The organism is Enterobacter sp. Lyrl_3 (assembly GCF_051948675.1).
In the GTDB taxonomy this organism is placed as follows: Bacteria; Pseudomonadota; Gammaproteobacteria; order Enterobacterales; family Enterobacteriaceae; genus Enterobacter; species Enterobacter cloacae.
In genome coordinates this window covers 55679-171021 of record NZ_JAYJLI010000001.1, presented here as the reverse complement: position 1 = coordinate 171021, position 115343 = coordinate 55679, and the positions used below count along the sequence as shown (strand labels likewise).

The window sequence follows — 115343 nt, the reverse complement described above, 5'->3', positions numbered from 1 at the left end:
GACATAGAGTACTTGAAAAGGCAAAAAAGATATCGCAAGTGATTAGCAATTTTTGATTAAAGTTTTAAATGTAATCATCTTGGTTAGAATTACAAAGGGTAAGTGGGGACATAACTTGCTATCATGTGTAATATTTTAAGTTAATTCGATTCATTGCAATGAGTGAAATAACAATCTTTGGTTATGTTGAAAGAGCATTGGCTTTAGCACAAAAGAGATATGCTGAGGTCAGAAATTGTAACCTCCATTCACCTGTTTTACAAATGTACGACTCTATTGTACAACAATTATTATTTCTACGGGATTTAATCGAAGGCAAGGAAAAGGATAAAGCGAAATTATGGGAAATGACGTTCGGTATGTATGCAGTGAAGGAGTTTGACAATTCTGATGAGTTGTTTTTTGAAAGATTGTCGGATGCTTGGTTTATTGTGGATCAAATCCGCCGAGGGTTAAAGGTTAGGCTGCCGCATGAGGTTAATGCCAGTTACAGAACAAAGCAAGAATATCTCAAGATGAAGTATCCTGATGAGTTTTAGGAGTGGATATTAAATATATTTCTATTATGGGTGAATGGTGATTGATTTACATGCTAATTTGAATGTGTTGTTAAAATATGTTGATAAATATCGTAAGTACTTACCTATTAACAGCCCTTCAGTCCAGCGGAAGATGCAGTATGTATATAATAATGATAAACCATTAGAATCATCTTTTGAATGCGATGCACAACAACAATGGGACTTAACCCCATCACGTAACATCTCACTAGCGGAATCACGGGATCGTGCTGTCGGTGCGCTTATTGGTCTTGCGGTTGGAGATGCTGTAGGTACCACACTTGAATTTCTACCACGTGACAGAGCACACGTTAATGATATGATAGGTGATGGGCCATTTCGACTCCGCGCAGGCGAATGGACGGATGATACATCCATGGCATTATGTCTTGCGGAAACTCTACTTGAGAAAGGTGATGCTGATACTATATGCTTCAGGAATAAGCTTCTGGAATGGTATCAGCATGGTTATAACAGTTCAAATGGCATCTGTTTTGATATAGGTAATACAACTCGATTTGCTTTAGAGCAATATTTAACTGTTGGTCCTGGGTGGAGCGGTAATACTGCGCCAGAAACTGCAGGTAATGCTTCCATTATCAGACAAGCACCTGTCTCTATTTTTTTTAGAAAATCATTAAGCAAAGCGTTTTATGAAGCTAAAAAACAAAGTATCGCAACACACGGTGCCGCGGAAACAATAAATAGCACACAGTATTTAAGTTATTTACTTGTGCATATGATTAACGGTAGCAACAAAAATTTTGTTTTTTCTCCGCACGTTATGCCGCTTCAACCACGTGTAATGATTATCAACGCAGGTGAGTATAAGCAAAAAAAACGCGATCAGATTCGTTCAAGTGGTTATGTAATCGATACGCTTGAGGCCGCGATGTGGTCCGTATGGAATACTGATAATTTCCGGGATGCGATTCTGCTGGCTGCCAATCTTGCCGATGCCGCTGACAGCGTTGCGGCGACGGCGGGACAAATAGCAGGTGCGTTGTATGGTTATTCCGGTATTCCGCTGGAGTGGAAAAACAAGCTGGTCCAGCACGATAGAATTTTCCAAATGGCAGGTGAATTGTTCGATAGGGCACCTGAGGATACTTTTTTATAAATACAACATAGTACGGTTATTCTCCCGTGCCGTGTATTTAGGCGCTAAAGCCATAATATAAAGATAATTCCGCCGATTACTTCTAATAATAAAAAAATCCACGCCAAAGCGTGGATTTTTTTCATTCATAACGACTCAGACGTTAAACAGGAAGTTCATCACATCGCCATCTTTAACGATGTAGTCTTTCCCTTCAGCACGCATCTTGCCAGCTTCTTTCGCGCCTTGCTCACCCTTGTAGGTGATGAAGTCTTCAAACGCGATAGTCTGCGCACGGATAAAGCCTTTCTCGAAATCGGTGTGGATCTTGCCCGCAGCCTGTGGAGCCGTTGCGCCAACAGGGATAGTCCACGCACGCACTTCTTTCACCCCAGCGGTGAAGTAGGTCTGCAGGTTGAGCAGGGCATAACCTGCACGGATAACGCGGTTCAGACCTGGCTCTTCCAGACCCAGCTCGGCCATGAACTCGTCACGCTCTTCGTCATCCAGCTCGGCGATATCGGCTTCTACAGCGGCACAAACCGGAACAACGACAGAACCTTCTTTCTCGGCGATAGCACGAACCTGATCGAGGTACGGGTTATTTTCAAAACCGTCTTCGTTCACGTTGGCAATGTACATGGTTGGCTTCAGCGTCAGGAAGCTCAGGTAGCGGATAAGCTCTTTCTCGTCTTTGCTCAGGTCAAGAGAGCGCAGCATACCTGCGTTTTCCAGTTGTGGCAGACATTTTTCCAGTACCGCTAATTCGGCTTTGGCGTCTTTATCGCCACCTTTGGCTTTCTTGGAGATACGGTGGATCGCACGTTCGCAGGTATCCAGATCCGACAGCGCCAGCTCGGTATTGATTACATCAATATCTTCCGCCGGGTTTACTTTGCCCGCTACGTGGATAATGTTGTCGTTCTCGAAGCAACGCACCACGTGACCGATTGCTTCGGTTTCACGGATGTTGGTCAGGAACTGGTTACCCAGACCTTCACCTTTGGATGCACCTTTCACCAGGCCCGCGATGTCCACGAACTCCATGGTGGTTGGCAGAATGCGCTGCGGCTTCACGATTTCCGCGAGCTGGTCCAGACGCGGGTCGGGCATTGGCACAACGCCGGTGTTAGGCTCGATGGTACAGAACGGGAAGTTCGCCGCTTCGATACCCGCTTTGGTAAGCGCGTTAAACAGGGTGGATTTGCCCACGTTTGGCAGACCGACGATACCGCATTTGAATCCCATTTCTAAATCACCTTAATATCTTGATAATCAATCCGTTAACGATAACCGACTGATGAAAAGTAAATAACTACGCCTATTATACACGTAACCCGCCTACCGCGCGGTAAAAATGCCGTATCGGGCAGATTATTGCGCTTTGAAAGCATGTAAGCGGTTTGTCGCTTTGGTTAACCCATCTTTGAGCCAGATTTCAGTGCAGCGCGCCGCTTCGTCTACCGCCTCATCAATCAGTTTCTGCTCAGAAACCGGGGGCTTACCCAGCACAAAACCAACAACTTTGTTTTTATCGCCCGGATGGCCGATTCCTACGCGCAAACGGTGAAAATTCGGGTTATTACCCAGCTTACTGATGATATCTTTCAGACCGTTGTGTCCGCCATGGCCGCCGCCCAGTTTAAACTTTGCCACGCCTGGCGGCAGGTCCAGCTCATCGTGAGCAACCAGAATCTCATCCGGATTGATGCGATAAAACGTTGCCATTGCCGCCACGGCCTTGCCGCTCAGGTTCATAAAGGTGGTAGGCACCAGCAGGCGCACATCCGCACCGGCGAGATTGATACGTGAGGTATACCCGTAGAATTTTGGTTCTTCACGCAGGGGAGCACGTAACCGTTCGGCCAGCAGATCAACGTACCAGGCCCCGGCATTGTGGCGGGTTGCAGCGTACTCTGCGCCTGGGTTGGCGAGGCCGACAATCAGTTTAATCGTCACGATTCAATTCCTAATGGGTTCCAGATCTGGCGCGTAGTTTACTGTCTGGCGCGCCGCTTGACAAAATTCTGCGACCTTAACAGCGAAATACGAATAATTACTTATTTGAACAATTAGAATTTCAAGCTGTTCAATGCGTTATTTGTAAATTTTTGTTTGGGAGTAATCTGTAATTGTGATCATTGACGCAACTCATAAAAGGGGCGTTGTCTATACTTTACACACAAGGAATAGGGACTTATTCCCTACAACCCAAAGTTCCGGAGGTGACATATGAAACGCAAAAACGCTTCGTTACTCGGTAACGTGCTGATGGGGTTGGGGCTGTTCGTGATGGTAGCCGGTGTGGGTTATTCAATTTTAAACCAATTGCCGCAGCTTGATCTCCCACAATACTTCGCGCATGGTGCGGTATTGAGCATCTTCCTGGGGGCGGTACTGTGGCTCGCCGGGGCGCGTGTGAGCGGTCATGAGGAAGTGTGTGATAAATACTGGTGGGTGCGCCATTACGACAAACGCTGCCGCCGTGACCAGCATAAGCACAGCTAGTACGCATAGAATAAAGAACACTGAAACGACTCCAGATGGAGTCGTTTTTTTTTGCCTGAGGGGTTGACCCTCACGTAACGTAAGGCACCAGAGTGGCGTCACTGGCAAAATAAAAGGAGCAGTTATGTTGATTCAGGTGGGTGAACTGGCAAAACGCGCTGGGATCACCGTGCGCACATTGCATCACTATGAGCAAACAGGGTTATTGCTACCTTCTGCCAGAAGCGCGGCAGGCTACCGGCTTTATAATCTGGCGGAAGTACAGCGCTTGCATATGATTCAGGCACTGGCAAAAGCGGGGCTGGAGCTTGCTGAAATCAGGGATTTTCTGGAGCAGGAGTCGCTTTCTTTAACGGAACTCCTTGATGCGCAAATCAGTTTGCTGGATAAACAGCTACGCAGCATTAACACGCTGCGTGACAGGCTGGTGGACTTGCGCACCGGGCTTACCCGCGATGAAACCCCCGATCTGGAATCCTGGCTACAGACTCTGGAGTTAATGAATATGTACGATCGTTGGTTTAGCAAAGAAGAGTTACAGCAACTGCCGTTTGCGGTGCAGAAAGATGCGCTGGCGGCTGTCTGGTCAGGGCTGGTTACCGAGGCCAACACGCTGCTGGAACAGCACATACCCGTTTCTGACCCGCGGGCGATGGATCTCGCGACGCGCTGGATGGAGCGCCTGGAGCAGGACACTGCCGGCAAGCCGGAGTTTCTCACCCGGCTGAACGAGATGCACAGCGTCGAACCGCAAATGCGTGAGCAAACGGGCATCACCGCAGAGATGACCGACTATATCACGCGGGCGTTTGCCGAATCGAAGCTGGCCATCTGGGAAAAGTATCTCTCTGCCGATGAGATGGCTTTTACCCGGAAACACTACTTTGACCGCATGATGGAGTGGCCGCCGCTGGTGGCGAAGCTGCACCAGGCGCAGCGGGAAAATCTCGACCCCGCCTCTGACGAGGCGCAAAAGCTGGCTGAAACCTGGCTGGCGTTGTTCCAGTCATACGCAGGAACAAACCCTGAGACGCAGCAAAAGTTTCGCGCTGCTATGCAGCAGGAGCCGCATCTGATGAAAGGGACGTGGATGACGCCTGCTGTGCTTGAATGGCTCCAGCAGGCGATAGGGATAATGATGCAGAGACGTTTCTCCGCATCAGATGAATCACAGATCCGCTAACGCGGCGTCGCGGTTGGGATAGAAGGCAAGGCGGCCAGGGATCGGCTGCACGCCAGCGCGCGCCATAGTGCGCAGCGGCTGAAATTCCAGATTACTCACCCGCAGCTCGCAGCCTTCCGGCAGACGTTTTACAAAGCGCTGGAAGGCGTCCAGCCCACCGGCGTCCAGCACCGGTACGGCATCCCATTTCAGCACCACAATCCGTTTGCCCGCAATGCGGGATTCCAGATCGCTGAACAGGCCTTCCGCCGCAGCGAAGAACAGCGGACCGATTACCCGCAGCACCAGCACATCATCAGGCACCTCCACGTTTACCGGGGAAAGGCGCGTCATCTGCGCGATCCGGCGCATAAACAGCAGGGAAGCCAGCACGATGCCGACGCTGATGGCGATCACCATATCGAACAGCACGGTCAGCGACATACAGATCAGCATGACGATGATGTCGTCTTTCGGTGCGCGACGCAGCAGGTTCACCACCTTATGCGCTTCGCTCATGTTCCAGGCCACCATCAGCAGCAGGGCGGCCATGGCAGAGAGCGGCAGCCAGGAGAGCAGCGGCGCGAGGATCAGCAACGCGAGGATCACCAGCAGGGAGTGGATAACCGCCGAAACCGGTGAAGTTGCACCCGCGCGCACGTTGGCCGCAGAACGGGCGATAGCCGCGGTGGCTGTAATACCGCCGAAGAACGGAGCGATGAGGTTACCTAAGCCCTGGCCGACCAGTTCGCTGTTGGCTTTGTGCTTGGTACCGGTCATGCCATCGAGCACTACGGCGCAGAGCAGAGATTCAATCGCCCCCAGCATCGCCATTGAAAAGGCGGCGGGCAGCAGTGCACGCAGCGAATCCCAGCTTAAGGTAAAGCTGGAGCCGGGCATATCCCAGGGAAGAACCAGTTGTGGTAACAGTTGAGGAATACCGCTGCCCTGAGAACCGTCCGCCAGAACATAGTGGAACTGTGAGCCGATGGTGGCGACATGACCACCAAACATGTTGACGATGGCCATCACCGCGCAGCCCAGCAGCAACGCGGGCAGGTGGCCAGGCAGACGAATGCCTAAGCGCGGCCAGACGATGAGCGTACCCAGCGTAACGATCCCGATGGCGGCATCGCCCATGTTGGCCGTAGGCAGTGCCAAAAACAGCGCTCCCACTTTCTGCAGATAGTGCTCAGGAACGTGAGGCATCTGCAACCCCAGGAAATCTTTAATTTGCATCGTTCCGATGGTGATGCCGATCCCGGAGGTGAATCCCAGCGTTACGGAAAGGGGAATATATTCAATCAGCCGGCCAAAGCGGGCCAGGCCAAAGAGAATCAAAAAGAGGCCAGACATGAGCGTGGCAACCAGCAGGCCTGCCAGGCCAAACTGCTGTGATACCGGATAGAGGATCACCACAAAAGCAGCGGTAGGGCCGGACACACTGAAACGCGAACCGCCCGTGAGGGCAATCACGATCCCGGCGACGGCCGAGGTATACAGGCCATACTGTGGAGCCACGCCGCTGCCAATCGCCAGCGCCATGGCGAGCGGAATGGCGATAATACCAACGGTGATCCCGGCAATCAGGTCACGGATAAAGCGTGACGAGGTGTATTTCTCTTTCCAGCATGCGTCGATGAGGGCGCGAAAGGGCAGAACATGTGAGGAAGTGATGTTTTTCACAATTATCTATCATCCGTATGCGCATCATCTGTCATATGAATGGCAGGTGAAGGAGGCATTAATCATTGCTCGTCATACTTCGCGCTGCAGATGCGTTGGCTGCGCTCATTCATCCCAGTCACTTACTTGAGTAAGCTCCTGGGATTCATTCACTTGCCGCCTTCCTGCAACCCGAATTATTTAGAGCATTAATAAATATCAGAAACAAAAAAACCCGCCGCAGCGGGTTTTTCGGCCGTGTTCGATTAGTGTTCGAACATTGCAGAGATGGATTCTTCGTTGCTGATACGACGAATCGCTTCGGCCAGCATCCCGGACAGGGTCAGGGTACGCACGTTTGGCAGTGCCTTGATCTCGTCACTCAGTGGGATGGTATCGCATACCACAACTTCGTCAATGACGGAGTTACGGAGGTTGTTTACCGCGTTACCGGAGAAGATCGGGTGAGTCGCGTACGCGAACACGCGCTTGGCACCACGCTCTTTCAGCGCTTCAGCGGCTTTACACAGCGTACCGCCGGTATCGATCATGTCGTCAACCAGCACGCAGTCACGGCCAGCAACGTCACCGATGATGTGCATCACCTGAGAAACGTTAGCGCGCGGACGGCGTTTGTCGATGATTGCCATGTCGGTATCGTTCAGCAGCTTAGCGATAGCACGGGCACGTACCACGCCGCCGATGTCCGGAGAAACCACAATCGGGTTGTCCAGGTTCAGCTGCAGCATATCTTCCAGCAGGATTGGGCTACCGAACACGTTATCAACCGGGACGTCGAAGAAGCCCTGAATCTGCTCTGCGTGCAGGTCAACGGTCAGTACGCGGTCAACGCCAACGCTGGACAGGAAGTCCGCGACAACTTTAGCGGTGATTGGCACGCGCGCGGAACGGACGCGACGGTCCTGGCGGGCATAGCCAAAGTAAGGGATTACAGCAGTGATACGGCCTGCAGAAGCGCGACGCAGGGCATCGACCATAACAACCAATTCCATCAGGTTGTCATTCGTTGGAGCACAGGTGGACTGGATGATGAAAATATCACCACCGCGTACATTTTCGTTAATTTGTACGCTGACTTCGCCGTCGCTAAAGCGACCTACAGCGGCGTCGCCGAGGGAAGTGTACAGGCGGTTGGCAATACGTTGTGCTAGTTCCGGGGTGGCGTTACCAGCAAAAAGCTTCATATCAGGCACGAGAAGAACCTCAGGCATGCGTCCAGTGGTGGATAGCGTTCGCCGCAAACTGTGCGGGGCCAGGCGAAATGCTATCCAGGCGGTGTATTAAAGAGCGCGATGCAACGTCTGGAACAGGGTGACGTTGTCACCGAAACTCAGTCTGCGCCAGAATGGCCTGCTGTAGGGGGGAGGTGTTCATCCCGCGCGCTACAAAACCATGCAGCCAATCCGGCGCTTGCTCAAGCACCTGACGAGCGGCGGATTCGGTGTCAAATTCAGCAAAGACACAGGCCCCTGTACCAGTCAGGCGCGACGGCGCGTATTCTAACAGCCAGGAAAGCGCCGCATCAACCTCGCGAAAACGTTTTCTTGCGATAACCTCGCAATCGTTGCTGAATTCACAATTTAATAACGTTTCTATTGACCGCGCCGGGGTATTGCGTGGCAGCTCAGGATCTTTGAAGATGACCGGAGTCGGAATGCTGACGCCTGGATGGGCTACGAGGTACCATTTTTCCGGCGGTTCAACCGGGGAGAGGATTTCACCCACCCCTTCAGCAAATGCTGCATGACCGCGCACAAACACCGGGACATCCGCCCCCAGCGTTAACCCTAACGCGGCCAGTTCATCCGTTGACAATCCGCAGCCCCAGAGATGATTCAGGGCGACCAGGACGGTCGCGGCATTGGATGAACCGCCACCCAGCCCACCGCCCATCGGCAGACGCTTCTCAATGCGAATATCCGCACCGCTCCCGGCGGGCAAGCGCCCGGTGTCAGCCGCTGCGTTCATCAGCAGACGCGCGGCGCGCACGATCAGGTTATCCTCATGCGCTACGCCTTCCACCGGCGTCAGCAGACAGATCTGCCCGTCCTGACGCAGCTCAATCGAGAGCGTGTCGCCATAATCGATAAACTGAAACAGCGTCTGCAGGGTGTGATACCCGTCAGCACGTTGGCCGGTGATATATAAAAACAGGTTAAGTTTTGCCGGAGAGGGCCAGTGGGTCATCATTTAACGATCCAGTTGTCCATTTTCAGCTTGATGCGCTGGCTACCCTGCGTCAGCTCCATATTCGACGGCAGCGACGGTTTACTGTTGCTGTCATAGGCGCTGTACACCACCTTCCAGGTTTTACCGTTCTGCGTGTAGTTCACCTGGCTCAGACGGTACTGATCGTCCAGGGTGTAGTCGGTGGCGTCACCCGGCAGGCCCAGGATCCACTGGCGCAGGCTGTTCAGCGGGATAGGCATTCCGGTCAGTTTGCCAATCATCTCTTCCGCGTCGGTGGCGGTGTAGTGCTGGCCTTTGTTATCCGTGATCTGCGCTTCACCCGGCTTAGCGTTAAGCTCCAGCTCGGTACTGCCCAACGGGTTCAGCAGCAGCAGGCGGTAGTTATCTTGCCCCGTTTGCTGCCAGAAGAAGCGGGCATAAACCTTTTGTTCGTCAGAGAGATAAGCAAACGCGCCGCGGGTCTGGTACTGACTTAAATTACGTACGTCCTGCTGGTGCTGACGCCACTGTGGTGAGTCAGGGCTTTTGCCCGGGCCTTTTGGTTGAGTGACAGAACATGCGGTCAGAACCAGTGCTGCCAGCGGCAGCAGGCGAATCAGTCGGGTCATAATGAGGACAAATCCTTGAGATACGTTGCAGTTATAACTGTTAATGCTAGCGTTGAAGGGTGTCACCGTCTACGTTCAAATTATCTCAAAGCGTTGAGTAACCTATTACTCCGAAAGGGGGCAGTCTCTTTTATTGATCTCGCGCATCCTGTATGATGCGTCTTGCTAACCTTATTAACGCTGGTACTACTCCCGCTCAACATGACCCTATTAGCACTCGGCATCAACCACAAAACCGCCCCGGTTTCGCTGCGAGAACGCGTCACGTTTTCGCCGGATACGCTTGACCTGGCGCTGGATAGCCTGCTTGCACAACCGATGGTGCAGGGCGGGGTGGTGCTCTCGACGTGCAACCGTACCGAGCTTTACTTAAGCGTGGAAGAGCAGGATAACCTGCATGAAGCGCTGATCCGCTGGTTATGCGACTACCACAATCTCAACGAAGACGAGCTGCGTAAGAGCCTGTACTGGCATCAGGATAACGATGCGGTGAGCCATCTTATGCGTGTCGCGAGTGGTCTGGATTCGCTGGTGCTGGGCGAGCCGCAAATTCTCGGTCAGGTAAAAAAAGCGTTTGCGGATTCGCAAAAAGGGCATCTGAAAGCCAGCGAGCTGGAGCGTATGTTCCAGAAGTCATTCTCCGTGGCGAAGCGTGTGCGAACCGAAACCGACATTGGTGCCAGTGCGGTTTCTGTTGCGTTCGCGGCCTGTACCCTTGCACGTCAAATCTTCGAATCCCTGTCGACCGTCACCGTGATGCTGGTCGGCGCGGGCGAAACCATTGAGCTTGTGGCGCGCCATCTGCGCGAGCATAAAGTGAAAAAGATGGTTATCGCTAACCGCACCCGCGAGCGTGCGCAGGTGCTGGCAGACGAAGTCGGGGCCGAGGTGATTGCGCTGAGCGAGATCGACGAACGTCTGAAAGAGGCGGATATCATCATCAGTTCTACCGCCAGCCCGCTGCCGATTATCGGTAAAGGGATGGTAGAGCGCGCGCTGAAATCCCGTCGTAATCAGCCAATGCTGCTGGTGGATATCGCCGTACCGCGTGATGTCGAACCGGAGGTTGGCAAACTGGCCAACGCCTATCTCTACAGCGTGGATGATCTGCAAAGCATCATTTCGCACAACCTTGCTCAACGTAAAGCGGCAGCGGTGCAGGCGGAAACCATTGTCGAGCAGGAAGCCAGTGAATTTATGGCCTGGCTGCGCGCGCAAAGCGTCAGCGAGACCATCCGCGAATATCGCGGTCAGGCGGAGCAGGTGCGTGATGACCTGACTGCCAAAGCGTTAGCGGCTCTGGAACAGGGCGGCGACGCACACGCTATTATGCAGGATCTGGCCTGGAAACTGACCAATCGCTTGATCCATGCACCAACCAAATCACTCCAGCAGGCTGCCCGTGACGGGGACGATGAACGCCTGACTATTCTGCGCAACAGCCTCGGGCTGGAATAGCGCCCTATACCCATTTTCTATTATAAGGTGCACTTACGCCTATGAAGCCTTCTATCGTCGCTAAACTGGAAGCTCTGCACGAGCGCCATGAAGAAGTCCAGGCGCTGCTCGGCGATGCCGGGACCATTGCGGACCAGGAACGTTTTCGCGCACTGTCGCGTGAATATGCGCAGTTAAGTGATGTTTCAAAATGCTTTACCGACTGGCAACAGGTTCAGGAAGATATCGAAACCGCGCAGATGATGCTCGACGATCCTGAAATGCGCGAAATGGCGCAGGAAGAGCTGCAGGATGCCAAAGCGCGCTCAGAAGAGATGGAGCAACAGCTGCAGGTGCTTCTGCTGCCGAAAGATCCAGACGACGAGCGTAATGCGTTTGTGGAAGTCCGCGCCGGAACGGGCGGTGATGAGGCGGCACTGTTCGCCGGAGACCTGTTCCGCATGTACAGCCGTTACGCCGAATCGCGTCGCTGGCGCGTGGAGATCATGAGCGCCAACGAAGGCGAGCACGGCGGTTTTAAAGAGGTGATCGCCAAAATCAGCGGTGACGGCGTGTATGGCCGTCTCAAGTTTGAGTCCGGCGGCCATCGTGTGCAGCGTGTACCGGCGACCGAGTCGCAGGGCCGTATTCACACTTCAGCCTGCACGGTTGCGGTGATGCCAGAGCTGCCGGAAGCGGAACTGCCGGACATTAACCCGGCCGATCTGCGTATTGATACCTTCCGTTCTTCCGGGGCGGGTGGTCAGCACGTTAACACCACCGACTCCGCCATCCGTATTACCCACCTGCCAACCGGCATTGTGGTGGAGTGTCAGGACGAACGTTCTCAGCACAAAAACAAAGCCAAAGCGCTGTCCGTGCTGGGTGCGCGTATTCACGCGGCGGAAATGGCAAAACGTCAGCAGGCGGAAGCGTCAACCCGTCGTAACCTGCTGGGCAGCGGCGATCGTAGCGATCGTAACCGTACCTACAACTTCCCGCAGGGCCGCGTGACCGACCACCGCATCAACCTGACGTTATACCGTCTGGATGAGGTGATGGAAGGCAAGCTCGATATGCTGATTGAGCCTATCGTGCAGGAATACCAGGCCGACCAGCTGGCGGCATTGTCCGAGCAGGAATAATGGATTTTCAGAGCTGGTTACGGCTGGCCACCGGCGCGCTCTCTGACAGTGAAAGCCCGAAGCGCGACGCCGAAATTTTGCTGGAATATGTGACGGGAAAAGCCCGCACGTATCTGCTGGCCTTCGGTGAAACCGAACTGACCGTAGAGCAGGAAGCGCAACTGGCCGCGCTGCTCGCCCGCCGTAAAACCGGCGAGCCGGTGGCGCATCTGGTCGGGGAGCGCGAGTTCTGGTCGTTACCCTTGTTCGTCTCAGCGGCGACGCTGATCCCGCGTCCCGACACCGAATGTCTGGTGGAGCAGGCGCTGGCGCGGTTACCCGCAGTGGCCAGCCGCATTCTCGATCTCGGAACGGGCACTGGCGCAATCGCGCTGGCGCTCGCCACCGAGCGGCCCGATTGCGCGGTAACGGCGGTCGATGTGATGCCCGACGCGGTGGCGCTGGCGCAGCGTAACGTTGAGCGACTGGGCGTGACTAATGTGACCGTGCAGCAAAGCAGCTGGTTCAGTGCGCTGGAGAAACAGACGTTCGGGATGATTGTCAGTAATCCGCCCTATATTGACGAACACGACCCACACCTGGCGCAGGGGGATGTGCGCTTTGAACCGCTGACGGCGCTGGTCGCAGGTAATGCAGGGATGGCCGATCTGGAACACATTGTGACAACGTCACGACAACATCTCCTGCCCGGCGGCTGGCTGCTGGTGGAGCATGGCTGGACGCAGGGGGAGGCGGTGCGTGGGCTCTTCAGGCAGACGGGTTATGCTGCTGTCGAGACCTGCCGCGACTACGGCGGTAACGAGCGTCTGACGCTGGGGCAGTGGCAATGAGCCTGTTTACCGTGCTTATTACCGTCCACCTGATTTCCGTTGCGCTGACCATCGGCTTTTTCATTGCTCGTTACTGGTGGCGCTACAGCAACAATCCGCTGATAAATGCACGCTGGGTGCGTATCGCGCCGCACTGCATCGATACGGTGTTATTCCTTTCCGGTGTCGGACTCATGTGGAAGACCGGCTATCTGCCATTTACTGATAAAGGCGCATGGCTGACTGAAAAGCTGTTTGGCGTTATCATCTATATCGTTTTGGGTTTTATCGCGCTTGGACGTCGTCGTCCGCGCAGCCAGCAGGTCGGGTTTATCGCCTTTCTGCTGGGTCTGGTGGTGCTGTACATCATCATTAAACTCGCCACCACAAGAATACCGTTACTGGGGTAAGTCATGAGGTCCTTAGCCGATTTCGAATTTAATAAAGTGCCGCTCTGCGATGGCATGATCCTGATTTCGGAGATGATTCGCGACGATTTTACGTCGCAGTATGTCTACGATGAGCTGGAAAGTCTGGTCAGCCTGGCGCGCGAAGAGATCAATCAGGCGCGTCCGCAGGACTGGCAACTGGAAAAGCTGCTGGAGCTTTTCTACGGCGAGTGGGGTTTCTGCGACACGCGTGGCGTGTATCGCCTGTCTGACGCATTATGGCTGGACCAGGTCTTAAAAAATCGTCAGGGCAGCGCCGTTGCGCTGGGCTCTATTTTGCTGTGGATCGCGCACCGTCTGGATATTCCACTGGTGCCGGTCATTTTCCCGACGCAGATGATCCTGCGTGCCGAGTGGCTGGACGGGGAGATGTGGTTAATCAATCCGTTTAACGGCGATACGCTGGATGAACATACGCTGGATGTCTGGCTGAAAGGTAATATCAGCCCGGTGGCCGAGCTCTTTAACGAAGATCTCGACGAAGCCGATAACGCCGAAGTGATCCGCAAGCTGCTGGATACGCTGAAATCTGCACTGATGGAAGAGCGGCAGATGGAGCTGGCCTTGCGCGCCAGCGAAGTGCTGCTGCAATTTAATCCGGAAGACCCGTACGAAATTCGCGACCGCGGGCTGATTTATGCCCAGCTCGACTGCGAGCATGTGGCGCTGAACGATTTAAGCTATTTCGTCGAGCAATGCCCGGAAGACCCGATCAGCGAAATGATTCGCGCGCAGATCAACGCGATCTCGCACAAACAAATTACACTGCATTAATCTTAATTCCGATTCACACCTGAATAAGGCGATCCTATGAAACAAAAAGTGGTTAGCATTGGTGATATCAACGTGGCAAACGACCTGCCGTTCGTGCTGTTTGGCGGTATGAACGTGCTGGAATCCCGCGATCTCGCCATGCGTATCTGCGAGCACTACGTGACCGTGACCCAGAAGCTGGGCATCCCGTACGTGTTTAAAGCCTCTTTTGACAAAGCCAACCGCTCTTCCATTCACTCCTACCGTGGCCCGGGCCTGGAAGAGGGGATGAAAATTTTCCAGGAGCTGAAGCAGACCTTTGGCGTGAAAGTGATCACCGACGTTCACGAGGCGTCTCAGGCGCAGCCTGTGGCTGACGTGGTTGACGTTATTCAGCTGCCAGCGTTCCTGGCTCGTCAGACTGACCTGGTGGAAGCGATGGCCAAAACCGGTGCGGTCATCAACGTGAAGAAGCCGCAGTTCGTGAGCCCAGGGCAGATGGGGAACATCGTCGATAAGTTTATCGAAGGCGGTAACGACAAGGTGATCCTGTGCGACCGTGGTTCCAACTTCGGTTACGACAACCTGGTTGTGGACATGCTGGGCTTCACCGTGATGAAAAACGTCTCTAACCAGTCTCCGGTGATCTTTGACGTGACCCACTCTCTGCAGTGCCGCGACCCGTTTGGTGCCGCGTCTGGCGGCCGTCGTGCGCAGGTGACCGAACTGGCGCGCGCCGGTATGGCGACCGGCCTGGCGGGTCTGTTCATTGAAGCGCACCCGGATCCGGCGAATGCAAAATGCGACGGTCCATCCGCGCTGCCGCTGGACAAACTGGAGCCGTTCCTGAAACAGATCAAAGCGATTGACGATCTGGTGAAGAGCTTCGACGAGCTGGATACCAGCAACTAATAAAAAAACCCGCTTCGGCGGGTTTTTTTTCTCCCTCTCCCCGTGGGAGAGGGTTGGGGTGAGGGCATCAGCCCGCACCAGATAAAACTACGCAAATATCGTCATCAGATACGCCACAAACAGCGCCATATGCGCCGCGCCGTTGAGTACATTGGTGCGCCCGGTTGAGAACGAAATCTGACACAGCAGCAGTGACGCTACCATCACAATCATCTCCGGCGCGCCCAGCGCAAACTGCAGCTCGTTACCGGTCATAAAGGCAATCAGCGTCACCACCGGAACGGTAAGCGAAATGGTCGCCAGTACCGAGCCGAAGAACAGGTTCATGGCGCGCTGTACCTGATTGTTCAGCACTGCTTTCAGCGCGCCCAGCCCTTCCGGCGAGAGGATCAGCAGCGCCACCAGGAAGCCGGTAAACGCCACCGGGGCATTCATCTCGGTTAACAGTGTCTCCAGCGGGTTGGCGTTCATCTTGGTGACGGCGATAACCGCAATCAGATGTACGATCAGCCAAACCGTGTGCCACGCGCTGCTGTGGGCAGACGGTTTGCCATGGTGCGGGTCATCGTCGTCGCTGTCATCTTCATGTTCGTACACAAACAGACTCTGGTGCGTTTTGGTCTGAATCAACAGGAACACGCCGTACATGGCGGCGGAAATCAATGCGACCAGCAGCGCCTGACCGGTAGAGAAGTTTGCTCCCGGCAACGCCATCGGGAAGACCAGCACGATAATCGCCAGCGGGAACAGGGCGATCAAATACTGTTTAATGCCAAACAGGTTCATATACTGGGTGGCGAACTTACGGCCGCCCAGCAACAGTGAAAAGCCCACCAGACCACCGGTCACAATCATAATGATGGAATAGAGCGTATCGCGCATCAGGGTTGGCGCGGCGTCGCCGGTCGCCATCAGCGCGGAAATGAGGCTGACCTCAAGAATCACAACGGAAAGGCTGAGAATTAACGATCCATACGGCTCGCCCAGACGGTGGGCCAGGACATCGGCATGGCGAACCACGCTAAAGGCACTGGTTAAAATCCCTACCAGCGCAAGAATATTGATACCAACCACCACTGGCAGTGACTGACTGCTTCCCCAGAAGAGCAGCACAGCCAGTGCCAGAACCGGGAAAATGAGCGACGTCTCCTTGTGGCGGGTTTTTACCGCCTCGTGTGCTGCTGTCATGTGCTTCTCCATCAATGCAGGTGCTTGTAATTATAGATAGAATTTTGAGGTCATTACATTAACAGAACTCTGTTAAATACCCTTTATATTTTACTTAATTTTACCCTAATCCTGTTTTACGTCTCCTGACATTCATAATGCCATCTTTTTGATTAATACATATTAAATAACATGTAATTAACTTGATTAATTCTTCAAAATTGATCCGCGACTGGCAGCTTGCAGCATCGTCGTCCACACTTATCTTTTTAAGCAAAAGAGAGGTTAGTGATGCCATATAAAACGAAACGCGATTTACCCGATAACGTGCAAAACGTACTGCCCGCACATGCGCAGGATATCTATAAAGAGGCGTTTAACAGCGCCTGGGATCAATACAAAGATAAAGACGATCGTCGGGACGATGCCAGCCGGGAAGAGACGGCGCATAAAGTGGCCTGGGCGGCAGTAAAACATGACTACGAGAAAGGAGACGATGATAAATGGCATAAAAAGAAATAGCCGTAAAATAATAAGCTGCCTTCATTTTGACTTTTCAGGCGGTTGAACTGCCGTTGTATTGCAACTGGCCCGCGAATTGCTTATCGTTATTCAACTGCTGGCAAAATGACCAGTAGATAATGCCGGGAAGGTGAATTACAGATGTCGCAAGGAAGCATGCAGTGGCGGAGGTGTAAAGTGTTAACGCGTGATTTCTTAATGAAGGCAGATTGTAAGACGGCATTTGGTGCTATTGAGGAATCGCTTCTCTGGTCAGCTGAACAACGTGCGGCGTCGCTCGCTGCCACGCTTGCCTGCCGCCCGGATGATGGCCCGGTATGGATTTTTGGCTACGGTTCGCTGATGTGGAACCCGGCTCTGGAATTTGTCGAATCGGCGACAGGTACGCTCCCGGGGTGGCATCGCGCATTTTGTCTGCGATTAACCGCCGGACGCGGAAGTGCCTGTCAGCCGGGACGTATGCTTGCACTGAAAGAGGGCGGACGCACCACGGGGGTGGCGTATCGCCTGCCGGATGCCACCCTCGAAGAGGAGCTGACGCTGCTCTGGAAGCGCGAGATGATCACCGGCTGCTATATGCCAAGCTGGTGCAAGCTGGAACTTGATGACGGACGCACCGTCAACGCGCTGGTGTTTATTATGGATCCGCGCCATCCTCTGTATGAAGCGGATACCCGCACGCAGGTGATCGCGCCGTTGATTGCGGCGGCCAGTGGACCGCTCGGCACAAACGCGCAGTATCTGTTTTCACTCGATCAGGAACTGACGCGCCTCGGCATGCAGGACGAGTGTCTGAATGAGCTTGTAGCGAAGGTGAAAGCACTGCTGGAAGGAAATCCGCTGAATAACCCGCTGCGTCCGGGTTTTGCCTGATAATACGCCCGGCTGCGAGAGTGCAGACCGGGCGTCTGTTTTTAAGCGGCCACGTAGCTGACTGAGTGTTCGAGTGACTGACTATGGCTGTCAATCAGGACATCCCATGTGCCGGTATAAGGGACGGTTAGCCACGCCTTATCATCCTGCACGGTCAGGATATCTGCCTGCGATTGTTTTTGTGCCTTCGCACTCATCAAATGAATACGGCAGCGCTCTGAACAACGCACCACTACCGTATCCCCGCCAAACAGTTTCAAACTTGTTTTTACCAGTGCCATTTATTTACCCCGTAGTCTTAAACAACGCTCTCCCTGCTGCCATTTCCGAGCGTGATGTTGTTCACAATTCACTCATGGCATAACACCAAAGGGGGAGCGTCGGGATGCTGATTTTGATCAAAAAATGGCATAACGTTTAAACAAAAATGACAAAATACCTGAAAGCATTCAGCTGGCGCGCGTTTACACGGTGAAGGCGCGCCAGAAGAAAATTAAATGCGGAAATGTCCGGCAGTTTCAGCAAGGTCGCCCGCCTGGCTCTGCAGGGCGCTGGCGGCTGCGGCGGATTGCACCACCAGTTCAGCGTTCTGCTGCACCATTCTGTCGAGGTGCGTGACAGCATGGTTGATCTCATGGATGCCTTTCATCTGCTCGCTGGTGGCGATGGAAATTTCACGCATGATACCCGAGACGCTGCCGATGCTGGCGCGGATCTCATCCATGCTTTCCCCGGCCAGATGTACATAGCGGGAGCCGGTTGCCACGCTGTCGGTGGTGGAGTCGATAAGCGATTTGATCTCCTTCGCCGCCTGGGCGCTGCGGCTCGCCAGGTTACGTACTTCGCCTGCCACCACGGCAAACCCGCGGCCCTGCTCACCGGCGCGCGCCGCTTCCACCGAGGCGTTCAGCGCCAGGATATTGGTCTGGAAGGCGATGCCATCAATCACGCTGGTGATATCGCCAATTTTTGCCGAAGCCACTTCAATGGATTGCATGGTGCTGATGGCCTGAGAGACGACCTCACCGCCGCGTGAGGCCGCAGCGGAGGCTTTACTGGCCTGTTCATTCGCTTCTGCCGCGGACTCATTTGACTGGGTCACCGACGCGGTGATCTGCTCTACGGCGCTGGCGGTTTCACGCAGGCTGGAGGCTGCCTGCTCGGTACGCCCGGAGAGGTCCTGGTTGCCAGCCGCGATCTCCTGGGCGGCATTTTTCACCGAGGCGCTGGCGTCACGCAGCTGGATCATCACCACCGAGAGCTTATCGCTAAAGGCGTTAAACGCCTGGGCGATTTGCGCCACTTCGTCGTTACCGCTCTCCGGCAGGCGCTGGGAGAGATCGTTGGTACCGTTGGCGATGTTATGCATCGCGTCGCGGATATCGGACAACCGTTTGAGCAGGCGGGCAATAAGAATGTGGACAAGCGCGCCGCTCAGCAGGGCGAGGATCACCAGCGAGAGCGCCGAGGCTTTCAGCAGCGAGCGCATACCGGAGGTGGCGTCGTTATTGTCGAGCGCGACCACCAGCATCCAGTTTGTTCCCGGAACGGCCGTGGCGACGAGGGTTTTATCACCGCCGTCAAATGTGCCATCAACCGGTTCACCGTTTTTCAGGGTCGCTAAATCGGTGCCGGTAATGGTCTCTGCAAACGGTTTTAACGTCAGGGCCGGATCGTTGGCGGCGATAACGCTGCCGTCGCTGTTCAGAAGTAACCCGCTGCTGGCCGGGGTCGGGTGAATGCCGCGCACGTTAGCCACCACGCTATCCATGGCCACATCGCCCGCCACCACCGCTTTCAGGGTCCCGTTTTCTTTTACCGGTACCGCAAAAGTTACCACCAGTTTTCCGGTTCCGGCGTCCACGTAAGGCGCGGTCACCACCGGTCCGTCCTGGCTGACCACCTGCTGATACCAGGGGCGAATGGTCGGGTCATAATCCGCAGGCACGCCCGCAGGCTCAGAGAATTTCGCCGTTTTAGTGGCATAGCCCACATAGACGTTGGTGAAGCCTCCCGCCTGGGCGAGTTGTTTAAAGACCGGTACCGGGTCGTCACTCAGCGCCACGCTCTGGGCGGAGGTAATGACCGTCATTTTGCTTTTCACCCAGTCGGCAATCGCCATGTTATGGCTGGCGCTGGTGCTGGTCAGAATGTCACGCTGCGACTGCTGATTATCCTGGCGCGTGACCTGGAAATTAATGACGGTATTGAGAAGAAGGGCGACGACCAGGCAGCCTGTCGTCGCGGCAATGATGCGAGCACGAATCGATCTGAACATAAGTGAAATACCTGCTGTGTTGTTTCCATGCCTATCGGCAACCCCGCAGGTAAACTTGATGCTGAAACCGCGTCCATAAGAAAATAATATTTTTACGGGTTTATTATTAAAAAGTTAATACTTTATCGGCGGCTAACGTCCACTCGGCCAGCTCGACAAGTGTGCCAATTTCCACGCCGTCAATCAGCGGCAGCCCGGTGATACCGCGCCCGTCGGTGCAGGTTTTGCAAAGCTTAACCGGCACGTTTTGCGCCGTCAGGATCTCCAGCATCTGCTGAATGTTGTAGCCCTCTGCCGGTTTTTGGCCTTTCAGACCGGCGGTGACCGCGTCGGACATCAAAAAGATCCGCAGCTCCAGCTCGCTCGCGTTATCGCGCAATGCTATGGCCAGACGCAGGCTGTTAAAAAGGGATTCGCTGCCGTAGGCCGCCCCGTTGGCGACGATCACAATCTTCTGCATGTTAACTCCTGTTTATATTAAGGCACGAATATTGCTTCATTCTCCCAGGTAGGGTTATCCGGGAGAGTAAGCATGACATTAATGGCTGGCAATTCGTCGGGTGCAACCGAATGGCTCCAGCGCGCAAAAGCGTTGCGCCAGGAGCAGCTCAGCAAGCTGGCACAGCTGGGCGTACTGGTGAATGGCATTAGCCAACTGGTGCATATGCTACAGTGCGAGCGCGGTGCATCAAACGTCTGGCTCTGCTCACAGGGTAAGCTCTATGCCCCCGAATGCAAAGCCAGCCGGGCGCTGGTGGATGAAAATCTCACCATACTGTATGGCATTCTGGATAAACACTCCCCAGTGCCGGGCAGCGCCGTGTGTGAGCGCATCGCCGCTGCGTTGCAGAGCCTTGAATCACTCCCCGCCCTGCGAGAAGGGGTGAATCAACAAACCGTTACCGCCCCGCAGGCGATGGAACATTATTGTCGCATGCTTCGCCATCTGCTCAGTATCGTGCCGCAGCTCAACGACAGCATTGACGATCCGCAACTGGCGGGGCGTTTTGTTGCCCTGTACAGCCTGATGCAGGGCAAAGAGCTGGCGGGACAAGAGCGGGCGCTGGGGGCCATTGGCTTCACGCAGGGTTTTTTTGATGATGTCACCCGCCAGAGGCTGGTGGATCGCATTGACGGGCAGCAGGCCTGTTTTGAGATCTTTTTAAGCCACAGCCCGGCGGATGTGCAGAGCACCTTTTCCCGGGACTGTCAGCCCGACCGCGAGACGGAGCAACTCCGGCGTGTGGCCTGTACCCGCCAGCCTGCTGCGGATAATGGCGACACGGCGCTGAACTGGTTCGCCCTGCAAACGTCGCGTCTTGAGCACCTGCGCACCCTGGAGGAGATGGTTATCGCCGACCTGATGCTGGCGGTTGATGAGCGTATCCATCATGACCCTCAACATCCGGTAAGTGCCGATGAGAATGACGATCCGCTCGCGCTTTATCCGGATAAACCTTTGCTGCCGCTGGTTCGCCAGCAGGCTCGTGAAATAGAACAGCTTTCCCGCCAGCTCGCGACGCTGCGCGATACGCTGGAAGAGCGCAAGACCATTGATAAAGCCAAAAGCGTGCTGATGACCCACCACAATATGAGTGAGGAACAGGCGTGGACGGCGCTGCGCAAAATGGCGATGGACAAGAACCAGCGCATGGTGGATATCGCCCGCGCGCTGCTTACCGTGAAGCGATTGTGGCAGCTAATCCCTAAGGAGTAGCTGCACAATCAGTGGGCACGTTGTGCCTGATTGAGGTGCGTTTTTGCAGAGCCAGTGGGGCAAAAGCCACAAAAACAAGGCATTAAAACCTGGCATTAGCTTTGCATTAATTCAGTAACCAATTTTGACGGTGCGCCAACGGCGGTGCATCAGTCTTCGGGATAAAGGCGTCCAGCGGTGCTTCGGCACTGTCGGGCGCTTTTTTTTGTCTTTTTTTCAGGAGTGGTCATGGCGGATTTGTCGAGACGGCGGTTTTTGCAGGCCAGCGTGCTGGCGAGCAGTGCAATGTTGTTACCGGGTGTCATGCAGGCCGCGTGGGCGGCAGGCTCGGATAAACCCGAGCAGGAGACGGTGCGCATCGGGTTTATCCCGCTGACCGACTGCGCTCCGGTGGTCATCGCGGCGCTGAAAGGGTTCGATAAAAAGCATGGCATTACCATCGTGCCCACCAAAGAGGCGAGCTGGGCGGCCGTGCGCGATAAGTTAGTCGCGGGGGAACTGGACGCGGCGCATATTCTTTACGGTCTGCTGTACGGACTGGAACTGGGGATCGCCGGTAAGCCACAGCAGATGGCGAATCTGATGACCCTCAACCAGAACGGCCAGGCGATTACGCTCTCTGCCGATCTGGCAGAGAAGGGGGTTCGCGATCTCGACGGGCTGAAGAAACTGATTGGTCAGCAGGCACCGGGCACGTACACCTTCGCGCATACCTTCCCGACGGGCACGCACGCCATGTGGCTCTACTACTGGCTGGCCAGTGCGGGCATTAACCCGTTTGACGATGTTCGCACCGTGGTGGTACCGCCGCCGCAGATGGTGATGAACATGCGCATTGGCAATATGGTCGGCTTTTGCGTCGGCGAGCCGTGGAATGCCCGGGCCATTAACGATCGCATCGGTTTTACCGCTGCAACGTCGCAGTCTATCTGGGCTGACCACCCGGAAAAAATCCTCGGTACCCGTCGCGACTGGGTGGAGAAAAATCCGCACACCGCGCGGGCGCTGGTGAGCGCAGTACTGGAAGCCGCGCGCTGGATCGACGCTTCACCGGAAAACAAACGTGAAACGGCGCAGATCCTCTCGCGTCGCGCATGGCTGAACACCAAAGAGCAGTACCTCACCGGACGGATGCTGGGTGAGTACGACAACGGGGTGGGCACGCGCTGGCAGGACGCGCATCCGATTCGTTTCTTCAACGAGGGGGCTGTGAGCTACCCGTATCTCTCCGACGGCATGTGGTTCTTAACCCAGTTCCGCCGCTGGGGCTTGCTTAAATCTGCACCGGACTATGTCGAAATTGCCCGGCGTATCAACCAGACGGCGGTCTGGCAGGATGCCGCCACCGCGGTGGGGGGCATTACCACACCGACTTCACCACTACGCAGTAGCACCCTGATGGACGGCACCGTCTGGAACGGTACCGATCCTGAAGGCTATGCCAACCGCTTCGCTATTCACCGTAAAGGGGCCTGATTATGCAGCATCTGCACAGCACGAAAGCAAAACACGAGACGCCGGTGAGTGGCGAGGTGATTACCCTGCCACCGGTTCAGGTTCGCCGTCGTCCTCCGGCGATTGCCCGCCGGATTAACAACGTGCTCCAGCGTATCATTCCGGCGCTGCTGGGGCTGGGGCTGCTGGTGGTGCTCTGGCAACTGGCGGCAATCAACAGCAAAGGCTTTCCGACGCCGCTGAGCACGCTGGATTCTGCCATCACCCTGTTCGCCGATCCGTTTTATCGCGACGGGCCAAACGACATGGGGATCGGCTGGAACGTGCTTGCCTCCCTGCAGCGCGTGGCGGTGGGCTTTGGCCTGGCCGCGTTAGTCGGTATCCCGCTCGGTTTTCTGATTGGCCGTTTCACCTTTTTCTCACGCATGTTCAGCCCGCTGATTGCGCTGCTGCGCCCGGTCAGCCCATTGGCCTGGCTGCCTATCGGCCTGCTGCTGTTCCAGAAAGCAGAGCCTGCTTCCAGCTGGACCATTTTTATCTGTTCGATCTGGCCAATGGTGATTAACACCGCCGAAGGGGTACGCCGTATTCCGCAGGATTACCTCAATGTCGCCCGCGTGTTGCAGCTTTCTGAGTGGACCATTCTGCGTCGGATCCTCTTCCCGGCGGTGCTGCCTGCGGTGTTGACCGGGGTACGTCTTTCCATCGGTATCGCCTGGCTGGTGATTGTCGCCGCCGAAATGCTGACAGGCGGCTTAGGGATCGGTTTCTGGATCTGGAATGAGTGGAACAACCTCAACGTCGAAAACATTCTCATCGCCATCGTCATCATTGGCGTGGTCGGGTTACTGCTGGAGCAGGGGCTGATGCTGATCGCCCGTCGCTTTAGCTGGCAGGAAAAATAAGGAGCGAACATGAAACCAATCATTCAGGTCCAGGCCGTAAGCCAGCGTTATTCTACCGCCAGCGGTGAATTTCTGGCGCTGCAGAACGTCTCGTTTGATATCCACGAAGGGGAAACCGTGAGCCTGATTGGCCACTCCGGCTGCGGCAAATCAACGTTGCTGAACTTGATCGCCGGGATCACCCTGCCGACGGAAGGGGGACTGATTTGTGACAACCGTGAAATTGCGGGTCCGGGACCGGAGCGTGCGGTGGTCTTTCAGAACCACTCCCTGCTGCCGTGGCTGACCTGTTTCGACAACGTTGCACTGGCGGTCGATCAGGTGTTCCGCCACACCATGAGCAAGGCGGAGCGTCGTGAGTGGATTGAACACAACCTCGATCGCGTGCAGATGGGGCACGCCCTGCATAAACGCCCGGGGGAGATCTCAGGCGGTATGAAGCAGCGCGTGGGCATTGCCCGTGCGCTGGCGATGAAGCCGAAAGTGTTGCTGATGGATGAACCGTTTGGCGCGCTGGATGCCCTGACGCGTGCCCATCTGCAGGACTCCGTGATGCAAATCCAGCAGGCGCTCAACACCACCATTGTGCTCATCACCCACGACGTGGACGAAGCGGTGCTGCTCTCTGACCGCGTGCTGATGATGACCAACGGCCCGGCGGCGACCGTCGGCGAAATCCTGGAGGTTGACCTGCCGCGTCCGCGTAACCGGGTGCAGCTGGCGGACGACAGCCGCTACCACCATATGCGCCAGCAGATCCTCCATTTCCTCTATGAAAAACAGCCCAAAGCGGCGTAGTGGGGGCACCACGATGCGACTGGTCATTATCGGCAATGGAATGGCAGCAACACGGCTGATTGCCTCGCTGACCGGGCGTGCGCCTGGCCGCTTCGCGATCACCGTGTTGGGTGAGGAGCCTGAGCATGCGTACAACCGCATCCAGCTTTCGCCGGTGCTGGGTGGGGAAAAACGTCCGGAACAGATCCGCATGCAGGACGATGACTGGTACCGCGAGCGCGGCGTCACGGTGCTCAGGGGGCAAAAGGTGCTCGCCGTGGACGTGGCGAAACGGGAAATCCGTACCGCGCAGACCACGCTGGGGTGGGATGAACTGGTCTTCGCCACCGGGTCGATACCGTTCGTGCCGCCCATCCCCGGGGGCGATGCGCCACACGTCTTTACCTTCCGCCGCCTTGAGGATACGCGAGCCATTGCGCAGATCCCGGGGCCAGCGGTGGTGTTGGGCGGTGGCGTGCTGGGCGTTGAGACGGCAGCGGCGCTGGCACAAAGTTGTGACAACGTCACGCTGGTGCATCGCGGACCGTGGTTGATGGAACAACAGCTGGATCGGCAGGCGGGGCTGCTGCTGGAGGCTGCGCTGGCGGAGCGCGGCGTGCGCTGCGAGCTGTCGTCAGGGATCGCGGCAATCGCGCCGGATTCAGTGACGCTGCTCAACGGACGCCAGGTTAGCGCCGCGCGCGTGGTGCTGGCTACCGGCGTACTGCCCAACATCGCCCTGGCAAGCGCCAGCGGTATTCACTGCGCCCGTGGCATTGTGGTCGACCAGCAGATGCAGACCTCCGTCCCGGCTATTAGCGCCATTGGGGAGTGCTGCGAAATCGACGGTCAGACGTTTGGCCTGGTTGCCCCCTGCCTGGCACAGGCGGACATTCTCGCCGCCCGGCTGGCAGGGGACGCCCCAGTGCCTTTTGCCCATACCGACAGCGGGATGCGCCTGAAGGTCACCGGTGTGGAGCTCTTCAGCGCCGGGCGCGTAACGGCGCAACCGGAGGATACGGTCTGGGACGCGTGGGATCCGCTGACCCGTCACTACCGTCGCTTACTGATTCATCGCGGTGCGCTGGCTGGCGTACTGCTGATGGGAGATTGCCGCAACGCGGCAACATTTACCGATTTACTGGCAACGGCTGCGCCCGCACACGTGGACTGGCTGTTCGATCGATTCACTACGACGCAACCGCAGGTTGCAGGACAGAACGCTATGACAAAACCTACTCTGGTGGTGGTTGGGCACGGTATGGTCGGCCACCATTTTCTTGAAGACTGCGTAAACCGCAATCTGCATCAGCAATACCAGATTGTCGTCTTTGGCGAAGAGCGTTATGCCGCTTACGACCGCGTCCATCTCTCAGAGTATTTTGGCGGCCGCAGCGCGGAGTCCCTCTCGCTGGTGGAGGGCGACTTCTTTGCCAGACACGGCATAGAGTTGCGTTTGTCGCAGCAAATTGTCGCCATCGATCGCGACGCGCACGTTGTGCGTACCGCCAGCGGTCACGAAACCCACTGGGACAAACTGGTGCTGGCGACCGGCTCATATCCGTTTGTGCCGCCGGTGCCGGGCAACACGCTGCCGGGCTGCTTTGTCTACCGTACGCTGGACGATCTCAATAACATTGCCGCGCATGCGAAGGGATCCCGACGCGGCGTAGTCATAGGCGGTGGCCTGCTCGGGCTGGAAGCGGCCAACGCCCTCAAACAGCTGGGGCTAGAAACCCACGTGGTGGAATTCGCCCCCAACCTGATGGCGGTACAGCTCGACAACGACGGCGCGGCGATGCTGCGAAAAAAAATTGAAGCGCTCGGCGTCGGGGTTCACACCAGCAAAGCCACCACTGAAATTGCGGCCACTGACGACGGACTGGTCCTGCGTTTTGCCGACGGTGAACAGCTGGACACCGATATGGTGGTCTTCTCTGCCGGGATCCGCCCGCAGGATGCGCTGGCGCGCAGCAGCGGCCTGGCGATCGGCGAGCGTGGCGGGATCTGCATTGATACCGCCTGCCAGACCTCAGATAAGGACATCTTCGCCATCGGGGAATGTGCGCTGTGGGAAGGTAAAATCTTCGGTCTGGTGGCGCCGGGTTACCAGATGGCACGTGTGGCGGCGGCCACGCTGGCGGGTGAGGAGAAATCCTTCACCGGCGCGGATATGAGCACCAAACTTAAGCTGCTGGGCGTGGACGTGGCCTCGTTTGGGGATGCCCATGGCCGTACGCCGGGGGCATTGAGCTACCAGTGGACCCACGGCCCGCAGCAAATCTATAAAAAAATTGTCGTCAGCCATGACAACAAAACCCTGCTCGGCGGCGTGCTGGTGGGGGATGCCAGCGAATACGCCACGCTGGTGCAGATGATGCTTAACGGAATCAGCCTGCCAAAAGAGCCTGAAACGCTCATCTTGCCAGCCTTCTCCGGTAGCGCGCCAAAAGCGCTGGGGGTGGCGGCGCTGCCGGACAGCGCGCAGATCTGCTCCTGTCATAACGTCAGCAAAGGCGATATCTGCCAGGCAGTGAGCGCCGGTGCGACGGAGATCGGTGCCATCAAGCAGTGCACCAAAGCGGCGACCGGCTGCGGTGGGTGCAGCGCGCTGGTGAAACAGGTGATGGAGTTCCAGCTGGCTGAGCAGGGCGTGGAGGTGAAAAAAGATATCTGTGAGCACTTCCCGTACTCACGTCAGGAGATATATCACCTGGTGCGCGTCAACCATATTCGTACCTTCGACCAGCTGATTAGCCGCTACGGCCAAGGGCACGGCTGTGAGATCTGTAAACCGCTGGTGGGGTCAGTGCTGGCCTCCTGCTGGAACGAATACCTGCTGAAACCGGCGCATCTGCCGTTGCAGGACACCAACGACCGCTACTTTGCCAATATTCAGAAGGACGGAACGTACTCCATCGTGCCGCGCATGCCCGCCGGGGAAGTAACGGCCGACGGGCTGATTGCTATCGGGCAGATCGCAAAGCGCTACGGGCTGTACAGCAAGATTACCGGCGGCCAGCGTATTGACCTGTTTGGTGCCACGCTGGAGCAGCTGCCGGAGATCTGGCAGGCGCTGGTGGAGGCCGGATTTGAAACCGGGCATGCGTACGGTAAATCCCTGCGTACCGTGAAATCCTGCGTCGGGTCAACCTGGTGCCGCTATGGCGTGCAGGACTCCACTGGTCTTGCGGTCAAACTGGAGCACCGTTACAAGGGGTTGCGCGCGCCGCACAAAATCAAAATGGCGGTGTCCGGCTGTACCCGCGAGTGTGCCGAGGCGCAAAGCAAAGATGTCGGCGTGATCGCCACGGACAAGGGCTGGAATCTCTATCTGTGCGGCAACGGCGGCATGAAGCCGCGACACGCGGATCTCTTCGCCAGCGATCTGGATGAAGAGACGCTGATCCGTACCGTCGACCGTTTTCTGATGTTCTACATTCGCACGGCGGATCGCCTGCAGCGGACCAGCACCTGGATGGACAACCTTGAAGGCGGTCTCGACTATCTGCGGGAGGTGATCCTCGACGATAGCCTCGGTATTGCGCAGGAGCTTGAGCAGGAAATGGCCCGTGTGGTGGAAACGTATCAGTGTGAATGGCAGACCACGCTTAACGATCCGAACCGTCTGGCGCTGTTCCGCACGGCGGTGAACGGTCCGGCGACGGAAGAGAGCAAACGCTGGCAGGAAATTTGCGGTCTGGATGAGATCCCGGAGCAGGCGGGGATCGGCGCCCGGCTGGGGCGTAAGCCGATCGCGCTGTTCCGTTTTGGCAAATCGGTCTATGCCCTTGACGATCAGGAGCCAGGCAGCGATGCGAACGTACTGTCACGCGGTATTCTTGGCGATGCGGCGGGTGAGCCGGTGGTCATCTCGCCGCTCTATAAACAGCGTATTCGCCTGCGCGACGGCTGCCAGGTGGATAACGGTGAGCCTGCGGTGCGCGCCTGGCCGGTGAAAATCGAAAACGGCAAGGTGTGGGTGGGGAACGACGCGTTGCTGGTCCGTGCGGAGGCATCATGAATGGAACCCGAACAACGTGCCCGTACTGCGGCGTCGGTTGCGGCGTGGTGGCCCGGGTTGAGGGCGACAAGGTCACGGTGCGCGGCGATGAACGCCATCCCGCCAGTTTTGGACGGCTGTGCGTCAAAGGCGCGGCGTTAGGTGAAACCACGGGCCTGCAGGGGCGGCTGCTGCAACCGGTGGTGGACGGGCTGGAGGTGGACTGGCCGCAGGCGTTAAGCGCGGCCGGCGAGCGGCTGCGGGCGATTATCGACACCTGGGGGCCGCAGGCGGTGGCGTTTTACGCCTCCGGCCAGCTACTCACCGAGGATTACTACGCTGCCAATAAGCTGATGAAAGGGTTTATCGGCGCGGCGAACATCGATACCAACTCGCGGCTCTGCATGTCGTCGGCGGTAGCAGGCTATAAGCGCGCATTTGGCGAAGATGTGGTGCCGTGCAGCTATGAGGACGTGGAGAACAGCGATCTGGTGGTGCTGGTGGGTTCAAACGCGGCATGGACGCATCCGGTGCTTTATCAGCGGCTGGTTCAGGCGCGGCAAAACAATCCGCAAATGAAAGTGGTGGTTATCGATCCGCGTAAAACCGCCACCTGTGATATCGCCGACCTGCATCTGGCGCTCGCGCCCGGCAGTGACGCCGGGCTGTTTGTCGGTTTGCTCAACCTGATCCAGGGTACCGACGACTGGCCGATTGCCCGCGTGGCCGGGTTTTGTGGTCTTGATGCACAGGAGATTGCCACGTTTTACGACTGGTTCCTCACGGCGCCGCGTGCCATTACGCTCTACACAATGGGGGTCAACCAGTCTTCCAGCGGCAGCGACAAGTGCAACGCCATCATTAACGTTCATCTTGCGAGCGGGAAATTTGCCCGTCAGGGCTGCGGGCCGTTTTCGCTGACCGGCCAGCCAAACGCGATGGGGGGACGGGAAGTGGGGGGACTCGCGAATCAACTGGCGGCGCATATGAACTTCGAGCCGGACGATCTCTCGCGGGTGGCGCGTTTCTGGGGAACAGAACGGCTGGCGCAAACGCCGGGCCTGATGGCCGTTGAGCTGTTTGACGCCATTGCCCGCGGTGAGGTAAAGGCGGTATGGGTCATGGGCACCAATCCGGCTGTCTCGCTGCCGGACAGTCACGCGGTATGCCAGGCGCTGGCGAACTGTCCGCTGGTCATTGTCTCTGAGGTGATGCAGGAGACTGACACCAGCCGCTACGCCCATATTCGTTTCCCGGCGCTGGGCTGGGGAGAGAAAAACGGTACGGTCACCAACTCCGAACGGCGGATTTCGCGCCAGCGCGCCTTTCTGGCTGCCCCGGGCCAGGCAAAACCGGACTGGTGGATTGTTGCCCAGGTGGCGAAACAGCTGGGCTATGGTGAGGCCTTTGCCTGGGAACATCCGCAGGAGATTTTTTGTGAACATGCGGCACTGTCGGCGTTTGAGAATGACGGGGCACGGGCGTTTAATCTGCATGCGCTGGCGGGGCTTACCCGTGAGGACTGGGATCAGCTTGAGCCTTATCAGTGGGCGGCGGGCGATTTTCCCCACCGGAATGTGGTGCCCGTTGACCCGCGTCCGCACGGCGCGGCGCCAGATGCGTTATATCCGTTGCTGCTGAATACCGGACGCATCCGCGATCAATGGCATACCATGACCCGTACGGGATATGTTCCCGGGCTGATGCAGCATATCTCTGAGCCCTGCGTTGAGATCTGCGCTGCAGATGCCGCGCGTTTCGCCCTTTGCGACGGGCAACTGGCACGGATCAGCTCTCCGCGTGGAGTGATGGTGGCAAAAGTACGTATCAACGATGGACAAAGGGAGGGGGAAGTATTCGCGCCCATGCACTGGAATGCGCAGTTTGCCCGTCAGGGAAAGGTCAATACGCTGGTGGAGGGGCGCTGCGATCCGCAGTCTGGCCAGCCGGAGAGTAAACAGACCGCCGTCAGGATCATGCCATGGCAGCCTGAATGGCAGGGAGAGCTGTATGCCCGTGTGCTGCCGGAACTGCCGTCTTCGGTACACTGGTGGCGCAAAGCATCACGCCTGACGGTGGCGGCTGACGAACCGTTGATGCCGTGGGTGAAAGAGTATGCTGAACAGCAGGGCTGGCAGCTGCAACTTGCCCGGACGGATGCGCGCAGCAGCGTACTGGCATGGCATAACGGCGAGCTGATGCTCGGATTCTGGGAAGGGACTACGTTGCCAGCGCTGGCGCATGCGACTATTGAAGAGGCTTTTCGTCGGGCTCCAGAGACGCTTGCGGAGCGGCATGCGCTCCTGAACGGCGCGGGCGCGGGGGAGAGTGTCGATCCGGGACGCATTATCTGTAGCTGTTACTGCGTCGGGGAAAATGCGATACGGGAGGCGATTGTCGGCGGGTGCGATTCCGTTGCTGCGCTGGGGGCGAAACTACGGTGTGGCACCAACTGCGGCTCCTGCGTGCCGGAGCTGAAAGGGCTGTTTGGATAATGGTCTAAGAGTGTCGGGTAAGGCGACAATAATGTTCAGGATATTCCTGAAATTTGCGCTAAGACTGCATTTCACAGCTTATCGCGTTAACATTAAAAGCGTTGCCTCATAAACACAGGTTCTTATTTACGACGTTGATGGCTGTATCGTCCCGCATTCGCTTTCTGTTATTACTCCCACTTCTTACGGCGGGTGCCGTTCACGGTGCCCCGAATTCCTTTATGCATCAGGCAGAAAACCCCTTTGATAACAACGGGGACAGTTTGCCCGATCTCGGCATGGCGACGCCAACAGACGAGGGGGAAAAGCACCTGGCCGAAATGGCAAAAGCCTTTGGCGAAGCCAGTATGACCGATAACGGCCTCACCACCGGCGAGCAGGCGCGTCAGTTCGCGTTTGGTAAGGTGCGGGACGCGGTGAGCGGCGAGGTGAATCAGCAGATTGAGTCCTGGCTCTCGCCCTGGGGCAACGCCAGCGTCAATTTACTGGTGGATGACGAGGGGAACTTTAACGGCAGCAGCGGGAGCTGGTTCATCCCCTGGAATGATAACAACCGTTACCTGAGCTGGAGCCAGCTGGGGCTGACGCAGCAGAGTGACGGCCTGCTGAGCAATGCCGGCATCGGTCAGCGCTGGGTTGCCGGAAAATGGCTGCTCGGCTACAACACCTTTTACGATAACCTGCTTGATGAAAACCTGCAGCGTGCCGGGCTGGGCGCGGAGGCGTGGGGCGAGAATCTGCGTCTGTCTGCCAATTACTATCAACCGCTGGCCAGCTGGCGCGAGAGTTCGGACGTGCAGGAGCAGCGCATGGCGCGTGGCTATGACGTGACCGCTAAAGCCTGGCTGCCGTGGTTTCATCATTTCAACACCAGCGTCAGCTTTGAGCAGTACTTTGGTGACAACGTTGACCTGTTCAACAGTGGAACCGGCTATCACAACCCGGTGGCGGTCAACCTGGGGCTTAACTATACGCCTGTTCCGCTGGTCACCCTGACGGCGGCGCATAAGCAGGGGGAGAGCGGTGCGAGTCAGAACAACCTCGGGCTTAAGCTCAACTACCGCTTTGGTGTGCCCCTTGCCAAGCAGCTTTCTGCCAGCGAAGTTGCCGCCACGCGCTCCCTGCGCGGCAGTCGCTATGATTCACCGGAGCGGGATAATCTGCCGGTAATGGAGTTCCGCCAGCGCAAAACGCTCTCCGTCTGGCTGGCGACTCCGCCGTGGGATCTGAAAGGGGGCGAGACCGTGATGCTCAAGCTTCAGGTACGCAGCACTCATGGTATTCGGCAGATCCACTGGCAGGGCGATACCCAGGCACTGAGCCTGACTGCACCGGCCAACACGCACAGCAGCGATGGCTGGAGTGTGATTATGCCTGCCTGGGATGACAGTGACGGGGCGAAGAACCGCTGGCACCTGTCGGCGGTGGTTGAAGATGAAAAAGGACAGCGCGTCTCATCCAATGAGATCACGCTTACCGTGGTTCAGCCGCTTGTCGCGTTACCTGACGACGACCCGCGCTGGAAGTTACTCCCGGATGAGTAATCCTCAGAAAATGCGTTCCTGATGCACCCACACGGCGGCTTCAACGCGGGATTTTAACTTCATCTTCTTCAGCATATGTTTCACATGCACCTTGACCGTGCTTTCGGTGATATCCAGACGACGGGCGATCATTTTGTTCGGCAGACCCTGGGCAATCAGCTTCAGAATATCGCGCTCGCGCGGGGTTAACTGGCTGACGTCGCGGTCGGAGGTGGCGCGGTTTGCCCGCAGGCTGGCGGCCAGCACCGGGGTTAACGCCTCGCTCAGTACCATTTCGCCTGCGGCAGCCTGTTGCAGGGCCTTGAGCAGATCTTCCGGCTCCATATCTTTCAGCAGGTAGCCGTCTGCACCGCGTTTTAACGCTGTGACGACATCTTCTTCATGGTTTGAGACGCTGAAGACCACCACGCGTCCCGACAGCGATTTTTCACGCAGCTTATCGAGCGTCTCCAGACCGTTCATGCCTGGCATGTTGAGATCGAGCAGGATCAAATCAGGATCAAGCGATTCGGCAAGTTCAATACCCTGTTCACCGTTGCTGGCTTCGCCAACGACGGTGATATCAGGTGCCATGCTGACCAGCTGTTTTACGCCAGTACGCAGCATCGGATGGTCGTCAATCAACAGGATGGATGCCGGTTCCTGATTAGTCATGGGTTTCTCCCTGGATAGTTGTGAGGGGTTTTTCGGGGATAAAGGTGACAACCACTTCTGTGCCACCTGTTTCTCGCCGACGAACCTGGCAATCACCGCGCAGGCTTTGGGCGCGGTCTCGCATGATAATTAAACCGTAATGGTTTGTCCGTTCGGCATTTTCCGGCACGCCGCGGCCGTTGTCATGAACCGTGAGCTTCACCTGATTATCGTGCTGGCTAACGGTAACGGTGACCGCCGTCGCGTCAGCGTGTTTTAGCACGTTGCTCAGCGCTTCGCGGGCGATCTGCAGTAAATGAATGGCCTGATGCGAAGGCACAAAACGAGGCGGTAACTGGTAATCGAGCTTCACCGGGAACCCCAGTCGGGCGCTAAATTCCTGGCAGCTTGCTTCCAGCGCCGGGCGCAGGCCGGGCTCGGTGAGCTGCAGGCGGAAGGTGGTCAGCAGTTCGCGAAGCTGGACCCAGGAGGTGTTCAGCTCGTTGCGGATCTGGCTCAGCAGCGCTTTGTTGCTTTCCGGCATTTCTGCGGCCTGCATTTGCAGACAGCTGACCTGCATTTTCATACAGGAGAGCGACTGGGCAATAGAGTCGTGGAGTTCGCGGGCGATGGTGGCGCGCTCTTCCATCACGATCAGTTGCTGCTGCTTCTCCTGATGGCGGTCGAGTGCCAGCGTGGCCGTCAGTTGTTCAACCAGCGTATCCACCAGTTGCTGCTGGTCGTGGCTCAGATGACGCCCGGCGGGCAGGGTCGCCAGCAGAATACCGTACTGGGTGTGGCTGTCTGTCAGCCGCCATTTTAGCGTCGTGCCGCTGGTGGTCAGCGGCGGTAAGCCGCGTGGGCACAGGTGGCAGCCTTTGTCATCGCAGGTCATGTCTGACTGACAGGTAAACTCCTGGTGATTTTCTTCATCTTCCATGTCGTACACCCGAAGCTCCAGGTCGTGCAGCAGGGTCAGATTCTGCAAGCCATTCAGGACCGGAGAGAGACGTTCGCACAGCGGCACCTGCATATGCAGGCGGCGATTAGCCTGCCACAGGAACGAGAGGATCTCGTTTTTCTGCTCCAGCCCCGCGGTTTTCTCCTGTACGCGTTTTTCCAGCACCGCGTAACTCTCGGCGAGTTCATCTGACATGGTGTTCAGCGCCTGGCCCAGCATCGCCATTTCGTTACGTCCGCTGATGTGGGTGCGCTGGGTAAAATCCCGGGCAGTCACCGCGCGGGCCATCGCCAGCAGTTGCTTCCAGGGATTTAGTAGCCGGGCGCGCAGCCAGACAATGGTGAAAATCAGCAACAGCCCCATAAACAGCGCCATCGCCCGGTGGATCATCACCACCCGGTCGATGCGTAATTCGGTGGTTTGATCGAAAGAGGAGACCAGGGTATCAATGCGGGAAACGAACCCGGCGACATCACGGGCAACGGTATCAGGATTTTTCGCCTGCTTTAACCCCGGCTCCAGCTGAGTGTGCCAGTAGCCCTGAAGGGCTTTAAGCTGGGATTCCTGACCGGCACGAATCGCCGCACTTTCCAGTTCGGTGCTGAAAGCGGTATGTTCCATATCGTCCAGCAGCTTCTGATCGTCCTGGGTTAACGGCACCGATGCCAGTAGACGATAACTCTGCATGCGTAGTGAGCCTGCCTCGTTGATGGCATGGGCATTACCCTGTACACCCTGTACCAGCCAGCCGGAAATCGCCATGCCGGTCACGCCGATGGAGGTAGACAGCAAAACGATCAGGGCGACCTGATTGACGAGTGTTAGCGGAGATAAACATCTTTTTAACATAGAGTTGCCGGGCTCCTGACGTGGCCTGCTTGCAGGAATGGCGTTATTCTGGTGCATACCCTGGAGTATACCCATACCAATAAAGGATTACCTCTAAATTGCCAATGGAGTAAGGCTCAGGGGGAGGAATGGACAGCGAGACGTCAGTCCTGTGAAAAACCACGTCTTTTTTACCGTTTTACTCTACTCACTAAGGATGATGGCTTTTTTTTCGCCGCAAATCCTCCCACTTTTCCTTTGATTTATATCAACTTACCGCCGCCCTAAAACCCTAATGTTTGCAGCATCATTCGAGAATCAGAGGTGTCTATGAGTCACACATCCGCTCCCGAAAGGGAAAATGGTGCCGTTATAACTGACTGGCGTCCGGAAGATCCGGCGTTCTGGCAGCAGCGCGGCCACCGTGTCGCAAGCCGAAATCTGTGGATTTCCGTTCCATGTTTATTGTTAGCGTTTTGCGTCTGGATGTTGTTCAGCGCGGTAGCGGTGAACCTGCCTAAGGTCGGATTTACCTTTACCACCGATCAGCTGTTTATGCTGACCGCGCTGCCGTCGCTGTCGGGAGCTTTGCTGCGCGTGCCTTACGCGTTCATGGTGCCGGTTTTTGGCGGCCGTCGCTGGACGGCGTTCAGTACCGGTATCATGATCGTGCCTTGCGTGTGGCTCGGTTTTGCGGTGCAGGACACCTCCACGCCGTTTAGCGTGTTCGTGATCATCTCTCTGCTCTGCGGTTTTGCGGGCGCAAACTTCGCGTCCAGCATGGCAAACATCAGCTTCTTCTTCCCGAAAGCGAAGCAGGGCGGTGCGCTGGGGATTAACGGCGGCCTGGGTAACATGGGCGTCAGCGTAATGCAGCTGATTGCACCGCTGGCGATCTCCGTCTCTATCTTCGCGGCGTTTGGCGGCGGTGGTGTGACGCAGGCAGATGGCTCTTCCCTGTATCTGCAAAACGCGGCCTGGATCTGGGTACCGTTCCTGGTGGTCTTTACCCTTGCGGCCTGGTTCTTTATGAATGACCTGTCTGCATCGAAGGCATCCCTGAGCGAGCAGTTGCCGGTGCTGAAGCGCGGCCACCTGTGGGTGATGGCGCTGCTCTATCTGGCGACCTTCGGCTCGTTCATTGGTTTCTCTGCGGGCTTTGCCATGCTGTCGAAAACCCAGTTCCCGGAGGTGCAAATTCTGCAGTTCGCCTTCTTCGGACCGTTTATTGGCGCGCTGGCGCGTTCGCTGGGCGGCATGGTCTCTGACCGTCTGGGCGGGACCCGCGTGACGCTGGTTAACTTCGTTGTGATGGCGGTCTTCTGTGCGCTGCTGTTCCTGACCCTGCCAGCCGACGGACAGGGCGGTAACTTCATCGCCTTCTTCGGCGTGTTTATGGTGCTGTTCCTGACGGCCGGGCTGGGAAGTGCTTCTACCTTCCAGATGATCTCCGTCATCTTCCGTAAGCTGACCATGGACCGCGTGAAAGCGCAGGGCGGTAGCGAAGAGCAGGCCATGCGCGAAGCGGCAACGGATACGGCGGCAGCGCTGGGCTTTATCTCCGCGATTGGCGCTATCGGTGGCTTCTTTATTCCAAAAGCGTTCGGGATCTCTCTGGACCTGACCGGCTCCCCGGCAGGAGCAATGAAAGTATTCCTCGTTTTCTATATCGCCTGTGTCGCCATCACATGGCTGGTATATGGCCGTAATTCCAAGAAAAATAAGTAAGTTTGATTATCCGTTTACGCGACCTTTGGGTCGCGTTTTTTTGTTTCCTCAGTAGTTACAACATACTCATGGCTTTTCTAACGTCCCGCCCGCAGGTAACTCTGTGATCGCCATCGCTTTTCAGCCGAGCCTACCCCTTAATACCCGAGATGTTAAAAACAGGCGGGCTTATTGTACGATAAATAAAAAATTCCTTTAAAAATCATTGATATATAAAAATAAAAATTCTACCGCTTTGGTGGTATTCGTTATAACACCTCACTTCATAGTCCCCCTCCGTCTTGATCGTTATCAATTCTCCCTCTCTTACAGGACGTTACCTTCGCTGCAAATCAGCAATGTCGATTTAGAGAGCCACAGGCTCCACACAGGAGATACCCGATGAGCAAATTTTTGGACCGGTTTCGCTACTTCAAACAGAAGGGTGAAACTTTTGCCGATGGGCACGGCCAGGTTCTGGATACCAACCGGGACTGGGAAGACGGTTACCGCCAGCGCTGGCAGCATGACAAAGTCGTCCGTTCAACCCACGGTGTAAACTGCACTGGCTCGTGTAGCTGGAAGATTTTCGTTAAAAACGGTCTGGTGACCTGGGAAATGCAACAGACCGACTATCCGCGCACCCGCCCGGATATGCCGAACCATGAACCACGTGGCTGCCCGCGTGGTGCCAGCTACTCCTGGTATCTCTACAGTGCGAACCGTCTTAAATATCCTCTGATGCGCAAGCGCCTGATGAAAATGTGGCGTGAAGCGAAGGTGCAGCACAGCGATCCGGTAGAGGCGTGGGCATCCATCATCGAAGACGCCGACAAAGCGAAAAGCTTCAAGCAGGCGCGTGGCCGCGGTGGTTTTGTTCGCTCCTCCTGGAAAGAGGTGAATGAGTTGATTGCCGCCTCTAACGTCTATACCGTCAAAACTTACGGTCCCGATCGCGTGGCAGGCTTCTCGCCGATCCCGGCGATGTCGATGGTCTCTTACGCTTCTGGCGCGCGCTATCTTTCCCTGATTGGGGGAACCTGTCTGAGCTTCTACGACTGGTACTGCGACCTGCCGCCAGCATCTCCACAGACCTGGGGTGAGCAGACCGACGTGCCGGAGTCCGCCGACTGGTATAACTCCAGCTACATTATCGCCTGGGGCTCCAACGTACCGCAGACCCGTACCCCGGATGCCCACTTCTTTACAGAAGTGCGTTACAAAGGCACCAAAACCGTTGCGGTGACCCCGGACTACGCCGAAATTGCCAAGCTGTGTGACCTGTGGCTGGCGCCTAAACAGGGTACTGACTCCGCGATGGCGCTGGCGATGGGCCACGTCATGCTGCGTGAATTCCACCTCGATAAACCAAGCCAGTACTTCACCGATTACGTGCGTCGTTATACCGACATGCCAATGCTGGTGATGCTGGAAGAGCGTGACGGCTACTACGCAGCAGGCCGTACGCTGCGTGCGGCGGATCTGGTGGACGCGCTGGGCCAGGAAAACAACCCTGAGTGGAAAACCGTCGCGTATAACAGCAACGGTGAGCTGGTGGTGCCAAACGGTTCAATCGGCTTCCGCTGGGGTGAGAAGGGCAAATGGAACCTTGAACAACGTAACGGTACAACCGGCGAAGAGACCGAGCTGCGCCTGAGCATGCTGGGCAGCCAGGATGAGATCGCAGAAGTGGGCTTCCCGTACTTTGGCGGTGAAGGTTCTGAGCACTTCAACAAGGTTGAGCTACAGAACGTGCTGATGCACAAACTGCCGGTGAAACGCCTGCAGCTGGCCGACGGCTCTAGCGCCCTGGTGACCACCGTGTATGACCTGACGCTGGCCAACTACGGCCTGGAGCGCGGTCTGAATGATGAAAACTGCGCGACCAGCTATGACGATGTGAAGGCGTACACCCCAGCCTGGGCGGAGCAGATCACCGGCGTACCGTGTGCGCAGATCACCCGTATCGCCCGTGAATTCGCAGAAAACGCCGACAAAACCCATGGTCGTTCAATGATTATTGTCGGTGCCGGTCTGAATCACTGGTATCACCTCGATATGAACTACCGTGGCCTGATCAACATGCTGATCTTCTGCGGCTGCGTTGGCCAGAGCGGCGGCGGCTGGGCGCACTACGTGGGCCAGGAAAAACTGCGTCCGCAGACCGGCTGGCAGCCGCTGGCGTTTGCCCTTGACTGGCAGCGTCCGGCGCGTCATATGAACAGCACTTCCTACTTCTATAACCACTCCAGCCAGTGGCGCTATGAGACGGTTACCGCACAGGAGCTGCTATCACCGATGGCAGATAAATCCCGCTACAGTGGTCATCTGATCGACTTTAACGTCCGCGCTGAACGCATGGGTTGGTTGCCGTCCGCGCCTCAGCTGGGCACTAACCCGCTGCGTATTGCAGAAGAGGCGAAGAAGGCAGGGATGTCGCCGGTGGATTACACCGTTAAGTCTCTGAAAGACGGTTCAATCCGTTTTGCGGCCGAGCAGCCGGAAAACGGTAAAAACCATCCGCGTAACCTGTTCATCTGGCGTTCCAACCTGCTGGGCTCGTCCGGTAAAGGCCACGAGTACATGCTGAAATACCTGCTCGGTACCGAAAACGGTATCCAGGGTAAAGATCTCGGCAAGCAGGGCGGCGTGAAGCCGGAAGAGGTGGAGTGGAAAGACAACGGTCTCGACGGCAAGCTGGATCTGGTGGTGACTCTCGACTTCCGTCTCTCCAGCACCTGCCTGTACTCCGATATCGTGCTGCCTACCGCTACCTGGTACGAAAAAGACGACATGAATACCTCGGATATGCATCCGTTTATTCATCCGCTGTCTGCGGCCGTTGACCCGGCGTGGGAATCAAAAAGCGACTGGGATATCTACAAAGACATCGCGAAGAAATTCTCTGAAGTCTGCGTAGGGCACCTGGGCAAAGAGACCGACGTGGTGACGCTGCCTATCCAGCACGACTCAGCTGCCGAACTGGCGCAGCCGCTGGACGTGAAGGACTGGAAAAAAGGCGAGTGCGAACTGATCCCGGGCGTAACGGCACCGCACATTATTCCGGTGGAACGTGACTACCCGGCGACCTACGAGCGCTTTACCTCTATCGGCCCGCTGATGGAGAAAATCGGCAACGGCGGGAAAGGGATTGCCTGGAACACCCAGAGCGAAATGGATCTGCTGCGCAAGCTCAATTACACCAAAGCGGACGGTCCGGCCAAAGGCCAGCCAATGCTGAATACGGCGATTGATGCGGCAGAAATGATCCTGACCCTGGCACCGGAAACCAACGGCCAGGTTGCCGTGAAGGCCTGGAAAGCGCTGAGTGAATTCACCGGTCGCGACCACACGCATCTGGCGCTCAACAAAGAAGACGAAAAAATCCGCTTCCGCGATATTCAGGCGCAGCCGCGTAAAATTATCTCCAGCCCGACCTGGTCTGGCCTGGAAGATGAACATGTCTCTTATAACGCCGGGTATACCAACGTTCACGAGCTGATCCCATGGCGTACTCTGTCCGGTCGTCAGTCGCTGTATCAGGATCACCAGTGGATGCGTGACTTCGGTGAAAGCCTGCTGGTTTACCGTCCGCCAATCGACACCCGCTCCGTGAAAGCGGTGATGGGCGCGAAATCGAACGGCAACCCGGAGAAGGCGCTGAACTTCCTGACGCCGCACCAGAAGTGGGGGATCCACTCTACTTATAGCGACAACCTGCTGATGCTGACCTTGTCCCGCGGTGGTCCGATTGTGTGGATGAGTGAAGCGGACGCCAAAGATCTGGGTATTGAAGATAACGACTGGATCGAAGTGTTCAACAGCAACGGCGCCCTGACGGCGCGTGCGGTGGTGAGCCAGCGCGTACCGGCCGGGATGACCATGATGTACCACGCGCAGGAACGTATCGTGAACCTGCCGGGTTCAGAGATCACCGAGCAGCGCGGCGGTATTCACAACTCCGTGACCCGTATTACGCCGAAGCCGACCCACATGATCGGTGGCTATGCACAGCTGGCCTACGGCTTTAACTACTACGGTACGGTAGGTTCTAACCGCGATGAGTTCGTGGTGGTACGTAAGATGAAAAATATTAACTGGTTAGATGGCGAAGGTAATGACCAGGTACAGGAGAGCGTAAAATGAAAATTCGTTCACAAGTCGGCATGGTGCTGAATCTGGATAAATGCATCGGCTGTCATACCTGCTCAGTCACCTGTAAGAACGTCTGGACCAGCCGTGAAGGGATGGAATACGCCTGGTTCAACAACGTGGAAAGTAAGCCGGGTACCGGCTTCCCGACCGACTGGGAAAACCAGGAGAAGTGGAAGGGCGGCTGGATCCGTAAAATCAACGGTAAGCTGCAGCCGCGCATGGGTAACCGTGCGATGCTGCTGGGTAAAATCTTCGCCAACCCGCATCTGCCGGGTATCGAAGATTATTACGAGCCGTTTGACTACGACTACCAGAACCTGCATAACGCGCCGGAAAGTAAGCACCAGCCGATCGCCCGTCCTCGCTCGCTGATCACCGGTCAGCGCATGGACAAAATTACCAGCGGTCCAAACTGGGAAGAAATTCTGGGCGGCGAGTTCGAAAAGCGTGCCAAAGACCAGAACTTCGAGAACATGCAGAAGGCGATGTACGGCCAGTTTGAAAACACCTTCATGATGTACCTGCCGCGTCTGTGTGAGCACTGCCTCAACCCGGCGTGCGTGGCGACCTGCCCGAGCGGCGCCATCTACAAGCGTGAAGAAGACGGCATCGTGCTGATCGACCAGGACAAGTGCCGCGGCTGGCGTATGTGCATCACCGGCTGCCCGTACAAAAAAATCTACTTCAACTGGAAGAGCGGTAAGTCTGAGAAGTGCATCTTCTGTTACCCGCGTATCGAAGCCGGTATGCCGACCGTTTGCTCTGAGAGCTGCGTAGGCCGTATTCGTTACCTCGGCGTGCTGCTGTATGACGCGGACGCGATTGAAAATGCCGCGAGCACCGAGAACGAGAAAGATCTGTACCAGCGTCAGCTGGACGTGTTCCTTGACCCGAACGATCCGAAAGTGATTGAGCAGGCGCTGAAAGACGGCATTCCGCAGAGCGTAATCGACGCGGCGCAGCAGTCTCCGGTATACAAAATGGCGATGGACTGGAAGCTGGCCCTGCCACTGCACCCGGAATACCGCACGCTGCCGATGGTCTGGTACGTGCCGCCTCTGTCGCCGATTCAGTCAGCCGCGGATGCAGGCGAGCTGGGCAGCAACGGCATTCTGCCGGACGTGGAGAGCCTGCGTATCCCGGTTCAGTACCTGGCAAACCTGCTGACCGCAGGCGATACCCAGCCGGTACTGCTGGCGCTGAAACGTATGCTGGCGATGCGCCACTTCAAACGTGCGGAAACCGTGGACGGCGTGACCGACACCCGTGCGCTGGAAGAGGTCGGCCTGACCGAAGCGCAGGCGCAGGAGATGTACCGCTACCTGGCCATTGCCAACTACGAAGATCGTTTCGTGGTACCAAGCAGCCACCGTGAACTGGCCCGCGAAGCCTTCCCGGAGAAAAACGGTTGTGGCTTTAGCTTTGGCGACGGTTGCCATGGGTCTGACAGCAAATTCAACCTGTTCAACAGCCGCCGCATCGATGCCATGGATGTGACCAGCAAAACGGAGCCGCACCCATGATTGAACTCGTGATTGTTTCGCGTCTGCTGGAGTACCCGGATGCCGCGCTGGCGCAGCATCAGCAGGAACTCTTTGATGCGCTCGCGTCCTCTGAAAACCTGGATAAAGAAGATGCCCAGACACTGGGCGTTTTCCTCCGCGACCTGTTAGCGCGCGATCTACTCGATGCGCAGGCGGATTACAGCCAGCTGTTTGATCGCGGTCGCGCAACCTCGCTGCTGCTGTTTGAACACGTTCACGGTGAATCCCGCGATCGGGGGCAGGCGATGGTGGACCTGATGGCCCAGTACGAGCAGCACGGCCTGCAGCTCGACAGCCGCGAGCTGCCGGATCATCTGCCGCTGTACCTGGAGTATCTGGCGCAGTTGCCAAAAGAAGAAGCGCTGGGTGGTCTGCAGGACATCGCGCCGATTCTGGCGTTGCTCAGCGCCCGTCTTCAGCAGCGCGAGAGCCGCTATGCGGCGCTGTTCGGGGTGCTGGTGAAGCTGGCGAATGCCTCGGTCGACAGTGAAAAAGTGGCGGAGAAAATTGCGGACGAAGCCCGCGACGACACGCCACAGGCGCTGGATGCAGTCTGGGAAGAAGAGCAGGTGAAATTCTTTGCTGACCAGAGCTGCGGCGAATCTGAAATTTCGGCTCACCAGCGTCGTTTTGCCGGCGCGGTTGCCCCGCAATATTTGAATATCTCTAACGGAGGACGGCACTAATGCACTTCCTGAATATGTTCTTCTTTGACATTTACCCGTATATCGCGGGCACCGTGTTCCTGGTGGGAAGCTGGCTGCGTTATGACTATGGCCAGTACACCTGGCGTGCTGCCTCCAGCCAGATGCTGGATCGTAAAGGGATGCACGTTGCGTCTAACCTGTTCCACATCGGTATTCTGGGGATTTTTGCCGGTCACTTCCTGGGAATGCTGACGCCACACTGGATGTATGAAGCGTGGCTGCCCATCGAAGTGAAGCAGAAGATGGCGATGATCGCGGGTGGCGCTTGCGGCGTGATGACCCTGGTGGGTGGTCTGCTGCTGCTGAAACGCCGTCTGTTCAGTCCGCGTGTGCGGGCTACCACTACCACGGCGGATATCCTGATCCTCTCTCTGCTGATGGTTCAGTGCGCACTGGGTCTGCTGACCATTCCATTCTCGGCGCAGCATATGGACGGCAGCGAGATGATGAAGCTGGTGGGATGGGCGCAGTCCGTAGTGACCTTCCACGGTGGTGCATCTGAACATCTGGACGGGGTGGCATTTATCTTCCGCCTGCACCTGGTGTTGGGAATGACCTTGTTTGTGCTGTTCCCGTTCTCTCGTCTGGTGCACATCTGGAGCGCGCCGGTGGAGTACCTGACGCGCAAATACCAGATTGTGCGTGCCCGTCGCTAATTTGTCGTTTTGATACTAACCCCGCATTCGCGGGGTTTTTTTTCGCCCCAGCCCAGGTTATTGCCTGCCGCAGCAAACAGGATCAGCGCGCCGCCCGCCAGTTGGGTAATATCCAGCGAATGCCCGAAGACCACATTATCGACAACGATGGCTACTACCGGATAGATAAAGGACAATGAACCGGTAATGGGCGTCGGAAGTTTTTGGATGGCGCTATACAGCAGCTGATACATGATACCGGTGTGGACAATGCCCAGCGTCAGTAAAATTGGCCACGGAAAATCAGCGGACAAGGCGGGCATACGGGCAAACGGCAGTAGCATTACCACGCCTGTCAGCACCTGAATAAACGCTATATGCTGTGGCGCGATGGATTTCAGTTTGCGGGCAATAATCGCCGTCAACGCATAGAAGAACGCCGCACCCAGTGCCAGACCGATCCCCGCGAGCCAGGCTGAGCCATGGGAACCGGACAGTTCGCCTGAGAGCAAAATTATCACCCCGCCGAAGGCAAGAAACAGCCAGCCCCATTTGACCAGACTGACGCGTTCGCCTAATAACATACCCATCATCACCAGCATAAAGGGCTGAGTGTTATAAACCACAGTGGAAAGGCCAATCGAAATACGTTCATAGGCAGCAAACAGCAGCAGCCAGTTCACCACTAATGCTACCCCGCCGAGAATAGCCAGCAGCAGAGAGGTACGGGTGAGGGGACTAAAGGGTTTTTGGCTCATCCGAATGAAAATGAACAGTGCGATTGTACCGATCAGACAGCGCCAGAAAACCACTTCTGACACTGGCAGTCCGGAGAGTAAAACAAACGCGCCAATCGAGCCGGAAATTAACATCGCCAGGCTCATTTGCCAGACGCCTTTATGTAAGTCACGCATCATTCACCTCCTGGTTGATGACGCTATTGTCGAAAATTGCTGTCGGGTTTTACAGGGTTGAGATAAGGTTAAATACGCGAATGGCTTTTTAAAATTAGGTGAAAATGATGGAATACCTTCTCGATGATATCGATCGGCAAATTTTGGCTTGTCTGGTCGACGATGCGCGTATGTCGCTGAAGGTGCTCAGCGGCCGTATCGGTCTGACCTCGCCCAGCACGGCAGAACGCCTGAAAAGGCTGGAAGAGCGTGGAGTGATTCAGGGTTACGGTGCGCGGGTCAATCTGGCGGCGTTAGGTTATACGCTGCAGGCGCTGGTGCGGGTTCGCCCGTTGCCTGGACTGTTACATAAAGTGGACAAAAACATCCAGGCGATGCCGGAGTGCATTGAAAGCGACAAAGTGACCGGTGAAGACTGTTTTGTCATCCGGCTGGTGGTGCGGTCAATTGAGCAACTGGATGTGTTGCTGGACGGGCTGGCGGAGCATGCCCAGTGTAATACGTCGATTGTGAAGAGCTCACCGGTGAAGCGACGCTTGCCGCCGATGTAAACGTCTGTCGCCGGGTGGCGGCTACGCCTTACCCGGCCTACGAAAGTGTGCTCGGTTAGGTTCTATTATGATTTTTTGGAATTGATGGTGCTGGGGGAAGGATTACTCGGCGCGTTGCGCCCTGCGGCATGGAAGTAATGGTGGTGGGGGAAGGATTCGAACCTTCGAAGTCGATGACGGCAGATTTACAGTCTGCTCCCTTTGGCCGCTCGGGAACCCCACCAGGGGTAATTCAAATTTTGAGGTCGTACTGAGAGATGGTGGTGGGGGAAGGATTCGAACCTTCGAAGTCGATGACGGCAGATTTACAGTCTGCTCCCTTTGGCCGCTCGGGAACCCCACCACGGGGTAATGCTTGTACTGGCCTGCTTCCTGCTAGAAGCGGGGCGCATCATATCAAATGACACGCCCCTGTAAAGCGTTACCACAAGAAAAATAAACTGGTTGCCTGATTTTTACCCGCAAAGCTGTAAAGCTAACCAATTCATTTCACTGTCGATTAAAGAATGATCGTTCTGTTACCGTAAACGAATACGCGCTGCGCCAGCACCTGATAGAGTGCGCGGCTCAGAACGTTCTTCTCAACATCGCGCCCGGCACGCATCATGTCTTCCGCCGTGTAGGTGTGATCCACATGAATCACGTCCTGCATGATGATTGGGCCTTCATCCAGATTGTCATTCACGTAATGCGCCGTTGCGCCGATGATCTTCACGCCGCGTTCATAGGCTTGATGGTAGGGGCGTGCGCCAATAAAGGCGGGCAGGAAGGAGTGGTGAATGTTGATAATTTTGTTCGGGAAACGCGCCACGAAGGAGGGTGTCAGCACGCGCATGTATTTCGCCAGGACAACGTAGTCCGGGTTGTGCGCTTCAATAGCCTCTGCCATCAGGTTGTCGTGCTCTTCACGCGTATGGCCTTCATGGCTCACCAGCTCGAACGGAATATCAAAACGCTCTACCAGCGTACGCAGCGTCTCGTGGTTACCGATAACGGCGGCGATTTCGACATCCAGACCGCCGTAGTTTGCTTTCATCAGCAAATCGCCCAGGCAGTGGGCTTCTTTGGTCACCAGAATCACGATGCGACGACGGCCTGCTGGCGTCAGCTCGCGTACGGAACCTTCCGGCAACGCGCTGTCCAGATCGGCAAGCAGAGTGGTGTCGTTGAAAATACCTTCCAGTTCGGTACGCATGAAGAAACGACCGGTACGGTGGTCAACGAATTCGTTGTTCTGCACGATATTCAATTCATGTTTGTAACAGATGTTGGTAATTCGTGCGATCAGCCCTTTTTGATCGGGACAGATGGTGCGCAGAACTTTACGTTGTAGTGATTGCATCGCCGGGAAATCCTGTTTGAGTATTTGCGAAGTCTCGGTTGTCGGGCGTTACTGCCCGCAACACTTTTTAAATTTTTTACCAGAACCACAAGGGCAGGGATCGTTACGACCAAACTGCGGGCGCGTTCCGTCAATATAATACCATTGCCCGCTTTCCTTTAAGAACCGGGAACGTTCGATAATGGCACCCGGTTTATTGTGTTCAGTAAACCGGGCAACAAAGCTGACGTAACCTTCATTTTCGTGACTACCGGGTGCGGATTCATAAACGGTAAGACCGAGCCACTGGGTATTGGCGAACCCGGCTTCGATCTCCTGTTTGAAACTGGCGGCCTGGCATGAGGGGTGCCAGGTTTTAATCAGGTAGTCTGCGTCTTTGATCACAAAAGCGGTATACCGTGAACGCATAAGGTGTGATGGGTCTGGTGCAACCTGATCGCCAGAAAGATATCGCTGGCAACATAGGCTATACTCCAGAGCGCTACCACAGGGGCAGAGTTGAGACACGATTCTCTTCCTGGAACAAAAAATTAAGGGCGTAAAACGCTTCGGGTAGCACCATGTTAACTGAGCTGTTGCGTTGACGCTATGTCGGGAATCCAGGGGAAGTAAAACAGGGCTAATGAGAAAGGTTAAAATTGGACTGGCGCTGGGCTCAGGTGCAGCCCGCGGATGGTCACACATCGGCGTGATAAATGCCTTAAACCAGATGGGCGTCGATGTCGATATGGTTGCAGGATGTTCGATTGGATCGCTGGTAGGTTCCGCCTATGCGTGCGGCAAATTGCCCGAACTTGAAACATGGGTGCGATCCTTCAGTTACTGGGACGTGCTGCGCCTGATGGACCTTTCGTGGCAGCGCGGTGGGTTGCTTCGCGGTGAACGCGTCTTCAACCAGTTCCGTCAGATTATGCCTCTTCAGGACTTCAGCGATTGTCAGCTGCCATTTGGCGCCGTGGCGACGAATCTCAGTACGGGACGTGAGCTGTGGCTGACCGAAGGGGATATCCACCTTGCCGTTCGCGTCTCCTGCAGTATGCCGGGCCTTATGGCTCCTGTCCCGCATAATGGGTACTGGCTTGTTGATGGCGGTGTCGTTAACCCCGTGCCAATCTCTTTGACGCGCGCAATGGGGGCTGACATCGTGATCGCGGTCGATTTACAACACGACGCTCACCTGATGCAGCAAGACCTCATGCCGGTCAATTTGCAAAGCGAAGATGCCGAGGCGGAAAAACTGGCCTGGCATGAGCGCTTACGCGGGCGAATTGGTCGGATAGCCGCGCGCCGCTCGGTCGCTGCACCCACGGCAATGGAGATTATGACCACCTCAATCCAGGTGCTGGAAAACCGCCTGAAACGTAACCGTATGGCGGGCGACCCACCGGATATTCTGATTCAACCCTATTGTCCACAAATCTCTACCCTTGATTTCCATCGGGCTGAGGCCGCCATCGCAGCGGGCTCTTTAGCCGTCGAAAAGAAAATGGACGAATTATTGCCATTTGTGCGAACCGCACGTTGAGCACCTTTTTTTGACTACTTCAGCAAAATCTGACAGGCGATAGTGCCGATAGCATGCCACTATTTAGTAACTGTCAGCCAGGGGAGGAACCATGACGCAGCCATTGGCCGGAAAACACATTTTGATTGTTGAAGACGAGCCCGTTTTCCGATCGCTACTGGATTCGTGGTTATCCTCGCTGGGGGCAACCACTGCCCTGGCTGAAGATGGTGTTGATGCCCTGGAAAAAATGGTCAGTATCACGCCCGATCTGATGATCTGTGATATTGCAATGCCGCGGATGAATGGTCTGAAGTTGGTTGAACATCTGCGTAATGAGGGCAACCAGACGCCCATACTGGTGATCTCCGCGACGGAAAATATGGCGGATATTGCCAAAGCATTGCGTCTGGGGGTGCAGGATATTCTGCTGAAACCAGTAAAAGATCTGAACCGTTTGCGTGAAACGGTATTGGCCTGCCTTTATCCGAATATGTTTAATTCCCGCGTCGAGGAAGAAGAGCGCCTTTTCCAGGACTGGGATGCTTTAGTCAGTAATCCGCCTGCCGCGGCCAAGCTATTGCAGGAACTTCAGCCGCCGGTACAACAGACCTTTTCACACTGTCGAATAAATTATCGCCAACTTGTGGCCGCAGATCAGCCCGGTCTGGTGCTGGATATTGCGCCATTATCGGATTCCGATCTTGCGTTTTATTCCCTGGATGTTACCCGTGCAGGGGATAATGGTGTATTAGCAGCATTATTACTTCGTGCGCTATTTAACGGGCTGTTGCAGGAACAGTTATCGCATCAGGGGCAACGGCTTCCGGAGTTAGGCAGTTTACTTAAACAGGTTAACCAGCTTTTTCGCCAGGCCAATTTACCAGGACAATTTCCATTGCTGGTTGGCTATTACCATAGTGGATTGAAAAATCTTATCCTCGTTTCAGCGGGTCTGAACGCCTCTCTGAATACCGGGGAACATCATATTCAGGTTAGCAACGGTGTCCCGCTGGGGACATTGGGTACGGCTTATCTTAATCAAATTAGCCATCGCTGTTCTTCCTGGCAGTGCCAAATTTGGGGTGCCGGCGGGCGGTTGCGGTTAATGTTGTCCACGGAATAAGCAGTTGGATCTTAATTTTAAGATTGCCTTACCTGTGTTTTGTGGGGAGTGCTACTATCGCTGCCCAGATTCATGCGTATTTATCCTAATTGATCGGCAACGCGTTCTTTTCAGACCCGGACTGTGTGATGAGGCTGATATACTCAACGCGTTATTTAATGCATAAAAGTTCAAAACTTGAACAGCTCAGGAGAATTTGAATGGCTGCCCTAAATTCGAAAGTCAGAAAGGCCGTCATCCCGGTAGCGGGATTGGGGACCAGGATGTTACCAGCAACTAAGGCAATTCCTAAAGAGATGTTGCCACTGGTTGATAAGCCATTAATTCAGTATGTCGTAAACGAATGTATCGCGGCCGGCATCACTGAAATTGTGCTGGTTACACATTCATCTAAAAACTCTATCGAAAACCATTTCGATACCAGTTTCGAACTCGAAGCCATGCTGGAAAAACGCGTTAAGCGTCAGCTGTTAGAAGAAGTTCAGTCTATTTGCCCTCCGCACGTTACCATTATGCAGGTGCGTCAGGGGCTGGCGAAAGGTCTGGGCCACGCGGTACTTTGTGCATATCCTGTTGTGGGTAATGAACCTGTTGCGGTCATTCTGCCAGACGTCATTCTGGACGAATATGAATCCGATCTCTCTCAGGACAACCTTGCTGAGATGATCAAGCGCTTTGACGAAACGGGCAGCAGCCAGATTATGGTTGAACCTGTTGAAGACGTGACGGCTTACGGTGTTGTTGACTGTAAAGGCGTTAATCTTGAACCCGGTGAAAGCGTGCCAATGGTAGGCGTCGTAGAGAAGCCTAAAGCCGACGTAGCGCCGTCTAATCTGGCGGTAGTAGGTCGCTATGTCCTGAGTGCTGAAATCTGGCCACTGCTGGCGAAAACGCCTCCAGGAGCAGGAGATGAGATCCAGCTGACCGATGCCATCGATATGCTGATCGAGAAAGAGACCGTTGAAGCCTACCATATGAAAGGTAAGAGCCATGACTGCGGTAATAAACTCGGTTATATGCAGGCATTCGTGGAATATGGCATCCGCCACAATTCACTGGGTGAAGAATTTAAAGCCTGGCTGAAAGAGAGCGTGGGTATTAAAAAATAACCTCGTCTGCAAATGATCAAGACCGGTGAGGCGATGCCCACCGGTTTTTTTATGCCCACAACTCAGGGTAACCACGCCGGTCTGTAAGGAACGTTAAATAGTACGATGTCCCAATATGACGGCATGTAAGGGGATGTTTGCAGGAATTGAGGATAAAAAAATCCCGCATTAAGCGGGATTTTTCTGAATACGTTAGGATTAATCCTTGATCAGGAAGTCGTCCAGCTGTTTACCTTGCTCATCCATGGCTTTTTTGATAACAGCAGGTGTACGACCCTGGCCAGTCCAGGTTTTAGTTTCGCCGTTCTCGTCGACATAGCTATATTTAGCAGGACGAGCAGCGCGTTTTGCTTTAGTACCGGTCTTCGCTGCAGCCATGCTGTTCAGCAATTCATTTGGATCGATACCATCAGCAATCAGCATTTCACGATATTGCTGCAGTTTACGCGTACGCTCTTCGATTTCAGCAGCAGCAGCGCTTTCTTCTTCGCGACGTTCATTAACTACAACTTCTAATTTTTCCAGCATTTCTTCAAGCGTTTCCAGGGTGCATTCTCTTGCCTGCGCACGAAGAGTACGGATGTTGTTCAGAATTTTAAGTGCTTCGCTCATTGTAGTAATCTCAAACTTATAATGGGGGGTGGTTTGTTGTCCTAATAATAGAGCGATAAATTCAGTTGTGCAATAGGTGGGAATGTAAGGAATTCAAAAAATACGGAATAATGGGCGCTATTATTAATTACGCTAACTTAAATTTCATACCCACACAGGCTCGCTTGTTATCACGCTTACCTGCTTAACCCGTTCGGTTGCATCTTTTTTTTGTGACATTTACCGCAGGAATTATAGTTGCGGCGGATAAATATCAGCCTTTTGTATTAGTTTCTGCCAGCGTTGCCAGGGCAAAAATAGTTAATAAATAGTGAATTTTAATGAACGTGGATTCCAGTATAAAAAGAAGTGTTATGTTTAGTGGGTTCGCGACATATAGAGCATGCTGAATCAGTTTACCTCCTGTTTTATCGCATTATTTTCCTGTACATCTCGTGGTTAACTGCGGCTTGAACCCCATACTCTGTGTGGTGTATCGCTGATGACCAGACAAAATATGATACAATGAATCATTGGGAATATTACACATTGATTAGGGTTTGACGGCCAATGGCACAACTTTATTTCTACTATTCGGCAATGAATGCCGGAAAATCCACGGCGTTACTGCAATCCTCCTACAATTATCAGGAACGAGGGATGCGCACCGTTGTTTACACCGCTGAAATCGACGATCGATTCGGTGCAGGTAAGGTGAGTTCAAGAATTGGTCTCTCGTCTCCGGCCAGACTGTTTAACCCACAAACGGACCTGTTGCGGGATATCCGTGCCGAGCATACTTCCCAGCCCATTCATTGCGTTCTGGTCGATGAAAGCCAGTTCCTGACGCGTGAACAGGTGCATGCGCTTTCAGAGGTCGTAGATGAACTTGATATTCCCGTTCTCTGCTATGGTTTGCGCACGGACTTTCGCGGGGAGCTATTTGCCGGTAGCCAGTATTTGCTTGCCTGGTCCGATAAACTGGTCGAACTGAAAACCATCTGTTTTTGCGGCCGTAAAGCCAGTATGGTGCTTCGTCTTGATCAGTCTGGTAAACCCTATGCAGACGGTGAGCAGGTGGTGATAGGGGGCAATGAACGCTATGTGTCGGTCTGTCGTAAGCATTATAAAGAGGCGTTGTCTGTGGGCTCCCTGACGGCGATTCAGCACGATAACCGGAAGTAGTTCCAAAGAACTCAAAGCCTGATCTTCAGACATAAAAAAACCCGCCAGAGGCGGGTTTTTTAACAGCGGTCAATTAAGCGCTTTTCTTCGCTTTTTTGTCAGCTTTAATGACGGGTGCTTCTGTTTTCACAGCAGCAACGTCACCTTCTTTGAACTCACGTCCGTAGAATGTATCCAGCAGGATCTGTTTCAGCTCGGAGATCAGTGGGTAGCGCGGGTTCGCACCAGTACACTGGTCATCGAATGCATCTTCAGACAGCTTATCCACGTGTGCCAGGAAGTCAGCTTCCTGAACACCCGCTTCGCGGATAGATTTAGGAATGCCCAGTTCAGCCTTCAGGCTTTCCAGCCATGCCAGCAGTTTCTCGATCTTCGCAGCAGTACGGTCGCCCGGTGCGCTCAGACCCAGGTGGTCTGCGATTTCAGCGTAACGACGACGTGCTTGCGGACGGTCGTACTGGCTGAAAGCAGTCTGCTTGGTTGGGTTGTCATTCGCGTTATAACGGATAACGTTGCTGATCAACAGGGCGTTCGCCAGACCGTGAGGAATGTGGAACTGAGAACCCAGTTTGTGAGCCATGGAGTGGCAAACCCCGAGGAAGGCGTTAGCAAACGCGATACCGGCGATGGTTGCTGCACTGTGGACACGCTCACGGGCAACCGGGTTTTTAGACCCTTCGTTGTAAGACGCTGGCAGGTTTTCTTTCAGCAGTTTCAGCGCCTGCAGAGCCTGACCATCAGAGAACTCAGAAGCCAGTACGGAAACATAGGCTTCCAGGGCGTGAGTCACAGCGTCCAGACCACCGAATGCACACAGTGATTTCGGCATATCCATCACCAGGTTGGCATCAACGATGGCCATATCTGGGGTCAGCGCGTAGTCAGCCAGTGGGTATTTCTGACCCGTTGCGTCATCAGTGACCACTGCGAACGGCGTAACTTCAGAACCTGTACCGGAAGTGGTGGTAACGGCGATCATCTTCGCTTTTACGCCCATTTTCGGGAACTTGTAGATACGTTTACGGATGTCCATAAAGCGCAGCGCCAGTTCTTCGAAGTGGGTTTCTGGATGTTCGTACATTACCCACATGATTTTCGCGGCGTCCATTGGGGAACCACCACCCAGTGCGATAATCACATCTGGTTTGAAGGAGTTAGCCAGCTCCGCACCTTTACGCACAACGCTCAGGGTTGGGTCAGCTTCAACTTCAAAGAACACTTCAGTTTCTACGCCAGCGGCTTTAAGAACAGAGGTGATCTGGTCAGCGTAACCGTTGTTGAACAGGAAACGGTCAGTCACGATGAGCGCACGTTTGTGGCCATCAGTAATCACTTCATCCAGCGCAATTGGCAGAGAACCACGGCGGAAGTAGATAGATTTCGGAAGTTTGTGCCACAACATGTTTTCAGCTCGCTTAGCAACGGTTTTCTTGTTGATCAGGTGTTTTGGACCAACGTTTTCAGAGATGGAGTTACCACCCCAGGAACCACAACCCAGAGTCAGGGAAGGTGCGAGTTTGAAGTTGTACAGGTCGCCGATACCACCCTGAGAAGCCGGGGTGTTGATCAGGATACGTGCAGTTTTCATCATCTGACCAAAGTGAGCAACACGTTCTGGCTGGTTATCCTGGTCAGTGTACAGGCACGAGGTATGGCCGATACCACCCATCGCAACCAGTTTCTCTGCTTTCTCTACTGCGTCTTCGAAATCTTTGGCGCGGTACATCGCCAGAGTAGGGGACAGTTTTTCGTGAGCGAATGGTTCGCTTTCGTCGACAACTTTAACTTCACCAATCAGAATTTTGGTGGTTGCCGGAACAGTGAAGCCTGCCAGTTCAGCGATTTTATACGCTGGCTGACCCACGATAGCCGCGTTCAGCGCGCCATTTTTCAGAATGATATCCTGAACCGCTTTCAGCTCTTTGCCCTGCAGCAGGTAGCCGCCGTGGCTGGCGAAACGTTCGCGAACAGCATCATAAACGGAATCAACAACAACAACAGACTGTTCAGAAGCACAGATAACACCGTTGTCGAAGGTTTTGGACATCAACACGGACGCAACAGCACGTTTGATATCGGCCGTTTCATCAATAACTACAGGGGTATTACCCGCGCCTACGCCGATAGCAGGTTTACCGGAACTGTATGCCGCTTTAACCATGCCAGGACCACCGGTCGCCAGGATCAGGTTAATGTCCGGGTGGTGCATCAGCGCGTTAGAAAGCTCAACAGACGGTTGGTCGATCCAGCCGATCAGGTCTTTAGGGGCACCGGCAGCAATCGCAGCCTGCAGAACGATGTCAGCGGCTTTGTTGGTCGCATCTTTTGCACGTGGGTGCGGGGAGAAGATGATTGCGTTACGGGTCTTCAGGCTGATCAGAGATTTGAAGATAGCGGTAGACGTTGGGTTGGTGGTTGGAACGATACCGCAAATAATGCCGATAGGTTCTGCAATGGTGATAGTACCGAAAGTGTCGTCTTCAGACAGCACGCCACAGGTTTTCTCATCTTTATAGGCGTTGTAGATATACTCTGAAGCGAAGTGGTTTTTGATCACTTTATCTTCAACGATACCCATGCCGGATTCGGCAACGGCCATTTTAGCGAGAGGGATTCGAGCATCTGCAGCAGCCAGAGCGGCCGCGCGGAAGATTTTATCAACCTGTTCTTGGGTGAAATTGGCATATTCACGCTGGGCTTTTTTAACGCGCTCGACGAGGGCGTTCAGTTCAGCGATATTAGTAACAGCCATAATGCTCTCCTGATAATGTTTAAACTCTTTTAGTAAACCAGCGCTCGATACGTCAGACAGTATAGACAGAGCCAATACGACTTGCGTAACACACAGTAAAACAATGGGTTACTTCCTGCACCAGCACACTAATTTACTAAAAGAGCCTTACCTTAGCATCATCCTTTTTTGGCAGGTCATCTCCCTAGGGACGTAATCAAGATTACTCACTTCTGAGTACGAAAATCATGATCTGCGTCAATTTTCCCCCAAGCTGATACCTTTCAGCAGGGTTATTTCTTTGAGATTATTCCAGTGTTAAATAATTAAGTAACTATTGGAAGTGGCGCTATCATTGCTTATACAAATATTTAACATCATGAATTGATAACGTTTTGGCACAGATTTCTGGTGAAGTATGCTGATAAAAAGCGTATCTTCAGCGCGATTTTCACTGACAGTTGTCACCCCCGGGGCATACGCATAAGCGGAGCAAAATGTGATCTTATCGCTCTTTGATTTTCCTACATATTTTAAGTTTTTTATTGGTTTGTTTGCATTGGTCAACCCGGTGGGGATCATTCCTGTCTTCATTAGTATGACCAGTTACCAGACGGCGGCGGCCAGAAACAAAACCAATCTTACCGCTAACCTGTCAGTGGCGATTATTCTCCTGACCTCCCTTTATCTTGGGGATGCCATTCTTCAGGTGTTCGGTATCTCGATTGATTCTTTCCGTATTGCGGGTGGGATCCTGGTGGTCACGATCGCTATGTCGATGATCAGCGGTAAGCTGGGGGAAGACAAACAGAACAAGCAGGAAAAATCAGAAACCGCCATTCGCGAGAGCATTGGCGTAGTGCCGCTGGCGTTACCGCTGATGGCCGGTCCCGGCGCCATCAGCTCGACGATTGTCTGGGGTACGCGCTACCACAACTGGGTGCATCTAATTGGCTTTTCTGTCGCCATTGCCATTTTTGCGCTTTGTTGTTGGGGCGTTTTCCGCATGGCACCCTGGCTGGTGCGTCTGCTTGGGCAGACAGGCATCAACGTCATTACCCGTATTATGGGGTTGCTATTGATGGCCCTGGGCATCGAATTCATTGTGACCGGCATCAAAAGCATTTTCCCCGGCTTATTGCACTGACATTTCGTACGAAAGAACGGAGCCAACGGCTCCGTTTTTTTACGTGAATATCAGCAAATCATATAAATAAAGTTGAAATGCTTAACTGTCATAATAAATTCTACTAATAATGTTCAATTCTTATATTTCAACAAGTTATTAATCCCACCGTTTCCCGCCTGCACATAAAACCTGCGATCATTCTGTTATTTTACTCACACGATACTCTGGGGCTTGCTGAGTGATAACCGAAATGATATTAGTAAATTCAACGCTCCCTTAGAGAAATGTGCTAAATAATAACCAGCTGTTAAATTTTTGTACAAAATGGCGTGGTGATAGCACAGCGACGCGCTCAGAGAGATTGATTTTTCTATCGCTTTGAATGAAAAGGTTTTTCTTGTCATTTCGTGTCAGGCAGGGCTGACCTCAATGATTTAGTACACTTCGTAAAAGAGAATTGCTTAACAAATTTGCAAAATGTATTGGCGTGCGTTTACGCCTTTTGATACTTTCCGGCCTAATATTTTGCAGCATAAAACAAGAAGATGAGAATTATTTTCATATAGTCATCTTCGCAAATATCCAACACATGTCTCAGACAGGGGAGACGTGTAAAGAATCGACGCAAGACGGCCATACGAGCGGTCAGTAATAAAGAAGTCGGTGATAGCAAGAAGTAAAAAAAGAACCTGACAGCAGCAAAAAAAAACTCCTGCGCTGTACAGGCCCCAACAGGGGATTACACAGCTGGCGAAGGCCAGTAATTATAATGAGTGGAGTACCAACACAATGTCCATCATCACAAAAAAAAATCTGGTAGCGGCGGGGATTTTAACTGCGCTAATCGCGGGCAACGCTGCAATGGCTGCGGACGTGCCGGCAGGGGTAAAGCTGGCTGAGAAGCAGACGCTGGTACGTAACAACGGGGCGGAAGTTCAGTCTCTTGATCCGCACAAAATTGAGGGCGTGCCAGAGTCAAACGTCAACCGCGACCTGTTTGAAGGGCTGCTGGTTACTGACGTAGAAGGCCACCCGGCGCCGGGTGTCGCCGAAAAGTGGGAAAACAAAGATTTTAAAGTCTGGACCTTCCATCTGCGCAAAGATGCTAAATGGTCCGACGGCACACCGGTTACCGCCGAAGATTTCGTTTACAGCTGGCAGCGCCTGGCGAATCCCAACACCGCCTCTCCGTATGCGAGCTATCTGCAATATGGCCATATCGCCAATATTGATGACATCATCGCTGGTAAAAAACCGGTCACCGATCTGGGTGTAAAAGCGATTGATGCCAACACGTTTGAAGTAACGTTGAGCGAACCTGTTCCGTACTTCTATAAGCTGCTGGTTCACCCGTCTGTCTCCCCGGTACCGAAATCCGCAGTGGAAAAATTCGGGGAAAAATGGACCCAGCCTGCCAATATTGTGACCAACGGTGCTTATAAACTGAAAGACTGGGTGGTCAACGAACGTATGGTTCTGGAGCGTAACCCGCAATACTGGGATAACGCCAAAACCGTGATTAACCAGGTGACCTACCTGCCAATCTCTTCTGAAGTGACTGACGTGAACCGCTACCGCAGCGGTGAAATCGACATGACCTATAACAACATGCCGATTGAACTGTTCCAGAAACTGAAGAAAGAGATCCCGAAAGAAGTTCATGTCGATCCATACCTGTGTACTTATTACTACGAAATTAACAACCAGAAAGCACCGTTCACCGACGTACGTGTCCGTACGGCGCTGAAGCTGGCACTGGATCGCGATATCATCGTGAACAAAGTGAAAAACCAGGGCGATCTGCCAGCCTACAGCTACACCCCTCCGTACACTGACGGCATGAAACTGGTTGAGCCTGAGTGGTTCAAGTGGTCACAGGAAAAACGTAACGAAGAAGCGAAAAAACTGCTGGCCGAAGCGGGGTATACCGCAGATAAGCCGCTGACGTTTAACCTGCTGTACAACACGTCCGATCTGCATAAAAAACTGGCGATTGCCGTTGCCTCTATCTGGAAGAAAAACCTGGGCGCGAACGTTAAGCTGGAAAACCAGGAGTGGAAAACTTTCCTGGATACCCGTCATCAGGGCACCTTTGACGTGGCGCGTGCAGGCTGGTGTGCGGACTATAATGAACCGACATCCTTCCTGAATACCATGCTCAGCGACAGCTCGAACAACACGGCGCACTATAAGAGCCCGGCATTCGATAAGCTTATCGCTGAAACGCTGCAGGTTACTGACGATGCAAAACGCGCAGACCTGTACGCCAAAGCAGAACAACAGCTCGATAAAGACTCGGCAATTGTACCGGTTTACTACTACGTGAACGCCCGCCTGGTGAAACCATGGGTTGGCGGCTATACCGGTAAAGACCCGTTGGATAATATTTCCGTTAAGAATCTTTATATTATCAAGCATTAATGGCAATACGTGGGGCGGGCCTGGCTTGCCCCACTGTGTCTACTTTGTAACATTCATCAGGCACACGCCAGAAGGTACGGGCAATGTTGAAATTTATCCTGCGTCGCTGTTTAGAAGCGATACCAACGTTATTTATTCTAATTACAATTTCCTTCTTTATGATGCGTCTCGCGCCGGGAAGTCCATTCACGGGTGAACGTACGCTGCCACCTGAAGTGATGGCGAACATCGAAGCGAAATATCATTTAAACGATCCTATCTCCACGCAATACTTCAACTATTTGAAGCAACTGGCGCATGGCGATTTTGGGCCGTCATTTAAATATAAAGACTATTCCGTTAACGACCTGGTGGCGTCCAGCTTCCCGGTATCGGCAAAACTGGGTGCTGCGGCATTCTTGTTGGCCGTGGTTCTCGGGGTCACCGCAGGCGTTATCGCCGCGCTTAAACAAAATACCAAATGGGATTATACGGTAATGGGGGTCGCAATGACCGGGGTGGTTATCCCCAGCTTCGTTGTCGCGCCGTTACTGGTGATGATATTTGCCATCACGCTGAAATGGCTGCCCGGCGGCGGCTGGAACGGCGGGGCACTGAAATTCATGATTTTACCGATGGTGGCGCTTTCTCTGGCTTACATCGCCAGTATCGCGCGTATCACCCGTGGTTCGATGATTGAAGTGTTACATTCAAACTTCATCCGTACCGCGCGCGCGAAAGGGTTGCCGATGCGCCGGATTATCTTCCGCCATGCGCTCAAGCCGGCTCTTTTACCTGTGCTCTCGTACATGGGACCGGCGTTCGTCGGTATTATTACCGGTTCAATGGTTATTGAAACCATCTACGGTCTGCCGGGTATTGGCCAGCTGTTTGTTAACGGTGCCCTCAACCGCGACTATTCTCTGGTGCTGAGCCTGACGATCCTTGTGGGTGCATTGACCATTCTCTTTAACGCTGTTGTCGATGTGCTGTATGCCGTTATCGACCCGAAAATCCGTTACTAACTGGAGCACGCCATGATGTTGAGTAAGAAAAACAGCGAGGCGCTGGAAAACTTCAGTGAAAAACTGGAAGTCGAAGGGCGTAGCCTCTGGCAGGACGCCCGCCGTCGCTTTATGCATAACCGCGCAGCGGTCGCCAGTCTGGTTGTTCTGGTGCTGATCGCGCTGTTTGTGACCCTGGCGCCGATGCTGTCGCAATTCACCTATTTCGATACGGACTGGGGCATGATGTCCAGTGCGCCGGATATGGAGTCCGGCCACTACTTTGGTACGGACTCGTCCGGCCGTGACCTGCTGGTCCGCGTCGCCATTGGGGGCCGTATTTCATTGATGGTGGGGATTGCAGCGGCGCTGGTTGCCGTGATCGTCGGTACGCTCTACGGCTCGCTCTCCGGCTATCTCGGCGGGAAAGTGGACTCGGTCATGATGCGTCTGCTGGAGATTTTAAACTCCTTCCCGTTCATGTTCTTCGTGATCCTGCTGGTGACCTTCTTCGGCCAGAACATCCTGTTGATCTTCGTGGCCATCGGCATGGTTTCCTGGCTGGATATGGCGCGTATCGTACGTGGCCAGACGCTGAGCCTTAAACGCAAAGAGTTTATCGAAGCGGCGCAGGTGGGGGGTGTATCGACAGGGAATATCGTTGTCCGCCACATTGTTCCTAACGTGCTGGGCGTGGTGGTGGTGTATGCCTCACTGCTGGTACCAAGCATGATCCTGTTTGAATCCTTCCTGAGCTTCCTTGGGCTGGGCACGCAAGAGCCGCTGAGCAGCTGGGGCGCGCTGTTGAGCGATGGCGCAAACTCAATGGAAGTTTCACCGTGGCTGCTGTTATACCCGGCGGGTTTCCTGGTCGTGACCCTGTTCTGTTTCAACTTTATCGGCGATGGCCTGCGTGATGCCCTCGACCCGAAAGACCGTTAAGGAGCGCCGTCATGACAATTATTGAAACGGCAACCGCGCCACAGGCGCAACAGCGGAGTGACCTTCTGCTGGATGTAAACGATCTCCGCGTCACCTTTAAGACGCCGGACGGGGATGTCACCGCCGTAAACGATCTCAACTTCAACCTGCGCGCGGGTGAAACGCTGGGTATCGTGGGCGAATCCGGCTCCGGGAAATCTCAGACGGCGTTCGCGCTGATGGGGCTGCTGGCCGCAAACGGTGTAATTGGCGGATCCGCCAAATTCAACGGACGTGAGATCCTCAACCTGCCTGAACACGAGCTGAACAAGCTGCGTGCTGAGCAGATTTCAATGATTTTCCAGGATCCGATGACCTCGTTGAACCCGTACATGCGCGTCGGTGAGCAACTGATGGAAGTCCTGATGCTGCACAAAGGGTTGAGCAAAGCCGAAGCCTTTGAAGAGTCCGTTAAAATGCTCGATGCGGTAAAAATGCCAGAGGCGCGTAAGCGCATGCGCATGTTCCCGCATGAGTTCTCTGGCGGTATGCGTCAGCGTGTGATGATTGCCATGGCGCTGCTGTGTCGTCCAAAACTGCTGATTGCCGATGAACCGACCACCGCGCTGGATGTGACCGTCCAGGCGCAAATCATGACCCTGCTGAACGAGCTTAAGCGTGAGTTCAACACGGCGATTATCATGATCACCCACGATTTGGGCGTGGTTGCCGGTATCTGTGACAAAGTGCTGGTGATGTATGCTGGTCGTACGATGGAATATGGCAAAGCGCGCGATGTTTTCTATCAGCCTGCGCATCCGTACTCGATCGGCCTGTTGAATGCGGTGCCACGTCTTGATGCGGAAGGGGAATCCCTGTTGACCATTCCGGGCAACCCGCCAAACCTGCTGCGCCTGCCGAAAGGCTGCCCGTTCCAGCCGCGCTGCCCGCACGCGATGGAGATTTGTAACAGCGCTCCGCCGCTGGAAGAGTTTGCACCAGGCCGTCTGCGCGCCTGCTTTAAGCCGCAGGAGGAGCTGGTATGAACGCATTAGATGAAAAAAGAAATGTGCTGCTCGAAATTGCCGATCTTAAAGTGCATTTCGACATCAAAGACGGTAAACAGTGGTTCTGGCAGCCGCCCAAGACCCTGAAAGCTGTGGATGGCGTAACGCTTCGTCTGTATGAAGGGGAAACGCTGGGCGTGGTGGGTGAGTCCGGCTGCGGTAAATCGACCTTTGCGCGTGCCATTATCGGGCTGGTGAAAGCGACCGGCGGTAAAGTGGCGTGGCTGGGTAAAGATCTACTGGGGATGAAGCCCGAAGAGTGGCGCGACGTACGCAGCGATATCCAGATGATATTCCAGGATCCGCTGGCGTCCTTAAACCCGCGTATGACCATCGGTGAGATCATTGCCGAGCCGCTGCGGACCTATCATCCGAAGATGCCACGTCAGGAAGTACGCGATCGTGTTAAGGCGATGATGATGAAAGTGGGGCTGCTGCCAAACCTCATCAACCGCTATCCGCACGAATTCTCCGGCGGCCAGTGTCAGCGTATCGGTATTGCCCGCGCGTTAATCCTTGAGCCGAAGCTGATCATCTGCGATGAGCCTGTCTCCGCGCTGGACGTGTCGATTCAGGCGCAGGTGGTTAACCTGCTGCAGAAGCTACAGCGTGAGATGGGGCTGTCGCTGATCTTCATTGCGCACGACCTGGCGGTGGTGAAGCACATTTCTGACCGCGTACTGGTTATGTACCTGGGCCATGCCGTGGAGCTGGGCACCTATGATGAGGTGTACCACAATCCACTGCACCCCTACACCAAAGCGCTGATGTCCGCGGTGCCAATTCCCGATCCCGATCTGGAAAAAAATAAAACCATCCAGCTGCTGGAAGGCGAATTGCCGTCGCCGATTAATCCGCCATCAGGCTGCGTGTTCCGTACGCGATGCCCACTGGCCGGGCCGGAGTGTGCGAAAACACGACCGGTTCTGGAAGGCAGTTTCCGACATGCGGTTTCCTGCCTGAAAGTAGACCCGTTATAATCGCAAGGGCTGACATGATGTCAGCCCTTATTTTTTGCGAGGTTACCGTGTCGAGTCTATTCACCTCTGCCCGTCGGCGGCTTTATCATTTTTTATTCGATCCTAAAACGATATCCGGACGCCGCTTCGAAGGGATCTGCGGGCTGTTTGCACTCATCAGCGTGGTGGTTATTTTCTTTGAATCGGGAGCCGGGACGCAGTATCACCTGACCTATGATGAATGGCATATATTTGTCTGGATCGAACTGATTATTACCCTGGTCTTTACTGCCGAATATCTGCTGCGGGTCGTCTGCTGGCCCAACCCGGCGAGATATGTTTTCAGTTTCTGGGGATTTATCGATTTAGCCACCGTCCTGCCGCTCTACGTCATGTGGTTGTGGCCGGAGATTAGCCTGAGCTATGTCTTTGCATGGCGGGCGATGCGCGTTATTCGTGTATTACGTATTCTGAAATTGCTGCGTTTTATGCCGTCTCTGCGGGTCTTCTGGAGCGCAATAGTCAGTGCCCGGCATCAACTCATTCTGTTTTACTCGTTTATCGCGATCGTCATGATTGTTTTCGGTGCGTTGATGTACCTGATAGAAGGGCCAAAATATGGCTTCACAACGCTGAATGCCTCTGTGTATTGGGCCATTGTCACCGTCACGACCGTTGGCTACGGGGATATCACGCCGCATACGCCGCTTGGACGTATCGTCGCATCGGTGCTGATTCTGATTGGGTATTCGGTGATTGCCATTCCGACAGGTCTTATCACAACCCATATGAGCAGCGCATTTCAGAGCCGCAAACAGCAGCGAAAATGTCCGGGTTGTCACCAGGCTGAACATGAGCTTAACGCCCGCTTCTGTAACCGTTGCGGGAGTGCGCTACCGGATTAAAAAAAGGCTGCATTCGCAGCCTTTTACTATTCGCGCCAGATGATATGGCACAGCTTATGGTCTTTCTCGCGGCAGAGCAGCACGCGGGCGAAGATGTCATTAATTTCGCCACCATCTTCATCTGCCAGCCCAATCACCACTTCGGCAAAGAAGTCAGGATTGAGATCGTAATCCACGTGCTCAGCCCAGTCTTCTGCAGGGTCGAATAACTCCGCGCCGCCGCGCTCTTCGAACTGCAGATTAAAGAGGATCACATCTGCGGGATCGAGGTTATCAACCGCCAGTTCGAGAAAAATGTCATAGGCCTGCTCGAGCGTTTCGTCTTCGGTCAGGCGATTGTTCAGATCCATTTCCATGATGACTACCTGTTAAACATCGTTGGGCACGTTTTACAGCAACGGACTAAAGAAGTAAAACAGTCGTTCAGCAATTCTCTGCCACAGCGGACGTTTTACCCACAGCCGGGCATCCAGCAAACGTGAACGGGAGATATAATCGTCCTGTACCGCCGCCAGATCACCGCCGAATCCGGCATCATCAATGACCAGCGTGATTTCAAAGTTTAACCACAGGCTGCGCATATCCAGGTTTACCGTGCCCACCAGACTTAACTCACCGTCCACGAGGACGCTTTTGGTATGCAGGAGCCCGCCTTCAAACTGGTAGATTTTTACACCGGCGGCAAGCAGTTCGCTAAAGAACGCGCGGCTGGCCCAGCCCACCAGAAGCGAGTCATTCTTGCGTGGCAGAATGATGCTGACATCGACACCGCGCTGTGCTGCGGTGCAGATTGCGTGCAGCAGGTCATCGCTCGGAACGAAGTAGGGCGTGGTCATGATCAGATATTCACGCGCCGCGTAAGTGGCGGTCAGTAGCGCCTGATGGATTAAATCCTCCGGGAAACCCGGCCCGGAGGCAATGGTATGGATGGTATGTCCGCTGGCCTCTTCAAAGGGCATGATATTGCCATCCGGTGGCGGCGGGAGAATACGTTTGCCGGTTTCTATCTCCCAGTCACAGGAATAGACAATCCCCATGGAGGTGGCGATAGGTCCTTCCATCCTTGCCATCAGGTCAATCCACTGGCCGACACCCGAGTCCTGCTTGAAGAAGCGGGGGTCAACCATGTTCATGCTGCCGGTATAGGCAATATAGTTGTCGATCATGATCATCTTGCGGTGCTGGCGAAGATCCATCCGGCGCAGGAAAACGCGCAGTAAATTGACCTTTAACGCCTCGACCACTTCGATGCCGGCATTACGCATCATCCCTGCCCAGGGGCTACGGAAAAAGGCGACGCTGCCTGCGGAGTCGAGCATCAAACGGCAGTGAATGCCACGACGTGCGGCAGCCATCAGCGATTCCGCCACCTGGTCTGCCATCCCGCCGGGCTGCCAGATATAGAACACCATCTCGATATTGTGACGAGCCAGTTGAATATCGCGGATCAAGGCCTGCATGACGTCATCAGAAGAGGTCAGCAACTGGAGCTGATTGCCTTTTACCCCACCAATACCTTGTCTGAGTTCGCACAGTTTAAATAATGAGGAGGCAACGCTGCTGTTTTCTTCTGCGAAGATGTGTTTACAGGCTTTGAGATCGCTCAGCCATTTGGCGGTGGAAGGCCACATGGCCCGGGCACGCTCGGCACGACGCTTGCCCAGATGAAGTTCACCGAAAGAGAGATAGGCAATAATTCCTACCAGCGGCAGGATATAAATTATAAGAAGCCAGGCCATGGCAGAGGGTACGGCTCTGCGCTTCATCAGGATGCGCAATGTCACACCCGCGATTAACAGCCAGTATCCCAGAATGACCAGCCAACTCACCACGGTGTAGAAGGTTGTCATAGGTAAAAAAATCCTTTTGAAAGCGTATTGTTATGAGTGTACGCATCAGGAATCATCTGGCAAATAAAAACGCCAGCTAAAAGCGCTGGTTTGCTGCAGGGTTGGGTTTATAATGGCCTCTCTTTTAAAGAAAGAGTTGTAGACATGAAGCGCAGTAGAACTGAAGTAGGGCGCTGGCGCATGTTGCGACAGGTGAACCGTCGTAAGGCTCGTTGGCTGGAAGCACAATCCCGCCGCAATATGCGTATACACGCCATCAGGAAATGTGGAATGACCCGGCACCGCAATGCGTTGCTGTTCGCAGTCCAGGATTTCTGAGAACCATCAGGGCACCGCAAGGTGCCCAATGATTTTATGGCGTCTGGTTGTTGGGAATAGCGTCTTTGCAGCGCTATTCCTGTTGTGTTGAGCAAAAGGAGGGAGAAGTGTTTGCGGAGTTTGGCGTACTGAATTTCTGGACATACGTTGTCGGCGCATTTTTTATCGTACTGGTGCCAGGGCCGAATACTTTGTTTGTGCTGAAAACCGGGATTGGTCACGGCGTTAAAAAAGGGTATCTCGCCGCCACCGGCGTGTTTATCGGCGATGCCGTACTGATGTTCCTGGCCTGGGCGGGCGTTGCCGCGTTAATTCAGACCACACCGGTACTGTTTAATATCGTACGTTATTTAGGTGCTTTTTATCTGCTGTGGCTGGGCGGCAAAATGCTTTGGTCGGTCATTACCCGTCAGAATAATACGCATGAAAGCGGTACCGAGCCTGCCAGCATGATCATGAAACGCTCGCTGGTATTGAGCCTGACGAACCCGAAAGCGATTCTGTTCTACGTCTCGTTCTTTGTTCAGTTTATCGATGTGAATGCGAAGAATACCGGTACCTCTTTCCTGATCCTCGCGACCACGCTTGAGCTAATAAGCTTTATGTATATGAGCTTCCTGATCTTCTCAGGCGCTTTTGTCACACGTTATCTGAAAACGAAAAAGAAACTGGCAAAGCTGGGGAACGGCCTGATAGGACTGTTGTTTGTCGGGTTTGCGGCGCGGTTAGCATCGCTGCATTGATTGAAAGAAAGGCTCCTGAGGGAGCCTTTTTTAGTATCAGAACACTTTTTTGTACGGTCGAACCGTCACTTTCGCATAAACACCCGCAGCAACGTACGGATCGGCATCGGCCCAGGCCTGAGCGGCCTCCAGGGATTCAAACTCGGCAATCACCGTGGAGCCAGAAAAACCGGCAGCACCCGGATCGTTGCTGTCGACGGCCGGCATAGGGCCCGCAGTCAGTAAACGCCCTTCATCCTGCAGCAACTGTAAGCGTGCGAGGTGAGCGGGGCGTACAGACTGGCGTTTTTCCAGGGAATCAGCGACATCTTCAGAGTAAATCACGTAAAACACGGTGAAGCTCCTTAACCATTAAAAGTGTCAGTTACGTTATGTGAAAGGACAACTGACTGCAATGTAAAATAAAAACAATGTTAATACCCTGATCTGAATGCCTCTTTTTTGGCCTCTCCCGCGCCTAAATTGCGCCAGAACAAAGTGTCTTATTGAATATGATTGCTATTTGCATTTAAAATCAGGATTCGGTTTTTTAACGTTGATGATTATGACTTCGATGACCCTTGATTTACCTCGCCGCTTTCCCTGGCCGACGCTGCTTTCTGTCGTGATTCACGGTGCTGTCGTGGCGGGTTTGCTCTATACCTCGGTTCATCAGGTTATTGAAATGCCAGCGCCTTCGCAGCCCATTTCAGTGACGATGGTCTCGCCTGCGGATCTTGAGCCGCCGCAGGTTGCACCACCGCCGCAGCCGGTTGCTGAGCCAGAACCAGAACCTGAGCCGGTTCCGGAGCCACCAAAGGAAGCGCCGGTGGTGATCCATAAGCCAGAACCCAAACCGAAGCCTAAGCCGAAACCAAAACCGGTGAAAAAGGTGGAGGAGCGCCCTAAACGGGAAGAACGTCCGGTTGAACCACGCGCTACGCAGAGGGTAGAAAACACAGCGCCTTCGCGTCCGTTGATGAATAACACGCCCGCGACCGCAAAACCGACGCCAACCGCGCCCGCTGGCCCGCGCGCCGTGAGCCGCAACCAGCCGCAATATCCTCCTCGTGCTCAGGCGTTGCGCATTGAAGGTCGTGTGCGGGTCAAATTTGACGTCACCCCGGACGGGCGTGTTGATAACGTGGAAATCTTGTCTGCTCAGCCTTCAAATATGTTTGAGCGTGAAGTGAAATCGGCGATGCGCAGATGGCGTTATGAGCCAGGCAAACCAGGCAGTGGGTTGATCGTTAATATTGTTTTCCGTCTGAACGGCGGGGCGCAGATGGAATAAGAAAAGCCTCCGCAAGGAGGCTTTTTTATGCCTGAAGATCAGGCCTGAGGCAGCTGGCGGGGTTTGCCCTCGCTATCGACTGCCACATAAATAAACAGCGCTTCTGTTGCTTTATAACGCTGTCCAATCGGTTCAGATGAGACCTTTTTCACCCAGACTTCAATGTTAATGGAAATGGAAGTATTACCGCGCTTGACGCAGCGTGCATAGCAGCAGACCACATCACCCACCGCGACCGGGCGCAGGAAGGTCATCCCATCCACCCGGACTGTCACAACGCGACCATGCGCGATCTCTTTTGCCAGAATTGCGCCGCCCATATCCATTTGCGACATCAGCCAGCCGCCAAAAATATCGCCATTGGCATTCGTGTCCGCAGGCATTGCCAGTGTGCGTAAAACCAGTTCGCCCTGAGGGGCGTCATTTGTTGTCATTGTTTTAAACTCGTAACTGAAGACTTCAGGCGGGATGCTACTATGATTTTTGGCAGGAGAGAATAGACCAGAACGCCTGTTGTGCACGTTCTGGTCGGGGATTCATCAGTGTTTATCATCCTGCGGCATGTGCCGGTAGATATAGACACCGCTTAACAGAGTGAAGATGAGCGTCAGCGCCGTCAGGCCAAAGACCTTGAAGTTGACCCAGATACTCTGCGGCAGCCAGAAGGCGATGTAGATATTCGCCAGGCCGCAAAGAATAAAGAACAGCGCCCAGGCGATATTCAGACGGGACCATACTTCCTGTGGCAGCGTCAGCTCTTTACCCAGCATGCGCTGGATAAGTGGCTTTTTCATTACCCACTGGCTGATCAGCAATGCACCGGCAAACAGCGCGTAAATCACGGTGACTTTCCATTTAATGAATTCATCGTTGTGAAAGAACAGCGTAAGCCCACCGAACACGGCCACCAGTGCGAACGTAATCAGAGCCATTTTTTCGACTTTACGATAGCGAACCCAGCTGTAGATCAGCACAATAGCGGTAGCAACGATCAGCGCCATCGTGGCTGCATAAATGTCATACAGCTTATAAAACGCGAAAAACACGACCAGCGGTAAAAAATCAAGAAACTGCTTCATTCTGTGATTCCATCTTCTGTGTGGGGCCGGGTTTTGCGATGCACCCGGCCACAGGATTACTGACGAATTAACATATACAGGCGGAACAGATAAACCAGCAGTATCGCTGAAATCAGGTTACTCAGCGTGTTGGCTACCACCGCACCGACGTTCGGCGTTAAGACTGCAAAGTTTGGGGCAAACAGCAGCAGGAGCGTTTTGGCCAGCAGCCAGCTAATTACGGCCGGTGCCACCAGGCGCATATTGGCCCATGCCAGTTTGATGCTGCTGCGCATGGCGGTAAAGATCCCCATTTTGTCCTGCACCACCATCACCGGAGCGAACGCGAGGACGATAGCCAGCAGCACGCCTGGAACCACAACGAGCATGATCCCCATCTGCACCAGCAGGGTGGTTAAAAAGATGAGGATAAACAGCTTAGGCAATACCGGCGCGCTGGCACCGATCGCCCGTAAGGCGCTGACGCGGTGGCCTGCAGAAACCAGCTGGATCATCAGCAGAACACCGCCCGCGAGAATGGCATTGCCGATCAGTCCAGAGAAGGTCGATGCAGCAGAGGCCCGCAGCAGGATTTGCTGCTGCTCTGGCGTCATGTTTTGCACCAACTCAAACAACCCCACGCTACCTGCAAGATGGTCGCCCTGGCTCAGGCTGGCGATCTGTTCGTCACTCGGAGAGAACGCGTGACCCAGCACCACCGTAATAAAGGCGCATAACAACGCGATCAGTAAAAAGGTTACGAACTGATTGCGGAAAAAGTTTCCCGTGTCACGGTAGACAGACTTCGCCGTGATAGACATGCACTCTCCTTGAGTATTGCAGGTGTTAATTAGCCGGCAATTGTACACCGGATAACGCGGTCGTGGCAGCATCAAGGCTTGTATGGAAAAGCATATCTTTGTAAAGCGGCGGTAATCCGAAGCGCGCGCGGGCGCGATTACAGGCTTCGTTGACCTGACCCTCTTCGCCAGACATCGTAAAGTCCCGACACGGGCTGGGGCGATCCTCATAGATGGAGCAGCGGGTCGACACGCCTGGCTCGCCTTGTAACGCCACACAGCGGGCCTGCTTTTGATTCGTACCGCTCATGCAGCGCAGAAAAGGGGATAACGGTTCAGTGAGATGAACCGGAACGGTGCCGCCGCCATCGCTGGCTTCGGCCCAGTAGAAAGAGACTCGAAAATACGCACAACAGGCTCCGCACGTCATGCACGGGTTCATATCACTCATGGCACACCTGCAAAAAAGAACGCATCAAATCACATTGTGAGAGCGCTAAATTATCCAGCCGCCATTCGAAGAGCAAGAGGGGGGAAACAGAAAATTTTGTAACCGGGAAATGCCAAAAATTGACGTAAGAACAACTTTTGGCCTTACGGTGTGTCACCAAAAATTAACCCAGATCAATGAATGTTAAGTTACTGGTTTTAATGTGATCTGTGACAGATCACTTATTACTCATTTGTGAGTATATTTTCATCCGCAGCTAAAACCACAACGATGGAGCGGATATGAAAAAATTAGCGGTGGCAGCCCTTATCTTAAGCAGTCTCTCTGGCGGCGCGTATGCGCATGAAGCAGGTGAATTTTTTATTCGTGCCGGTTCGGCAACGGTACGTCCAACTGAAGGTTCTGATAACGTGCTGGGAATGGGTGGCTTTAACGTCAGCAACAATACCCAGTTAGGTTTAACATTCACGTATATGGCGACGGATAACATTGGCGTTGAGCTTCTGGCAGCGACGCCATTCCGTCATCGCGTAGGTTTAGGCCCAACCGGTGATATCGCCACGGTGCACCATCTGCCGCCAACGTTGATGGCGCAGTGGTACTTTGGTGACTCAAGCAGCAAACTGCGCCCCTATATTGGCGCGGGCGTGAACTACACCACCTTCTTTGATGAGAAATTCAACGATACCGGTAAAGAGGCCGGACTGACCGATCTCAGCCTGAAAGATTCATGGGGCGTGGCAGGACAGGTGGGGATGGACTATCTCATTAACCGCGACTGGTTAATTAACGCCTCGGTCTGGTATATGGATATCGATACCGATGTCCGCTTCAAGGCAGGCGGACAGCAACAAAGCATCAGTACCCGTCTGGATCCGTGGGTATTTATGTTCTCTGCGGGTTATCGTTTCTGATTCTACTTTCCGGGACTGGCCAGAACATGGCCAGTCTTTCTACCGGCTTACCTCTACGGTTGCCCCTCCATGTTCCAGCGGGCAGAACCCATATCCTGAAATACACGCTCGTCTGTGAAGGGCGGGAAGGTGGCCCGTGTTGCCGCGTCGGCTAAAGCCTGGCAATACGCTTTGTCTCCGCCTTTTATCTCCAGGTTCTGCAGTAGCCCGTCGACGGTAAAGTCGAGATGCATGTTGCATCGCTTACCATTCCAGGCGTGCGGATCGGTCAGCGCCGAGTCCAGCGCTTTCTTTATCGCGGCAGCCTGTTGACCATAGATATCCTTATCGGAGACTTTACCGGACTGCTTATAGGAGCACGAGTCGAGAGCGGTTTTCTTCTGACAACCTTCAGGCGCGAGAGGGGCACAGCCCGTTATTGCTGTGGCAAGGCATATCAGCATCACTACTTTTTTCATTGTTAAGTCCGTTTATCGAAATTATTTTATTGTACAACGATTTAAATAAGCCCCGGGATTCCGGGGCTTAAGTTTCTCACCAGCCTCGCTAGCGTACAACCAGCACCGGGCATTTTGCATGGCGTACCACAACTGCCGCGTTTGAACCTAAAAGGTAGGTTGTGATATCCGGTCGATGCGACGCAATGATAATGAGGTCAGCGTTGATACTGTCAGCCAGCTTCAGGATCTGATCTTTAGGCGCACCTGAAATGGCGTGTGTCTCCACACGATCGGCAGGTAAATTGAACTGCTTAACCATCTCTTTGAGCTTTGTAAGGGCTTCCTCCTGAATCTCCGCCAGCTTTGGCATTTCAACCGAATACGCCAGCCCAAGCGATGAATAGTAAGGGAAAGAAGGCACTACCGTCAGAAAATGGATTTTACCGTTACTGATTGCTGCGTTTGCCTGAACATAGGGAATCACCTGTTCGGTCAGACGACTTTCAGAGATATCGACAGGGACTAAAATTGAATTAAACATACCTCACCTCCTGTTTGTTTTTTATCCACTTTAAGTGTAGTGCTACCATTTTCAGTGGCGCTGTATTCGCCATCAAAATGGGAGGTGAGGCAGCTTTTTTGACGGGGGGACGCCCCCCGTCACCTGGCGGTTTACTTCTGGATAAGATAGCGAATGGTCGGGCCATCCTGCTGAATATCCAGTACGGTGTAACCGTGGTTTTTGGCATCCAGAGGAATGTTGTTGATGGACTGCGGGCAGTCGCTCACCACTTCCAGAATTTCCCCTTTTTGAAGCTGCGGGAGCGCTTCAAGCGTGGCGACAGCCGGGTAAGGACACGGTTCACCGACCATATCAAGGCGGTAGTCAGGCACAATCTCTTTCATGCTGCATTCTCCTGGGGTTCAGGTTTAACCGTGGCACGGCGAAAGAAGCGTTTCTCTTGCGCGACAACCAGTAAAAAAGCGACCAGCAGCAGGGCGTAGGTCACCAGCAGCCCGCCGAGCGGGCCAAACGTGCTGAGCAGATTCACCTTGTCCCAGTTCGTGGCCAGCACCGGAGACAAATCGTCCCAGTACCAGGCCAGCAGGGTGGAGCCGATGACGTTCCCCAGACCTACCCACCAGTAATGCACCTGACCTTCAACCGCGCGGTACATCCAGCCGGTTTCACACCCGCCAGCCAGTACAATTCCGAAGCCAAACAGCAGACCGCCAATCACCGCGTTCGGACCAGCCCACATGATTTTCGGCTCAACACCCAGTTGCACATAGCTGAAGATGCCAATGGCGCTTAACCGGCCTGACTGAAACAGACAGCACCGAAGCGGTACAAACTGAGCCAGGCAGTAAATCCCTGAATGAAATTATTGGGGATATTCCTGCGTTCACCGCCCGACCTGATGACCTGATTATTCCGTCATCGCGCTTTATTTCGAACGAAATTCGCCGCACAAAAGCGAAGCTGTCAAACCTGCAGCGTCTTCAGGGTGCCGTTCGGGAGCTGCGTCGCCATAAACACCTGCTGGCAGGTATCAACGATGAGTGATTTACCAAAATGCCCTGACTGCGGCCAGTCACCATCGATAAAGGTCCGTAGCCGGGGGATGAACTGGGGGTCTGCAGAAATTCGTTGTTCAAACGGATGCTCTGCCTGGCGGGTGGGATTTTCGTTCCCATCCGGCGGTGAGACGGCAGCCCGTAAAGAACTTGAGGATAAATGGCAAAAGCTGGTGGGAGGGCTTAACGATGCCAAGACCAAAAACGCATGACGAGCGCACCAGGATTATCAACCGGATTATCGAACTGGTGAAAGTGCATGGGCGCATCACTACTAAAGATGTCGTTGCGATGTTCGACCTGCATCGCACAACCGCTGAGAAATATCTCCGCACCGCTGTAGAGCAGGGCGGTCTGGTTCGTCACGGTCGTTGCGGTATTTTCCGCGATCAGCGCGCAACCATCGATTTTGACCTGAAACGTTTTTCGAGCAGTAAGACTGCGGCATGAGCAATCTCTAAGATAAAGAACCCACATTTCCTCTTAAAAATCTGCCACCTACAGTTTACTTGACTTAACTGATGGTTAGGGCTAACGTAACGATGCTGTATGTATATACAGTTGTTAAAAGCCTAACAAGGAGGAAAAAATGCCTAACGAAGATTCAATGACAGTTGACGGTAATGCAGGTAGTGGTGTCCATTGGGGTGGCGGTTCAGGGAATGGAAATGGTGGTGGTTCTGGTTCAAGTGGCGGCGCAAATGTTGCCTTGGGCGGTGTCATGGAAGTTGACTTGGGCAATGGCCTCACAATGATCGTTGAGGGGACGCATCCTATTAATCCAGGGATTGGAGGTGTTCCTTGGGCAGATGCCAAAACTAATAAGAGCGCATCAGACGCTCTCAAGGCTAGCAAGAACAAACCGGCGAAATATAAAGCCAATATAAAAAACTGGCAAGAAGGTTACAAAGGAACGTTAGATAGACCCGCGGTCAGCAAGATACTTGATAAGGGTGATATAACTGCATACGCAGTAAGATTTGGAAAAGAGATATATCAAGTTAGATATAACCGAAAAACTGACACATTCAAATCTAGTTACGCAGACGGTACTACAAGCAATCCAGATTATATTATGCATGATCAGGCTGTTGCGGTTGTTCAGCTGTACCTTCTTGATCAAAAGCAAAAAGAAGCAATCACTGTTTCTGCCGAAATTATTGTAGATGCAGGTGAAAAAATTAGTGGTAGGCTGGGCGAAAAATATAAAGTCCTGGCGCAAGGTGTGGCTAATGATATTCGTAATTTTCAAGGTAAGAAAATTCGCACCTTTAAGGAAGCGATGGCCTCCCTTGAAGCAATCACGAAAAACCCTAACATGAAATTAAGCCAGGCTGATAAAACTGCGCTGGTAAATGCTCTCAATCACGTGAATTTATCAACGCTGGCAGACCGGTTTAAAGGCCTGGAACGGGCCTTTACCTGGGCTGATAGATTGTTAAAAGCTCAAAAGATTAAAGATGGGGCTATCATTGGTATCACCACTGGGAACTGGCAACCATTGGCATTAGAAATAGAGGCGATGTATTTAAGTGGTATTGCTGGTAGTGTGGCACTCGGTATTGTTACTGCTTTGATTAGTGGATTGGCATCTCTTGTTTCTATCCCTGCTGTAGCGATCACCGCTCTTACAGTTATGGCCGTCATTGGCATAGCAATTGCTACATCATATATTAGCCCTGATAAAGCTAAAGAGCTTAACAATGCTGTAGCAGGTTTATTTAAGTAATTTTCAGATAAAGCGGGTTTATGCCCGCTTTTTGAAGTAAGGCACTCCTTTTAATGCATACAAATAAAGCATGAACATCCATATGAAAACATAGTTTGTCAAAAATAAAAGAATATAATAAATCATTAAGAAAAATTCATTCGCCGCAATTAGTCTTTTTACTCTGTATATGCTATCCGACATATTATCAATGCCAAAGTATGTTAACCAGTATACACCTGCGATGAGAATAATCATACCTGGTAGGAGTTTAAGCCAGCCCTTTAAATCATAATCCTTGAGTGTTATTTTAAGCCTGTTCCAGCATAAAACGTACATCAATATAGCAAACAGCGGGGCTATTTTAGTATATGCAGAAGCTATTGTGCTCACAACTAAATGTTGTTCTGAAAAATCACGATTATATCCTTTTGCCCATTCGTAAAGGGTCATAAGGATGGATGAATCCTTATCGCCGAAATATATGGAAAAAACTATTATTATTGGTAGTATTCCTAATATGAGCGATATGGCCGTATATCTTATAAGGGCTTTACCTTCCATTTGATTCCTCTCCATTACCATACTGTTGATACTTAATGATAACTTATTCACTCCAAATGACAAATTAACTTAAATTTATGTCCGGATGCCTGTGAACCCGGTTTCAACCTAAAAGTATAATCCCATCAACAGGTAAAAAAGTGTATCTAATGCATATGATATCAGGCGCAATTTGGCTATCAACTTTAACTGTTTGATGGCGCTGGCTTTGATAATAATTGGTTGATAATTAATCAGTTACACGCTAGGGCGTTTTTTTTGCACCCAAATTCTTGACCCTCGTTATTTTGATGATACTGTATAAATATACAGTTACTCGGCAGGGGTGATTACTATGAAAATTACATCACCAGTGGCAAATTACACAGAGCATCAGTTGCTCAGCATAAGCAGTGTATGCGGCTATGACGATAATTGCCGCACTATCGAAACCAGTGGCGGCTACGTACTCATCAATGTAAACACGAAACCCCGAACAGGTGACACCGTTCTTATTACATTCTACGGAAGAATGGACTTAGCAAAGGTACAGGGAAATGCCCTCATTACGCAGGATGGTGAGGATATCGAAGGAGATTCGCTGGATGACGTGAACATTGTTGGGGTTGTGACGCTCTTTCTTAATCGTGTCACTGAAACTGATAACAATACTGTTATTTAGAATATTATTATTGATTCCTGTGTAATGATTACCGATCGGTTAGACAGAACAATTAAGCGAAATTGCTCTGTCTAACCTATTAGACATCACGTTAGCGGAACCCTTAAAGAAATCAGCACGCAGGGAGAAAAGGACCGCCCCCGCAAGGGGAAATCCATTTTAGGGATGTGCCCATGAAATTGAATGAATTTGCCGCAGGCCTCACCAAAGACGGAATGATTGTTTTATGTCTTACTGATGGTGAAATCACTGACTACCTGGTGACCAGTAATGCCATGCGCACTCTGATTCGTCGGGACGGTGATAGGCTTTCATCCCAGGTGCTGGGTGAGGAAGACCGTATCATGAACTTAAACTCCCTGCCGCAAGCACTTAAAGTTCTCAAGCAGTAAGTGTTGATTTATAATAATCAAACGGGCTGAACACCCACTGATTACTGCGCCAACCTGAGGAATCAAAATGGCGCAGAGCATTACCCTAAACAATTCTCACCGCCCGTCTGTGTGCGGTGTTTCTGCTTATGCTGGAGGTCCAGCATGAAGAAAGCAGATAGCCTCCATCTTTCGCGTGTGGCCGCACTGGGCTGCATCGTATGCAGAAACCAGAACCTGGGCGAAACGCCTGCGGAAATCCACCACATCCGAACCGGGCAGGGCGCAAGCCAGCGCGCTGACCATCGGAAATCAATTCCCCTGTGCCATATGCACCATCGCAACGGCGGTTATGGTGTGGCGATTCATGCTGGCCGTAAGCAATGGGAGAAAAACTTCGGTACCGAGTTGCAGCTGCTGGAGCAGGTCCAGTTAGAGCTGGAGGTGTTCTATGCCTAAATACATCATCACCCCTGTCGGAAAACCCCGCATGACCCGCGCTGATAAGTGGAAGCAGCGTCCGCCGGTGATGCGATATCGCATTTTTTGCGATGAAGCCCGCCTGCACGGAATCCGGGTGCCGGAGAATGGGGCACATATCACTTTCGTTTTGCCGATGCCGAAGAGCTGGAGCAAGAAAAAACGCGCAGCTATGGACGGCCAACCACACCAGGTGAAGCCAGATATGGACAATCTTACAAAATCGCTACTGGATGCCTTGTTTGAGGATGACGCCCATATCTGGGATGCAAGGACATCCAAAGTTTGGGGCGAATCCGGAATGATAATTATCGAGGACATGAAATGAATCTTAAATTATCACTCAAACAGTTCTGCACTCAGGGTATGCAGTTCAGCGATAGCATAAATAAGACAGGATTACAGAACTATGTATGATATTAAATTGATCTTAGAGCGTTGGGGGGGATGGGCAGCTAGCGATAATTCTGGTGTGGATTACTCATCAATCGCCGCTGGATTTAAAGGGTTATTTCCCCAAACAAGCAAATCCCGGCTTTCATGCACTGATAACGATGCCCTGATTATCGAGGGATGTTTAGCTCGACTTAAAAAGCGTAAGCCTTATGAGCATTCGCTATTAGTTGCACATTATCTATATGGTATTTCAAAACGTAAAATAGCGAAAGCTTACAAGAAAGACGAGAAGCTAATACGCATAGAGATTCAGATGGCCGAAGGATTCATCGAAGGCTGTTTATGCATGTTGAACGTCAGTTTGGAAATGAATTGTTAAAGAGCCATGGCCGGTTTATCGGCCATGGCTCTTTAAATTACTTTTGAAGTTGAACAAAAGCTTCTTCAAATTCTTTTCTAATGAATCCGCGTTCTAGGTGTGCCACAGTCGCGCGTGACATAAACTGATATATCAAAGGAGGGAAGCGATTATTTACTTCTAATCTTTTGATAGCAGGATAGTTTTTCAAAATCTCGTCAGCGAAGTCATGGCCGTTTTTATCATCTTTTGGAATGAAGAATTCTTGATCACCACTGAATACTTTGCCATTTAAATATTCAATGTTATAATTTTTGGCATTTTCTCTACCCAAAATTCTTTTTGTTACATTATCAATAATGTTTTGTAAGAGAGTGTCGTCAGTTATTACTTCAGCCCAAGAATCATATTTTTCTTTATCATATTTGAAATCCTCATGCTCAATAAGGTTCTTTGCATAGTGAGCAAATATTCCAAGAGGATCGTATACGAGGTTTTCGATTGAGTAAGCTCGGTTTTTAGCGAGTACCTTTATGTCGCTGCTATGGTTTCTAGTTTTTTTATCCCAATCAATTAACCCACGCACTGTTAAGTTTCCATTTTCACGAAGGTTTTGAACCATCCCGATGACTTGTTGACAATTCCCATCACCATTTATACGTTGTATGATCCTTTCAATTTCATCATTGTCTTTAATTGATGGTTCAAGTATTTTTTTTAATTCTGACTCTGAAAATTTCTTTCCTGCACTAACAAAGGAAAGATTGATGTGTCTATCGATTCGACTGCTTCGGTTCTTTATTTGATTAAATATAAATTCGAAAATTGTATGATCGTTCACATTTTCAACGTATACTTGTCGATTGTTTACCGGGTTTATTGATATTTGACTTACACCATCTAACAATTCAGAAATAGCATTGTCCTTGCTGATATTTTTTGCAGAATAGGAATTGTTTGATATATTATGGGAGATATTTACAATTTTATCAGTTGGGCAAAGTGCAATTGTTGTTGGGGAGTGAGTGCTAAATATAAAAACTAAATTCAAAGATTGAGATAGTGCTTTTAGACAATCATAGAAATCAACAATCATTTGAGGATGCAAATGCGAATCCGGCTCATCTATTAGTATAATGGTTCTGTTGCGGAATGCATATTTATTACTGGAATATGAGTTAATGAATATTTTTTCTGCTAGCCAAAATATTATTTTCTCTCCAGAGGAGAGGTCATCTACAACTATCTTCTCTCCAGAAGAGTTAAGTACAAGGTTAGGTGAGTATTCCCATGATGAGATTTTGTCACTTGGTGGCGTGACCGAATACTTCCCTCGAAAAAGTTTTTCGATAATCTCATTAAAATAATGGTAAGGATCATGCTCTCCCAGATATAACTTTATAGCATCGTCATCAAAGAATGAGGTTTTATGATCCTGCGAATGCATGAATTTTAAAAAAAGATTTTTATTAAATGCTTGATGGTAATTTGAAACGAGTTGGCTTAAGTTTATTGGCGTCCAATTGGTCTTTCCATTTATTATTTCCTTGTTAAGTATAATTGATAGTTCAAGTTCCTCGACTCCAATATGAGTAAATGGTTTGTTAAGCGTTTTTTCGGCTCTTTCCACAATATCTCTTAGATTGATTTCCTCGGAGTCCGACATGCCTATGGTATTACCCATATGGCAATATGCAGTTATTGGAATATTTTCACTATTTGAGCATTTATCAATAATGGATAATATACTCTTGGCAAGATTAGAGGCAAATTGGCTTTGGGTATTATTCGTAAGTATTTGTGGTCTTTCTTCAGGCATGTTAAGTAAACTAACTTGCGCATTATTGATTTCGACATCATCAATGGTAACTCTTGCAGAACCATTAACTATGCTTTGTAGCAGACGAGTTTTTCCTACACCATTTTTACCAGTTATTGCACAAATAGAACCTTCAAATTGGATCTTGTCTTCAAGGTAAAAACCGCTATGTGATTTTAAGCTTTGTATTGATGTTTTCATGGCCGATACAGTTTAGTGATTCATTAAAAAATTATATCAAAAAAATCTCACGCGGTCCGCATTTTATCAGTTAATGTGGTAAGTGTAGTTCTTTCGTCACTAGCCAGGAAGCGTACACATAACCAAAAGCTAGGACATCTCTCAAGGCCTGGTAATGTCACCCTTTGTTTACTATCTACTATTCTGAGAGGATTCAAAGCAATGAAACATTGTATATATGAAAAAAACAGCGTAACAATCCATCTGCGGTGAATCCGTTTTAATCGTGAACGCATTTTAGTCAATAGCTTAGTTGCGAGTATGCGCATATCTTTCTGGCTAGGGTAGTGACAGTTGGATTGCATTCAGCACATTGACAACAACAATACAGTTTCAAATTCCTTGAGAGCCTGCCGTAAAAAGCAGGCCTTTTTTTATGAATTTGCAAACTGCTGCTACGCTTGAAATGTGTGTTGAAGGTAACTGCCTGATGGTTCTCCTGAACCGTTGTGAATCAGCCCGATACTGTCTCACTCTGGTCAGTTAGCAAAACCCACGACTACCTACCTTACTTACTAATAGTCACTCATTAGCCCGCCTTCAAAAGCGGGCTTTTTTTATCTCCCCTCAATTTTTCTGAGAGGATTCACAGCAATAACAGAGGGGGCGTAATGTCCGATCCATTAACCGGCACTGGTGCAGTTCTTGGCGGTGGCCTGCTGGGTTCAGTCCTGTACGGTGTCTTTACTCATACAGATTTCGGCGTGGTGTTTGGAGCGTTTGGTGGTGCGGTGTTTTACGTCGCGACAGCTGCAAACCTTACGCGTGCTCGCCTGGCTGCATATTTCCTTACATCATTCATTGTTGGAGTGCTTGGCGCCGGGTTTGTTGGTTCATGGCTCAATGCTGCCTCGAATTATGAAAAACCGCTGGATGCACTCGGTGCAGTGATTCTGTCTGCACTGTGTATAAAAATCCTAACTTTTCTTAATAACCAGGACCTGAACACCCTGTTCGGTTTTTTCTCACGGTTACGCGGAGGAGGGGGAAATGGTAATTGACCCGTCAGCTGTCTTTAACGCACTTATCTGCTCGGTGATCGTCGTCGTTCTGATGTTCTACCAGCGCCATGGTGCCCGGCACCGTCCTTTTATTTCAATCCTGGCGTATATAACCATCCTGGTTTACGCAGTAATCCCGTGGCAATTCATCTTCGGCCTCTATCGTGACTCCAGTTGGCTGGTGGTGGTGGCAAACCTCCTGATATGCGCAGCTGTTATGAAGGTCCGGGGAAATCTGGCACGTCTGGTTGATCTTCTGAGGCACTAATGAACCAAATACTATTTCAAAAGGCGGCTGGGATTAGCGCCGGGCTCGCTTTGCGCTGGTTTAAGCATATCGATGCTGCAATGAAGGAATTCGGCATAACCGCGCCGCTCGATCAGGCCATGTTTATCGCGCAGATGGGCCATGAGTCCGGCGGTTTCACCCGGCTGGTGGAAAACCTGAACTATGCGGCAGAAAACCTGGTACCTACGTTCGGCAAGCATCGCATTACTGCACAGCAGGCCGCCGCACTCGGCAGAACGGCAACGCAACCGGCAAATCAGAAAGCGATAGCAAATCTGGTTTATGGCGGTGAGTGGGGAAAAAAGAACCTGGGCAACCAGGTTGCTGGTGATGGCTGGAAATATCGCGGCCGAGGCCTTAAGCAAATCACCGGGCTTAGCAACTATCACAGCTGCGGCCAGGCTCTCAAACGGGATCTGGTTTCGTATCCAGAACTATTGGAACGAGATGAATACGCTGCGCGCTCCGCCGCATGGTTCTACGTCTCGCACGGATGCCTGCACCATTCAGGCGATGTGGAGCGCGTCACGCTGCTTATCAATGGCGGCCGTAACGGTCTGGATAAACGCCGTGCGCTGTTTAACCTGGCAAAATCAGTGCTGTTGTGAGGTCACAATGGGGTTTGAAACTTTAATTGGTATTGCTGCAGCTGTCATTGCCGCCATCGCTGGCGCTTTCGGCCTGGGCCATATTCGCGGCACAAGCAAAGCTGAAGCGAAAGCAGATCAGCAGCGCACCGAAGATAACGCAGCGGCAACGGTCGCAGCAGCAGAACGCCGGGTAGAGACAACTAAAGAGGCCAGCAATGTACAGCAAACTGTTAACCATATGTCTGGCGACGATGTTGATCGCGAGCTGCGTGACACGTGGAAGCGTCCCGGTGGTGGTTGATACTGCCTGTGATTGGGTTAAGCCAATATACCTGACTGAACACGACATCTACACTATGGAACGCCAGACGAAAAAAGATATTCTAACCCACAATAAGATTTGGATGGCCTATTGTCACAAAAATGCTTTAGAAAGCCCTTAGTGAAAAGCATATTGCAAGCATTCTGTTTTCACAGAATCTTCAAGGCAACTTATACTTCTAAGGTTTTAGGAAAAAATTTCAGTAAATTCATTTAAGTTTTCACGATTGTGGCCGATATAACCCTTTAACTATCTGGAGGTGTTTATGGCTACATTAACTTATGATTATCGAGTGACAATAACTTTTGATTTATCGTATTCAAAAAACCCAGACTATAGATATATGAATGCTTACTTGGAGGAAAAAGGGTTATGTTCTCTTAAATCAGTAGATGAACACCTGCCGAGCAATATCTATACTGGTACGATTCCTGTATCAATCGAGACTGCAGGTCCGAATCCTACTTTCAGAGATCTCAAGTTGGGTGCTGATAAAGCTGTACGCAACACATACGAGTCAATAAAAAAGAATGCTGAAACTGCAGGGCTCATTATTACTTTGTACGTTCAGGCCTCACTCGATGAAGCGACTTCTTCACGGAAAAGCAGGGAGTAAAACTATTAATTCGTATTGTTATCGCATATCTATCATCAATAGTGCTGCGATAATATTTTTATGTTGCTTTTTTTAGTGTAATTTTCGAAACCGAAGAGGATAACATGGCGACAACTGAACAACTAACTCTCACTGAAACCTATCTGTTTCAGGTTGAATATCTCACAAAAGTAAAATATGAAGTTTTTAAATTATCTAATCATAAATACCAGGTTGAAGTGACAATTTACACAGTTGTTGGTGCCCCATCGATAAAAACTCTTTGTAGCTTTATTGTTGAAAGCCAAAATGGTACGCCTAATTACAAAGATGAGATTGATAAACATTTCAATAAACATGTTTCCGTACTTAATGGCACAGTGAATTAGAACGTCACTTCACTCTTGTTGAAGCCATTGGTATATACCGGTGGCTTTTTTCTGGTGAGTTCAACTAGATTAATCAGATTGAAATTCTAATCTAGCATTGGCATTGCAAAACACCAGGAGGGTGAGGTCCAAGTCAAGATGCTAGCTTTGAGCATCATATGGGATAAATCACCATCTGTGCGAAGGAATTGGCATGACAGCGCATGCGTTCCCGTACTATGATAACTTTACTCAAAATTAAACTTTTAGAGAGTTAGTATGGAGTCGATTTGGGATGCAGTATCCGCTATTGGTGGCGTAGTGTCTGCTGGAACTACTATCATAGCAGTGTATTTTGCCAAGCAAGCACTTACTGCTTGGCGTGACCAAGAAAAGTTAAAGCTTAAGATTGAATTCAAAAAATCCGTTCTTAACTTAAGGAACTTATTCTTATATATGCCGAAGAATTGGGATAAAATTCCCGGGGCAAGAAGTGCTCTTAACCGAAACTCCACAAACTTGATTTATGGGCCGTCAGTAATTAATACAAGCCTACCTCCAGAACTAAAATCCATCCTCGATGCCTTAAATCATGCAAATGACTGCTGGGTAATGTGCGAACATATATTTGATGGGACTTCTGTTGAAAGTAACTGGAGGTCATCGATAACAGCAATTGATGACTATCTCAATTTCAAAATTTCTAATACAGATGTTTTTGAAGTTCTAAACTCTACTTATTCTTCAAGATTTATATTTGAGTTTAAATAAAGAAATGCTGCTGTTAGTTATAGAATTATTGTCCTATTTTTTTTCGTTTTAAAGAATGCCCCCTAGTTACATAGGTGGCTTTTTTATGCGCATCGTATTCGAACCTAATCCAGTCAGTTTCAGCTCAGGGCTAAATTTTTCGGACAATGTTCTAAAGGGTACCTGAATGCCTGCTTGATAATTAGCTTTCACCCTAATTGAGAGTGATTTTCATTACGGGTCCTTTCCGATGTTCCGATATTTTACGGGGCGGCGTCCGCGCAGATTCTCGCTGTTTATGAAAATTTTCTTGTTTTGGCCATTTCCGTTCTTCTTCTGGTTTATTCATTGTTTTTATTGAAAATGTCCTCTAAAGGCGGTAGCGGCACTGAGCCTCGCTATACCTGCAACGTTTATGTGCAGGAGAGGAATGATGCTTATACAGCTTTACGTGATTTTGCGGCGATATTCCGGGGCATGACGTACTGGGGTGGCGATCAAATCGTTGCGCTGGCGGATATGCCCCGCGATGTGGATTACAGCTACACGCGTGCAAACGTGGTTAATGGGCGCTTTACCTATTCGGGCAGCACCACGAAAACCCGCTATACCACAGCACTGGTTTCCTGGTCCGATCCGGGTAATGCCTACGCGGATGCGATGGAGCCTGTATTTGAACAGGATCTAGTTGCTCGCTTTGGCACAAACCAGCTCGAAATGACAGCCATTGGCTGCACCAGGCAGTCAGAGGCAAACCGTAAAGGGCGCTGGGGTATCCTGACCAATAACAAGGATCGCATCGTGTCGTTCGATGTGGGTCTGGACGGCAAGATCCCACAGCCGGGCTATATCATTGCGGTTGCCGATGAACTGCTTTCCGGAAAAGTGATGGGAGGGCGCATCAGCGCGGTTAACGGGCGCGTTATCACGCTTGATCGTGATTCGGCAGCCGCACCCGGAAGCCGCCTTATGGTTAACCTACCGTCCGGAGCATCGCAGAGCAGAACGATACAAAGCGTAAACGGTCGGGCCGTCACCGTGACAACGGCATATAGCGAAACACCTGCAGTGGAATCGGTGTGGATTGTCGAGTCCGAAGAGCTTTACGCGCAGCAATATCGCGTTATCAGCGTTACGGATAATAATGACGGAACGTATTCGATTTCTGGCGCTTTGCACGATCCTGATAAATATGCGCGTATCGATACTGGTGCCATTATTGACCAGCGGCCAATAAGTGTTATTCCGCCAGGTAATCAGTCTCCGCCAGCCAACATCGTTATCAATTCATTCTCTGTGGTTCAGCAGAATATGAACGTTCAGACAATGCGCGTCAGCTGGGACCAGGCGAAGAACGCCATCGCCTATGAAGCACAGTGGCGCCGCAATGACGGGAACTGGGTCAATGTGCCGCGCAGCTCCACCACATCGTTCGATGTTCCGGGCATTTATGCGGGACGATACCTGGTGCGCGTGCGTGCCATCAACGCCGCTGAAATTTCATCCGGATGGGGGTATTCAGAAGAGAAAACGCTGACGGGCAAGGACGGGAATCCGCCGAAGCCGGTGGGTTTTATCGCGTCTGAAAACGTGGTGTTCGGTATCGAGCTGAACTGGGGGTTCCCGGCCAATACGGACGATACACTGAAGACGGAAATTCAGTACAGCCTGACCGGTACTGAGGACGATGCGATGTTGCTGGCAGATGTGCCATACCCGCAGCGTAAATATCAGCAGATGGGCCTTAAAGCGGGGCAGATATTCTGGTACCGCGCACAGCTGGTTGACCGAACCGGTAACGAGTCCGGTTATACCGGCTGGGTTCGTGGGCAGGCCAGTATCGATGTTTCTGATATCACTGATGTGATCCTGGAAGACATCAAAGGGTCTGAGACGTTCAAGGACCTGATCGAGAATGCCGTTGATACCAACGAAAAAATTGCTGGTATGGCTTACGATATCCTGCAGGCGAATAATGAGCTCGAACAGCAGGCGCTGAAGATAGCCCAAAACGCCCAGGACATCGGGCAGGTTCAGACCGATGTGAAGGAACTGACAAGTAACGTTGGGGATGTGTCGTCATCTCTGTCTCAGCTTGAGCAGACCGTCGCAACGGCAGATACCGCTCTTGGCCAGCGTATAGATAATATCAGCGTGTCCATGGATGGTATGGCAGGAGGCGTAAAAAACTCGGCTATCGCCATTATCCAGAACGGGCTGGCGCAGGTGGCCGCGCGTAAAACGTTGTCTGCATCGGTCGCAGGTAACAGCGCTCAGCTGGACCGTCTCGACGAAGTGATCGTCAGTGAGAAGGAAGCCACAGCACGTTCATTGCTGAGCCTGCAGACGGACGTTAACGGCAACAAGGCATCCATCAACAGCCTCAACCAGACGTTCTCCGATTATCAGCAGGCCACGGCCACGCAGATAAACGGCATTACGGCGACGGTGAACGGGCATACCTCAGCCATTACAACAAACGCTCAGGCCATCGCGAACGTAAATGGTGACCTGAAAGCAATGTACAACATCAAAGTTGGTGTCTCCAGTAACGGGCAGTATTACGCCGCAGGGATGGGGATCGGCGTTGAGAATACGCCATCCGGGATGCAGTCACAGGTTATCTTCCTGGCTGACCGCTTCGCCGTGACTACCATGGCCGGAGGGACCGTAACACTGCCGTTCGTTATCCAGAATGGCCAAACCATTATAAGGGATACGGTCATCGGTGACGGGACCATCAGCAATGCCAAAATCGGCAACTATATACAGTCGAATAACTATGTGGCTGGCTCTGCAGGCTGGAAGCTTGATAAGGGAGGAACGTTCGAAATTAACGGCGTGGCCGGGGGCGGGAGGATGCTGATAACCAGCACTCTCATTCGTATCTATGACAGCAATAACGTGCTGCGTGTCAGAATGGGGTTATGGTAATGCCACAGGGGTTGCAATGCTGGGACAGTGCAGGGCGGATAGCGGTTGATTTGAGTGATTATGCCATCCGGTATATCGGAAGCACCTCGGTAACATTCGCTGCGGGGGAAACGTCGAAAAACGTTTCCTTCGCCGGGATAACCCAGGATGGCTCATTCATATCAATTGTGTCGACTGGCGTCACTGTCAACGAATACCACTGCCGCGCCTATAATGGCGGTTTTACAGCTTACTTTTTGCCCTCAACCGGCAGTCCTGCGATCACACTCAATGTGGAGGTGTATAACTTTCAATGAGCGTATTCGAAGTTTACAACAGCGATGGAAAATTACTGGTGGACTCGCAAAACAGGTCAACCCTTTTTTATGACCAGCGTACGCTCGGGGCAGTGAACAACAAGGGGTTTTACCAGGTAGATAGCCCATTTGGTAATGGCAGCACCCTTGGATTCACTCCGCAGTCATTCTGGAATGACGGAAGGTTACGATGGCTGCAGTTGGGTACAAATAAATACGGGATGCCTGGTGCTGATCTGCTTGAAGATAATGCGGGGAGTATGATCCGAACAGCGCGTAATGTAGGATTGCAAAGCGGTTATCTTGATTTGTTTGACAGTGCTGGCACTTTTATCTGGAGTGCTGTTTCTGCATCAAAAATGCCCCGCGTTGTCGGGTTCTTTGACGTGCCGGCGAACTATGACCTGCAGAACAACACACTATCGGTGAGCTTCAGTTTTAACCCGTGGATTCTGGTAAACAACTGCCCTGGAAATCTCAGCGATGACGGGGAGGTAGTCGGTTATTCAGGGATAGTGCTGAAGTGGACAGGCTCACAGTTGCAGGGGAGGTATGTATCAAAAAATCAGCGCAGCTGGAGCCAGACGATGCAGGGGAGAGGATTAAGAATCCCTGTCGCTCAGTTTGTCGGTATTTGAAACAGGCGGGACACGTGGATACTGCGTGGCAATCATATCCTGCCTGACTCCCTTCGCAGCGTTGAAGCGATAAACGACATCGAGTTTATCGGTTTTTTTATAGCAAATATTACTCAGGCGTTTATTAACATGGCGGCTGAATATTCCATTGCTGCTGTCTGAAATAACCTTCATTTCCCTCGTGGCGCAGTCGATATTTACATGAATATCGCCACCGAGAGAAAGACGCGCTGCATCCACCGGATAATCCATTTTAAATGCGTAATCTGTGTATTTATCGGCACAGCCAGCCAGCAGCAAAAGTGCTGCAACAAATAATCGTTTCATTTCTACATTCCTGTAAGAGCGGGAATATCCATTTTATTTAAGTTTAAAAAATAGTCAGATTGATATGAGCGATCAATTTTACAATATTGATCGTTCCAAACGATCGTTATTATCGTGAGGTAGTTCATGCTTTATAACACTGGCACAATCGCTATCAATGGAAATACCGCAACCGGCACCGGAACTAACTGGACAGCACCCGCCAGCCAGGTCCGCGCTGGCCAGACGATTATCGTCATGTCTAACCCGGTTCAGATGTTCCAGATTACATCCGTGAACAGCGCCACGTCAATGACGGTAACGCCTGCTGCATCACCGGCGCTGAGCGGCCAGAAGTATGGAATCCTTGTGTCGGACAATATCTCGGTCGATGGCCTGGCCCAGGCTATGTCGCAGCTCATCAAAGAGTATGACGAGAATATTGGCGCGTGGGAGACGTTCGCCACCACCTCCGCAAACCAGACCATCACCGTTACTATCAACGGGGCCTCCGTGAATATTCCTGGTATTGGCGCACTTGCCAGAAAGGGGACAAACAGCGATATCACGGAGCTGAAAGGGCTCACTACTGCGCTTTCTATTGCGCAGGGCGGGACCGGCGCAACAACGGCAGAAGGCAGTCGCACAAACCTCGGTTTAGGAGATGCTGCGACGAGGTTTGTAACGAGCGATAAAATTTCCCCTGGCATCGGCTACAATACTCTCCCAACAGTAGGAGCTATTGGTCTTGGAAATCCGAGACATATAGATAATTTTTCAGATACGAATGTGCTTGGCTTTGGGAGATATACAACATCTTCGATCAATTCCCCTGGCGGCGGCGGAGTTGGGCTACAGCTTCAATATGATGGCTCTCCTACATTTTCTTGGTTTGTGTGGTCCAATGATGGTCAAGCGTATATTCAGACAGGTCATACTCCGGGAGGACAGTACACATGGAAAAAAGTGTACACCACTGCAAACACTATCACTGCATCCGACGGAACGCTTAAAGCAGCATCACCTGTGGTTAAAGTGTTTACAGATGGCACATACCAGACCAATGACGAATCGGAAGGCTGCACCGTAATCCGTATAGCCGTCGGTGAATATCTGGTTGAAGGATGTGAAGGACTAAACTCAGACGCTGCCTGGGGTGGTATTGATGGGGGTTTTGATATCCCCACCGACCGCAACAAGCAGCCTCTGATTTGGCTGGATTATGAGGTTAACGCCGATGGTTCTATCCTGGTGAAAACCTATCACCGCACTCACCCTGATGCGCCAGCATTCGCCAGAAACGAACTGCAGGATATCAACGATGGCGATCCGGCCGACATTCCCCACGACCAGTATATTTCTGTACGTGTCCAGATGCCTCAGAACAGCATCTGGAATCAGCGCATCGCTATTTATGAGGCTCCTGATTCATCCGCTGGTTAAACAGTGAATTTGCGGCTTAAATTTGGTCACACCGAGTTAATGCCATAAAATTTACAAAATTTATTATTCGAAGTGGCATAGAAACTTAGAAACGAAACGGCGAAGCTTTAAGCAGTGACAGTTGAGCCCGGATCTTGCGGACACCTACAAATAAAACTACTGTATATAAAAACAGTGTTTGAGGTGTGCAATATGGAATTTATCAGGCCTACAGAACTGCGAGAAATTATCGCTCTCCCGCTTTTCAGTGATTTAGTTCAGTGTGGTTTCCCCAGCCCTGCAGCTGATTACGTTGAACAGCGCATCGACCTCAATGAGTTACTTGTCGCTCACCCCAGCTCAACATATTTCGTTAAAGCTGCAGGCGACTCGATGATTGAGGCCGGGATCAGTGATGGCGATCTGCTGGTGGTGGACAGTTCGCGCACGGCTGAGCACGGTGACATTGTCATCGCCGCGGTGGAAGGGGAGTTCACTGTTAAACGCCTGCAGTTGCGCCCGACCGTGCAACTCAATCCAATGAACAGCGCCTACAGTCCGATCGTTGTTGGCAGCGAAGACACGCTGGACGTTTTCGGCGTCGTGACTTTCATCGTTAAATCGGCGAGCTGAACATGTTCGCGCTCTGTGATGTGAATTCGTTCTACGCATCATGCGAGACGGTGTTTCGGCCTGATTTGAGGGGGCGCCCGGTTGTCGTTCTCTCGAATAATGATGGCTGCGTAATTGCGCGCAGCGCCGAGGCCAAAGCCGCCGGAATCACCATGGGTGAGCCTTTCTTCAAACAAAAGGAGCTTTTCCGGCGTGCTGGCGTTGTTTGCTTCAGCAGTAACTACGAGCTGTACGCAGACATGAGCAACCGGGTAATGACGACGCTGGAAGAAATGAGCCCTCGCGTAGAAATTTACAGCATCGACGAAGCTTTTTGCGACCTGACAGGTGTTCGCAACTGCCGGGACCTGACGGAATTCGGCAAAGAGATCCGCGCTACGGTTCTGAAGCGGACGCATCTGACGGTCGGGGTTGGCATTGCCCAGACGAAGACACTGGCGAAGCTGGCCAACCACGCCGCGAAGAAATGGCAGCGCCAGACGGGCGGGGTAGTGGACCTATCCAACATCGACCGTCAGCGCAGATTGTTAGCTCTAGTACCCGTTGATGACGTATGGGGCGTCGGCAGACGCATCAGTAAGAAGCTTAACGCCATGGGCATCAAAACGGCTCTGGACCTCTCAGAGCAGAGTACGTGGATTATTCGGAAGCACTTTAACGTAGTTCTCGAGCGAACCGTCCGGGAGTTGCGCGGCGAGCCTTGTTTGGATCTGGAGGAGTTTGCACCGGCTAAGCAGGAAATCGTCTGCAGTCGGTCATTTGGCGAACGCGTCACCGAGTACGAACAGATGCGCCAGGCTATCTGCAGTTATGCAGCGCGTGGCGCCGAAAAGCTTCGCGGCGAGCACCAGTATTGCCGCTTTATTTCTGCATTCGTGAAAACCTCTCCCTTTGCACTTAACGAGCCATACTACGGTAACAGTGCATCAATTAAGCTTCTTACTCCTACTCAGGATTCCCGCGAGATTATCAACGCCGCGGTAAAGTGCCTGGACAAAATCTGGAAGGATGGCCACCGGTACCAGAAAGCCGGCATTATGCTCGGGGACTTCTTTAGCCATGGTGTGGCCCAACTCAATTTATTTGACGAGAATGCGCCACGGGCCGGTAGTGAAAGGTTGATGGAGGTGCTCGATCACCTGAATGCGAAAGACGGAAAAGGCACGCTCTATTTTGCTGGGCAGGGTATACAGCAACAGTGGCAGATGAAGCGAGAAATGCTGTCGCCTCGATATACGACGAGATATTCAGATCTGCTTAGAGTTCGATAAATCTTCCTGATTTCTTGGCCCGCTTTGTGTAAAAAGTAGACGATCATTGCAGTAATTGGGTTAAGAAAAGTAATTTTTGATAATATTGAGCGAGTAAGGAATCGAATAATTATTTTATCAAAATCATTTGAGTCCCATGATGATATTGTCGTGCTAATTGTTTATTTTTATTAATGAAGTTATTTTTAACAAAGCCACCCCGAAGGGTGGTATTAATTAAATATTAATCGCTGCCAAATAACTCTTGATAATTTAAGCAGTACGAGTAAGGTATAAGATACATAGGTTTTAAATTATTATAGGTGCCGATGCTATCGTTTATTCCGAATTGGAAACCATAAAAGAAATCAGGATTAATTGACTTTCTGACCTCTAGAGAGAAAAGATTTAAAGCGTGAGCTAAATTATAGTGTAGACGAAATAATTCTCTTCTCCAGTGTTCGTATTTTGCATCCTTTTCATGAAATTTTTCTTGATCTATTCTGATCTTCTTCCAACTCATATCCCTTCTCCAAAAACCATTTATGTTACTTGCAAAATTCATATCAGTAATATGTTCGCAAAGATAATGCGTATGGTTAGCAAGTTCTATCATTGAGAAATCGAGATTGGGAAGTCGGCCTGGCATTTGTGTTGCCAGAACGGTTTGGCAGGCATCATAAAATCCATCTACAACTTCTGATTGCATAGCGTTAGCAATAAGGTTATCGCTAATGTTATTCCAATCTTGAAGATACATTAGTCTTGTAACGCGCTCAACAAGGTATTGCTCTGTTGAGAACTGATTACGAACCGATTGTCCACATATATAATTTTTTTGCTCATTACTGAGCGTTAAAAAAAATCCCTCAAGGATCGTTGCGCCAATCACCATCGCATTATTTAAACCATATTCATTTTTTATCTCGGCGATTGCTTTGTTTAGGTATGGTGGAATGCCGTAATATTTATCATTGATAACAAAATAAAATTCCCTGACTGTAGAAATAGAATTCCAATACAAGTAAAGTTTTTTGAAATCATCCTTCATTTTATCAAGAGATTTCTTTTCATTGTTAGGTAGATCCTCTGGGGCGTATACTTGATAGTAAATGCCTGAATCATACACCCATCCATCATTCCCCCTGTCACCTATGTTACCATGAGGTTTTACTTTATCGAATCCTGGGCGATAATACGACATAACTTTTGAAAACAAATTTTCATATTCTATTCCGTTGCTTTCATAAACTTTAAGCTTAAAGCTCTGGATATACCCTTCTGACATATCTCTTCCCCTAACGTAAATTTATTTCCATGGCTAAAGAAGTGAAGGTTTGGGTTAAACATTCTCTCCATTTATTTGTCGTTTTACCTTCAGCACAGATTAAGCTGTGCCCAGCTTTGATACTATATCTTTACTAAGCAGTTATTGGGAGCAGATTTTCTGTGACTTTCTATACAATAATTGGTGCTTCATATGGCTAATGAGAGTCAAGAAACCAACCTGACCCATAGTGTGTCGTAAACAACCGTTTTTCGCTCATTGCGGGCGTTCCTTGTCTTTTTGACCTTTTATCTTATTGCCTCGATTAGCTCCGGCCCTTGGTTCTTGACATTACCCACGGCACGCGTCACTGCGTGCCAGATAAATTTCTCAGCCGGCATTGCTCCGTCGGCAGCGATCTCTTCAGCTTCTTTCCCGCCAATACCCTGGCGCATCCATTCCCTGGCAGCTTCCGGTGAAAGAACCAGTGGCCTGCGGTCGTGAATGTCGACCAGACCTTTGTCTGCTGCCGATGTCACGATGAGAAAACCTTCCGCTTCATCGCCGCGCTCAAACGGTGTACTGCCAATCGCCGCCATGAAAATGGGCTTGCCATCTGCCCGGTGAATAAAGTAGGGCTGTTTCTTGTCGCCTTCCTTTTTCCATTCGAACCATCCATCGGCGAAGCAGATCGCCCGACCATGCTGCCAGAGGGGCTTTAACATCCTGCTGGTTGCCGCGGTTTCGACACGTGCGTTAATCAGTGGCGGATTATTCCACCACCCGGGTGCGTATGACCACAGGACCGGATCAAGATGCAACTGCTTGTCTCGCTCGCTCAGCAGCAGAACTTTGGTACCTGGCGCCACGTTGTAACGTCCAATAGGCTCAGGGTCGTATGCGATGTCGCGATCGGCTTCATCGGCCAAGAACACCAGATATTCTTCACGGGTTTGGGCTTGTGCAAAACGTCCACACATAGAAACCTCCAGCCAGATGTCAGACTGAAAGTATAGGGCAGGGAGAAAAAGTAGCGCGCGCTGGTTAAGTCTTACAAACGGATCGGTGGGGATTATGCTAATGAAAAAAACAGGCGTAAAGCGGTACGTTATGAAACTGGAAGAAGCTACGCAAAGTAGAAGATGAAGTGAAAAGTGTTCTCCAAAACCATCTATTAACTCTATGAATATAATAGTGTTTACAGAATGTAAGATGCATATGAAAAACGCTTCAAAAAGAAGCGTATCCGATTGTAATTAAATGAGAAATTAAACTTTTGATTTATCTTTGAACTCAGAAGGTTTAAAGCCGAAAAAAGACCAAATCATACGCTTACGGCAAGGTTTGAAAAGCCATTCACGCCGAAAATATCGATGGGATCAATTTTGGCGTAACGCTTAAGTGATAGCGGGAATATAAGAGGAAGACCGTCTGGCTGAGTCGCCAGACGGTGGAAGGATCAGGCTTTACGCGTTGCGGCTTTCATCGCCGTAACAAATGCTTTGAGTTCAGCCAGCATCTGCTCGGGTTTGTCCACGTTCTTCTCAATGATTTTGACGATAGCAGAGCCGGAGATCGCGCCTGCCGCTTTTGCGTCAATTGCCGCCGTAACCTGATCCGGGGATGAAATGCCGAATCCCTGCAGCGGAGGTGCTGCGTGGTATTCAGCCAGTTTTTCTACCAGATGATGCAGCGGCAGCGCGGCTTTGTTTTCAGCACCCGTCACGCCCGCGCGGGAGAGCAGGTAGGTGTAACCACGGCCGTAAGAGGCAATCTGGCGCAGCAGTTCGTCATCGGCGTTTGGCGGGCAGATGAAAATCGGCGCCACGTTATGACGCATAGCCGCCTGGCGGAACGGTGCAGATTCTTCAACCGGGACGTCGGCCACCAGCACGGAGTCTACGCCGACCCGCGCGCACTCGGCATAAAATTCGTCGATTCCGCGGTTAAAGACCAGGTTGGCATACATCAGCAGGCCAATCGGAATGGTCGGGTGCTTCTGACGGATCGCGGCCAGCATCTCAAAACACTGCGTTGGGGTGACGCCCGCGGCAAAGGCACGCAGAGTGGCGTTCTGAATGGTCGGGCCATCCGCCAGCGGGTCAGAGAACGGGATCCCCAACTCCAGCGCATCGGCACCGGCTTCAATCAGAGTGTCGATAATTTTTAGCGACTGCTCCGGGCCCGGATCGCCCAGCGTGACGAAGGGAACGAACGCGCCTTCCTGGCGGGATTTCAGTTGTGCAAATGCGTTATCGTAGCGTTCCATCAGATTTCCCCTCGTGCTTTCAGAATATCGTGAACGGTGAAGATATCTTTATCACCGCGACCGGAAAGGTTAACGACCAGCAGTTGCTCTTTTTCCGGGTTTTCTTTCATCATTTTCAGCGCATGCGCCAGAGCATGCGAGGACTCCAGTGCCGGGATGATCCCTTCGCTGCGGCACAGCGTCTTAAACGCTTCCAGCGCTTCGTCATCGGTGATGGAGACGTAGTCCGCGCGTCCGGTGCTGTTCAGGAATGCATGCTGTGGCCCGACGGACGGGAAATCCAGACCGGCAGAGATGGAGTACGACTCTTCAATCTGACCTTCATCGGTCTGCATCATTGGCGCTTTCATGCCGAAGTAGATCCCCACGCGGCCATGTTTCAGCGGTGCGCCGTGCTCACCGGTTTCAATCCCGTGACCCGCTGGCTCCACCCCGATCAGGCCAACACGGGTTTCGTCGATAAAATCAGCGAACATCCCGATGGCGTTTGATCCCCCGCCCACGCAGGCAATCACCGCGTCCGGCAGACGGCCTTCTTTTTCAAGGATCTGCGCTTTGGTCTCTTCGCCAATCATGCGCTGGAATTCACGCACGATAGTCGGGAACGGGTGCGGGCCAGCGGCTGTGCCGAGCATGTAGTGCGCGGTTTCATAGCTACCAGACCAGTCGCGCAGCGCTTCGTTACAGGCATCTTTCAGCGTGGCTGAACCACTGTGAACCGGGATCACTTCTGCGCCCATCAGACGCATACGGAATACGTTCGGAGACTGACGCTCAACGTCTTTCGCCCCCATATAGATACGGCATTTCAGGCCAAGCAGGGCGCTTGCCAGTGCTGATGCCACGCCGTGCTGACCCGCGCCGGTTTCGGCGATGATCTCGGTTTTGCCCATCCGTTTTGCCAGCAGCGCCTGTCCTAACACCTGGTTGGTTTTATGCGCGCCGCCGTGCAGCAGGTCTTCACGCTTGAGGTACAGCGTGGTTTTGGTGCCGGCAGTCAGGTTACGGCATTTGGTCAGCGCAGTTGGACGGCCCGCGTAGTTTTTCAGCAGGTCGGTAAATTCAGCCTGAAACGCTGGATCTTTCTGTGCGCTCACAAACGCTTCTTCCAGCTGGCGCAGTGCGGGCATCAGGATCTGCGGAACGTACATCCCACCGAACTCACCAAAATACGGGTTTAGTAATGTCGTCATTTTTTCTTCCTTAATATGCACGCAGAGTTTTAAATACCGAGGCCAGCTTACTGGCATCTTTGATGCCCGGTTGCGACTCTACGCCTGAATTGAAATCGAGGCCCGCGCAGCCGGTTTTGGCTGCTTCCACACAGTTATCCGGGCTAAGTCCACCCGCCAGCAGGACATTGTCCAGCGCTTCGCCGTTCAGCAGTGACCAGTCAAAACGCTGGCCTGTACCGCCCTGGCCGTTATCGAGCACGTATTTATCAACATGATTCAGGTTACGTGCTGGCAGGGTGCTGCCCACGCTCTGCGCTTTCCAGATCTGAACCTGAGGAGCCAGCCCGGCACGCAGGGCATCGATGTATGCCTGATCTTCATCACCGTGCAGTTGTACTGCACTAAGGGATAAAGCCTCGGCTTTTGCCGTAACGTCCGCAATATCAGCGTTACGGAAGACGCCCACATAGCTGAGTGGGGCTGCCGCTATCACCTTGCGTGCCTGTTCATCGCTCACCGCACGCGGTGAGGAGCCCACAAAGATCAACCCGCCGTAAATAGCCCCCGCCTCATAGGCGGCCTGGGCATCCTGTTCGCGGGTTAAGCCGCACACTTTGTTTTCACCCAACAGCACCCGACGCACTGCGGCATTGAGATCGTCATGTGCCATCATCGCGGAGCCAATCAGGAAACCGTTGGCGAAGTGGCTCAACTCACGCACCTGGGCGTAGCTGTTGATCCCGGATTCACTGATAACGGTCATGCCAGAGCCCAGACGCGGTGCCAGCTGACGCGTACGATTCAGGTCGATTGACAGATCGCGCAGATCGCGGTTGTTAATCCCGACCACTTTCGCCTGCAGTGCAATGGCACGCTCCAGCTCTTCTTCGTTGCTCACCTCGGTCAGCACGCCCATGTTGAGGCTGTGCGCCACCGCAGCCAGCTGGCGATACTGCTCGTCGTCGAGTACCGAGAGCATCAGCAGGCAGGCGTCAGCCTGGTAAAAACGCGCCAGCCAGATCTGATACGGGTCGATAATAAAGTCTTTGCACAGAATCGGTTGCGGCGCGATGCTGCTGACAACAGGCAGAAAATCGAAGCTGCCCTGGAAATATTTCTCATCCGTCAGCACGGAGATCGCCGACGCATGATGCTTATAAATGCCGGCAATACGCGCCGGATCGAAATCCTCACGGATAACGCCTTTCGACGGGGAGGCTTTTTTGCACTCAAGAATAAATGCGGTGCGCGCGCCCTGCAGGGCATCATAGAAACGACGGCTGCTTGGGACGACGTCGTTCTGAAAACTGGCAAGCGGCTGCTGCGCTTTGCGGGCTTCCACCCAGATGGCCTTATCGGCAACGATTTTCGCTAAAACGGTCTGCATTCTTTACCCTCTTGCCGCAAGTGCGGTAACGCGATCGTAAGCTGCACCAGAGCGCAGTACGTCCAGAACTTTTTGTGCGTTGGCTTTGAGATCCTCTTCGCCGTGCAATCGCATCAGCATGGCGACGTTGGCTGCCACGGCTGCCTCATGGGCGACCTCTCCCTTACCTTGTAATAAGCGCGTGAGAATGTCACGGTTTTCTTCCGGCGTGCCGCCTGCCAGCGCCTCCTGATGATACGGCGTTAAACCAAAGTCGGCGGCTTCCAGCTGGTAGCTCAGGATTTCGCCATTGCGCAGTTCCGCGACGAGAGTTGGCGCGTGAAGGGACACTTCATCCATTCCCCCGCTGTGAACTACTGCCGCGCGCTGATAACCGAGCACGCGCAGGGTTTCGGCAATTGGCAGAACCAGTTCCGGGCTGTAAACACCAATCAGCGCCAGCGGCGGGTGCGCCGGGTTGATCAGCGGCCCCAGTACGTTAAACAGCGTGCGTGTTTTGAGCTGCTGACGAACCGGCATCGCATGGCGGAAACCGGTGTGATACTTCGGCGCAAACAGGAAGCAGACGCCCAGATCGTCCAGCGCTTCACGGGAGCGTTCGGCGTTCATATCCAGGTTAATGCCGAAGGCAGCCAGCAAATCGGACGAGCCCGAGCGGCTGGAGACGCTGCGGTTACCGTGTTTCGCCACTTTCAGGCCACACGCCGCGGCCACGAAGGCACTGGCGGTGGAGATATTGATGCTATTGCTGCCATCACCCCCGGTGCCGACGATATCCGCAAACTGATAATCCGGGCGCGGGAAGGGGGCGGCATTTTCCAGCAGGGCCGTGGCGGCACCGGCGATTTCTTGCGGGCTTTCGCCGCGCACTTTCATGCTTACCAGTGCGGCCGCCAGCTGTTCAGGTTTCAGCTCACCGCGAACCACGGCAGAGAAGAGCTGGTGGCTCTCCTGCTGGCTCAGGGTCTGCGCCTGATACAGCTTTTCCAGAATCGGTTGCAGCGTGTTGGTCTGCTCCAGTTTCTGCAACGCCCAGTCCAGCGTCTGCTCCAGCAGTCGCGCGCCATGGGTCGTGAGAATCGACTCCGGATGGAACTGCATGCCGCAGACGCGATCCGCATCGTGACGCACGGCCATTACCATCCCTTCAAACGACGCGTTAATGGTCAGCCCGGCCGGGATGTTGCTGCCCACCAGGGAGTGATAGCGCGCAACCGGCAGAGGATTTGGCAGGCCGGCAAACATCGCCTGGCCGTCATGTTCAATGCTGGAGGCCTTGCCATGCAGGATCTCACCTGCCTGACCCACGTAGCCGCCATAGGCTTCCACAATCGCCTGGTGACCCAGACAGATACCGATAATCGGCAGTTTACCGCGCATACGGGTCAGCAGCTCCGGCATACAGCCCGCTTCACTGGGGGCACCTGGACCAGGAGAGAGCATCAGCACCGGGTTTTGCATGGTTGCCAGACGGTCTATCAGCGTCTGTGCCGGAACATGGTTACGATAGATAACGACGTTGTGACCATTCGCACGCAGCTGATCTGCCAGGTTATAGGTAAAAGAGTCGATGTTATCGAGCAGCAGAATGTCAGCCATCAGAAAATCTCCTGTGCGTGATGTGCGGTAGCAATGGCGCGCAATACCGCGCGGGCTTTACTGCGGGTTTCGTCAGCTTCAGACTGCGGAACAGAATCCAGAACAATCCCTGCGCCTGCCTGCACGGTAGCGATACCGTCCTCAACGTAGGCGGAGCGGATCACAATGCAGGTATCCAGATCGCCATGGGCAGTGAAGTAGCCCACTGCACCACCGTAACTGCCGCGACGGCGCCCTTCAGCCGCCGCGATCAGCTGCATGGCGCGAACTTTCGGCGCGCCGCTCAGCGTGCCCATGTTCATACAGGCGCGGTAGGCGTGAAGCACGTCGAGGTCGCTGCGCAGTTCGCCCACCACGCGGGATACCAGATGCATAACAAACGAGTAGCGGTCGACCTTGGTTAAGTCCGCCACGTAGCGGCTGCCAGGGGTACAAATGCGCGCCAGGTCGTTACGGGCCAGATCAACCAGCATCAGATGCTCGGAGAGCTCTTTATGGTCGGTACGCATTTCCAGCTCAATGCGGCTGTCGAGATCGCGATCCAGCGAGCCATCGGCTCGACGGCCGCGTGGACGGGTTCCGGCAATCGGGTAGATCTCAATCTGGCGGCTGGTGGCGTCATATTTCAGTGAACTTTCAGGGGATGCGCCAAACAGGGTGAAATCATTGTCCTGCATAAAGAACATGTACGGGCTTGGGTTGCTCTTTTTCAGCACGTCATAGGCCGCGAGCGGCGACGGGCAGGGCAGAGAGAAACGACGGGAAGGAACAACCTGGAAAATTTCTCCGGCGCGAATCGCTTTTTGCATCTGGCGAACCACGGCACCGTACTGATCGTCGCTCTGATTAACCTCACAGGTCATTTTCTCGACACGATGTACAGGCAGCGCAGGCGGCGCTTCGGTCATTTGTTGCTGCAACTGCTCAATACGCTGTTCAAGGCGTTTTTTCTCTGTCGCGGATGGCGTGAAGAGGCTTGCCTGAATACGGGTGTTTTTTTTCTGGTGGTCGATCACCAGTAAGGTTTCGGCCAGGTAGAAGCAGTAGTCGGGGCAGCGGTTACCCTGTTCAATGTCCGGTAAATCTTCGAACCCGGCCACCAGGTCGTAAGCAAACAGCCCGCCAAAGAACATTGCTTCGCGTTCATCTTCCGGCACGGTGACCAGATTTTGCAGCAGACGGAAGGCATCAAAAACGGAAAGAGAGCACAGGCGCGCGTCTTCGTCCAGCAGTTGGCTCACCGGCGGGAAGTGCAGAACGCGCATTTCAGGATGGTGTTCATTTTCAATACCAGCAGGCAGGCTCGCATCCAGTAACGGCAGCAGAGCCGCACCGTTATCCGATAACGCTTTGATAGTGACAGTGTCACCTAGCGCCGTAATGCGCAGCGCGCTGTCCACCAACAGCAGGCTCTTGAGATCGTCTTTGCTGTCAATATCGGCGGATTCCAGTAACAACGTGGCTGGACGCGCACCGCAGACCTGATGAAACAGCGCGGTTGGGTTGTGGCGATAGGCCGCCTCGCTGGTCAGCAATTCGAGGTGTGGTTTGGCTGTTTGCATTATGTTGTTCTCATTTATTCTGTTCAAAAAAAAGCCCGCTGATGAGCGGGCGGGTATCTGTTTGCTGTACGCAGACGTGTGACACTGCCCGGAAATCAGGAAGTGCGCCACCAACCGTGCAGAGTGAAATGTGCAGTCATTTTCAGATACCTTTCTCGTGTGAACTTGCGTACTAGTTAACTAGTTCAATGGCGTGTTGTCAACCCTTGATTTCAGAATTTCGTGGCAAGTCGGTATCATGGGCTTTTAAGATGTCTCTAACTTGTGACGGGAAGTGCTTTGAGCGATACCACCTACGCCGTAATTTATGATTTACACAGCCATACCCAGGCCTCCGATGGTCTGCTGACGCCCGAAGCGTTGGTGCATCGTGCCGTTGAAATGCGGGTTGGCACGCTGGCCATAACCGATCACGATACAACCGATGCCATTCCAGCCGCGCGCGCCGAGATTGCCCGCAGTGGTCTGGCACTCAAACTGGTTCCTGGCGTCGAGATATCGACCGTCTGGGAGAATCACGAAATCCATATTGTTGGCCTGAACATTGATATAGACCATCCGGTAATGTGTGCGTTTTTGCAAGAACAAAAAACGCGCCGCAACCAGCGCGCAGAAATGATCGCTGAACGTCTGGAAAAGGCGCATATTCCGGGCGCACTGGAGGGGGCACAAAGGCTGGCAAACGGGGGCGCGGTAACGCGCGGTCATTTTGCCCGTTTTCTGGTTGAGGCCGGCAAGGCCACAACGATAGCGGATGTCTTTAAACGCTATCTGGCTCGCGGGAAAACCGGATATGTTCCGCCACAGTGGTGTACAATAAAACAAGCTATTGATGTGATTCATCATTCTGGCGGTAAGGCCGTGCTGGCCCATCCGGGGCGGTATAATCTTTCTGCTAAATGGCTGAAAAGACTGCTGGCGCATTTTGCCGAATGCGGTGGCGAGGCGATGGAAGTCGCCCAGTGTCAGCAGGCGCCCAACGAGCGTTCGCAGCTTGCGACCTACGCCCGCCAGTTTGGTTTGCTGGCGTCACAAGGCTCAGATTTTCATCAGCCCTGTGCGTGGATAGAACTGGGACGCAAGCTTTGGTTACCCGCAGGCGTTGAGCCTGTCTGGCAGCTCTGGGAACAGCCACAGCAACTTGAAGAGAGGGAAGTATGAGTCAGTTTTTCTATATTCATCCGGATAATCCGCAGCCGCGCCTGATCAATCAGGCCGTGGAGATCGTGCGTAAAGGGGGCGTTATCGTCTACCCGACCGATTCGGGTTATGCGCTGGGCTGTAAGATTGAAGATAAAGCGGCGATGGAGCGTATTTGCCGTATTCGCCAGTTGCCGGACGGTCACAACTTTACCCTGATGTGCCGGGATCTCTCTGAGCTATCGACCTATGCTTATGTCGATAACGTGGCATTTCGTCTGATTAAAAATAACACGCCGGGCAACTACACCTTCATCCTGAAAGGGACGAAAGAGGTTCCGCGCCGTCTGTTACAGGAAAAGCGCAAAACCATCGGGATGCGCGTGCCGTCTAACCCGATTGCCCAGGCCTTGCTGGAAACGCTGGGTGAGCCGATGCTCTCAACCTCGCTGATGCTGCCCGGCAGTGAATTCACAGAGTCCGATCCTGAAGAGATCAAAGACCGTCTGGAAAAGGTGGTTGAGCTGATTATTCATGGCGGTTACCTCGGTCAGCAGCCGACCACGGTTGTCGATTTAACGGAAGATGCACCGGAAGTGATTCGCGAAGGCGTGGGTGATGTTAAGCCTTTCTTGTAAAGGTGTAAGCAGCTATACTACGCGGCCATCAAATCAGGGCATAGCCCTGGTTTGACCTGATTCGACGCCTGTGAAGGCGACACCTGAGGAAGCTCAATGAGCGAGAAGTTACAGAAAGTGCTGGCGCGTGCCGGCCACGGCTCACGCCGTGAAATCGAAGCCATTATTGAAGCCGGACGCGTGAGTGTGGACGGTAAAATCGCCACGCTCGGTGACCGCGTAGAAATCGTGCCGGGGCTTAAAATCCGTATCGACGGTCATCTTATCTCGGTTAAAGAATCTGCTGAGCAGATCTGCCGCGTGCTGGCGTACTACAAGCCGGAAGGTGAACTGTGTACGCGCAACGACCCGGAAGGTCGCCCGACGGTATTTGACCGTCTGCCTAAACTGCGTGGCGCACGCTGGATTGCCGTGGGGCGTCTGGATGTGAACACCTGCGGTCTTCTGCTGTTCACAACGGATGGTGAGCTGGCAAACCGTCTGATGCACCCAAGTCGTGAAGTGGAACGCGAATACGCCGTACGCGTGTTCGGCCAGGTTGATGAGAACAAACTGCGCGATCTGTCGCGTGGCGTTCAGCTGGAAGACGGTCCTGCAGCGTTCAAAACCATCAAATTTACCGGTGGTGAAGGGATCAACCAGTGGTACAACGTTACCCTGACCGAAGGCCGTAACCGTGAGGTTCGTCGTCTGTGGGAAGCGGTGGGCGTGCAGGTTAGCCGTCTGATCCGTGTCCGTTACGGCGATATTCTGCTGCCAAAAGGTCTGCCACGTGGTGGCTATACCGAACTGGACCTGACGCAGACCAACTACCTGCGTGAACTGGTGGGCCTGGCGCCAGAAACCACTTCCAAAGTGGCGGTGGAGAAAGATCGTCGTCGCATGAAGGCGAACCAGATCCGTCGTGCGGTGAAACGCCACAGCCAGGTGAACAATAATCGCCGCGCTGGCAGCCGTAATAACAACGGTTAAAAACAAAAGCCCGGTTAATTTCACCGGGCTTTTTTATCAATAATCAATGCCGATTTGCGCTTTGATACCGGCATCAAAAGCATGTTTAACCGGACGCAATTCGCTGACGGTATCCGCTAATTCCAGAATATCCCGATGACAGCCGCGGCCTGTGACGATCACCGTCTGATGCGCCGGGCGATTCCTGAGTGCCTCCAGTACGGCGTCCAGTGGCAGATAGTCGTAGGCGACCATGTAGGTGATCTCATCCAGTAACACCATGTTCAGGGCCGGATCCGCCAGCATTCGTTTTGCATGCTCCCAGACCGCGAGGCAGGCCGCGGTGTCGGTTTCCCGGTTTTGGGTATCCCACGTAAAGCCTGTCGCCATCACCTGGAATTCAACCCCATGCGGCTCAAGTAAGTTACGTTCACCGTTGGGCCATTCCCCTTTAATAAACTGAATGACACCCACTTTCTGCCCGTGACCAACGGCGCGCGTGGCAGTACCAAAGGCAGCGGTGGTTTTGCCTTTGCCGTTGCCGGTAAACACGATGATGATCCCGCGTTCATCCTGCGCAGCGGCGACACGGGCATCAACCTGTTCTTTCAGGCGCTGCTGACGTTGCTGGTGACGTTCTTCACTCATTGCGAAATCCCGGGTTTACGGCCTGGCTGGGCATCAAAAGTCATCCCTGTTTTACGGCGGCTGTCATCGCCCATCAGCCAGAGATAGAGCGGCATAATATCTGCCGGGGTTTTAAGCTTCTGCGGATCTTCCGTCGGGAAGGCGCTGGCGCGCATTTTGGTACGCGTTCCGCCTGGGTTAATGCAGTTCACGCGCAGATGACGGCTCTGATACTCCTCCGCCAGCACCTGCATCATCCCTTCGGTCGCGAATTTTGAGACCGCATACGCCCCCCAGTTTGCGCGGCCTTCGCGCCCTACGCTGGAGGAGGTGAATACCAGCGAACCGGAATCAGATTTGAGTAATAAAGGAAGCAGTGCCTGGGTCAGGAAAAAGGTGCCGTTGATATTGACCTGCATGACCTGCTGCCAGATCTCAGGATCCTGTTCATCCATCGGGCGAACCTCCCCAAGCAAGCCGGCATTGTGCAGTACGCCATCCAGCCGTGGGTAGTGGGTGCTGATGCGGTGGGCAAGCTCCTGGCACGTTTCAGGGGTACAGGTGAGCAGATCCAGCGTGTACCAGCGGGCAGGAATGCCACCGGCGGCGTCAATCTCCTGAGCCACTCCTTTGAGTTTTTCTTCGTTACGGCCAATGAGAATTACGCTCGCGCCATAGTCAGCGTAGGTCAGTGCCGCTTCGCGGCCAATGCCATCGCTGGCACCAGTGACCAGAATGATGCGGTTCTGCAGCAGATTTTTTTGCGGTTGATAATGCACGGTGACTCCTCGGCGCACAGTGATGCAAAGACGCCTTATTGTGTGACTTTTCGGCTTTATGCCCGAATTAGCATGAGAATTCAATCAGTCTACAGGACGCATCGCTGTAAAATTAACAATTTGCAAATATTTAAACCAGAATCGGGGGATTCCTGAAGACGGCTCGCAGAGGTAATGTCACGAGCGAGACGCATGGGCAGGGCTGTTGTACACTGCCGTGAAAGATTCGTGGTTAAATCAAGGTGGAACGCGTGGAATTACTTTCTCAATATGGGTTGTTTTTGGCAAAGATCGCGACGGTGGTGATTGCCATTGCGGTAGTGGCCGTTCTGATTGTTAACCTGACGCAGCGCAAACGTCAGCGTGGTGAGTTACGCATTACCCGCCTGAGCGAGCAGTATAAAGAGATGCAGGAAGAGATGTCGCTGGCCCTGCTTGACAGCCATCAACAGAAACTGTGGCACAAAGCGCAGAAGAAAAAGCATAAGCAGGACGCCAAAGCGGCAAAAGCCAAAGCGAAGCTTAACGCGCCGGAGGAAACGTCAACCCCGCGTGTCTATGTGCTCGATTTTAAAGGCAGTATGGATGCCCATGAAGTCTCTTCCCTGCGTGAAGAAGTCACCGCCGTGCTTGCCGTGGCTAAACCGCAGGATCAGGTGGTTGTCCGTCTTGAGAGTCCGGGTGGGGTCGTTCATGGTTATGGGCTGGCGGCTTCGCAGCTACAGCGTCTGCGTGAAAAACAGATCCCGCTGACGGTTGCGGTGGATAAAGTCGCGGCGAGCGGTGGCTATATGATGGCCTGCGTGGCGGATAAAATTGTTGCGGCGCCGTTTTCTATTATTGGCTCCATCGGGGTGGTTGCGCAAATCCCGAACTTTAACCGCTTCCTGAAAAGCAAAGAGATCGACATTGAATTGCATACGGCGGGTCAGTACAAACGTACCCTGACGCTGCTGGGGGAGAACACGGAAGAAGGACGTCAGAAATTCCGTGAAGATCTCAATGAAACCCATCACCTCTTTAAAGACTTTGTGCACCGTATGCGCCCGGCGCTTGATATTGACCAGGTGGCAACAGGGGAGCACTGGTACGGTACGCAGGCGCAGGAAAAAGGGCTGGTGGATGAAGTGGGCACCAGTGACGACCTGCTGTTGAATCTGATGGAAGGGCGCGAACTGGTTGGCGTGCGCTTTACCCAGCGTAAGCGACTGCTTGACCGCTTTACGAACAGCGCGGCCGAAAGCGCGGATCGCCTGCTGCTCCGCTGGTTGCAACGCGGACAAAAACCGCTGCTGTAAACAAAAACGCGAGGCCAGTGCCTCGCGTTTTGCGTTAATCGACCAGGTGATATTTCTCTGAAAGCGTGTGCGCCAGGTATTTAAACATATTGAATACGGCGGTGCTTTTCGGGGTGGGTAACCCTTGTTCGTCAAGGAAGTATTCGCCGCTGAATACCAGCACGCCGTTACGTTGTTCCACGCCGGTCGCTTCAATGCCCGCCAGGGTGTCTTCATGGTCACGAATCAGCTTATTTGCTTCGATAAGCAGAGAGGCTCGATCAATGGGTTGGGTTGTATTCTGCATAATCCACTCCTTAAACAGTGACAATAGTCTACGCCGGGGGCGCTTTGGGGGCAAATTTTCCCTGTAATGTGAGGGGGTAAGGTGCCGTGACCTGGCTGGCAGGATTTGCTTTTGCATGCTAATAAAGTTGCGTAACGAATTTTATCAGGTAGAGTGTGCGCTTTCGTCATTCTGGCAACAGAATTGCTTGACATTCGACCGGGAATTCGTCACGAATTACATCCGATGTGAGAAAAATACCCGATAACTCAATCACCTGGGCGTTAACGCTTTAACGTTCAGTAAGACAAAGGGGTTGATATCCCCTGACGCAGTCGCAATATCAATGGCTCGTCGTCAGTGGAAGGGAAATCAACATGCGGCGTATTCCTGGAAGAATTAAATTAGGTAAAGGTGAATATGGGTAAAGCTCTCGTCATCGTTGAGTCCCCGGCAAAAGCCAAAACGATCAATAAGTATCTGGGTAATGACTACGTGGTTAAGTCCAGCGTCGGTCACATCCGCGATTTGCCGACCAGTGGCTCAGCCAGCAAAAAGAGCGCAGACTCTACCTCCACCAAAGGGGCTAAAAAGCCTAAAAAGGATGAACGTAGCGCGCTTGTCAACCGTATGGGTGTTAACCCATGGCATAACTGGGATGCACACTATGAAGTGCTGCCCGGCAAAGAAAAAGTCGTTAACGAGCTGAAGCAGCTTGCTGAAAAAGCAGACCACATTTATCTCGCAACCGACCTTGACCGCGAAGGGGAAGCCATTGCCTGGCACCTGCGGGAAGTGATCGGGGGTGACGACAAACGCTACAGCCGTGTAGTGTTTAACGAAATTACGAAGAATGCGATTCGCCAGGCGTTTGAGAAGCCGGGTGAACTGAACATCGACCGCGTAAACGCGCAGCAGGCACGCCGTTTTATGGACCGTGTCGTGGGTTACATGGTCTCTCCACTGCTGTGGAAAAAGATTGCCCGCGGTCTGTCCGCAGGGCGTGTGCAGTCCGTTGCTGTGCGTCTGGTTGTTGAACGCGAGCGTGAGATCAAAGCCTTCGTCCCGGAAGAGTTCTGGGAAGTGGATGCCAATGTCACCACGCCGGGTGGAGATGCGCTGCCGCTGCAGGTGAGTCATCAGAATGACAAACCGTTCCGTCCTGAAAACCGTGAGCAGACCATGGCTGCCGTGGCGCTGCTGGAAAAAGCGCGCTACCAGGTTCTGGAGCGTGAAGATAAACCGACCAGCAGCAAACCTGGCGCACCGTTTATTACGTCTACGCTGCAACAGGCTGCGAGCACGCGCCTGGGTTATGGCGTGAAGAAAACCATGATGATGGCCCAGCGTCTGTATGAAGCGGGTTATATCACCTATATGCGTACTGACTCGACAAACCTGAGCCAGGATGCCGTCAACATGGTGCGCGGCTACATCAGTGACAACTTCGGTAAGAAATACCTGCCAGCGAGTGAAAACCAGTACGCCAGCAAGGAGAACTCACAGGAAGCGCACGAAGCCATTCGTCCTTCTGACGTCTCCGTGTTAGCCGAATCGCTGAAAGATATGGAAGCCGATGCCCAGAAGCTGTATCAGCTTATCTGGCGTCAGTTCGTGGCGTGTCAGATGACACCAGCACAGTATGACTCCACCACGCTGACCGTTGGTGCGGGTGATTTCCGCCTGAAAGCGCGTGGCCGTATCCTGCGCTTCGATGGCTGGACTAAAGTGATGCCTGCGCTACGTAAGGGTGATGAAGACAGAACCCTGCCTGCGGTAAACAAAGGGGATGAGCTCTCTCTGGTTGATCTCGTGCCTGCCCAGCACTTCACCAAGCCGCCAGCGCGTTTCAGCGAAGCGTCTCTGGTTAAAGAGCTTGAAAAACGCGGTATTGGCCGTCCGTCCACCTATGCGTCGATTATTTCGACCATTCAGGACCGCGGTTACGTTCGTGTTGAAAACCGTCGTTTCTATGCGGAAAAAATGGGTGAGATCGTCACTGACCGCCTGGAAGCCAACTTCCGCGAACTGATGAACTACGACTTCACCGCGCAAATGGAAGACAGCCTCGATCAGGTTGCCAGCCATCAGGCCGAGTGGAAAAAGGTTCTCGACAGCTTCTTCAGCGACTTTACCAACCAGCTTGAAAAAGCGGAAAAAGATCCTGAAGAGGGCGGCATGCTGCCGAATCAGATGGTCCTGACCAGCATCGACTGCCCAACCTGCGGTCGTAAAATGGGGATCCGTACTGCCACTACCGGCGTTTTCCTCGGCTGTTCTGGCTACGCGCTGCCGCCGAAAGAACGCTGCAAAACCACCATTAACCTGGTACCTGAGAACGAAGTGCTCAACGTGCTGGAAGGTGATGATGCGGAAACCAACGCCCTGCGTGCAAAACGTCGCTGTAAGAAATGCGGCACCGCGATGGACAGCTACCTCATCGATCCAAAACGTAAATTGCACGTCTGCGGTAATAACCCGACCTGCGATGGATATGAGATCGAAGAGGGTGAGTTCCGCATTAAAGGTTACGACGGTCCTATCGTTGAGTGTGAGAAGTGTGGTTCTGAGATGCACCTGAAAATGGGGCGCTTCGGCAAGTACATGGCGTGCACCAACGACGAGTGTAAGAACACGCGTAAAATCCTGCGTAACGGTGAAGTCGCGCCGCCGAAGGAAGATCCGGTTCCGCTGCCAGAGTTGCCGTGCGAGAAGTCCGACGCTTACTTCGTGCTGCGTGATGGTGCTGCCGGCGTGTTCCTTGCGGCAAACACCTTCCCTAAATCGCGCGAAACCCGCGCGCCACTGGTGGAAGAGTTGTACCGTTTCCGCGACCGCCTGCCTGAGAAACTGCGCTATCTGGCCGATGCGCCACAGCAGGATCCGGAAGGCAATAAAACCGTTGTGCGTTTTAGCCGTAAAACGAAGCAGCAGTATGTTGCGGCGGAGAAAGACGGCAAGGCAACCGGCTGGTCAGCATTCTTTGTGGATGGCAAATGGGTGGAAGGCAAGAAATAATCTTTCCTTACCGTAACTTACCTGTGAAAGGGCCGGACTTCCGGCCCTTTTTTATTACCTTGTTATTATTTTTTGTTCCGTACTATACAGTCAGGCTATAAATGATATAGTGGTTATAGTTAACCCTTTTCTTATTATCAAATCGTCTTAAGCGATTGACCGCATGCGCTAAATCGGATGGTCTGGCATGAAATTACAGCAGCTTCGTTATATTGTTGAGGTGGTAAACCACAACCTTAACGTCTCTTCTACCGCTGAGGGGCTATATACCTCTCAGCCGGGTATCAGCAAGCAGGTCCGCATGCTGGAAGATGAGTTAGGTATTCAGATTTTTGCTCGTAGCGGTAAACACCTCACCCAGGTGACGCCAGCAGGGCAGGAGATTATCCGCATCGCGCGGGAGGTTCTCTCTAAAGTCGACGCAATTAAATCGGTGGCGGGTGAGCATACCTGGCCGGATAAAGGGTCGCTGTATATTGCCACCACCCATACCCAGGCACGCTATGCGCTGCCGGGCGTTATTAAGGGCTTTATTGAGCGCTATCCACGCGTCTCTCTCCATATGCATCAGGGCTCGCCGACGCAAATCGCTGAGGCGGTTTCGAAGGGTAATGCGGACTTTGCTATCGCAACCGAAGCGCTGCATCTGTATGACGATCTGGTTATGCTGCCGTGCTATCACTGGAACCGTTCTATTGTCGTCACGCCCGATCACCCGTTAGCCGGTAAAGGGTCGGTCACTATTGAAGAGCTGGCGCAATACCCCTTAGTGACGTATACCTTCGGCTTTACCGGGCGCTCCGAGCTTGATACTGCATTCAATCGTGCAGGATTAACGCCGCGTATCGTCTTCACCGCAACCGATGCTGACGTAATTAAGACCTACGTGCGGCTTGGACTGGGGGTAGGGGTGATTGCCAGCATGGCGGTTGATCCCGTATCTGACCCTGACCTCGTGCGTCTTGATGCGCATGATATTTTCAGCCATAGCACCACTAAGATTGGTTTCCGTCGCAGTACCTTCCTGCGTAGCTATATGTATGATTTTATTCAGCGCTTTGCCCCACATTTAACGCGCGACGTGGTCGATACGGCCGTGGCATTACGTTCAAATGAAGATATCGAAGAGATGTTTAAAGACATCAAACTTCCGGCAAAATAATCACTCCCGGTATCTTTCCGCCCAGGAAAGATACCGAAATAACCTCTCAAAGCTAAATTAGAATTATCATCATCTGCACTTAACTGCCGTATAATGTCATTAACCATTTATTTAGTGTGGTTATAATGTCGTGAATTGGCGACAAAAGTAGAACTAATTTTTGGCTTCGCAAATATTTCCTTTCAAATATTTATTTCTGGTCAAAAGAATGAATATTTCCCATCAATAGATACGTAAATACACTGGCTTTTCGGCTAAAGTTTCTTTAGGATTTATCTCAACAGATGATTAATTGTACCAATTGTTTGGTCTCTAAATGATAAGCGATATCGATTGTATGAGGTTAGCAATGCCTTCAGGAAGTGAAGAACCGCAAAGGGATCCTGCGCTCAAGCGTAAAGCCTGGCTGGCGGTCTTTCTCGTCTCCGCCTTGTTTTGGGTGGTGGTTGCTTTCCTGGCCTGGAACTATTGGGGTTGAATATGGCAGTGACGGTACGTACAGAAACAGTTAAACAGATGTGTCAGCTTCGTGACAGGGGCCACAAAGTGCGCAAAGCACCTGCCACTGCCGTACCCGCGTCCTGGAAACTGACGCCGCAACAGCAAGCGTTTATTGATGTGTTCGCAGAAGACGAACCCAAAAAACAATAATTTACTTAATTGCGTAATGATGCAAATAGTCTGAATAAAGGCTCAATGCATTTGTACTCTTTAATAAATACACATCAGCAATATTGAACTGAGGGCAGACCTCGGAACCTTTAATAAATAATGCCTGGTGTCCCTATGATGAATAACATGATGTCTATGAAATACTGGTCATGGCTCGGCGTTTTTTCCGCGTCGATTCTGTTCTGGTCACAGCTTATCTGGCTGGCCCTCCACTAAATCGTAAAACCTCGCTACGGCGGGGTTTTTTGTTTTCTCCCCCGCACTGGAACATTCCTGGATTTATCATTTCGGGTTGTTATCAAAACGTTACGACATCTTTGTGTTATCTTTAATTACAGCCCTGATGATTGTCAGGACATCTCTGTAATTAAGGAGGAGCTTATGTCGGTAACCCTACGCGAAGCCAGTAAGGACACATTACAGGCAGAAAATAAAACCTGGCACTACTACAGCCTGCCGCTGGCAGCCAGGACGCTTGGGGACATTTCGCGTTTACCCAAGTCCTTGAAAGTTTTACTGGAAAACCTCTTACGCTGGCAGGATGGTGATTCCGTCACCCTTGAAGATATCCAGGCACTGGCAGGGTGGCTTAAGCATGCCCATGCTGACAGAGAAATTGCCTATCGACCGGCAAGGGTCCTGATGCAGGACTTTACCGGGGTCCCTGCTGTGGTTGACCTTGCGGCAATGCGCGAAGCGGTGAAGCGCCTTGGCGGCGATACCGCTAAAGTAAATCCGCTCTCTCCCGTTGATCTCGTTATCGACCACTCTGTCACCGTGGACCACTTTGGTGACGACGATGCCTTTGGCGAAAACGTACGTCTGGAAATGGAGCGTAACCACGAACGTTACGTCTTTCTGAAGTGGGGGCAGCAGGCCTTTAGCCGCTTTAGCGTCGTTCCGCCCGGTACGGGTATCTGCCACCAGGTGAATCTTGAATACCTGGGCAAAGCGGTCTGGAGTGAATTGCAGGATAAAGAGTGGGTGGCCTATCCGGATACTCTGGTGGGCACCGATTCGCACACCACCATGATTAACGGCCTGGGCGTTCTGGGCTGGGGCGTTGGCGGAATCGAAGCAGAAGCGGCCATGCTTGGCCAGCCGGTATCGATGCTGATCCCTGATGTGGTGGGCTTTAAGCTTACCGGCAAACTGTCGGAAGGCATTACCGCCACCGACCTGGTACTTACCGTCACGCAGATGCTGCGTAAGCATGGTGTGGTGGGTAAATTTGTCGAATTCTACGGTGACGGGCTGGATTCATTACCGCTTGCCGACCGTGCCACCATCGCCAACATGGCGCCGGAGTATGGCGCAACCTGCGGCTTTTTCCCCATCGATACTGTCACGCTGGAATATATGCGCCTGAGTGGCCACAGCGAAGAGCAGGTGGCGCTGGTTGAAGCGTATACCAAAGCGCAGGGGATGTGGCGTAACCCGGGCGATGAACCGGTATTTACCAGCACACTTGAACTGGATATGGGGACCGTCGAGGCGAGCCTGGCGGGGCCAAAACGTCCGCAGGATCGGGTGGCGTTGAGTGACGTACCGAAAGCCTTTGCCGCCAGTAATGAACTGGAGGTTAACACGGCGAAAAAAGACCACCGCCCAATCGACTATGTCCTGAACGGACATCAGTATCAGCTTCCGGATGGTGCGGTTGTCATTGCAGCCATAACCTCCTGTACAAATACGTCGAACCCCAGCGTGCTGATGGCGGCCGGTCTGCTGGCGAAGAAAGCGGTAGAGCTGGGGCTTAAGCCACAGCCGTGGGTAAAAGCCTCTCTGGCACCGGGCTCCAAAGTGGTTTCAGATTACCTTGCACAGGCCAGATTAACGCCGTATCTGGATGAGCTGGGCTTTAACCTGGTGGGGTACGGTTGCACCACCTGTATCGGGAACTCGGGTCCGTTACCTGAACCGATTGAGATGGCGATCAAGCAGGGCGATCTCACCGTCGGGGCCGTTCTCTCCGGTAACCGAAACTTTGAAGGCCGTATTCATCCGCTGGTCAAGACCAACTGGCTGGCGTCTCCACCGCTGGTTGTGGCATACGCTCTGGCCGGGAATATGAATATCAACCTGGTCACCGATCCGATTGGCCACGATCGCAAGAATGATCCGGTCTATCTGAAGGATATCTGGCCATCTGCCCGGGAAATTGCATTGGCCGTAGAGAAAGTTTCTACCGAAATGTTCCGCAAAGAGTATGCGGAGGTGTTTGAAGGTACGCCGGAATGGAAGGCCATCGACGTCGTGGGTTCAGATACCTATGACTGGCAGGATGATTCGACCTATATCCGCCTGTCGCCGTTCTTCGATGAGATGCTGGCTGAACCTGCACCGCTTCAGGATATCCACGGCGCGCGCATTCTGGCGATGCTGGGAGACTCCGTCACCACGGACCACATTTCGCCGGCGGGAAGCATCAAAGCCGACAGTCCAGCAGGCCGTTACCTGCAGAGTCGGGGTGTGGAGCGCCGGGATTTCAACTCCTACGGCTCGCGTCGTGGTAACCATGAAGTGATGATGCGCGGCACGTTTGCCAATATCCGTATCCGCAATGAAATGGTGCCGGGCGTGGAAGGGGGCATGACGCGACATTTGCCGGGGAGCGACGTGATCTCAATTTATGACGCCGCCGTCAAATACCAGCAGGAAGGCACGCCGCTGGCGGTTATCGCCGGGAAAGAGTACGGCTCTGGCTCCAGCCGTGACTGGGCGGCGAAAGGCCCGCGTCTGCTTGGGGTTCGGGTGGTGATTGCCGAATCGTTTGAACGTATCCACCGTTCAAACCTGATAGGGATGGGGATCCTGCCACTCGAATTCCCGCAGGGCGTCACCCGTAAAACGCTGGGACTCACCGGGGAAGAGCTGATTGACATCAGCGGCCTGCAAAATCTGCAGCCGGGTAAAACGGTGCCGGTGAAATTAACGCGCGCAGACGGTAAAACAGAGGTGCTCGACTGCCGGTGTCGTATCGATACGGCAACAGAACTCACCTATTACCAGAACGACGGCATTCTACATTACGTGATTCGTAAGATGCTGGACTGATGGAGCCTGCCCGGCACGCGAGGGCGTTGCCGGGCACTTCGCGATCACTCGCTCAGCAGATGCCCCATTTTGGCGGCTTTGGTGTCGAGGTAGTGCGCGTTTTTTGGGTTACGTCCCACAATGAGCGGTACGCGCTCAACGATATTGATCCCCGCTTCGGTCAGAATTTCGACTTTTTTCGGGTTGTTAGTCAGCAGGCGTACTTCATCCACGCCCAGCAGCTTAAACATATCCGCACACAGCGTGAAATCGCGCTCATCGGCAGCGAAGCCGAGCTGGTGGTTTGCTTCTACCGTGTCGTACCCCTGGTCCTGCAGCGCGTAGGCGCGGATTTTATTCAGCAGGCCAATATTGCGCCCTTCCTGGCGGTGATAAAGCAGCACACCGCGACCCTCTTCGGCAATATGAGAGAGCGCTGCCTCCAGCTGGAAACCGCAATCACAGCGCAGGCTGAACAACGCATCGCCGGTCAGACACTCCGAATGAACGCGAGAAAGTACCGGGGTTTGTCCTGAAATGTCGCCGTACACCAGCGCGACGTGATCCTGTCCGGTCGCCAGTTCTTCAAATCCCACCATCAGGAAATCGCCCCATGGGGTTGGCAGTTTGGCTTCTGCCACACGTTTAAGCTGCATGTGATTCTCCAGAGTAGGCTGACACGTCTCGTGTCTTCCGCCTGTTTTTGCTTTCTGTATCCGTTCATTTTGCCACAAGCTCAGCAGGTTCGCCTAATGGCTGCCATGCTATACGAACGTTAAACGCACGATCCGACATATCCACCCGTCGGATGAATTTCAGTTATGATTGTGACGCTTAGCGAAAAAGGAGAAGACATGCTTTCAATCGCCAGACGAACGGCAGCAGGTGCAGCCATATTGTTGATTATGCCATTAGCCGTTTGGGTATCAGGCTGGATGTGGCAGCCCGGGCACAATACCCTGTGGCTGAAAACGTTATACTGGATAACAGAGACGGTCACCCAGCCATGGGGCATCATTACTCATGTAGTGCTTTGCGCCTGGTTTTTGTGGTGCCTGCGCTTTCGTCTCCGCGCAGCGTTGGTGCTCTTTGCTATCCTCGGTGGGGCGATCCTTGTTGGCCAGGGGGTAAAATCCTGGGTGAAAGGCCATGTGCAGGAGCCGCGGCCTTTTGTGGTCTGGCTGGAAAAAACGCATCATGTTCCGGTGAATGAGTTCTACAATTTAAAACGTAAAGATCGCGGTGCGCTGGTAAAAGAACAGCTTGCGGAACAGCAGGATATCCCGACGTTTTTACGTAAACACTGGCAAAAAGAGACCGGCTTTGCGTTTCCATCCGGGCACACCATGTTCGCCGCCAGTTGGGCACTTCTTGCCGTCGGCCTTTTATGGCCGCGGCGTCGGACTGTCACTATCGCCAT

The 115343-nt window shown here is 52.8% G+C and carries 114 protein-coding genes, 2 tRNA genes, 2 pseudogenes and 1 other annotated feature (2 of these 119 running past the window's edge); of the genes and pseudogenes, 71 read left to right on the top strand and 47 right to left on the bottom strand.

Features of this window, described 5'->3' with window-relative positions:
* From VF709_RS00920 to tri1, 3 genes are all read left to right on the top strand, one after another.
* Positions 1 to 42, top strand: the final stretch of a protein-coding gene (locus VF709_RS00920) for an immunity protein Tsi6 family protein (RefSeq protein ID WP_023620604.1). The gene continues 306 nt to the left of window position 1, outside the view; 42 of the gene's 348 nt are visible here — the last part of the coding sequence; its start codon lies beyond the left edge, outside the window; the stop codon is at positions 40 to 42.
* Between the two features lie 116 nt (positions 43 to 158).
* Positions 159 to 539: an immunity protein Tsi6 family protein gene (locus VF709_RS00915; RefSeq protein ID WP_028027979.1), complete on the top strand. Its 381-nt coding sequence runs from the start codon at positions 159 to 161 to the stop codon at positions 537 to 539.
* A 37-nt stretch (positions 540 to 576) separates the two neighbouring features.
* The gene (tri1, locus tag VF709_RS00910) at positions 577 to 1680 is read left to right on the top strand and encodes an ADP-ribosylarginine hydrolase Tri1 (RefSeq protein WP_375148615.1); all 1104 of its coding nucleotides are present in this window, start codon (positions 577 to 579) and stop codon (positions 1678 to 1680) included.
* Positions 1681 to 1815: 135 nt separating this feature from the next.
* Here tri1 and ychF read toward each other — a convergent pair whose 3' ends face one another.
* On the bottom strand, positions 1816 to 2907 hold the full coding sequence (ychF, locus tag VF709_RS00905; RefSeq protein WP_013096225.1) for a redox-regulated ATPase YchF: 1092 nt from the start codon (positions 2905 to 2907) through the stop codon (positions 1816 to 1818).
* 126 nt (positions 2908 to 3033) lie between these two features.
* Positions 3034 to 3618, bottom strand: a complete 585-nt coding sequence (gene pth, locus VF709_RS00900; RefSeq protein ID WP_013096226.1) for an aminoacyl-tRNA hydrolase — start codon at positions 3616 to 3618, stop codon at positions 3034 to 3036.
* A 273-nt stretch (positions 3619 to 3891) separates the two neighbouring features.
* On the opposite strand from pth, the gene ychH reads away from it, so the two are divergent.
* Both ychH and VF709_RS00890 read left to right on the top strand, forming a co-directional pair.
* A complete protein-coding gene (gene ychH, locus VF709_RS00895) occupies positions 3892 to 4167 on the top strand; it encodes a stress-induced protein YchH (protein WP_013096227.1) in 276 nt (91 codons plus the stop codon).
* Between the two features lie 124 nt (positions 4168 to 4291).
* The gene (locus VF709_RS00890; protein ID WP_045903135.1) at positions 4292 to 5350 is read left to right on the top strand and encodes a MerR family transcriptional regulator; all 1059 of its coding nucleotides are present in this window, start codon (positions 4292 to 4294) and stop codon (positions 5348 to 5350) included.
* Here VF709_RS00890 and dauA read toward each other — a convergent pair.
* The 4 genes from dauA to lolB all read right to left on the bottom strand — a co-directional run bounded on the left by dauA (position 5336) and on the right by lolB (position 9813).
* Entirely contained in the window at positions 5336 to 7015 is a 1680-nt protein-coding gene (dauA, locus tag VF709_RS00885) for a C4-dicarboxylic acid transporter DauA (protein WP_045903134.1), read from the bottom strand. The genes VF709_RS00890 and dauA overlap by 15 nt on opposite strands.
* A 245-nt stretch (positions 7016 to 7260) precedes the next feature.
* Positions 7261 to 8208, bottom strand: a complete 948-nt coding sequence (prs, locus tag VF709_RS00880; protein WP_003856663.1) for a ribose-phosphate diphosphokinase — start codon at positions 8206 to 8208, stop codon at positions 7261 to 7263.
* A 127-nt stretch (positions 8209 to 8335) separates the two neighbouring features.
* Positions 8336 to 9205 carry a 4-(cytidine 5'-diphospho)-2-C-methyl-D-erythritol kinase gene (gene ispE, locus VF709_RS00875; RefSeq protein WP_020690900.1) on the bottom strand — a complete coding sequence of 290 codons (870 nt, stop codon included), beginning with the start codon at positions 9203 to 9205 and terminating at the stop codon, positions 8336 to 8338.
* The gene (gene lolB, locus VF709_RS00870; protein ID WP_013096231.1) at positions 9202 to 9813 is read right to left on the bottom strand and encodes a lipoprotein insertase outer membrane protein LolB; all 612 of its coding nucleotides are present in this window, start codon (positions 9811 to 9813) and stop codon (positions 9202 to 9204) included. Before lolB ends, ispE begins: the two co-directional genes overlap by 4 nt.
* 201 nt (positions 9814 to 10014) lie before the next feature.
* Here lolB and hemA point away from each other — a divergent pair, with 201 nt between their 5' ends.
* The 6 genes from hemA to kdsA are packed head-to-tail and all read left to right on the top strand — an operon-like array spanning position 10015 to position 15318.
* Positions 10015 to 11271, top strand: a complete 1257-nt coding sequence (gene hemA, locus VF709_RS00865; RefSeq protein WP_013096232.1) for a glutamyl-tRNA reductase — start codon at positions 10015 to 10017, stop codon at positions 11269 to 11271.
* A 41-nt stretch (positions 11272 to 11312) separates the two neighbouring features.
* A complete protein-coding gene (gene prfA / locus VF709_RS00860) occupies positions 11313 to 12395 on the top strand; it encodes a peptide chain release factor 1 (protein WP_013096233.1) in 1083 nt (360 codons plus the stop codon).
* Complete coding sequence (gene prmC / locus VF709_RS00855; RefSeq protein ID WP_045903133.1) at positions 12395 to 13225, top strand: peptide chain release factor N(5)-glutamine methyltransferase; 831 nt, start codon at positions 12395 to 12397, stop codon at positions 13223 to 13225. Before prfA ends, prmC begins: the two co-directional genes overlap by 1 nt.
* Complete coding sequence (gene sirB2, locus VF709_RS00850) at positions 13222 to 13614, top strand: invasion regulator SirB2 (RefSeq protein WP_013096235.1); 393 nt, start codon at positions 13222 to 13224, stop codon at positions 13612 to 13614. Before prmC ends, sirB2 begins: the two co-directional genes overlap by 4 nt.
* A gap of 3 nt (positions 13615 to 13617) precedes the next feature.
* The gene (gene sirB1 / locus VF709_RS00845; RefSeq protein WP_013096236.1) at positions 13618 to 14427 is read left to right on the top strand and encodes an invasion regulator SirB1; all 810 of its coding nucleotides are present in this window, start codon (positions 13618 to 13620) and stop codon (positions 14425 to 14427) included.
* Positions 14428 to 14463: 36 nt separating this feature from the next.
* On the top strand, positions 14464 to 15318 hold the full coding sequence (gene kdsA / locus VF709_RS00840) for a 3-deoxy-8-phosphooctulonate synthase (protein ID WP_013096237.1): 855 nt from the start codon (positions 14464 to 14466) through the stop codon (positions 15316 to 15318).
* Between the two features lie 87 nt (positions 15319 to 15405).
* Here kdsA and chaA read toward each other — a convergent pair whose 3' ends face one another.
* Entirely contained in the window at positions 15406 to 16506 is a 1101-nt protein-coding gene (gene chaA, locus VF709_RS00835; RefSeq protein ID WP_013096238.1) for a sodium-potassium/proton antiporter ChaA, read from the bottom strand.
* 270 nt (positions 16507 to 16776) lie between these two features.
* On the opposite strand from chaA, the gene chaB reads away from it, so the two are divergent.
* Together chaB and VF709_RS00825 are read left to right on the top strand one after the other, a co-directional pair.
* Positions 16777 to 17007 carry a putative cation transport regulator ChaB gene (chaB, locus tag VF709_RS00830; protein ID WP_013096240.1) on the top strand — a complete coding sequence of 77 codons (231 nt, stop codon included), beginning with the start codon at positions 16777 to 16779 and terminating at the stop codon, positions 17005 to 17007.
* A 177-nt stretch (positions 17008 to 17184) separates the two neighbouring features.
* Positions 17185 to 17880 (top strand): gamma-glutamylcyclotransferase, encoded by a 696-nt coding sequence (locus VF709_RS00825; protein WP_013096242.1) that lies wholly within the window; start codon positions 17185 to 17187, stop codon positions 17878 to 17880.
* Positions 17881 to 17921: 41 nt separating this feature from the next.
* On the opposite strand, the gene VF709_RS00820 is transcribed toward VF709_RS00825, so the two are convergent.
* From VF709_RS00820 to VF709_RS00810, 3 genes are all read right to left on the bottom strand, one after another.
* The gene (locus tag VF709_RS00820) at positions 17922 to 18161 is read right to left on the bottom strand and encodes a DUF1883 domain-containing protein (protein WP_013096243.1); all 240 of its coding nucleotides are present in this window, start codon (positions 18159 to 18161) and stop codon (positions 17922 to 17924) included.
* A gap of 212 nt (positions 18162 to 18373) precedes the next feature.
* Positions 18374 to 20158: a methyl-accepting chemotaxis protein gene (locus VF709_RS00815; protein WP_149896331.1), complete on the bottom strand. Its 1785-nt coding sequence runs from the start codon at positions 20156 to 20158 to the stop codon at positions 18374 to 18376.
* 106 nt (positions 20159 to 20264) lie between these two features.
* Positions 20265 to 20618: a DsrE/DsrF/TusD sulfur relay family protein gene (locus VF709_RS00810; RefSeq protein ID WP_013096245.1), complete on the bottom strand. Its 354-nt coding sequence runs from the start codon at positions 20616 to 20618 to the stop codon at positions 20265 to 20267.
* 72 nt (positions 20619 to 20690) lie between these two features.
* Here VF709_RS00810 and nasR point away from each other — a divergent pair, with 72 nt between their 5' ends.
* The 7 genes from nasR to VF709_RS00775 all read left to right on the top strand — a co-directional run bounded on the left by nasR (position 20691) and on the right by VF709_RS00775 (position 33054).
* Entirely contained in the window at positions 20691 to 21875 is a 1185-nt protein-coding gene (nasR, locus tag VF709_RS00805; protein WP_095452690.1) for a nitrate regulatory protein NasR, read from the top strand.
* A gap of 228 nt (positions 21876 to 22103) precedes the next feature.
* Positions 22104 to 23351, top strand: a complete 1248-nt coding sequence (locus tag VF709_RS00800) for a CmpA/NrtA family ABC transporter substrate-binding protein (protein WP_058678628.1) — start codon at positions 22104 to 22106, stop codon at positions 23349 to 23351.
* A gap of 2 nt (positions 23352 to 23353) precedes the next feature.
* Positions 23354 to 24235: a nitrate ABC transporter permease gene (ntrB, locus tag VF709_RS00795; protein ID WP_058678629.1), complete on the top strand. Its 882-nt coding sequence runs from the start codon at positions 23354 to 23356 to the stop codon at positions 24233 to 24235.
* 9 nt (positions 24236 to 24244) lie between these two features.
* Positions 24245 to 25033, top strand: coding sequence for an ABC transporter ATP-binding protein (locus tag VF709_RS00790; RefSeq protein WP_149896332.1), 789 nt, complete (start codon positions 24245 to 24247; stop codon positions 25031 to 25033).
* A 13-nt stretch (positions 25034 to 25046) separates the two neighbouring features.
* On the top strand, positions 25047 to 29036 hold the full coding sequence (gene nirB, locus VF709_RS00785) for a nitrite reductase large subunit NirB (RefSeq protein WP_187170754.1): 3990 nt from the start codon (positions 25047 to 25049) through the stop codon (positions 29034 to 29036).
* The gene (locus VF709_RS00780) at positions 29033 to 31510 is read left to right on the top strand and encodes a nitrate reductase (RefSeq protein WP_149896334.1); all 2478 of its coding nucleotides are present in this window, start codon (positions 29033 to 29035) and stop codon (positions 31508 to 31510) included. Before nirB ends, VF709_RS00780 begins: the two co-directional genes overlap by 4 nt.
* Before the next feature lie 137 nt (positions 31511 to 31647).
* Complete coding sequence (locus tag VF709_RS00775; protein ID WP_149896335.1) at positions 31648 to 33054, top strand: YchO/YchP family invasin; 1407 nt, start codon at positions 31648 to 31650, stop codon at positions 33052 to 33054.
* A 3-nt stretch (positions 33055 to 33057) separates the two neighbouring features.
* On the opposite strand, the gene narL is transcribed toward VF709_RS00775, so the two are convergent.
* Both narL and narX read right to left on the bottom strand, forming a co-directional pair.
* Complete coding sequence (gene narL, locus VF709_RS00770) at positions 33058 to 33708, bottom strand: two-component system response regulator NarL (protein ID WP_003856701.1); 651 nt, start codon at positions 33706 to 33708, stop codon at positions 33058 to 33060.
* A complete protein-coding gene (narX, locus tag VF709_RS00765) occupies positions 33701 to 35497 on the bottom strand; it encodes a nitrate/nitrite two-component system sensor histidine kinase NarX (protein WP_149896336.1) in 1797 nt (598 codons plus the stop codon). The genes narL and narX overlap by 8 nt, the downstream gene beginning before the upstream one ends.
* Positions 35498 to 35806: 309 nt before the next feature.
* Between narX and VF709_RS00760 the strand changes: the two genes are divergently transcribed.
* The 5 genes from VF709_RS00760 (at position 35807) to narI (ending at position 44245) form a co-directional block, all read left to right on the top strand.
* Positions 35807 to 37204, top strand: coding sequence for a NarK family nitrate/nitrite MFS transporter (locus VF709_RS00760; protein ID WP_130626215.1), 1398 nt, complete (start codon positions 35807 to 35809; stop codon positions 37202 to 37204).
* A 381-nt stretch (positions 37205 to 37585) separates the two neighbouring features.
* Complete coding sequence (locus tag VF709_RS00755) at positions 37586 to 41329, top strand: nitrate reductase subunit alpha (RefSeq protein ID WP_440230654.1); 3744 nt, start codon at positions 37586 to 37588, stop codon at positions 41327 to 41329.
* Positions 41326 to 42861 carry a nitrate reductase subunit beta gene (narH, locus tag VF709_RS00750; protein WP_013096257.1) on the top strand — a complete coding sequence of 512 codons (1536 nt, stop codon included), beginning with the start codon at positions 41326 to 41328 and terminating at the stop codon, positions 42859 to 42861. Before VF709_RS00755 ends, narH begins: the two co-directional genes overlap by 4 nt.
* A complete protein-coding gene (narJ, locus tag VF709_RS00745; protein ID WP_038419837.1) occupies positions 42858 to 43568 on the top strand; it encodes a nitrate reductase molybdenum cofactor assembly chaperone in 711 nt (236 codons plus the stop codon). The genes narH and narJ overlap by 4 nt, the downstream gene beginning before the upstream one ends.
* Positions 43568 to 44245, top strand: coding sequence for a respiratory nitrate reductase subunit gamma (narI, locus tag VF709_RS00740; protein ID WP_013096259.1), 678 nt, complete (start codon positions 43568 to 43570; stop codon positions 44243 to 44245). The genes narJ and narI overlap by 1 nt, the downstream gene beginning before the upstream one ends.
* On the opposite strand, the gene VF709_RS00735 is transcribed toward narI, so the two are convergent.
* Positions 44242 to 45138 (bottom strand): DMT family transporter, encoded by an 897-nt coding sequence (locus VF709_RS00735; RefSeq protein ID WP_440231016.1) that lies wholly within the window; start codon positions 45136 to 45138, stop codon positions 44242 to 44244. The two genes, narI and VF709_RS00735, sit on opposite strands and share 4 nt — an antisense overlap.
* A gap of 107 nt (positions 45139 to 45245) precedes the next feature.
* Here VF709_RS00735 and VF709_RS00730 point away from each other — a divergent pair, with 107 nt between their 5' ends.
* On the top strand, positions 45246 to 45689 hold the full coding sequence (locus tag VF709_RS00730; RefSeq protein WP_149896380.1) for an Lrp/AsnC family transcriptional regulator: 444 nt from the start codon (positions 45246 to 45248) through the stop codon (positions 45687 to 45689).
* 138 nt (positions 45690 to 45827) lie between these two features.
* Here the strand turns inward: VF709_RS00730 and VF709_RS00725 are convergent.
* The 4 genes from VF709_RS00725 to VF709_RS00710 all read right to left on the bottom strand — a co-directional run bounded on the left by VF709_RS00725 (position 45828) and on the right by VF709_RS00710 (position 47538).
* Positions 45828 to 45912: transfer RNA gene (locus VF709_RS00725), tRNA-Tyr, on the bottom strand.
* Positions 45913 to 45947: 35 nt separating this feature from the next.
* Positions 45948 to 46032 (bottom strand) — tRNA-Tyr (locus VF709_RS00720).
* A gap of 156 nt (positions 46033 to 46188) precedes the next feature.
* Positions 46189 to 47031: a formyltetrahydrofolate deformylase gene (gene purU / locus VF709_RS00715; RefSeq protein ID WP_013096262.1), complete on the bottom strand. Its 843-nt coding sequence runs from the start codon at positions 47029 to 47031 to the stop codon at positions 46189 to 46191.
* Between the two features lie 48 nt (positions 47032 to 47079).
* The gene (locus VF709_RS00710) at positions 47080 to 47538 is read right to left on the bottom strand and encodes a YchJ family protein (RefSeq protein ID WP_029883447.1); all 459 of its coding nucleotides are present in this window, start codon (positions 47536 to 47538) and stop codon (positions 47080 to 47082) included.
* A gap of 115 nt (positions 47539 to 47653) precedes the next feature.
* On the opposite strand from VF709_RS00710, the gene rssA reads away from it, so the two are divergent.
* From rssA to galU, 3 genes are all read left to right on the top strand, one after another.
* Positions 47654 to 48556, top strand: coding sequence for a patatin-like phospholipase RssA (rssA, locus tag VF709_RS00705; RefSeq protein ID WP_440230651.1), 903 nt, complete (start codon positions 47654 to 47656; stop codon positions 48554 to 48556).
* A 91-nt stretch (positions 48557 to 48647) separates the two neighbouring features.
* On the top strand, positions 48648 to 49661 hold the full coding sequence (gene rssB / locus VF709_RS00700) for a two-component system response regulator RssB (protein WP_013096265.1): 1014 nt from the start codon (positions 48648 to 48650) through the stop codon (positions 49659 to 49661).
* Positions 49662 to 49861: 200 nt separating this feature from the next.
* The gene (gene galU, locus VF709_RS00695; RefSeq protein ID WP_029883446.1) at positions 49862 to 50770 is read left to right on the top strand and encodes a UTP--glucose-1-phosphate uridylyltransferase GalU; all 909 of its coding nucleotides are present in this window, start codon (positions 49862 to 49864) and stop codon (positions 50768 to 50770) included.
* A gap of 198 nt (positions 50771 to 50968) precedes the next feature.
* On the opposite strand, the gene hns is transcribed toward galU, so the two are convergent.
* Positions 50969 to 51382, bottom strand: a complete 414-nt coding sequence (gene hns / locus VF709_RS00690; protein ID WP_008502781.1) for a histone-like nucleoid-structuring protein H-NS — start codon at positions 51380 to 51382, stop codon at positions 50969 to 50971.
* A 549-nt stretch (positions 51383 to 51931) separates the two neighbouring features.
* Between hns and tdk the strand changes: the two genes are divergently transcribed.
* The gene (gene tdk / locus VF709_RS00685; protein WP_062728686.1) at positions 51932 to 52546 is read left to right on the top strand and encodes a thymidine kinase; all 615 of its coding nucleotides are present in this window, start codon (positions 51932 to 51934) and stop codon (positions 52544 to 52546) included.
* Positions 52547 to 52619: 73 nt separating this feature from the next.
* On the opposite strand, the gene adhE is transcribed toward tdk, so the two are convergent.
* Positions 52620 to 55298 carry a bifunctional acetaldehyde-CoA/alcohol dehydrogenase gene (gene adhE, locus VF709_RS00680; protein ID WP_013096268.1) on the bottom strand — a complete coding sequence of 893 codons (2679 nt, stop codon included), beginning with the start codon at positions 55296 to 55298 and terminating at the stop codon, positions 52620 to 52622.
* A gap of 297 nt (positions 55299 to 55595) precedes the next feature.
* Complete coding sequence (locus VF709_RS00675) at positions 55596 to 55871, bottom strand: hypothetical protein (RefSeq protein WP_187170761.1); 276 nt, start codon at positions 55869 to 55871, stop codon at positions 55596 to 55598.
* On the opposite strand from VF709_RS00675, the gene VF709_RS00670 reads away from it, so the two are divergent.
* The 7 genes from VF709_RS00670 (at position 55777) to VF709_RS00640 (ending at position 63662) form a co-directional block, all read left to right on the top strand.
* Positions 55777 to 56424 (top strand): YchE family NAAT transporter, encoded by a 648-nt coding sequence (locus tag VF709_RS00670; protein ID WP_038419826.1) that lies wholly within the window; start codon positions 55777 to 55779, stop codon positions 56422 to 56424. The two genes, VF709_RS00675 and VF709_RS00670, sit on opposite strands and share 95 nt — an antisense overlap.
* A 771-nt stretch (positions 56425 to 57195) precedes the next feature.
* Positions 57196 to 58827: an oligopeptide ABC transporter substrate-binding protein OppA gene (gene oppA, locus VF709_RS00665; protein WP_038419823.1), complete on the top strand. Its 1632-nt coding sequence runs from the start codon at positions 57196 to 57198 to the stop codon at positions 58825 to 58827.
* A gap of 83 nt (positions 58828 to 58910) precedes the next feature.
* The gene (gene oppB, locus VF709_RS00660) at positions 58911 to 59831 is read left to right on the top strand and encodes an oligopeptide ABC transporter permease OppB (protein ID WP_013096271.1); all 921 of its coding nucleotides are present in this window, start codon (positions 58911 to 58913) and stop codon (positions 59829 to 59831) included.
* Positions 59832 to 59843: 12 nt separating this feature from the next.
* Positions 59844 to 60752, top strand: coding sequence for an oligopeptide ABC transporter permease OppC (gene oppC / locus VF709_RS00655; protein ID WP_013096272.1), 909 nt, complete (start codon positions 59844 to 59846; stop codon positions 60750 to 60752).
* 11 nt (positions 60753 to 60763) lie between these two features.
* A complete protein-coding gene (locus tag VF709_RS00650; RefSeq protein ID WP_013096273.1) occupies positions 60764 to 61777 on the top strand; it encodes an ABC transporter ATP-binding protein in 1014 nt (337 codons plus the stop codon).
* The gene (gene oppF, locus VF709_RS00645; protein WP_020690924.1) at positions 61774 to 62778 is read left to right on the top strand and encodes a murein tripeptide/oligopeptide ABC transporter ATP-binding protein OppF; all 1005 of its coding nucleotides are present in this window, start codon (positions 61774 to 61776) and stop codon (positions 62776 to 62778) included. Before VF709_RS00650 ends, oppF begins: the two co-directional genes overlap by 4 nt.
* A 14-nt stretch (positions 62779 to 62792) precedes the next feature.
* On the top strand, positions 62793 to 63662 hold the full coding sequence (locus tag VF709_RS00640; RefSeq protein WP_013096275.1) for an ion transporter: 870 nt from the start codon (positions 62793 to 62795) through the stop codon (positions 63660 to 63662).
* A gap of 26 nt (positions 63663 to 63688) precedes the next feature.
* Here the strand turns inward: VF709_RS00640 and VF709_RS00635 are convergent, their stop codons facing one another.
* Positions 63689 to 64018 (bottom strand): HI1450 family dsDNA-mimic protein, encoded by a 330-nt coding sequence (locus tag VF709_RS00635; RefSeq protein ID WP_013096276.1) that lies wholly within the window; start codon positions 64016 to 64018, stop codon positions 63689 to 63691.
* A gap of 33 nt (positions 64019 to 64051) precedes the next feature.
* Positions 64052 to 65512: a cardiolipin synthase gene (gene cls, locus VF709_RS00630; protein WP_020690926.1), complete on the bottom strand. Its 1461-nt coding sequence runs from the start codon at positions 65510 to 65512 to the stop codon at positions 64052 to 64054.
* A 144-nt stretch (positions 65513 to 65656) separates the two neighbouring features.
* On the opposite strand from cls, the gene VF709_RS00625 reads away from it, so the two are divergent.
* Together VF709_RS00625 and leuE are read left to right on the top strand one after the other, a co-directional pair.
* On the top strand, positions 65657 to 65830 hold the full coding sequence (locus VF709_RS00625; protein ID WP_086528096.1) for a YciY family protein: 174 nt from the start codon (positions 65657 to 65659) through the stop codon (positions 65828 to 65830).
* Between the two features lie 107 nt (positions 65831 to 65937).
* Positions 65938 to 66573: a leucine efflux protein LeuE gene (leuE, locus tag VF709_RS00620; protein ID WP_013096278.1), complete on the top strand. Its 636-nt coding sequence runs from the start codon at positions 65938 to 65940 to the stop codon at positions 66571 to 66573.
* Positions 66574 to 66609: 36 nt separating this feature from the next.
* On the opposite strand, the gene VF709_RS00615 is transcribed toward leuE, so the two are convergent.
* Positions 66610 to 66906: a YciI family protein gene (locus VF709_RS00615; protein ID WP_013096279.1), complete on the bottom strand. Its 297-nt coding sequence runs from the start codon at positions 66904 to 66906 to the stop codon at positions 66610 to 66612.
* A gap of 220 nt (positions 66907 to 67126) precedes the next feature.
* On the opposite strand from VF709_RS00615, the gene tonB reads away from it, so the two are divergent.
* Positions 67127 to 67846, top strand: coding sequence for a TonB system transport protein TonB (gene tonB, locus VF709_RS00610; RefSeq protein WP_023620261.1), 720 nt, complete (start codon positions 67127 to 67129; stop codon positions 67844 to 67846).
* Between the two features lie 38 nt (positions 67847 to 67884).
* On the opposite strand, the gene yciA is transcribed toward tonB, so the two are convergent.
* The 4 genes from yciA to VF709_RS00590 form a co-directional block, all read right to left on the bottom strand.
* The gene (yciA, locus tag VF709_RS00605; RefSeq protein WP_013096281.1) at positions 67885 to 68280 is read right to left on the bottom strand and encodes an acyl-CoA thioester hydrolase YciA; all 396 of its coding nucleotides are present in this window, start codon (positions 68278 to 68280) and stop codon (positions 67885 to 67887) included.
* A 105-nt stretch (positions 68281 to 68385) separates the two neighbouring features.
* Positions 68386 to 68925: a septation protein A gene (locus VF709_RS00600; RefSeq protein ID WP_038419778.1), complete on the bottom strand. Its 540-nt coding sequence runs from the start codon at positions 68923 to 68925 to the stop codon at positions 68386 to 68388.
* Between the two features lie 56 nt (positions 68926 to 68981).
* Positions 68982 to 69725 carry a YciC family protein gene (locus VF709_RS00595; RefSeq protein WP_013096283.1) on the bottom strand — a complete coding sequence of 248 codons (744 nt, stop codon included), beginning with the start codon at positions 69723 to 69725 and terminating at the stop codon, positions 68982 to 68984.
* Between the two features lie 25 nt (positions 69726 to 69750).
* Positions 69751 to 70155, bottom strand: a complete 405-nt coding sequence (locus tag VF709_RS00590; protein WP_013096284.1) for a YkgJ family cysteine cluster protein — start codon at positions 70153 to 70155, stop codon at positions 69751 to 69753.
* Positions 70156 to 70436: 281 nt separating this feature from the next.
* Between VF709_RS00590 and ompW the strand changes: the two genes are divergently transcribed.
* Positions 70437 to 71069 carry an outer membrane protein OmpW gene (ompW, locus tag VF709_RS00585; protein WP_013096285.1) on the top strand — a complete coding sequence of 211 codons (633 nt, stop codon included), beginning with the start codon at positions 70437 to 70439 and terminating at the stop codon, positions 71067 to 71069.
* A gap of 53 nt (positions 71070 to 71122) precedes the next feature.
* Here ompW and VF709_RS00580 read toward each other — a convergent pair whose 3' ends face one another.
* From VF709_RS00580 to VF709_RS00565, 4 genes and pseudogenes are all read right to left on the bottom strand, one after another.
* Positions 71123 to 71527 carry a cell envelope integrity TolA C-terminal domain-containing protein gene (locus VF709_RS00580; protein ID WP_038419776.1) on the bottom strand — a complete coding sequence of 135 codons (405 nt, stop codon included), beginning with the start codon at positions 71525 to 71527 and terminating at the stop codon, positions 71123 to 71125.
* Positions 71528 to 71615: 88 nt separating this feature from the next.
* Complete coding sequence (gene uspF / locus VF709_RS00575) at positions 71616 to 72050, bottom strand: universal stress protein UspF (protein WP_038419774.1); 435 nt, start codon at positions 72048 to 72050, stop codon at positions 71616 to 71618.
* A 131-nt stretch (positions 72051 to 72181) separates the two neighbouring features.
* Complete coding sequence (gene yedF / locus VF709_RS00570) at positions 72182 to 72415, bottom strand: sulfurtransferase-like selenium metabolism protein YedF (RefSeq protein ID WP_013096288.1); 234 nt, start codon at positions 72413 to 72415, stop codon at positions 72182 to 72184.
* Positions 72412 to 72825, bottom strand: a pseudogene (locus tag VF709_RS00565) (YeeE/YedE thiosulfate transporter family protein); the annotation flags it as partial. The pseudogene VF709_RS00565 and the gene yedF, both read right to left, overlap by 4 nt.
* Positions 72826 to 72830: 5 nt before the next feature.
* On the opposite strand from VF709_RS00565, the gene VF709_RS00560 reads away from it, so the two are divergent.
* On the top strand, positions 72831 to 73076 hold the full coding sequence (locus VF709_RS00560) for a DUF1627 domain-containing protein (RefSeq protein ID WP_440231015.1): 246 nt from the start codon (positions 72831 to 72833) through the stop codon (positions 73074 to 73076).
* Here VF709_RS00560 and VF709_RS00555 read toward each other — a convergent pair.
* Positions 72996 to 73283, bottom strand: a complete 288-nt coding sequence (locus tag VF709_RS00555; RefSeq protein ID WP_440230643.1) for a hypothetical protein — start codon at positions 73281 to 73283, stop codon at positions 72996 to 72998. The genes VF709_RS00560 and VF709_RS00555 overlap by 81 nt on opposite strands.
* On the opposite strand from VF709_RS00555, the gene VF709_RS00550 reads away from it, so the two are divergent.
* Both VF709_RS00550 and VF709_RS00545 read left to right on the top strand, forming a co-directional pair.
* The gene (locus VF709_RS00550; protein ID WP_151348039.1) at positions 73277 to 73537 is read left to right on the top strand and encodes a DUF977 family protein; all 261 of its coding nucleotides are present in this window, start codon (positions 73277 to 73279) and stop codon (positions 73535 to 73537) included. The genes VF709_RS00555 and VF709_RS00550 overlap by 7 nt on opposite strands.
* Before the next feature lie 139 nt (positions 73538 to 73676).
* Positions 73677 to 74816 (top strand): colicin-like pore-forming protein, encoded by a 1140-nt coding sequence (locus VF709_RS00545; protein ID WP_248089830.1) that lies wholly within the window; start codon positions 73677 to 73679, stop codon positions 74814 to 74816.
* 18 nt (positions 74817 to 74834) lie between these two features.
* Here VF709_RS00545 and cui read toward each other — a convergent pair whose 3' ends face one another.
* Positions 74835 to 75359 (bottom strand): colicin immunity protein Cui, encoded by a 525-nt coding sequence (gene cui, locus VF709_RS00540; RefSeq protein WP_308926410.1) that lies wholly within the window; start codon positions 75357 to 75359, stop codon positions 74835 to 74837.
* Positions 75360 to 75693: 334 nt separating this feature from the next.
* Between cui and VF709_RS00535 the strand changes: the two genes are divergently transcribed.
* From VF709_RS00535 to VF709_RS00515, 5 genes are all read left to right on the top strand, one after another.
* Positions 75694 to 76020, top strand: coding sequence for a hypothetical protein (locus VF709_RS00535; RefSeq protein ID WP_248056567.1), 327 nt, complete (start codon positions 75694 to 75696; stop codon positions 76018 to 76020).
* Positions 76021 to 76193: 173 nt separating this feature from the next.
* Positions 76194 to 76412, top strand: a complete 219-nt coding sequence (locus tag VF709_RS00530; RefSeq protein ID WP_114518993.1) for a hypothetical protein — start codon at positions 76194 to 76196, stop codon at positions 76410 to 76412.
* 144 nt (positions 76413 to 76556) lie between these two features.
* Positions 76557 to 76850, top strand: a complete 294-nt coding sequence (locus VF709_RS00525) for a Ref family recombination enhancement nuclease (RefSeq protein WP_248056565.1) — start codon at positions 76557 to 76559, stop codon at positions 76848 to 76850.
* The gene (locus tag VF709_RS00520; RefSeq protein ID WP_440230641.1) at positions 76843 to 77199 is read left to right on the top strand and encodes a RusA family crossover junction endodeoxyribonuclease; all 357 of its coding nucleotides are present in this window, start codon (positions 76843 to 76845) and stop codon (positions 77197 to 77199) included. The genes VF709_RS00525 and VF709_RS00520 overlap by 8 nt, the downstream gene beginning before the upstream one ends.
* Positions 77200 to 77280: 81 nt before the next feature.
* Entirely contained in the window at positions 77281 to 77646 is a 366-nt protein-coding gene (locus tag VF709_RS00515; protein WP_248056561.1) for an antiterminator Q family protein, read from the top strand.
* Between the two features lie 37 nt (positions 77647 to 77683).
* Here VF709_RS00515 and VF709_RS00510 read toward each other — a convergent pair whose 3' ends face one another.
* Positions 77684 to 79645 carry an AAA family ATPase gene (locus tag VF709_RS00510; protein ID WP_440230639.1) on the bottom strand — a complete coding sequence of 654 codons (1962 nt, stop codon included), beginning with the start codon at positions 79643 to 79645 and terminating at the stop codon, positions 77684 to 77686.
* 650 nt (positions 79646 to 80295) lie between these two features.
* Between VF709_RS00510 and VF709_RS00505 the strand changes: the two genes are divergently transcribed.
* From VF709_RS00505 to VF709_RS00465, 9 genes and pseudogenes are all read left to right on the top strand, one after another.
* Complete coding sequence (locus VF709_RS00505) at positions 80296 to 80685, top strand: phage holin family protein (RefSeq protein ID WP_063453571.1); 390 nt, start codon at positions 80296 to 80298, stop codon at positions 80683 to 80685.
* Entirely contained in the window at positions 80675 to 80953 is a 279-nt protein-coding gene (locus VF709_RS00500) for a phage holin family protein (RefSeq protein WP_440230638.1), read from the top strand. The genes VF709_RS00505 and VF709_RS00500 overlap by 11 nt, the downstream gene beginning before the upstream one ends.
* Positions 80953 to 81582, top strand: a complete 630-nt coding sequence (locus tag VF709_RS00495; protein WP_440230637.1) for a glycoside hydrolase family 19 protein — start codon at positions 80953 to 80955, stop codon at positions 81580 to 81582. Before VF709_RS00500 ends, VF709_RS00495 begins: the two co-directional genes overlap by 1 nt.
* 7 nt (positions 81583 to 81589) lie before the next feature.
* Positions 81590 to 81865, top strand: a complete 276-nt coding sequence (locus tag VF709_RS00490; protein ID WP_440230635.1) for a hypothetical protein — start codon at positions 81590 to 81592, stop codon at positions 81863 to 81865.
* Positions 81866 to 82151: 286 nt separating this feature from the next.
* Positions 82152 to 82502: a hypothetical protein gene (locus tag VF709_RS00485; protein ID WP_440230634.1), complete on the top strand. Its 351-nt coding sequence runs from the start codon at positions 82152 to 82154 to the stop codon at positions 82500 to 82502.
* 104 nt (positions 82503 to 82606) lie between these two features.
* Positions 82607 to 82870, top strand: coding sequence for a hypothetical protein (locus VF709_RS00480; RefSeq protein WP_406807969.1), 264 nt, complete (start codon positions 82607 to 82609; stop codon positions 82868 to 82870).
* A gap of 258 nt (positions 82871 to 83128) precedes the next feature.
* Entirely contained in the window at positions 83129 to 83620 is a 492-nt protein-coding gene (locus tag VF709_RS00475) for a hypothetical protein (protein ID WP_406807968.1), read from the top strand.
* A gap of 351 nt (positions 83621 to 83971) precedes the next feature.
* A pseudogene (locus VF709_RS00470) lies at positions 83972 to 86533 on the top strand (host specificity protein J); the annotation flags it as partial.
* Between the two features lie 292 nt (positions 86534 to 86825).
* Positions 86826 to 87467 carry a hypothetical protein gene (locus VF709_RS00465; protein ID WP_336242092.1) on the top strand — a complete coding sequence of 214 codons (642 nt, stop codon included), beginning with the start codon at positions 86826 to 86828 and terminating at the stop codon, positions 87465 to 87467.
* On the opposite strand, the gene VF709_RS00460 is transcribed toward VF709_RS00465, so the two are convergent.
* On the bottom strand, positions 87432 to 87794 hold the full coding sequence (locus VF709_RS00460; RefSeq protein ID WP_248056548.1) for a hypothetical protein: 363 nt from the start codon (positions 87792 to 87794) through the stop codon (positions 87432 to 87434). The two genes, VF709_RS00465 and VF709_RS00460, sit on opposite strands and share 36 nt — an antisense overlap.
* A 126-nt stretch (positions 87795 to 87920) precedes the next feature.
* Between VF709_RS00460 and VF709_RS00455 the strand changes: the two genes are divergently transcribed.
* The 3 genes from VF709_RS00455 to VF709_RS00445 all read left to right on the top strand — a co-directional run bounded on the left by VF709_RS00455 (position 87921) and on the right by VF709_RS00445 (position 91099).
* Positions 87921 to 89216, top strand: a complete 1296-nt coding sequence (locus tag VF709_RS00455) for a phage tail protein (RefSeq protein WP_440230632.1) — start codon at positions 87921 to 87923, stop codon at positions 89214 to 89216.
* Positions 89217 to 89408: 192 nt separating this feature from the next.
* A complete protein-coding gene (locus tag VF709_RS00450) occupies positions 89409 to 89828 on the top strand; it encodes a translesion error-prone DNA polymerase V autoproteolytic subunit (protein WP_020884462.1) in 420 nt (139 codons plus the stop codon).
* Positions 89829 to 89830: 2 nt separating this feature from the next.
* Positions 89831 to 91099 (top strand): Y-family DNA polymerase, encoded by a 1269-nt coding sequence (locus tag VF709_RS00445; RefSeq protein WP_248056544.1) that lies wholly within the window; start codon positions 89831 to 89833, stop codon positions 91097 to 91099.
* 223 nt (positions 91100 to 91322) lie between these two features.
* Here the strand turns inward: VF709_RS00445 and VF709_RS00440 are convergent, their stop codons facing one another.
* The 8 genes from VF709_RS00440 to trpL all read right to left on the bottom strand — a co-directional run bounded on the left by VF709_RS00440 (position 91323) and on the right by trpL (position 100477).
* Complete coding sequence (locus VF709_RS00440; protein WP_440230630.1) at positions 91323 to 92366, bottom strand: hypothetical protein; 1044 nt, start codon at positions 92364 to 92366, stop codon at positions 91323 to 91325.
* A gap of 287 nt (positions 92367 to 92653) precedes the next feature.
* Positions 92654 to 93325: an SOS response-associated peptidase gene (locus tag VF709_RS00435; protein ID WP_440230629.1), complete on the bottom strand. Its 672-nt coding sequence runs from the start codon at positions 93323 to 93325 to the stop codon at positions 92654 to 92656.
* Between the two features lie 479 nt (positions 93326 to 93804).
* Entirely contained in the window at positions 93805 to 94614 is an 810-nt protein-coding gene (gene trpA, locus VF709_RS00430) for a tryptophan synthase subunit alpha (protein WP_038419688.1), read from the bottom strand.
* On the bottom strand, positions 94614 to 95807 hold the full coding sequence (trpB, locus tag VF709_RS00425; protein WP_013096356.1) for a tryptophan synthase subunit beta: 1194 nt from the start codon (positions 95805 to 95807) through the stop codon (positions 94614 to 94616). Before trpB ends, trpA begins: the two co-directional genes overlap by 1 nt.
* 10 nt (positions 95808 to 95817) lie before the next feature.
* Entirely contained in the window at positions 95818 to 97176 is a 1359-nt protein-coding gene (gene trpCF / locus VF709_RS00420) for a bifunctional indole-3-glycerol-phosphate synthase TrpC/phosphoribosylanthranilate isomerase TrpF (protein ID WP_440230628.1), read from the bottom strand.
* A 3-nt stretch (positions 97177 to 97179) separates the two neighbouring features.
* Positions 97180 to 98775, bottom strand: a complete 1596-nt coding sequence (gene trpD, locus VF709_RS00415; RefSeq protein ID WP_020690934.1) for a bifunctional anthranilate synthase glutamate amidotransferase component TrpG/anthranilate phosphoribosyltransferase TrpD — start codon at positions 98773 to 98775, stop codon at positions 97180 to 97182.
* Complete coding sequence (locus tag VF709_RS00410) at positions 98775 to 100337, bottom strand: anthranilate synthase component 1 (protein WP_029883574.1); 1563 nt, start codon at positions 100335 to 100337, stop codon at positions 98775 to 98777. Before VF709_RS00410 ends, trpD begins: the two co-directional genes overlap by 1 nt.
* A 25-nt stretch (positions 100338 to 100362) precedes the next feature.
* Positions 100363 to 100456 (bottom strand) — a sequence feature (Trp leader region).
* Complete coding sequence (gene trpL, locus VF709_RS00405) at positions 100433 to 100477, bottom strand: trp operon leader peptide (RefSeq protein WP_106993556.1); 45 nt, start codon at positions 100475 to 100477, stop codon at positions 100433 to 100435. It overlaps the preceding feature by 24 nt.
* Before the next feature lie 139 nt (positions 100478 to 100616).
* Between trpL and rnm the strand changes: the two genes are divergently transcribed.
* From rnm to rluB, 3 genes are all read left to right on the top strand, one after another.
* Positions 100617 to 101498 (top strand): RNase RNM, encoded by an 882-nt coding sequence (rnm, locus tag VF709_RS00400; RefSeq protein ID WP_013096361.1) that lies wholly within the window; start codon positions 100617 to 100619, stop codon positions 101496 to 101498.
* A complete protein-coding gene (locus VF709_RS00395; RefSeq protein WP_013096362.1) occupies positions 101495 to 102115 on the top strand; it encodes an L-threonylcarbamoyladenylate synthase in 621 nt (206 codons plus the stop codon). The genes rnm and VF709_RS00395 overlap by 4 nt, the downstream gene beginning before the upstream one ends.
* Positions 102116 to 102211: 96 nt before the next feature.
* Positions 102212 to 103087, top strand: coding sequence for a 23S rRNA pseudouridine(2605) synthase RluB (rluB, locus tag VF709_RS00390; RefSeq protein WP_013096363.1), 876 nt, complete (start codon positions 102212 to 102214; stop codon positions 103085 to 103087).
* Positions 103088 to 103123: 36 nt separating this feature from the next.
* Here the strand turns inward: rluB and cobO are convergent, their stop codons facing one another.
* Positions 103124 to 103714: a cob(I)yrinic acid a,c-diamide adenosyltransferase gene (gene cobO / locus VF709_RS00385; protein WP_013096364.1), complete on the bottom strand. Its 591-nt coding sequence runs from the start codon at positions 103712 to 103714 to the stop codon at positions 103124 to 103126.
* Positions 103711 to 104472 carry a YciK family oxidoreductase gene (locus tag VF709_RS00380; RefSeq protein ID WP_023620279.1) on the bottom strand — a complete coding sequence of 254 codons (762 nt, stop codon included), beginning with the start codon at positions 104470 to 104472 and terminating at the stop codon, positions 103711 to 103713. The genes cobO and VF709_RS00380 overlap by 4 nt, the downstream gene beginning before the upstream one ends.
* 251 nt (positions 104473 to 104723) lie before the next feature.
* Between VF709_RS00380 and sohB the strand changes: the two genes are divergently transcribed.
* The gene (gene sohB / locus VF709_RS00375; RefSeq protein WP_038419682.1) at positions 104724 to 105770 is read left to right on the top strand and encodes a protease SohB; all 1047 of its coding nucleotides are present in this window, start codon (positions 104724 to 104726) and stop codon (positions 105768 to 105770) included.
* 34 nt (positions 105771 to 105804) lie between these two features.
* Here the strand turns inward: sohB and VF709_RS00370 are convergent, their stop codons facing one another.
* Positions 105805 to 106056, bottom strand: a complete 252-nt coding sequence (locus VF709_RS00370; protein ID WP_003856804.1) for a YciN family protein — start codon at positions 106054 to 106056, stop codon at positions 105805 to 105807.
* 399 nt (positions 106057 to 106455) lie between these two features.
* Between VF709_RS00370 and topA the strand changes: the two genes are divergently transcribed.
* The 5 genes from topA (at position 106456) to acnA (ending at position 113944) form a co-directional block, all read left to right on the top strand.
* On the top strand, positions 106456 to 109053 hold the full coding sequence (gene topA, locus VF709_RS00365) for a type I DNA topoisomerase (RefSeq protein ID WP_038419681.1): 2598 nt from the start codon (positions 106456 to 106458) through the stop codon (positions 109051 to 109053).
* A 187-nt stretch (positions 109054 to 109240) separates the two neighbouring features.
* The gene (cysB, locus tag VF709_RS00360; protein WP_006175683.1) at positions 109241 to 110215 is read left to right on the top strand and encodes an HTH-type transcriptional regulator CysB; all 975 of its coding nucleotides are present in this window, start codon (positions 109241 to 109243) and stop codon (positions 110213 to 110215) included.
* Between the two features lie 337 nt (positions 110216 to 110552).
* Entirely contained in the window at positions 110553 to 110693 is a 141-nt protein-coding gene (locus tag VF709_RS00355; protein WP_213382645.1) for a YmiA family putative membrane protein, read from the top strand.
* 311 nt (positions 110694 to 111004) lie between these two features.
* Entirely contained in the window at positions 111005 to 111103 is a 99-nt protein-coding gene (gene ymiC, locus VF709_RS00350) for a small membrane protein YmiC (protein WP_044159376.1), read from the top strand.
* Between the two features lie 165 nt (positions 111104 to 111268).
* The gene (acnA, locus tag VF709_RS00345; protein ID WP_440230626.1) at positions 111269 to 113944 is read left to right on the top strand and encodes an aconitate hydratase AcnA; all 2676 of its coding nucleotides are present in this window, start codon (positions 111269 to 111271) and stop codon (positions 113942 to 113944) included.
* 44 nt (positions 113945 to 113988) lie between these two features.
* On the opposite strand, the gene ribA is transcribed toward acnA, so the two are convergent.
* On the bottom strand, positions 113989 to 114579 hold the full coding sequence (gene ribA, locus VF709_RS00340) for a GTP cyclohydrolase II (protein ID WP_013096372.1): 591 nt from the start codon (positions 114577 to 114579) through the stop codon (positions 113989 to 113991).
* Positions 114580 to 114777: 198 nt separating this feature from the next.
* On the opposite strand from ribA, the gene pgpB reads away from it, so the two are divergent.
* On the top strand, positions 114778 to 115343 hold the 5' portion of the coding sequence (gene pgpB / locus VF709_RS00335) for a phosphatidylglycerophosphatase B (RefSeq protein WP_038420925.1). Its footprint extends 202 nt past the window's final position; 566 of the gene's 768 nt are visible here — the first part of the coding sequence; its start codon is at positions 114778 to 114780; the stop codon falls past the right edge of the window.

Coding starts and splice junctions, on each gene's coding strand:
- VF709_RS00915 (WP_028027979.1), top strand. CDS start 159: ATGAGTGAAATAACAATCTTTGGTTATGTTGAAAGAGCATTGGCTTTA.
- ychF (WP_013096225.1), bottom strand. CDS start 2,907: ATGGGATTCAAATGCGGTATCGTCGGTCTGCCAAACGTGGGCAAATCC.
- ychH (WP_013096227.1), top strand. CDS start 3,892: ATGAAACGCAAAAACGCTTCGTTACTCGGTAACGTGCTGATGGGGTTG.
- VF709_RS00890 (WP_045903135.1), top strand. CDS start 4,292: ATGTTGATTCAGGTGGGTGAACTGGCAAAACGCGCTGGGATCACCGTG.
- ispE (WP_020690900.1), bottom strand. CDS start 9,205: ATGATGACCCACTGGCCCTCTCCGGCAAAACTTAACCTGTTTTTATAT.
- lolB (WP_013096231.1), bottom strand. CDS start 9,813: ATGACCCGACTGATTCGCCTGCTGCCGCTGGCAGCACTGGTTCTGACC.
- hemA (WP_013096232.1), top strand. CDS start 10,015: ATGACCCTATTAGCACTCGGCATCAACCACAAAACCGCCCCGGTTTCG.
- prfA (WP_013096233.1), top strand. CDS start 11,313: ATGAAGCCTTCTATCGTCGCTAAACTGGAAGCTCTGCACGAGCGCCAT.
- prmC (WP_045903133.1), top strand. CDS start 12,395: ATGGATTTTCAGAGCTGGTTACGGCTGGCCACCGGCGCGCTCTCTGAC.
- sirB2 (WP_013096235.1), top strand. CDS start 13,222: ATGAGCCTGTTTACCGTGCTTATTACCGTCCACCTGATTTCCGTTGCG.
- sirB1 (WP_013096236.1), top strand. CDS start 13,618: ATGAGGTCCTTAGCCGATTTCGAATTTAATAAAGTGCCGCTCTGCGAT.
- kdsA (WP_013096237.1), top strand. CDS start 14,464: ATGAAACAAAAAGTGGTTAGCATTGGTGATATCAACGTGGCAAACGAC.
- chaA (WP_013096238.1), bottom strand. CDS start 16,506: ATGACAGCAGCACACGAGGCGGTAAAAACCCGCCACAAGGAGACGTCG.
- chaB (WP_013096240.1), top strand. CDS start 16,777: ATGCCATATAAAACGAAACGCGATTTACCCGATAACGTGCAAAACGTA.
- VF709_RS00820 (WP_013096243.1), bottom strand. CDS start 18,161: ATGGCACTGGTAAAAACAAGTTTGAAACTGTTTGGCGGGGATACGGTA.
- VF709_RS00815 (WP_149896331.1), bottom strand. CDS start 20,158: ATGTTCAGATCGATTCGTGCTCGCATCATTGCCGCGACGACAGGCTGC.
- VF709_RS00810 (WP_013096245.1), bottom strand. CDS start 20,618: ATGCAGAAGATTGTGATCGTCGCCAACGGGGCGGCCTACGGCAGCGAA.
- nasR (WP_095452690.1), top strand. CDS start 20,691: ATGACATTAATGGCTGGCAATTCGTCGGGTGCAACCGAATGGCTCCAG.
- VF709_RS00800 (WP_058678628.1), top strand. CDS start 22,104: ATGGCGGATTTGTCGAGACGGCGGTTTTTGCAGGCCAGCGTGCTGGCG.
- ntrB (WP_058678629.1), top strand. CDS start 23,354: ATGCAGCATCTGCACAGCACGAAAGCAAAACACGAGACGCCGGTGAGT.
- VF709_RS00790 (WP_149896332.1), top strand. CDS start 24,245: ATGAAACCAATCATTCAGGTCCAGGCCGTAAGCCAGCGTTATTCTACC.
- nirB (WP_187170754.1), top strand. CDS start 25,047: ATGCGACTGGTCATTATCGGCAATGGAATGGCAGCAACACGGCTGATT.
- VF709_RS00780 (WP_149896334.1), top strand. CDS start 29,033: ATGAATGGAACCCGAACAACGTGCCCGTACTGCGGCGTCGGTTGCGGC.
- VF709_RS00775 (WP_149896335.1), top strand. CDS start 31,648: ATGGCTGTATCGTCCCGCATTCGCTTTCTGTTATTACTCCCACTTCTT.
- narL (WP_003856701.1), bottom strand. CDS start 33,708: ATGACTAATCAGGAACCGGCATCCATCCTGTTGATTGACGACCATCCG.
- narX (WP_149896336.1), bottom strand. CDS start 35,497: ATGTTAAAAAGATGTTTATCTCCGCTAACACTCGTCAATCAGGTCGCC.
- VF709_RS00760 (WP_130626215.1), top strand. CDS start 35,807: ATGAGTCACACATCCGCTCCCGAAAGGGAAAATGGTGCCGTTATAACT.
- VF709_RS00755 (WP_440230654.1), top strand. CDS start 37,586: ATGAGCAAATTTTTGGACCGGTTTCGCTACTTCAAACAGAAGGGTGAA.
- narH (WP_013096257.1), top strand. CDS start 41,326: ATGAAAATTCGTTCACAAGTCGGCATGGTGCTGAATCTGGATAAATGC.
- narJ (WP_038419837.1), top strand. CDS start 42,858: ATGATTGAACTCGTGATTGTTTCGCGTCTGCTGGAGTACCCGGATGCC.
- narI (WP_013096259.1), top strand. CDS start 43,568: ATGCACTTCCTGAATATGTTCTTCTTTGACATTTACCCGTATATCGCG.
- VF709_RS00735 (WP_440231016.1), bottom strand. CDS start 45,138: ATGCGTGACTTACATAAAGGCGTCTGGCAAATGAGCCTGGCGATGTTA.
- VF709_RS00730 (WP_149896380.1), top strand. CDS start 45,246: ATGGAATACCTTCTCGATGATATCGATCGGCAAATTTTGGCTTGTCTG.
- purU (WP_013096262.1), bottom strand. CDS start 47,031: ATGCAATCACTACAACGTAAAGTTCTGCGCACCATCTGTCCCGATCAA.
- rssA (WP_440230651.1), top strand. CDS start 47,654: ATGAGAAAGGTTAAAATTGGACTGGCGCTGGGCTCAGGTGCAGCCCGC.
- rssB (WP_013096265.1), top strand. CDS start 48,648: ATGACGCAGCCATTGGCCGGAAAACACATTTTGATTGTTGAAGACGAG.
- galU (WP_029883446.1), top strand. CDS start 49,862: ATGGCTGCCCTAAATTCGAAAGTCAGAAAGGCCGTCATCCCGGTAGCG.
- hns (WP_008502781.1), bottom strand. CDS start 51,382: ATGAGCGAAGCACTTAAAATTCTGAACAACATCCGTACTCTTCGTGCG.
- tdk (WP_062728686.1), top strand. CDS start 51,932: ATGGCACAACTTTATTTCTACTATTCGGCAATGAATGCCGGAAAATCC.
- adhE (WP_013096268.1), bottom strand. CDS start 55,298: ATGGCTGTTACTAATATCGCTGAACTGAACGCCCTCGTCGAGCGCGTT.
- VF709_RS00675 (WP_187170761.1), bottom strand. CDS start 55,871: ATGAAGACAGGAATGATCCCCACCGGGTTGACCAATGCAAACAAACCA.
- oppA (WP_038419823.1), top strand. CDS start 57,196: ATGTCCATCATCACAAAAAAAAATCTGGTAGCGGCGGGGATTTTAACT.
- oppB (WP_013096271.1), top strand. CDS start 58,911: ATGTTGAAATTTATCCTGCGTCGCTGTTTAGAAGCGATACCAACGTTA.
- oppC (WP_013096272.1), top strand. CDS start 59,844: ATGATGTTGAGTAAGAAAAACAGCGAGGCGCTGGAAAACTTCAGTGAA.
- VF709_RS00650 (WP_013096273.1), top strand. CDS start 60,764: ATGACAATTATTGAAACGGCAACCGCGCCACAGGCGCAACAGCGGAGT.
- oppF (WP_020690924.1), top strand. CDS start 61,774: ATGAACGCATTAGATGAAAAAAGAAATGTGCTGCTCGAAATTGCCGAT.
- VF709_RS00640 (WP_013096275.1), top strand. CDS start 62,793: ATGATGTCAGCCCTTATTTTTTGCGAGGTTACCGTGTCGAGTCTATTC.
- VF709_RS00635 (WP_013096276.1), bottom strand. CDS start 64,018: ATGGAAATGGATCTGAACAATCGCCTGACCGAAGACGAAACGCTCGAG.
- cls (WP_020690926.1), bottom strand. CDS start 65,512: ATGACAACCTTCTACACCGTGGTGAGTTGGCTGGTCATTCTGGGATAC.
- VF709_RS00625 (WP_086528096.1), top strand. CDS start 65,657: ATGAAGCGCAGTAGAACTGAAGTAGGGCGCTGGCGCATGTTGCGACAG.
- tonB (WP_023620261.1), top strand. CDS start 67,127: ATGACCCTTGATTTACCTCGCCGCTTTCCCTGGCCGACGCTGCTTTCT.
- yciA (WP_013096281.1), bottom strand. CDS start 68,280: ATGACAACAAATGACGCCCCTCAGGGCGAACTGGTTTTACGCACACTG.
- VF709_RS00600 (WP_038419778.1), bottom strand. CDS start 68,925: ATGAAGCAGTTTCTTGATTTTTTACCGCTGGTCGTGTTTTTCGCGTTT.
- VF709_RS00595 (WP_013096283.1), bottom strand. CDS start 69,725: ATGTCTATCACGGCGAAGTCTGTCTACCGTGACACGGGAAACTTTTTC.
- VF709_RS00590 (WP_013096284.1), bottom strand. CDS start 70,155: ATGAGTGATATGAACCCGTGCATGACGTGCGGAGCCTGTTGTGCGTAT.
- ompW (WP_013096285.1), top strand. CDS start 70,437: ATGAAAAAATTAGCGGTGGCAGCCCTTATCTTAAGCAGTCTCTCTGGC.
- VF709_RS00580 (WP_038419776.1), bottom strand. CDS start 71,527: ATGAAAAAAGTAGTGATGCTGATATGCCTTGCCACAGCAATAACGGGC.
- uspF (WP_038419774.1), bottom strand. CDS start 72,050: ATGTTTAATTCAATTTTAGTCCCTGTCGATATCTCTGAAAGTCGTCTG.
- yedF (WP_013096288.1), bottom strand. CDS start 72,415: ATGAAAGAGATTGTGCCTGACTACCGCCTTGATATGGTCGGTGAACCG.
- VF709_RS00550 (WP_151348039.1), top strand. CDS start 73,277: ATGCCAAGACCAAAAACGCATGACGAGCGCACCAGGATTATCAACCGG.
- VF709_RS00545 (WP_248089830.1), top strand. CDS start 73,677: ATGCCTAACGAAGATTCAATGACAGTTGACGGTAATGCAGGTAGTGGT.
- cui (WP_308926410.1), bottom strand. CDS start 75,359: ATGGAAGGTAAAGCCCTTATAAGATATACGGCCATATCGCTCATATTA.
- VF709_RS00535 (WP_248056567.1), top strand. CDS start 75,694: ATGAAAATTACATCACCAGTGGCAAATTACACAGAGCATCAGTTGCTC.
- VF709_RS00530 (WP_114518993.1), top strand. CDS start 76,194: ATGAAATTGAATGAATTTGCCGCAGGCCTCACCAAAGACGGAATGATT.
- VF709_RS00525 (WP_248056565.1), top strand. CDS start 76,557: ATGAAGAAAGCAGATAGCCTCCATCTTTCGCGTGTGGCCGCACTGGGC.
- VF709_RS00520 (WP_440230641.1), top strand. CDS start 76,843: ATGCCTAAATACATCATCACCCCTGTCGGAAAACCCCGCATGACCCGC.
- VF709_RS00515 (WP_248056561.1), top strand. CDS start 77,281: ATGTATGATATTAAATTGATCTTAGAGCGTTGGGGGGGATGGGCAGCT.
- VF709_RS00510 (WP_440230639.1), bottom strand. CDS start 79,645: ATGAAAACATCAATACAAAGCTTAAAATCACATAGCGGTTTTTACCTT.
- VF709_RS00505 (WP_063453571.1), top strand. CDS start 80,296: ATGTCCGATCCATTAACCGGCACTGGTGCAGTTCTTGGCGGTGGCCTG.
- VF709_RS00500 (WP_440230638.1), top strand. CDS start 80,675: ATGGTAATTGACCCGTCAGCTGTCTTTAACGCACTTATCTGCTCGGTG.
- VF709_RS00495 (WP_440230637.1), top strand. CDS start 80,953: ATGAACCAAATACTATTTCAAAAGGCGGCTGGGATTAGCGCCGGGCTC.
- VF709_RS00490 (WP_440230635.1), top strand. CDS start 81,590: ATGGGGTTTGAAACTTTAATTGGTATTGCTGCAGCTGTCATTGCCGCC.
- VF709_RS00485 (WP_440230634.1), top strand. CDS start 82,152: ATGGCTACATTAACTTATGATTATCGAGTGACAATAACTTTTGATTTA.
- VF709_RS00480 (WP_406807969.1), top strand. CDS start 82,607: ATGGCGACAACTGAACAACTAACTCTCACTGAAACCTATCTGTTTCAG.
- VF709_RS00475 (WP_406807968.1), top strand. CDS start 83,129: ATGGAGTCGATTTGGGATGCAGTATCCGCTATTGGTGGCGTAGTGTCT.
- VF709_RS00465 (WP_336242092.1), top strand. CDS start 86,826: ATGAGCGTATTCGAAGTTTACAACAGCGATGGAAAATTACTGGTGGAC.
- VF709_RS00460 (WP_248056548.1), bottom strand. CDS start 87,794: ATGAAACGATTATTTGTTGCAGCACTTTTGCTGCTGGCTGGCTGTGCC.
- VF709_RS00455 (WP_440230632.1), top strand. CDS start 87,921: ATGCTTTATAACACTGGCACAATCGCTATCAATGGAAATACCGCAACC.
- VF709_RS00450 (WP_020884462.1), top strand. CDS start 89,409: ATGGAATTTATCAGGCCTACAGAACTGCGAGAAATTATCGCTCTCCCG.
- VF709_RS00445 (WP_248056544.1), top strand. CDS start 89,831: ATGTTCGCGCTCTGTGATGTGAATTCGTTCTACGCATCATGCGAGACG.
- VF709_RS00440 (WP_440230630.1), bottom strand. CDS start 92,366: ATGTCAGAAGGGTATATCCAGAGCTTTAAGCTTAAAGTTTATGAAAGC.
- VF709_RS00435 (WP_440230629.1), bottom strand. CDS start 93,325: ATGTGTGGACGTTTTGCACAAGCCCAAACCCGTGAAGAATATCTGGTG.
- trpA (WP_038419688.1), bottom strand. CDS start 94,614: ATGGAACGCTACGATAACGCATTTGCACAACTGAAATCCCGCCAGGAA.
- trpB (WP_013096356.1), bottom strand. CDS start 95,807: ATGACGACATTACTAAACCCGTATTTTGGTGAGTTCGGTGGGATGTAC.
- trpCF (WP_440230628.1), bottom strand. CDS start 97,176: ATGCAGACCGTTTTAGCGAAAATCGTTGCCGATAAGGCCATCTGGGTG.
- trpD (WP_020690934.1), bottom strand. CDS start 98,775: ATGGCTGACATTCTGCTGCTCGATAACATCGACTCTTTTACCTATAAC.
- VF709_RS00410 (WP_029883574.1), bottom strand. CDS start 100,337: ATGCAAACAGCCAAACCACACCTCGAATTGCTGACCAGCGAGGCGGCC.
- VF709_RS00395 (WP_013096362.1), top strand. CDS start 101,495: ATGAGTCAGTTTTTCTATATTCATCCGGATAATCCGCAGCCGCGCCTG.
- rluB (WP_013096363.1), top strand. CDS start 102,212: ATGAGCGAGAAGTTACAGAAAGTGCTGGCGCGTGCCGGCCACGGCTCA.
- cobO (WP_013096364.1), bottom strand. CDS start 103,714: ATGAGTGAAGAACGTCACCAGCAACGTCAGCAGCGCCTGAAAGAACAG.
- VF709_RS00370 (WP_003856804.1), bottom strand. CDS start 106,056: ATGCAGAATACAACCCAACCCATTGATCGAGCCTCTCTGCTTATCGAA.
- topA (WP_038419681.1), top strand. CDS start 106,456: ATGGGTAAAGCTCTCGTCATCGTTGAGTCCCCGGCAAAAGCCAAAACG.
- cysB (WP_006175683.1), top strand. CDS start 109,241: ATGAAATTACAGCAGCTTCGTTATATTGTTGAGGTGGTAAACCACAAC.
- VF709_RS00355 (WP_213382645.1), top strand. CDS start 110,553: ATGAGGTTAGCAATGCCTTCAGGAAGTGAAGAACCGCAAAGGGATCCT.
- ymiC (WP_044159376.1), top strand. CDS start 111,005: ATGAATAACATGATGTCTATGAAATACTGGTCATGGCTCGGCGTTTTT.
- acnA (WP_440230626.1), top strand. CDS start 111,269: ATGTCGGTAACCCTACGCGAAGCCAGTAAGGACACATTACAGGCAGAA.
- ribA (WP_013096372.1), bottom strand. CDS start 114,579: ATGCAGCTTAAACGTGTGGCAGAAGCCAAACTGCCAACCCCATGGGGC.